Origin of the sequence: Paenibacillus sp. FSL R10-2771 (genome assembly GCF_038000205.1) — a bacterium.
GTDB lineage: Bacteria > Bacillota > Bacilli > Paenibacillales > Paenibacillaceae > Paenibacillus_AQ > Paenibacillus_AQ phytohabitans.
Window position 1 is genome coordinate 7,319,451 of the sequence record NZ_JBBOBM010000001.1, and the last position, 115,343, is coordinate 7,434,793.

The window sequence follows — 115,343 nt, forward strand, 5'->3', positions numbered from 1 at the left end:
TTCCGCCGAGACGGGTGTACATTCATGATTAATGTAGGTCAAGTCACCTGTGCGTTCCCTTAAAACAAAAGCCATATTAGCACCCACATCACCGGAGCCCATCAATACGGTCTGCCTGTTCTGAATTTCAAAGCCATCACAGTCCGGGCAAACATAGATCGTCATGCCAAGAGCAGGCCGTAAGCCCGGCAGCTCAGGAAACCGGTCCATTACTCCTGTAGCAAGCAGCAGAGTCCGGCCTGCATATTGCCGCCCCCCGGTTCCGTGAAGTATGAATAATTCGTCCGGCTTCTCAGCCTTAACTATTCTATCCTTCTGAAACGCTACACCTGCCCTTTCGGCCTGAAGTCTCCCCCTCGCCCGCAGTTCCTCACCCGGCACACCGTCAGGCCAGCCCAATATATTATGATAATTCCGGCATATGCTTGATCTTCCGCCTCCTGCATCAATTACAAGCACCTGATGGACCGAGTAACGTCCCAATTGAATAGCCGCCTGAAGCCCCGCAAAACCGCCGCCCACTATAATCGCATCATAGATCAATTGTCATTCCCTCATTTCTACAGCATTATAGACTTATAATTAAACGAGGGGAGCTATTTTAAACGAAATCCGGGTAATTTATATACTTTTTAATATTCAGACCTCCAGAAAACATAAAAAAAGCCATCACATGAACGTGATGACTTGATTGGGATGAGCCATGAAGGACTCGAACCTTCGACACCCTGATTAAAAGTCAGGTGCTCTACCAACTGAGCTAATGGCTCATAAAAAGGGATGGAGGCTGATGGATTCGAACCACCGAACACGTACGTGAGCAGATTTACAGTCTGATGCGTTTGGCCACTTCGCTAAGCCTCCATAATGGTGGCGCGGGAGGGAATCGAACCCCCGACACAAGGATTTTCAGTCCTTTGCTCTACCGACTGAGCTACCGAGCCATAAAAACAAGCCTTAAAACAAAAAAAATGGCGGAACCGACGGGATTCGAACCCGCGATCTCCTGCGTGACAGGCAGGCATGTTAGGCCAACTACACCACGGTTCCACAATTTAATGTAAAAAATGGTGCCGGCGAGAGGACTTGAACCCCCAACCTACTGATTACAAGTCAGTTGCTCTACCAGTTGAGCTACACCGGCACGGTGTAAGGTGAATCTAAGATTTAAAAATGGTGGAGGCTGAGGGGTTCGAACCCCCGACCCTCTGCTTGTAAGGCAGATGCTCTCCCAGCTGAGCTAAGCCTCCGGGTATGTATGGTAGCGGCAGAGGGGATCGAACCCCCGACCTCACGGGTATGAACCGTACGCTCTAGCCAGCTGAGCTACGCCGCCACACTACAAGTATTGGATTTATAATGGCGGAGAGAGAGGGATTCGAACCCTCGCACCGCTTACGCAGTCTAACCCCTTAGCAGAGGGTCCCCTTATAGCCACTTGGGTATCTCTCCAAATAAATGGTAGCCATGTAAATCCGCACAGGAAATTAATTCCTGAAAACTGAATCCGAAACGAATCTGCGTATTAAAAATTTGGATAAGCCCTCGACCGATTAGTATTGGTCAGCTCCATGCATTGCTGCACTTCCACCTCCAACCTATCTACCTCGTCGTCTTCAAGGGGTCTTACTAATTGGGAAATCTCATCTTGAGGGGGGCTTCACGCTTAGATGCTTTCAGCGCTTATCCCGTCCGTACGTAGCTACTCAGCCATGCTCCTGGCGGAACAACTGATGCACCAGCGGTACGTCCATCCCGGTCCTCTCGTACTAAGGACAGCTCCTCTCAAATTTCCTGCGCCCACGACAGATAGGGACCGAACTGTCTCACGACGTTCTGAACCCAGCTCGCGTACCGCTTTAATGGGCGAACAGCCCAACCCTTGGGACCTACTTCAGCCCCAGGATGCGATGAGCCGACATCGAGGTGCCAAACCTCCCCGTCGATGTGGACTCTTGGGGGAGATAAGCCTGTTATCCCCAGGGTAGCTTTTATCCGTTGAGCGATGGCCCTTCCATGCGGTACCACCGGATCACTAAGTCCGACTTTCGTCCCTGCTCGACTTGTAGGTCTCGCAGTCAAGCTCCCTTATGCCTTTGCACTCTGCGAATGATTTCCAACCATTCTGAGGGAACCTTTGAACGCCTCCGTTACTCTTTAGGAGGCGACCGCCCCAGTCAAACTGCCCGCCTGACACGGTCCCCGTACCCGGTAAGGGCACTAGGTTAGAACCTAGATACGATCAGGGTGGTATCCCAACGGCGCCTCCGCAGAAGCTTGCGCTCCTGCCTCAACGGCTCCCACCTATCCTGTACAGATCGTACCCAAATTCAATATCAAGCTGCAGTAAAGCTCCATGGGGTCTTTCCGTCTTGTCGCGGGTAACCTGCATCTTCACAGGTATTAAAATTTCACCGGATCTCTCGTTGAGACAGCGCCCAAGTCGTTACGCCATTCGTGCGGGTCAGAATTTACCTGACAAGGAATTTCGCTACCTTAGGACCGTTATAGTTACGGCCGCCGTTTACTGGGGCTTCGGTTCACAGCTTCGGGTTTAACCCCTAACCACTCCCCTTAACCTTCCAGCACCGGGCAGGCGTCAGCCCGTATACTTCGCCTTGCGGCTTCGCACAGACCTGTGTTTTTGCTAAACAGTCGCTTGGGCCTTTTCACTGCGGCCCCCTCGGGCTATTCACCCTACCGAGGCACCTCTTCTCCCGAAGTTACGAGGTCATTTTGCCGAGTTCCTTAACGAGAGTTCTTCCGCGCGCCTTAGAATTCTCTTCTCGCCTACCTGTGTCGGTTTGCGGTACGGGCACCTTCTCCTGGCTAGAGGCTTTTCTTGGCAGTGTGAGATCATGACCTTCGCTACTACAATTTTCGCTCCCCATCACAGCCCAGCCTTATCGATGTGCGGATTTGCCTACACATCAGCCTCACTGCTTAGACGGACATATCCATCAGTCCGCGTCACTACCCTCCTGCGTCACCCCATCGCTCATAGCGGATTACGGTGGTACAGTAATTTCAAACTGTTGTCCTTCGACTACGCCTTTCGGCCTCGCCTTAGGTCCCGACTTACCCTGAGCGGACGAGCCTTCCTCAGGAAACCTTGGGCTTTCGGCGGATCAGATTCTCACTGATCTTTTCGTTACTCATACCGGCATTCTCACTTGTATGCTGTCCAGCGCTCCTTACGGTACACCTTCAACCTGCATACAACGCTCCCCTACCCCAGATGCAAAGCATCTAGCCATAGCTTCGGTGGTGTGTTTAGCCCCGTTACATTTTCGGCGCAGAGTCACTCGACCAGTGAGCTATTACGCACTCTTTCAATGGTGGCTGCTTCTAAGCCAACATCCTGGTTGTCTGTGCAACTCCACATCCTTTCCCACTTAACACACACTTGGGGACCTTAGCTGATGGTCTGGGCTGTTTCCCTTTTGACAATGGATCTTAGCACTCACTGTCTGACTCCCGGCAAGAAGTTAATGGCATTCGGAGTTTGACTGAGCTTGGTAACCCTTGCGGGCCCCGCACCCAATCAGTGCTCTACCTCCACCACTCCATTCACCGAGGCTAGCCCTAAAGCTATTTCGGGGAGAACCAGCTATCTCCGAGTTCGATTGGAATTTCTCCGCTACCCCCACCTCATCCCCGCATTTTTCAACATGCGTGGGTTCGGGCCTCCAGTGCGTGTTACCGCACCTTCACCCTGGACAGGGGTAGATCACACGGTTTCGGGTCTACGTCCACATACTCAATCGCCCTATTCAGACTCGCTTTCGCTGCGGCTCCGGCTTCTCACCTTAACCTTGCATGTTAAACGTAACTCGCCGGTTCATTCTACAAAAGGCACGCCATCACCCATAGATCGGGCTCTGACTTTTTGTAAGCACACGGTTTCAGGTTCTATTTCACTCCCCTTCCGGGGTGCTTTTCACCTTTCCCTCACGGTACTGTTTCACTATCGGTCGCCAGGTAGTATTTAGCCTTAGCAGATGGTCCTGCTGGATTCATACGGGGTTTCACGTGCCCCGCACTACTCGGGATCCGTCTCGGAGAGAACACAGTTTAGGCTACAGGGCTTTTACCTCTATCGCGGGCCTTTCCAGACCTCTTCGCCTACCATATTCCTTTGTAACTCCATGTGAGACGTCCCACAACCCCAAGGGGCAAGCCCCTTGGTTTAGGCTGTTCCGCGTTCGCTCGCCGCTACTGACGGAATCACTATTGTTTTCTCTTCCTCAGGGTACTTAGATGTTTCAGTTCCCCTGGTCTGCCTCTGCGTATCCTATGTATTCAGATACGAGTAACTGCGAATTACCACAGCTGGGTTTCCCCATTCGGACACCCCCGGATCAAAGCTTGCTTACAGCTCCCCGAGGCAGTTTCGTTGTTCGCCACGTCCTTCGTCGGCTCCTGGCGCCTAGGCATCCTCCGTGTGCTCTTATTAGCTTAACCAATGCGTTTTCCGTTAGGAAAATCGCTGTAGCAACTAATAACTATTTCAACTTGCTTACACAAGTTTCAGCTAAAAGATGTTCTAAAACGCAAATTCGTTTCGGTATCCAGTTTTCAAGGATCAAGTTCTTGCATATAATCTTGTAAAGAAGTATTGGTGGAGCCAAGCGGGATCGAACCGCTGACCTCCTGCTTGCAAGGCAGGCGCTCTCCCAGCTGAGCTATGGCCCCATAGAGGTATTCAATTCTAAAATGTTATATGGTGGGCCTTGGTGGACTCGAACCACCGACCTCACCCTTATCAGAGGTGCGCTCTAACCAACTGAGCTAAAAGCCCATATAACAGATAACATTGTGAATCAACCAATAAATTGATTGTTCGCTTGGCGGCGTCCTACTCTCCCAGGACCCTTCGGTCCAAGTACCATCGGCGCTGGAGGGCTTAACGGTCGTGTTCGGGATGGGTACGTGTGGAACCCCTCCGCTATCGCCACCAAACGCATACGAAAGAGACTTGCTCTTTCAAAACTGAACACGAGTGAGTGTCCGAACCCGGAGGTTCTATTGCGGAAGCTTACGCTTCCGATTTGAATGTCACCGTTGCAGGTGACGATTCTCCATAGAAAGGAGGTGATCCAGCCGCACCTTCCGATACGGCTACCTTGTTACGACTTCACCCCAATCATCTACCCCACCTTCGGCGGCTGGCTCCCTTGCGGGTTACCCCACCGACTTCGGGTGTTGTAAACTCTCGTGGTGTGACGGGCGGTGTGTACAAGACCCGGGAACGTATTCACCGCGGCATGCTGATCCGCGATTACTAGCAATTCCGACTTCATGCAGGCGAGTTGCAGCCTGCAATCCGAACTGAGACCGGCTTTGCTGGGATTGGCTCCACCTCGCGGTTTCGCTTCCCGTTGTACCGGCCATTGTAGTACGTGTGTAGCCCAGGTCATAAGGGGCATGATGATTTGACGTCATCCCCACCTTCCTCCGGTTTGTCACCGGCAGTCACTCTAGAGTGCCCAGCTTCACCTGCTGGCAACTAAAGTCAAGGGTTGCGCTCGTTGCGGGACTTAACCCAACATCTCACGACACGAGCTGACGACAACCATGCACCACCTGTCTCCGATGCTCCGAAGAGGGGCACTATCTCTAATGCTTTCATCGGGATGTCAAGACCTGGTAAGGTTCTTCGCGTTGCTTCGAATTAAACCACATACTCCACTGCTTGTGCGGGTCCCCGTCAATTCCTTTGAGTTTCAGTCTTGCGACCGTACTCCCCAGGCGGAGTGCTTACTGTGTTAACTTCGGCACCAAGGGTATCGAAACCCCTAACACCTAGCACTCATCGTTTACGGCGTGGACTACCAGGGTATCTAATCCTGTTTGCTCCCCACGCTTTCGCGCCTCAGCGTCAGTTACAGCCCAGAAAGTCGCCTTCGCCACTGGTGTTCCTCCACATATCTACGCATTTCACCGCTACACGTGGAATTCCACTTTCCTCTTCTGTACTCAAGTCACCCAGTTTCCAGTGCGACCCCAGGTTGAGCCCAAGGTTTAAACACCAGACTTAAATGACCGCCTGCGCGCGCTTTACGCCCAATAATTCCGGACAACGCTTGCCCCCTACGTATTACCGCGGCTGCTGGCACGTAGTTAGCCGGGGCTTTCTTCTCAGGTACCGTCACTCCGGTAGCAGTTACTCTACCGGACGTTCTTCCCTGGCAACAGAGCTTTACGATCCGAAAACCTTCATCACTCACGCGGCATTGCTCCGTCAGGCTTTCGCCCATTGCGGAAGATTCCCTACTGCTGCCTCCCGTAGGAGTCTGGGCCGTGTCTCAGTCCCAGTGTGGCCGTTCACCCTCTCAGGTCGGCTACGCATCGTCGCCTTGGTGAGCCGTTACCCCACCAACTAGCTAATGCGCCGCAGGCCCATCCCCAAGTGGCAGATTGCTCCGCCTTTCATTCTCTCTTCAGGAGAGGAAAGAAATTATCCGGTATTAGCTACCGTTTCCGGTAGTTATCCCAGTCTTGAGGGCAGGTTGCCTACGTGTTACTCACCCGTCCGCCGCTAAGTAAGAATGGAAGCAAGCTTCCATTCAAACTCCGCTCGACTTGCATGTATTAGGCATGCCGCCAGCGTTCGTCCTGAGCCAGGATCAAACTCTCCAAATTGTATTTAGAAAGAGCGATTGCTCATTTTGAAACATCTGACGAGAATTTTCATTCTCTTTTTTGGAAGTCACTTTCGTGATTTCCCACTCACTCGTTGTTCAGTTTTCAAAGATCAATGTCTCATCTTTTGTCACCGTCATTTGTTTCAGCAGCGACCTTTATAATATATCACAGCACCTTTGTTTCAGTCAAGCTTTTTTTTAATTTCTTTTTTCGCTTTAGCTTTCAGCAAGTTATCCGAGAACATCTTGCTCAAAGGGCCGAGACTTAATGTATCATAAATCTACAACCCTCGTCAACCATTAAAACAAAGTTAATTTTAAACCCAGCAGCATTAGTACCCCGGGCAGCCCAAGAATCGTTACCGCGCCTATGGTTGTGGGATTCAGCGGGATGTGTACATCCGTTAGAATACCGGAGAAGTTAACGATATAAATTCCGATTGCAGCCAGAATAAGATGAGTTCCAAATACACTTATCCATGCCCACCCCAGTTTTTTTCTGAATACAATTAGAATTAACAGGAGCCCCGACAGAATCAGTACACCCATTGCAACAGTTCTTAGCATTGCGATCCCCCCTTCAATAATTATTCCGGTTACATCGGCAGCCGGCTCCGGTTCAGCCCCAGTCTCTTGGCATGCTTAAGATGGATCTGGTATTTACGCTCGGCCGCCTCGAGTATATAGATGGCATAATCAATCTGGTCCTGCCCCATCGCCTCATCAAACATCAGATATGCCCGTTCCCACTCCGACTGCGCTTTGCGGACCTCATGGTACACTGTACCCCACTCTTCTTCCGTATGGGCATTATTCGCTCCTTCTGCATCTCTGCCCAGCCATTTCGTGTTCCACCATCCCATTGCAATCCCCTCCTATGATTGACTACTGGCGCAGCCGGTGCCGCACACCCGTTAATCTCATACATATCGGAATAGGGACAAACTTAGAACCATGAGTCAGTGCTCGTCTGCTCTTTTGTTGAATGCTGGCTGCCCTGGAGTCTATACCTAATAAAAAAAGAGGCCCCAAGGGCCTCTTCAAGTACAATTCATTGTCAGAACACTCAGAACAGCTCACGACGGCCTTCCAGCGCCTTCGACAGGGTTACCTCATCCGCATACTCAAGATCGCCGCCTACAGGCAAGCCATGGGCGATTCTCGTGATCTTGATCTCGAACGGACGGACTAGACGGGAGATATACATGGCCGTGGCCTCGCCCTCAATGTTGGGATTGGTCGCCATAATCAGCTCCTTGACCCGCTCATCACTGAGTCTGGTCAGCAGCTCCTTCAGCCGTATATCATCAGGTCCGATGCCCTCCATCGGGGAGATGGCCCCCTGCAGCACATGATAGTAGCCGTCAAACTCTTTGGTTCTCTCTATGGCTACCAGATCCTTGGAGTCCTGAACCACACAGATTATCGAAGCATCGCGGGTTTTGTCCTGACAGATCCGGCACGGGTCAGTATCGGTAATATTACAGCAGACCGAGCAATAATGAAGATTCCGTTTGACACTGACCAGGGCTTTGGCGAAATCAATCACCTCATCCTCCTTCATGTTAAGCACATGAAAGGCCAGCCGGGCTGCTGTCTTCGGGCCAATCCCTGGTAAACGTGTAAAAGCTTCTATCAGCTTGGCTAGCGGTTCTGGATAATACAAAGTAATGGTTCTCCTTTGGTCGGGAGTGGAGTAAGCCTAGAATAAGCCAGGGATCTTCATTCCGCCGGTGAATTTACCCATATCGTTGTTAGCCAACTCTTCAGCCTGGGTAAGAGCATCATTAACAGCAGTGATCACCAGATCCTGCAGCATTTCGATATCTTCCGGATCAACAACCTCCGGTTTAATCTGAATGGAGAGCAATTTTTTGTGGCCGTTCACCTGAACGGTAACCACGCCGCCGCCGGATGAGCCTTCAATGGTCTTACCGCCTAGTTCTTCCTGGGCTTTGAGCATCTGCTCCTGCATTTTTTTAACCTGCTTCATCATTTGGTTCATATTATTCATACATCGTCTCTCCTTTGGGATGCGCGTTATCTGCGCTAGTATGCTTGAGGCTCTATTCCTTTATGACAACAAGGTCTTCTCCAAAGAGCTGGATCGCCTCGTCAATCCATGGTTCGGGTTTAGCTTCTATAGTCTCGTGCTCATGCTCCAGATGCAGTTCTTCTGTGCTGGCCTTGGAAGCTGACTTGGTCGCAGCCTCATTCCAGTCACGCAGCATCATCGTCACCAGCCGGTATGGCTTACCCAGCTTAGCAGACATCACATTCTCGATGACCTGCCGGTTGGCCGGCTTCTCAGTCGTATCCCGGTGAATTGTATTCTTGAAGGCGACCAGCACTGCATCTTCCATGACTGCAACCGGTTCTCCATCTACAAACCACGCATGCACAGTTACTTTCTCTTCCTTCACGCCCTGCAGAACCTGGCTCCACTGCTTATACACATTGCCAAAGTCAGCGCTGTCTTTACCCGCAATGAACTTATCGAGCTGCGGCGGAAGCTTGCCTGCAGATGATACTCTTGGAGCGCTTGACGGGGCGGCCGCTCTCTGCGGCGCAGCCTGCTCTCGCCCGCCGGCCACACCTCCGGATTGGATTGCCTGCTCAAGCTTCTTCTCCAGCGCGGCAATCTGCCGTTTGAGTGCATCCAGTTCCCCCGAATCCGCCGGGGAAGAACTTCTTCCCGCTTCCGGTGCTACAGCACTCAAAGACGGAGCGCCCGCTGAAGGAGCCGCATCCTGCTGGGTACTGCACAGCTTCATCAGCGCTACTTCAAATAAAGTCTGCGGGTGAGTGGCATATTTCATCTCACCCAGATAGCGGCTCAGCGTCTCCACAATCAGGAACAGCCGGTCACGGGTAAAGGCTGCTGCCATATCACGGAATTCCGCCGGATTCAGTACACGGTCGGTTAACTGGTCTGCCCCCGGTACCATCTTGATCATAAGTAAATCACGGAAATAATACAAAAGATTCTCCAGACATTTGTCGGCACTCTTGCCCTCGTGCATCAACTGCTCGACAAGCTCCAGCAGCAGCCCCATATCACTCTCCAAAATGGCTGTAGCCAGACGGGCGAACTGTTCGGATGGAATTCCTCCAGTCATGCCCAGCACCTGCTGATACGTCACATTCCCGTCTGTGAAAGACGAGATCTGATCAAGTATGCTCAGCGCATCCCGCATCCCTCCGTCGGACAGACGGGCGATGTACTGCAGTGCGTCCGCATCTGCCGTAATGCCTTCCTTCTGGCATATCTCTCTCAGCCGTCCGGTCTGCTCCTCCAGGGAAACCCGGCGGAAGTCAAACCGCTGGCAGCGTGAGATGATCGTAGCCGGCAGTTTATGCGGCTCTGTCGTAGCCAGAATAAACATGACATGCGGCGGCGGTTCTTCCAGCGTCTTAAGCAGGGCATTGAATGCTTCTGTTGTCAGCATATGCACTTCATCAATAATATACACTTTACGGCGCACTTCGGTAGGTGCATATTTCACCTTATCCCGCAGATCGCGAATCTCTTCAACACCCCGGTTGGAGGCCGCGTCAATCTCCTGGACATCCATTACGTTGCCCGCTGTGATCCGCAGACAAGACGGACATTCATTGCACGGCTCCGGACCCGGACCCCGCTCGCAATTGACCGCTTTGGCCAGTACCTTGGCCGCACTCGTCTTACCGGTCCCCCGCGGGCCGCTGAACAGATACGCATGCGAAACCCGCTGTTCACGGATCGCATTCTGCAGCGTCTGGATAATATGCTGCTGCCCTACCATATCCTGAAACGACTGCGGCCGCCAAGCACGGTACAGCGCGATATGTTCCACTATGCATTACCCTCTCTCAGGCTGCCGCTTTCCGGCATTTGTCGCTAATTTATTATACTATATTCCCCAGTCTTTGACCAAGCAGAAGCGCTTTCGCCGTCCTCTAACGAGGCCTATGCTTCCGATGCAGCGATACCTCATATCACTTTCAGGCATCCGTATCAGCGGGAGTATTAGGATAAAGTAGGATGAAGCATATACTTTCTTATCTTTCAAAAACAAAAAGCATCTTCGCTTGTGGCAAAGACGCTATCATAATAGTATTTAAACCGTGCACCCGTTATTGATGACTGCGATCCAAGCGGCAACCCTACAAAACTGCTCGGGCTAGGCCACCCTCCGGCACAAGAGTAAACTCACTTATGGCTGCTTCCTTCCGGACCTGACCAGGTTCACAAGCACTCATTGCGGAGGACCCAACCGTCAACACAGCCCATAGGAACCAAGGCCTCACATCGACAGCACCTCTAACAGGAATTCAACCTCGCTACAGCGGATTGCGAGTTACAGGGCACCGCTACCTCCCCGTCTAGCACGGCGAAGATAAGTATAGCCTACGGCCGGACAAAAATCAACTAACAATAAAATGGAAGAACAATTAAATGCCGTATTTCTTCTTGAACTTATCAACTCGGCCGCCGGCATCCAGGAACTTCTGCTTGCCGGTGAAGAACGGATGGCAGCTGGAGCAAATTTCGACGCGCAGCTCTTCCTTGGCAGAGCCAGCTTCAAAGGAGTTGCCGCAGGCGCAGGTCACCTTAGTTACATTGTACTTGGGTTGAATTGCTGTTTGCATTTGAATATTCACCTCTCACGCCCTAAGCCTCATGCGGGCTTAGAGTTATATGATTACGCAAGCTACATTTTAGCATGGAAGCTGAGGGGGCTGCAATAGGTTTGGCAAGACTCAACTCAGCGGTTACTGGTGCACTCTGCGCTGCTTGGCACGGGCTAGTTCTGCAGGCGGAACATGAGTGAAGGAACCGATCACAACATCCGGAAGCTCCTCGCGGAAGATCTCCAGCATCGTCTTCATTCCGAGAATCTCACCTTGAGCGGGAGGAATCAGCTCCAGATAGCTCTCCGGGTCAATATTAAGATTCCGCATCTGAATCAGCTTGATATCTGTACGTCTGACGAACTCAACCATCGCCTCAATCTCTTCCTCGCGGTCCGTGACACCCGGGAAGATCAAATAGTTAATGGAAGTATATACACCCTGTGAAGCTGCATATTTCAGGGACTTCTCTACATTAGCCAAAGTATAGCCGCGCGGCTTGTAGTATGCATTATAGTGATCATCCAGCGCACTGATTGTACTGACCCGCATAAGGTCAAGACCAGCATCCACAATGCCGCGGATATGATCGCTTAATCCTGCGTTCGTATTGATATTGATATAACCCATATCTGTAATAGAGCGTACTTCACGGATGGACTCAATGATTATCTTCGCCTGGGTAGAAGGTTCGCCTTCACAGCCCTGTCCAAAGCTTACAATCGACTCCGGCGTCTTCAGGTGCTCCAGCATGACTTGTGAAACTTCGCTCACTGTAGGACGGAAGTTCATCCGCGTCTGCGGCGACACAAACCCGCTGTCATCGGGCTGTTCCGAGATACAGCCGAAGCAGCCGGCATTGCACGAGTAGGAGACCGGAACAGCACCTTCCCAGCGGCCCAAGAAGGTATTGGACGAGGTCAGGCATTCGTATTCCAGTGCGCAGTTGGACAGATGATTATAGAGACGGTTCTCCGGGTACTTGGCGGTCAAATCACTGACGCCAATCTCTACATCCCCGCGGTCACAATTCAAAGGATTCCACTGCTCCGTATCATCTGTAGGATCCGCCGCTACGTAGAATCCGCCATCCTTCCATACTACAGCGGAATAACCGAAGAGCGGAAGCTTATACGTCTTGTCTGTCTTGACATAGCCGGGAAGGCACAGACGGGTAAAGCCCTGCGGCAACAGCGCTCCAACAGCCTGTGAGCCTAAAGGCAACGGCAGCATTTCACCTGTCCCGGGATCCATCCCGATTGCCCGCGTATTAGGCAGCCCCACCAGAGTAGCGCCTTCAGGCAGCGGGATCAATTCTTCCTCCAGTATCTCAACAATCATATCCCCGCTGCGGGCCAGCCCGTACAGCTCGGGATGATCATATACGTTTCCTTGCCCGTCGGCATATACCAAATACATGTTAGTCTCCTCTTGTTATCAATTCTCAGGTTGTAGGTACAGAAGGTGTCTTGGGCCGCGTGGTACGGCGGGCCGATGAGCCGCTGTTCGATGTCCCGCCTTTGCTGGCGGTACTGTTTGCTGACGAAGAATCCTTGTTGCCCGCCACATCAAAAGAGGCCAGGAACTCAGCATTCGTCTTGGTGTCACGCAGTTTCTTCAGGAATCCTTCTACAAAGTCGTAGGATTCATTCATATTTTTACGGATTGACCAGATGGTATCCAGTTCTTCCTTGCTAAGCAATACTTCCTCGCGGCGTGTACCCGAACGGCGGATATCGATGGCCGGGAAGATACGGCGTTCTGCCAGCTTGCGGTCCAGGTGAAGCTCCATGTTCCCTGTGCCTTTGAATTCTTCGTAAATAATATCGTCCATGCGTGATCCGGTATCAATCAGCGCTGTTGCAAGTATGGTCAGGCTTCCGCCTTCTTCTACGTTCCGCGCGGAACCGAAGAAACGCTTAGGACGATGGAAGGCCGCAGGATCAATCCCTCCGCTCAGTGTCCGGCCGGATGGCGGAACTACGAGATTGTAAGCACGGGCCAGCCGGGTAATACTGTCCAGCAGAATAACGACATCTTTCTTGTGCTCGACCAGACGCAGTGCCCGTTGAAGCACAAGCTCAGCCACTTTGATATGGTTCTCCGGAAGCTCGTCGAACGTTGAAGCTACTACCTCGCCCTTAACAGAACGCTGCATATCCGTTACTTCCTCGGGACGTTCATCAATCAGCAGTACAAACAATGCGATCTCAGGATTGTTAGTGGAGATACTGTTGGCAATTTCTTTTAGGAGGAGCGTCTTTCCTGCTTTGGGAGGTGCTACAATCAAACCGCGCTGTCCTAAACCTACAGGAGCAAGCAAATCCATTATACGGGTAGATAAATGGGCAGAGGAAGTTTCAAGCGGCAGCTTGTCTTGCGGATAAAGAGGTGTAAGAGCCGGGAAATGTAATCGTTCAGCTGCACTGGCCGGATTCTCACCATTGACGGCATTAACTTGAAGCAATCCGAAATAACGTTCATTCTCTTTGGGTGTACGGCATTTCCCGGATACAAGGTCGCCGCTTCTAAGATCAAACTTGCGGATCTGCGAAGCCGAGATATAAATATCCTCCGCACTCGGCAAGTAGTTAATCGGTCTAAGGAAACCGTAGCCTTCCGGCAGGATCTCAAGCACGCCTTCCATAAACATAAGACCGCTCTGCTCAGCCTGCGCCCGGAGAATCGCGAAGATCAGCTCCCGCTTCTTGAGCGTTCCGTAATAAGGGATCTGGTATTTCTTAGCCAGCTTATACAGATCGGTCAGCTTCATTTCTTCCAGATCGGAAATTTGAAGATCCATGTGTGATAACCACCTATTCAATTTTTATAATGAGTTCTTCCGGCGTTCTCTGCCGGGCAAAATATGAGTCTATGAAAATGCTTTTTAGGATAGGATTACCCGAATTGGAAGGAGATATGCAGTTTAAAGGCAAATTATGCTCCTTCCAATCGTTCCGGGTACATACTTATTCGTTCTCGCGCCAGACTTCGGCACCTAAATTGCGCAGGTTGCTTACGAGGTTATCATAACCGCGGTCTATATACTCCACGCCTGTCACTTCGGTAATCCCTTCCTCAACGGTGAGTCCGGCAATGACCAGAGCCGCACCTGCCCGTAAATCGGCAGCCTTCACCTTCGCGGCATTGAGCTTGCCGCCCTCAATAATTGCAGAACGCCCTTCGACGCGAATCTTGGCGCCCATACGGACTAATTCAGGGACATGCTTGAACCGGTTGCTGTATACGAAATCGCTCAAGACGCTAACGCCTTCCGCTTGAGTTAGCATACTTGTCATCGGAGATTGCAAATCGGTGGCGAAGCCGGGGTATATCAATGCTTTGACATCAGCATGCTGGTACTTGGCTCTGCCGATGACCCGGATACTCTCATCCAGCTCTTCTATATCTACTCCCATTTCCAGCAGCTTGGCAGTCAGCGCCTCCAGATGCTTGGGAATCACGTTATCTATCAGCACATTGCCACGCGTTGCCGCAGCGGCAATCATATATGTTCCCGCTTGAATTCGGTCAGGAATGATGGAATGGCGGCAACCATGCATTTCAGTTACGCCTTCAATCCGGATCGTTTCTGTACCGGCGCCTTTAATAACAGCGCCCATAGAGTTTAATAGGGTAGCTACATCTATAATCTCAGGCTCTTTAGCCGCATTTTCAATAATTGTAGAGCCTTTGGCACGTGAGGCCGCCAGCATAATATTTATTGTGGCTCCAACGCTGGATACATCCAGATAAATCTTGGCACCACGCAGTTCTTTGGCATACAAGTGAATAGAGCCATGATCGTTGGTTACAGTCGCACCAAGCGCTTCAAAGCCTTTGATATGCTGGTCAATCGGACGCGGCTCAAAATTACAGCCGCCGGGAAGACCAATCGTCGCCTCTTTGAATCTGCCGAGAAGCGCACCCATCATATAATAAGAAGCCCGGAGTTTCTTGACCGGTCCGTTAGGCATGGGAATGGATACGATACGGGAGGGATTAATTCTCATCTGGCTGCCGGTCCACGATACACTCGCGCCAAGCTCCTCCAGAATTTCGGAGTAAACGGCCACATCACTAAGAGCAGGCAGGTTATCCAGCACAACTTCAGATTCCGCCAAAATCGCCGCTGGAATAAGCGCAATTGCGCTATTCTTTGCTCCGCTGATGGTTACAACGCCCTCTAGCGGACGTCCGCCGCCAATCATTAATTTTTCCATAAATTTATCTGGTTCCCCCTACGTGTATTGCGGCTTGTTCTGGCAATACCAGCTGTGGCTTGTGGTGACATGGTGATTAGAAGAAGAAACGGCTGCGCCGCCCTAACTTAAGGACGGCACCCGTTTCTGAGGAAATCTGAAATGACTTTACCGGAAGGACACCGGCTATGCGGTGCACTCTTCTGATAAAGATATGCAGGCGGGACAGCAGGAAATAACCTGTCCCGTTACGCGGCAGAGTTAAAATTACGCTTTGTTGCTGGATCCGAATTCACGGATTTTGCCAATAACGGTTTGTTTGATGGCTTCGCGGCCTGGTGCGATGAATGTACGCGGATCGTAAGCATCCGGTTTAGCAGCCAGAACTTCGCGGACTACTTTGGCAAACGCGATTTGGTTCTCTGTGTTTACGTTGATCTTGGAAGTACCCAGGGAGATGGACTTCTGAATGTCATGTACAGGAATACCAGTACCGCCGTGAAGTACGAGCGGAAGGTTAACTGCATCACGAATTTCTTCCATTTCTTTGAATCCAAGGTTCGGTTCGCCCAGGTAAGGACCATGTACGGAACCCAGTGCCGGAGCCAATGTGTCGATGCCGGTTTCTTTAACGATGCGTACGCATTCGTTAAGGTCAGCGTATTGGATGCCGCCGATAACGTCATCTTCCTGTCCGCCTACAGTACCAACTTCAGCTTCTACAGAAACACCTTTAGCATGAGCATATTCAACGACCTTCTTGGTCATTTCAATGTTCTCGTCGATTGGGTGGTGGGAGCCGTCGATCATTACGGAAGTAAATCCGGCATCGATTGCATCCTTACATTTGTCAAAGCTTGAACCGTGGTCCAAGTGGATTGCTACAGGAACGGTAATTTTCATGTCATGAATAAGACCTTCAACCATCTTAACTACAGTGTAGAAGCCGCCCATGTGACGAGCTGCACCTTCGGATACGCCAAGGATTACTGGTGATTTCTCTTCTTCTGCTGCACCAAGAATCGCTTGAGTCCACTCCAGGTTATTGATGTTGAACTGGCCAACTGCATATTTTCCTTCAAGTGCTTTGGTTAACATGTCTGTCATAGATACTAATGGCATGGTTTCAATCCTCCTAAAATGTTTGAGTTGCTTATATAAGCCGACATCACATACAGGCCTATTATAGCACATCCTGTGTCAAATACTAAATAGGATACACAAAAAAATGTCCCGGTGGGACGATATTCAGCCAGCCCATATTCCTGCGGGACTTTCCCTCTTTAGCGTATCCATAACAGGACTTACCCAAACTGTTCATTTCTAAGCTAGCTGCATTGATCAACCGACTTATTGTGCAGATGCATATTAACGGCAACCCGCATCTCATCGATATCAAACGGCTTGGTGAAATGCATCAGGGCTCCCAGCTTGGTCGCTTCTTTGATCATGTCCAGTTCTCCGTAAGCCGTCATCATAATCACTTTGATCGCCGGGTTCAGCTCCTTCAAATGCTTGAGGATCTCCAGTCCGTCCATCCCCGGGATTTTCATATCGAGCAGAACCATATCCGGCGATTCGTTCTTGACGATCTCGAGTGCCAATTTTCCGTTAGCTGCCTGAAAGGTGGCATAACCTTCACTATTAAACACTTCCATGAGGAGAATCCGGATTCCATTCTGATCATCGACAATTAATACTTTCTTTTTTTCCATACGATACCCTCCCAGAATTTAAGGCAGATTGTCTATACCGCGCCCTCTCACAGCTAACGGCCCCGCTTCAACTTAGTCTATACGAAACCTATTATTCGTGCTTTGTAGCCAAAATCCTGCTAATTGGTTAAAATGCGTAAATCTATGCCATATAAAGGTGTATTTCCAGTTAAAAAGCGGTAGTACAGTCCCCCTTGTAATTCGGGAGATATCATAAATGAGATCTATAACAAGAGAAAATAGAAGAATAAAGTTTTGTAAAATGTATATTTCCTTCATCTCCAAAAAAGAAAGCCCCCGTAAGGAGGCTCCCGCAGGACCGGAAGGCCCTGAAGATAATTATTACAGCTGTTCGGAATGGGTAAGCGATGCTTTGACAAATTCACGGAACAGCGGCTGCGGACGGTTCGGACGTGAAGTGAATTCCGGATGGAATTGCACGGACAGGAACCAAGGGTGACCCGGCAGCTCAACAATCTCAACCAGACGGCCGTCAGGGGAGGTTCCGGAGAAGACCAGACCTGCCTTCTCCATCTCATCGCGGTAAGCGTTATTGAACTCATACCGGTGACGGTGGCGTTCATAGACCAGTTCATCATCATAGCAGGACATCGCCAATGAACCAGGGGAAAGCTTGCAAGGATACAGTCCGAGGCGCATGGTGCCGCCCATATCCTCAATATCCTTCTGTTCAGGCAAGAGGTCAATCAGCGGATACGCGGTAGCCGGATCGATCTCGGAGCTGTTCGCACCGGTCATTCCGAGCACGGAACGGCCGTACTCAATCACAGACACCTGCATACCCAGGCAAATCCCGAAGAACGGAATGGACTGCTCACGCGCATAGCGGATAGCCGAAATTTTGCCTTCGATCCCGCGGTCGCCGAAGCCGCCCGGAACCAGAATGCCGCCGATGCCGCCCAGCAGCTCGTCCACATTCTCATCCGTAACCAGCTCTGCATCCACCCACCGGAGTTTCACTTCGGCATTGGAGGCAAACCCGGCATGCGACAGTGACTCTACAACGCTTAAATAAGCATCATGAAGCGCTACATATTTACCGACAATAGCGATCTCAACGGTACGTTCCAGCTTCTGAATCCGTTCCAGCATGCTCTCCCATTCACGCATATCCGGCGCAGGAGTAGTCAGCTTCAGGTGGTTGACTACAATCTCGTCCAAGCCTTCGTCGCGCAGGTTAAGCGGAACTTCATACAGTGTTGAAGCGTCGCGGCATTCCACAACGGCATTCTTATCAATATCGCAGAACAAAGCAAGCTTGGCCTTCATATCATCGGTCAAAGGATACTCCGTACGGCACACGATCACATTCGGCTGAATTCCGATGCTGCGCAGCTCTTTTACACTGTGCTGTGTCGGCTTCGTCTTCACTTCGCCTGCAGCCTTAATGTAAGGAATCAGCGTAACATGAATGTACATGACATTCTCACGGCCGATGTCACTCTTGATCTGACGGATCGCTTCCATGAACGGCAAGCTCTCGATGTCCCCTACAGTACCGCCAATCTCCGTAATGACCACATCCGAACCGGTCTCACGGCCAGCGCGGAATACCCGTTCCTTGATTTCATTCGTAATATGCGGGATAACCTGAACGGTGCCGCCCAAATATTCCCCGCGGCGCTCTTTGCTGATAACGGAGGAATAAATTTTACCTGTGGTTACGTTGCTGTTCTTCGACAAATTGATATCAATAAACCGTTCATAATGCCCAAGGTCCAGGTCAGTCTCCGCACCATCATCGGTTACAAACACTTCCCCGTGCTGATAAGGACTCATAGTTCCAGGGTCTACGTTGATGTAAGGATCGAATTTCTGGATCGTTACTTTCAGACCTCTGTTCTTGAGCAGCCTGCCCAGCGAAGCGGCGGTGATGCCTTTGCCAAGGGACGACACAACGCCACCCGTTACAAAAATATACTTTGTCACTGTAAAACCCTCCTAAATAAAGTCCAGAAATTCAGGGGACGCTTGTTGTTTATCGTAACCCTTTTTTCCATCATCAAACCGGGGAACCCAAAAGTTGCTTCAGAACCGCCAAAACTTAAGACCAGAGTCCCCAGAATTACGGAAAACCGCAGTTTTTTGGCATTCAAGTAGAAACGGCTTTGCCGTCCTTTAAAGGACGGCACCGTTTCAGCGAGAAAGATAAGGAACATTGATTGCGCGAAGCATATTAATTCTTATCTTTTAAAAAAACAAAAAAGTGACACCCGTAGACCCGGGGCACTTTTTATTTTAGAAAACATATTAACTTTCATTATAAGCCCATGCAATAGTTTACTCTGACGGTCCTGCCCCTGTCAAGGGACGAATTACACCGCCGGAAAGACTATTCTAAAATTTCTCGTCCTCTTCCTCATCATCGGCTTCGTCTTCTTCGCCGTCTTCGGAATCTTCCTCATCCGCTTCGTCTTCGTCAATGTCATCTTCATCAATGACAACATCTTCGTCAACTTCCTCTTCGCTGTCGTCGTCAGAATAGAGGTCGTCGCGATCTTCATCAATCGCATCGAAATCCTCTTCCTCCGCAGCGTAATTCTCTTCTTCTTCGGCAAAGTCGTCATCTTCCAAATCGTCGTCCTCATCGTTGATGATACGTACGCGTTTGGTGTTGCCGACAGGATCATCGGAGCGTTCCAGCGGGTACCAGCGTTTCAGGCCCCAAAGGTTGGTTCCGACACAGGCAAAACGCCCGTCAATGTTAATCTCGGTATATAACTGTGCAATAGTATCTTGGCTCTCTTGATCGGTCATCCCGCGCAGCTTGGCTACCTCGACCATCAGATCACGGTAGTAGTAAGGCGTATTGGCTGCCTTAAGCACCAGGAAAGCCAGGTCGACCATCGGTATTTCTTTAACTTTCTCAGGGTCCAGCTTTAAATTGAGTGGCGTACTCACTAAAGGACACTTCCTCTCACGCATTGTTCACATTACAAATCATGCTTAATTCATGATATCCATTAACAAACCTAAGTAAAACCTATTTGCGTGCAAATTGCAAGTCTAATACACCCGCTTCTGCGGGAAAACGCAGGAGGGCTGATTATCCGTAACCTCTATATAACCCAAATGATTCCCCTAAATTCAAAAAGGCGGAGGGAAACCCTCCGCACATGACTGTATCCACGCCAAGGATCGGCTCCTTACGGGATGTTGCAAAGGGGCCTTGCGGTTCCCTTCTGTTCATTTTATGTAATCCTCCGCCTTTTGACACGATGGGCAGCCCATTTCGCTAAAAAAGGGCAAGTTCCCATTCGGACGTCTGCCTCTTTTCATACTATATGGCAGCACGGCACCGAGGAGGGGACGGCGTAACTTATGGATTATTACGGATTTTGGCAGATGCTGCTTGAAGAGATTAAGGCTGCCCCCACAAATGCCCAGCGGCGTATTGTGACCTTCAACGATCCCCGCATGTATGCCGGAGCGCTATCCCAGTGGAAATCACTTAAGACCAAAACGCCGGGGCTGCGGCAGGTTCAGGTATCTACGCTGATCCGGGCCTTCTTCGTGCCCGCCGCCGGAGCAGGAAAGCTGATGGACCGTTATGCTGATTCCCTATGTATAGAAGAAGATCACCGGATTCAGGTTCACTCCGTGGCACCGGATAAAAGCGGTTCTGCCATGATGCCCTGGGGGGTCAAGTCGATTCACGCCCCGCAGGCCTGGTCCAAATCTACGGGAGTTCATGTGAAGATCGGCGTCATCGATACGGGCGTGGACTTCCGCCATCCCGATCTGAAGCATTCCCTCGCTTCCGGGGTCAATCTGCTGAACCGCGGTATGATGCCGCTCGATGACAATGGCCACGGCACACATATTGCCGGCACCCTGGCTGCAGCCGGAGGGACGCGCGGCATGATGGGCGTAGCCCCCAGGGCGCTGATCTATCCGGTCAAGGCTTTTGACCACAGCGGCTCTGCCTATGTTTCTGATATTGTCCTGGGCATCGATTGGTGCGTGCAGAACAAGATCGATATCATTAACATGAGCTTCGGGATGAAAAACAGAAGCAAAGCCCTGCATGATGTGGTGATCAAGGCCTACCGGGCCGGGATTGCCATCATCGCCTCCAGCGGCAACGACGGCAAGCGCGGCGGGGATTACCCCGCGCGCTATCCGGAGACTATTGCCGTAGGCGCCCTGGACAGAAGGCAGCGCGTCGCCGCCTTCAGCAACCGCGGACCGTATATCGACGTATACGGTCCGGGCGAGGGCATCCCCTCCTGCTGGCTGCGGGAGGGGTATAAAGAAATGAGCGGCACCTCTATGGCGACATCGCATGTCACCGGTGCCGCGGCCCTTCTGCTCGCGCTGCGGCCGGGGCTGTCGCCCCGCGAGCTGAAGCTGCTCCTGCGCCGCACAGCCTCGCCGGTGCGGCTGCGCAAGGGCCAGCGCCGCGCCTCCCTGGGCGGCGGCGCGGCCGATGCGCTGCGCCTGCTGCGCGCAGGCGCCCGGGCGCGGCGCAGCAGCGGCAGCAGCAGCACCGCCAAAGCCGCAGCAGCGGCGAAGGCTTAGCATGCGGCGGTGCTGCCGCCTCAGCCAGCAAGCCCATGATGCAAAGCGCCGCCCCTGTTACCGGGGGCGGCGCTTTGCATCATGCTATGGTTACATCCGGTCCGGTGCGGTAACGCCAACCAGACGCAGGACGTTGGCAATCGTCGTCCGCGCCGCGCCCAGCAGGGCAAGACGGGCTACAGTCTGAGCGGCGTCCTCGGTGATTACGCGCTCTGCCTTGTAGTAGCTGTGGAACAGCGAAGCCAGATCATACACGTAACGGACCAGGCGGTGCGGTGCATAACCTTCGGCAGCAATCGTAATTTCCGCCGGCAGCTCACCGATTTTGCGGAGCAGGTCGTATTCATGAACAGCGGTCAGCTTGCTGTAGTCAATGTCGCCAGTATCCGGCAGCACAATGCCCTGCTCTTCCGCCTGGCGGAAAATGCTGCAAATGCGCGCATGTGCATACTGGACATAAAATACGGGGTTCTCATTAGATGTCGAAATCGCCAGATCCATGTCAAAGTCCAGATGAGAATCCATACTGCGCATCGTGAAGAAGTAACGGATGGCGTCAAGGCCAACTTCTTCCATCAGGTCTTCCATCGTAACGGCCTTGCCGGTACGCTTGGACATTTTGACCTTCTCGCCATTCTGGAACAGGCTGACCATTTGGGCAATCAGCACGACCAGCTTCTCGGGATCATTGCCCAGCGCCGACATGGCGGCCTTCATCCGCGGAATGTAGCCGTGGTGGTCAGCTCCCCAGATGTTAATCATTTTGTCGTAGCCGCGGCCGTATTTGTCGCTATGGTAGGCAATATCCGGTGTGAGGTACGTGTATGTACCGTCATTCTTGATCAGCACGCGGTCTTTGTCGTCGCCGTATTTGGTGGTCTGCAGCCAGGTGGCGCCTTCTTCTTCATATACTTCACCGCGTTCCCGGAGCTCGTCAAGCGAACGCAGCACTTCACCGTTCTCGTACAGGGAGGTTTCGCTGAACCAAATATCGAAGTTGACCCGGAAACGGCTGAGGTCGCGTTTGATTTTGTCCAGTTCCTTGGCAAGACCATAGGTGCGGAAGAACGCAGCGCGGTCGCCCGGGGTCATTGCAAGCAGGGAGTCACCCTTCTCAGCGACAAGCTCTTTGGCGAAGCCTTTGATATCTTCCCCGTGATAGCCGTCCTCCGGCATCTCAGCCGGCTGGCCCAGCTCCTGCAGGTAACGGGTCTCGATCGATTTGCACAGATTGGCGACCTGGTTACCGGCGTCGTTAATATAGTACTCGCGCGTTACCTTGTAACCGGCGTAATCCAGCACGTTGCAGAGCGCATCCCCGACAGCTGCTCCGCGGGCATGGCCCAAGTGCAGGCTGCCTGTAGGATTCGCGCTGACGAATTCCACTTCCACCTTCTGCCCTTTACCGATCTCTACGCGGCCATAATCGTCACCCTGCTCGGCAACGAGGGCAATAACAGGATACAGATAGCTTTTGGATAACGTGAAGTTGATAAACCCCGGACCGGCAATTTCCGCCTTCTCAATAGAAGCGCTGCCGGTATCCAGGTGCTCGATAATGGCCTCAGCGATTTGCCGCGGATTGCGTTTGGCAATTTTGGTAAGCTGCATAGCGGCATTCGTAGCCATATCTCCATGCGCCTTGTCTTTGGGTACTTCCAGCACGATAGCCGGAAGCTCTTCCCGGGACACCAGGCCGGCAGCTACGATAGCCTCGGCAATAGCCTCTTTCACCCGTTCATTGGCTAGCTGAAGCGGATTTAAACTTTGTGTCATGATTGTGGTTCCTCCTGTATATTCAAACTTATAGCGAACTGTCCTGATAACTCATCATAAACGTACAAGTCGTACTCCCATGTAACCGCAAGCTTCCTTCCGGCGCGTATGATGTTGAGCTTCCGGGTATCAGTGATGAGATTAAACTGTGTATAAGGCGAGCGGTAGAACCCCGGCAGACGCTGGCCCGGCTCAAAGGATTGCTCCGACTGGACACCGCCATGGCGGATTAGCTTGATTCCACTGTCCGAAATCTTCAGGGTGTTGCGCACAGAAACTTCACCGCCCTGAGGTCCTGGCTGCGTTTCTTCATAGCGGATATACAGGAATTGCCCTTTCATAATGGCTTCCCCTGCGCTTTGCACCACACTCCGCTCACCGCCCTGCACGCTTTCCAGCGTTACGCTAACGGCATATTTGCCTTGCTGTCCTTCAGTCATTGCACGTTCCTCACTTATTCATACTAATATTCATTAAGGTCATATTCGCTTTCCCATTGTACACTATATCCTGATCCGGAAGAGTAGTTCAATGGCTATTTCTCCGGCAAAAATAATTACAGCGGCAGCAGCGCCAAGTGCTCTCTGCTTCTAAGCTGCTCCACCATGGAGGTCCACGACTCCGGCTTATCTTCCAGCACTGCGTAATAACGGGTCAGAAAATCAGCAACGAGCGGCGCCCCGATCTCCTCCAGCTCTTCATTTCCGGGCATAAAGCATAGATCCAGACCGGATACCGCCTCCCCGTCACCCTGCCAGGAAGGATGGACATACGGAAAATCGATCCGCTTATACCCCAGATGCGACAGCACTTCGCGGCGCACAAACGGGTCCATCGGCTTAATCCCCCCGAAGTCATGCTCTACCCTGTAAGGATCATAAATCTCGGCGAACATTCCGAACAGCTCCCTGCCATTGTCAGCCGCCAGCTTCTGCAGATCCTTCAGCCGGTGCTGTGCCAGAAAGCGGCCTACGCCCAGCCCCTCCCGGCCAATTATAGTGAAATCGGTCATCGCCACATTCCAGTCCGCATAGTAACGGTATTCCGTGGTGCCGGCAACTGTACCTTCATGCACTGCGGTGAACACACGAATGCCGGGATCCTCCAAGGGTTCCTTCCATAAGCTGTATTCCAGCACTTCCTCGGGTGGAAATACTTCGGACAGCAGCGGATGTACTTGTCTGAACAAAGGATCGGCTACATTTGTAATCCTTCTATATTCCATAGTAAGGGCTCTCCTCCAATACCGATTGTAGTTACTATTATAGAAACTTTTAGAGAAACTTATAGAAAAGGATTCCGCCATTCCATAAGCGCTGCGTAATTTCCCGATTCCTCATCTTCCAGATAATCCGCTACAACGCCGACCGGTACACGCCCGCAGCGCAGCAGAAAAGTAATGACCGGATCAGACCAGCTACCGGCCACTACTCCGGCCAGATACGCTTCCGCCGGCATCCGGGCGGCCATTAGATGATAGCCCGGCATCCGCCCGGCTCCCAGCAACCGTTCCAGCTTCTGCTCCACTACAGCATGATACAACGCCTGTACCAGCTCCTTGCCCAGTCCAAGCTTGCGGTATTTGGGGCGGACACACAGATCGGCAATATACAGCGTATTCCCATTTTGCTGATGTGTAGTGAGATACCCGTCATCCGTAACTTCCGACCAGGTATGATGAAGGGCCGGTGTCTCCGGATCATAATGGATTTTGAGTCCCGTTACCGAGCCGGCCAGTTCTCCGTCCACCTCTGCACACAGTGCCCCTTCCGGGAAAAGCGTTACATGATTCAGCAGCTGTTCCCGGTTCCACCACAGCTCTGCAGGATAGGGCGGCGGAAAGGCTTCAGACTGAATCGTGACCAGTTCCGCGAAATCGGCCTCCGTATAGCTGCGGATTACCGCAGGCACCGGGGTTTTACCTTCAAAAGCGTAGAAGCTCTTGTAATACATTCCCTTTCTTCCCCCTTAGGTCCAGTCCGTGTACAGATCTGTCCGGCGGTCGCGCCACGTAGTTACAGATCCGTGCTCACGGACGCGGTACAGCAGCTCCAGATCCAGATCGGCAGTGATGATCATATCCCCGCCTATTTCCCCCTCGGCCAGCAGGCCCTGCGGAGGGAAGGGAATATCATTAGGCGTAATGACTGCCGCTTGCCCAAAATTGGCGCGCATCAGATCCACGGTAGGCAGCGAGCCCACAGTGCCTGTCAGTACAACGTATACCTGATTCTCAATGGCACGGGCATGGCTCGTATACCTCACCCGGTGGAAGCCATGGCGGTCATCTGTACAGGAAGGGCAGAAGATCACATCCGCACCCTTGGCCCTGGCCATGCGTACAATCTCCGGAAATTCGATATCATAGCAGGTTAGCATGGCAATGGTCCCTTTGTCTGTCTGGAATACCTCCAGTCCTTCACCCGCGCCCATATTCCAGCCCTCAACTTCAGCCGGTGTGATATGAAGCTTGGCCTGCTCGGCAATTCTTCCGTCCGGGTAAAACAGGTGAGCTACATTATAGAGCTTATCGTTCCGGCGCAGTACATGGGTGCCCCCGATAATATGTACAGCATATTTCCTGGCATAGCCGGAGAACATCTCCCGGTAACGTTCTGTGAACTGCGGCAGATCCTCTATACCGAGCGCTTCTCCCTGTTCATTGCCTATGGACATCAGCTGTGTCGTCAGAAATTCGGGAAACAGGATGAATTCAGCTCCGTACTCCCCGGCAGTCCTTATATAGTGCTCGCACCGGGCGGCAAACTCCGCGAAGGAGGAAATGGTATGCAGATGATATTGTACAGCGGATACGCGAATAGCCATGGCGGCAATCCTCCTATACGTGATATGGCGTGCATTCATAAAGTAACTAAAATTTTACCATAACAGATCACAAAATCACACAGGATGGAGATGCTGCGTGCCGCCGCATGAATATCTCCTCTATTCCTTCCCCATAATGGAGAATACCAGCAGAGACGCCTCCGCCCACTTATTAAGTGGTAACCCGGCCGTTTCTGCATGAAATAGAAGGAGCCTGATGTTATGCCGCGCGATTCTACTGCACCCAAAGTCCCGAAACGCCGCCTCCGCCGGCTCTTCCGGCTGATGCTCTTCTCTGTCCTGCTGTTCCTGGTGGGCGCCGGAGTCCTGCTTGGGTTCCTATATCAGAAACCGCTACCTCCTCTAGGAGATGATATCCGCTCCAGACTGCTTGACTCCAGGGGCAATGTACTGACTACCTTCACTACTGACGGACGCAGCCGTGATCCTGTGGAACTTAAACAAATCTCTCCGCTGCTCATCAAGGCCACTCTGGCTGTAGAGGACCGTAAGTTCTATAGTCATGCCGGCTTTGACCTCAAAGGAATGGGCAGAGCGGTGCTCGCCAACCTGCAGGCAGGAGGGCGTACGCAAGGGGCCAGTACACTAACCCAGCAGCTTGCGCGTAATTTGTACCTGACCCATGAGAAAACTTGGACCCGCAAGAGCAAGGAGGCTCTCTACACCCTCCAGCTGGAGATGAAATACAGTAAAGACGAGATTCTGAACATGTATCTAAATGAAATCTATTATGGTCACGGCGCCTATGGTATTGAAGCCGCTGCCCAAATGTACTTCGGCAAACCAGCCGCTGACCTGGATCTGGCGGAGAGCGCACTGCTGGCCGGAGTTCCCAAAGGCCCCACCTATTACTCGCCCTACACGCACCTGGATAGTGCTGTTAAGCGGCAGGGTATCATTCTGGCAGCCATGGTCGATGTAGGGGATATCACGGAATCGCAGGCGGAGGCCGCCGCCAGGGAGAAGCTGACCTTCAAGCCGCAGGGGCAGAAGGATACCACTGTAGCCGCTCCTTATTTCCGCGATTACGTGCGCAGCCTCGTTATAGACAGTCTTCATATCAGCAGTGACGAACTGGATCAGGGCGGGCTGAATGTCTACACGACACTTGATCCGGATATGCAGCGGGCTGCGGAAGAGGCCGTGGATCAGGGAATGGACCATAGTAGCGAGCTGGAAACTGCCCTGGTGTCCATTGACCCCCGTACCGGCTATGTGAAGGCCATGGTTGGAGGGACCAATTACCGTTCGAGCGCGTATAATCATGCCCTGGCTACCACACGCCAGCCCGGTTCTTCTTTTAAACCGATTATGTATTTATCCGCGCTGTCTTCCAAGGAGATGACAGGGTTGTCTGTCTTCAACAGCCAGCCGACACTGTTCCACTATGACAACAACCGCAAAACCTATCAGCCCCGCAACTTCGGCGATAAGTATCTCGGTGAGATCAACATGAAGCAGGCGATTGCCGCTTCCGACAATATTTATGCCGTAAATACAATTATGAAGATTGGCGCGGACAAGGTGGCCGCTATGGCTGCTGCTATGGGAATCAACAGTCCGCTGCAAAGTGTCCCGTCTCTGGCGCTCGGCACTTCCCCTGTCAGTCCGCTGGAGATGGCTTCCGCCTTCGCAGTTATCGGCAATGGCGGAGTTAAGCAGCCTGTTACCGCAATTCTGAAAATTACAGATGCGGGCGGACACCTTCTATATGAAGCTCCGCAGCCTCAAGGGCAGTCTGTGGTAGAACCGGCCGCCGCTTATGTGCTGACCCGGCTGATGGAAGGCGTATTTGAGAGCGGAGGAACGGGTAACCGCGTAGCCTCGATGATCAAACGCCCGGTCGCCGGCAAAACAGGCACTACCGACACAGACGGCTGGATGGTGGGCTTCACTCCTGAGCTCTCTACTGCGGTCTGGGTAGGTTACGACAAGGGCCGGGATATTGCCACCGCTGATGGAAGACGTGCAGCGCCTATCTTTGCGCAGTTTACGGAAAAAGCGCTGGAGAATGTACCGCCGAAGATTTTCCCGATTCCCGATGGCGTGGTCAGCGTATATATCAATCCACAGTCCGGCAAGCTGGCTACAGCAGCCTGTCCGGAGAAGGAGCTTACGACCTTCATCAGCGGCACTGAGCCTACTGAGTACTGCGACCAGCATGCCGCCTCCGGCACCGATGCTCCCCCGGATGGGAGCAACCCTGAGATTGCCGAGCCTGTCAAGGAGGACCATTCGCTATGGAATGACATCAAACGCTGGTGGATGAACTGATCCGGCATTGCTGCCGCCGGAGACTTGCGTTACGATGGGATGAGCCCGGCAAGGCGCTCTCTTAAGCGTTAGTCCGCCGCAGGAAGGTGTCAACCATTCATGAAGCTGAATTCTTCAGGCGAACCGGACCATTGCGCCCCGCAGCGGCTGCTTCCGCCTGAACTCTATGCGCTTGCGGCAGTAGAGGCAGCTCCGCGCCTCCTGGGCCAGCATCTCGTCCGGCGCACCGAAGACGGTGATATCCGCTGCCGTATTGTTGAGACTGAAGGCTACGGCGGCGCTGAAGACAAAGGGAGTCATGCCTACGGAGGGCGGCGGACAACCCGTACAGAAGTAATGTTCAGTGCCGGAGGCGCTACGTATGTATACCTGATCTACGGGATGCACTATTGCTTCAATGTGGTTACCGCTACTGAAGACGAACCGCATGCGGTCCTGATCCGTGCAGTGGAGCCGCTTACCGCCAGGGACGCGGAGCTTATGGCTGCATACCGGGGAATTGCTGTCCGGAAGCCTTCGGATCTGTCCGGCGGCCCGGGCAAGCTGTGCCGGGCACTGAGGATAGACAAAAGCCTCAACATGGCCAGGCTTGATCTCCGCGGGGGGCCAATATGGCTGGAGCAAGGTGAAGCCCCGGAATCTCTGGATATTGTCCAGGCTCCGCGCATCAATATTCCCTATGCAGAAGAATACGCGCTGAAGCCTTGGCGTTTCTATCTCCGGGGCAATCCCTATGTCTCGGTCAGCAGCACGGATGCGCAGCCGGTTATCCTCACCTGAAGATAGTTTCATTCCGCTGTTTCGGCTGTGCTAATTTGGGTAAAAAATAGAGAACCCTAATAAACCTCTCCCTTGGGATTACCCGAAGGGAGAGGTTTTATATTTTTTCGGCCCCGTAACCTCTCCTGCGCCGAAAAACGGGCTATTTCCCGTATAAGCGACAAGAAACAACATAATTTGTATGCGCTTTCCCAGTTCTCTAAACTTACAATTACTGCTATAATCAGAGATATCCACAAAAAATATAAAGATGTAAATGAGGGACATGGGATGAAAGATACAGGCATGATCCGGAGTTTAGACAGTCTTGGTAGAATTGTGGTTCCCGTAGAAATCCGCATGACACGAAATATTGACATTGGGGATCCCATCGAGTTTTTTATTCTGAATGAGGAAATTATCGTCCTCAGAAAGTACACCTCCACAGAATGCACATTTTGCAGAAGCCTTGATCATGTAACCTACTATAAAGATCAATTCATTTGCAATACCTGCCTCAAAGAGCTGAGCGACCCCAGGCGCGGATCTGAAGAGATCACAATCTCTCCAGGCCCTGCAGAGGAGAACGCCGAACCTGTCCGCAGTGGACGGAGAACGAAGACGGAGGAAATGAGCCAGCGTCTGGAGAAAGCGATGGAGGACCACCCCTATGCCAACCAGAAGGAGCTTGCCGAGGTGCTCGGAATCAGCCAGGCCAGAGTAAGCCAGTTGAAGCGCAAGCTAAATACTGCCGGCAGAGTGACTCCGTAGTAGCGCATATCCCATCATCTTATACATAAGGCTTGGCCCTCTGCTAACAGAGAGCCAAGCCTTGTTTTTTGATATGCATGTTCGTTCAGCTTACTACTCCGACAATGCCGCTTTCAGCTCGTCAGGCGAAGCGGCCCACCACTCTTCATTATGGGCGATCAGCAATGATTTCAGCGCATTCCGCTCCGTAGACCCAAGTCCCTCCACAATAATCTTCCGTTTCAGGGCTGCATCCAGCTTATTGACATGATCGGCAAGAATCTTCCAGCCCCGGCGGGCTTCGGAATCAATCCACATCTCACAGGCGGTAATTCCGCCGTAGAACTGGCCCTCCGGTGTACGGTCCACAGCAACCCAGACCACCCAGACCTGTCTTCCTTCCGGTACATCCTCACGGTTCACGGAGAACTTAATCCCCTTCTCCACTTTGCTCTTGGCATGCATGGCACCGATATCGATAACGGCGATACCTTGATCAATAATAACAGGCGATACATTACCCAGATCAATGGAGCCTGCCCCGAAGCCTTTATGCTTACTCTTGGCATTCACAATATTCAAGGCAATCTGCTTTTTGCCCTCTGGTTGTACGTTATCCACAAGTGCACATCCTTTCCATTCACTAATTATTTAATTTTAGCTAATAATGCGCCGATTGCAAACATATACATCCCGTAGATGCTTGTCACGGGAGGAATCACAGTATGAAGCCACATTCATTAAGGTATACCCTCATCTTCGCAGCTCTGGCTGTTCTCACCTTGCTTGGAGGCGGAATATGGTTTCTTTCAGGGCACAGCCCTGCCGTATGGACTGCCTCTGCCCCAAAAGAGGCCAAGTCCCCCGCCGTCCTGCCGCAGCAGCAAATTGTGCAGTCCACTCTTCCGGAGATTACTCCGCCTCCGGTGTCGGAGGTTTTAAGCCAGCGTGTGGTGGAATACCACATGGATGTTCAGCTGCTGGCCGATACGGGAACCTTAGCAGCTTCCGAAACGGTGACCTGGATCCATCCGGGCAAAAAACCGGTCCAAGAGCTCTATTTTCACCTTTACCCCAATGCATTCGCTTCCGGCAATACAACCTTTATGAAGGAATCCGGAGGAACGCTCCGGGGCGACTCCATGCCTGCGGGCGGATACGGCAGCCTGACGCTGACGGATCTGCGGACCTCCGAGGGGATTTCGCTAATGCAGCGCACCCAGTATGTGCAGCCTGACGACGGCAATGTGAATGACAAGACCCTGCTTAAGGTCCACCTGCCCCAGCCGGTAAACGGTGGTGAGAGCGTAACACTCAAACTCCAGTTTGAGGTCAAGCTTCCGAAAATATTTGCCCGTATGGGAACCGCCGGCAACTTCGTCATGGCCGGCCAGTGGTTTCCCAAGCTCAGCGTCTACGAGCCCGCTGGCACAAGGGGAGTACAGGAGGAAGGCTGGAATCTGCATCAGTACCATGGCACATCTGAGTTCTACAGTGACTTCGGTATTTACAATGTAACCATCTCCGTCCCGTCCGATTACAAGGTTGCCGCCACCGGATTTCCGGTGAAGAACGCGCGGCTGGTACAGGACCGCAAAATCTATCAGTTCTACGCAGATGATGTTCATGACTTCGCCTGGGCGGCATCGCCGGATTTTGTGGTTGCCGAGAAGGCCTTCTCCGCGCCGCAGGTGCCCGGAGTAAAGATCAAGCTCTATCTGGACCCGCTGCATAAGGATCTTCAGGAGCGCTACTTCCAGGCCGCAGAGGCTGCCCTGACCGCCTTCAGCAAATGGTATGGCCCGTATCCTTACTCCACCTTATCCATTGTAGTCCCGCCTGAATCTGGCAATGGGGCCGGGGGGATGGAATATCCGACGCTGATCACTGCCTTCGGTGCTGCCGAGGCATCGCCCGGCACTTCGCTTGAACGGACCGTGATCCATGAGATCGGTCACCAGTATTTCTATGGCATGGTCGCCAGCAATGAATTCGAGGAGGCGTGGCTGGACGAGAGCTTCACCTCATATGCCGAAGACCGGCTGATGGAGCAGGAATATGGCGTTGCCTCAAGCCTCCCGCTGCAGTCCAGTCTGGTCTCCTCCTCGCAGCCGCTCAATCTGGAGACGTGGAAATACACCGGAGATGATGCCTACACACGCAATGTCTATATCCGGGGCAAGCTGGTGCTCCGTGACATCGAACGGTTAGCAGGAGCCAAGAACATGGATGCCATTCTCGCTGCTTATGCCCGTAAATACCGCTTCAAGCATCCCTCAACCGCTGACTTCCAGAAGATTGTGGAGAAAGTGACCAAGCAATCCTGGCAGACTTATTTTGACCAGTATGTCTACAGCGGCGGAGCCCCTGATTTTGCAGTAGACGACATCAGGCTCACGGCTAAACGGGACGGCGGCAACGGAGCGGGGATTCAATATGATGCTGTAGTTGAGGTAAGTAACAAGGGCAGCCATTATGGGGATGTCCCTGTAAAATTCATTTTCTCGGACGGGTACTCGGTTCAGCAATACTGGAACGGCGAAGGGAAGACAACATCGTTTGAATTATCGTATAAAGCACCTCTGGTCTCCGCCGAGATTGATCCGGGACATTCCATACTGCTGGAGAGCAAGCATCTCAATAATTTCAGAATGGCGGAGCTTGAGCACAATACTCTTTCCCGCTGGACGCTCAGTGCGACGACACTGCTTGAAACCCTGCTCGGAACTCTTGTCTGGTGAGGTGAAGGATTGTGAAAATTTCGATAACCCGCGGTTGGCACAGCATGAAAGAGCAATTTTATATCCTGATTCTGCTATTTATCTACCGGCTGTTCTGGGGCTACTTCATGTACAAATTCATTAAAAGCGCCGTCGTTCCGGTACTGCTGCGCTATCCAGATGCGAATGCCGGCGGCAGTAGCATAGGCAGGCTGCTGTATTATATTGAGGGGCAGGCTGCGTTGCACACGGACCCGGACGTCCGGCAATGGCTATGGCTGCTCTTGGCACTGACTGTGTTGCGGCTGCTGCTCTCCCCCTTTATCCGGGCGGGTCTGCTGCACGAGCTTCACCAGGAACGTGCCGGGGAGCGCGGACTGTTCTTTTTTCCCGGGATGAAGCGTTATGGTCTGCCTGTACTGCTGTTCAGTCTCGTTGAATGGGCGCTGGCCCTTCTGCCGCTCTATTGGCTGTTGCCGAAGATGTACCGTCTGCTTCTGAACGGCATTCTCGATTATCCGCTGCTGCTGACGCTCGTGCCTTATGTGCTGGGCTGGCTCGTCTACCTCTTCCTTATCCGCAAGCTGCTGCTGTATATGCAGTTCGGTTATACCGCCGGCACGGGCATGTTCACTTCGCTGCTGATCTGTCTGAAGGTGCTTCTTCACTCCATCGGGATATCCGTCATTATAGGCGCAGGAAGTCTGCTGACGCTGATCCTCTGCAGCGCTGCAGCGCTCTTCTGCCCCGGCCTCCCGGCCCTGCTCCTGCGCCAGGCAGCTCCACTGCCGTCCACCCTATTCAAAATGTGGGGCATAGCCGCGCAGTATCATCTCTGGTCCAGTAAATCATTCCCACAATAATCGGCCGCCAAAACGGCATACTAAAAGAGTCATCGCCCCTCTGGTGAGGTGCATGACTCTTTTTTGTTTACAGCTGCGACAAGTTGATTTGCAAAACTGTAAATCCTCTGGTACAATGATGCCTGTACTACTAGTAACAAATTTGTAATCTTTCAAATGGAATTAAGCAGCTATGTAACCGAAGCCTTTAACCTTATGTCGATATGTCACTATTCTGGTGCACAAAACGCCGAATTCCCTGCACCGGGGAGTGGGGGAACCATATTTTGGGTGAATTGATCTCGCTTTAGAGGGGTCATAGGGGAACCTTCTACCGAATCCTTAAGCTAACCTCGCAGGCCTTGGAAGGAGTACATCTTTTGAGAAGTCAGAACTTTAAGAAGAAATGCACCGCAGCAGCGCTGGGTCTTGTGATGGTATTCACACTTGGGGCAGGCAGCGCTTTCGCAGATTCCAAAATGGATACTGTGATCTCAAAAACCATTGGAACGTCATATAAAACCGGGGGCACCAGCACCAGCGGCTTTGATTGTTCTGGATTCACCAAATACGTATTCAAGAGTATCGGCCTTACCCTGCCGCGCACCTCTAAGGCACAGTACAGCGTTGGAACAGCCGTATCCAAGAGTAATTTGCGTTCCGGTGATTTGGTATTCTTCAATACCCTGGGCAACGGAGTTTCCCATGTCGGTATTTATGTCGGCAATGGCAAATTCGCACAATCCTCCACTTCGCGTGGTGTAACCATCAGTTCGCTGAGTCAGGCATACTGGGCCAACCGCTACGTTGGCGCTAAAAGAGTGATGAGCACAACAGCCTACCAAGCTGTCGCTTACGATTGAACCCTTGAACATTTCCTCGAATATTCGTACCTCTAACAACTAAATGTAACTTATACGAGCCCGGTTTTGATTATTGCCGTAATCATTTCCGGGTTTTTCCTTTTCCTTATTCTACCTTTTACACTCATCTGCAGGCCCTGAAACACCTTTTTATCCCAAATCCAAAGAAAAATTCATCAATAGCTCACCTGCTGCGTAAATATGAGTCTTTCTATGCAGCTATAACTCTAAAAAACGCAAAAAAAATGCATTAATATGTTATAAGTGATTGCCAAGCGCCCTAGTCTTTGCTACAATTATCGCAGTGAGCTTTTAGTAACATTTTTGTAATTATTGAATCGCTTTTAACAAAGGTTTTGTCATGTATTGAATAACAGCTAATCCTAATCAACAGTCGTGCCGAGTTCCCTAAAGATTTAGGGAAACGGGGGAACCAACTTTGGGTGAATTGACCTCCTATTCTAAGAGGGGTCATAGGGGACCTTCAACCGAACCCTTAAGCTAACCTCGTAGGCATTTGGAAGGGGTATTTACTTTTGAAGAAGAAGCTAGCAGCCGCAGTACTAAGCTTTTCCATCATCTTCACCATTGGAGCAGGAAGCGCTTTCGCGGATTCCAAAATGGATAAAGTTATCGACAAAGCCATCGGGACCAAATACGTATCCGGCGGTGTATCCACGAACGGTTTTGATTGCTCCGGATTTACAATGTATGTTTTTGATAAGATCGGAATTAACCTGCCCCACCAATCCGGCTCCCAATATGAGATGGGCACTGCTGTATCCCGCGATGAAATGAGACCGGGCGATCTTGTATTCTTCAATACAAGCGGCAAAGGCATTTCTCATGTCGGTATTTATGTTGGTGACGGTGAGTTCGCACATGCTTCTTCCTCGCGTGGTGTAACCATCAGTTCGCTGAGTGACAGCTACTACGTCAACCGCTACGTTGGCGCCAAACGGATTATGAGTACAGATGCTTACAAGACTGTGGCTGCGGATTCCGAAGAGAATGACGATGTGCAATAATTTGTCCTAAATATAAGCGCTTTTCCAGGATTTTTGCCGAAATCTTGGAGGAGGGCTTATTTTTTTGTCTATAAAATTACTTACCCCGCTCTATATTTGTAAAACACCAATTTCGCTCTTTCATAAAATATTTATTGGCGTTTGTCAAGTTCCGGTCTTTCTGCAAGGTTTTTGCGTCGAATCCGGCTCGTTTTGTATATAATATTTATAGAATGAAGTAATGTTCCATTGAAAGGAGGCCTCCGCTTATGATAAGTTCCCCGGTAACTTTTTATGTTGTTCCTATGGAGTCGCGGCATGCTGCTGAGATCTGTGAGTGGAACTACAGGCCCCCGTATAATATTTACGGCTGGATGCCCTGGGAGCAGATGCAGGCGCTCGGTGTTGAATTCGGTGATCCGCAGCTGCGCAGCGAGCAATACGTTTCCGTTGTGAATGGACAGGGAATCCTGTGCGGCTTCGCCCAGCTGTTCCCTATGGAGGGTGTAGTCCGGCTTGGAATCGGCATGCGGCCCGATCTGTGCGGTCATGGCATGGGACATCTGTTCATGAAGGCCATCGTTCAGGCGGCTTTGCAGCGTTATCCGGAACGGGAGATCGATTTGGAGGTACTGACCTGGAATCAGCGGGCCATCCGTGCTTACCAGAAATGCGGATTTACCATAACGGATACTTATGAACGCAGAACCCCAACTGGCGATAAGCCATTTTATTGTATGGTCTATGAGAAATAGCATTCCACTTCTGTATGTTTGCAATTTTCCCAGGAGTTTCGTTCATTTTTTTGACACAAATACTATGATAACGCTTCACCATCCGGTATAATGAAGGAAGCAGCTTACATGGAGGGACGGATGCAGATGCAGAAATGGATCATGAGCGGTTTGTTTTTTGCCGCCTGTGCCTTTGCCGTGGTCTTAATGTTTACCCTGCCCGGCAAAGCCGAGGTGGCTGAAGAGAACAAACCTACAATGCCTGAGGTTGTGCTGGACGCAACCAGCGCGGAGGCCCTGGTGAAAGCCAACTGCATCACCTGCCACGGGGATCAGCTTCAGGGCGGTGTAGGACCGAACCTGCAGCAGGAGGGCGCACAGCATGACGCGGCGCAGATTTACAGCATTGTGACCAAAGGCCGCGGGCAGATGCCTTCCTTCAAAGACAAACTAGCCCCTGAGGAAATTGCGAATGTCGCGTTATGGCTGGCCGAGAAGAAATAATAACATGCCCAAAGCAAAATGCCCGCTGCAAAGGATACCCTGGTATCCCTGCACGGGCATTTTTATGGATCAGGCGGTACTGTCATTTCCATAAGGATCCTGTCCTCTAACGGTTTTTCTCAAAAGCCTCGTTAATTTCATTAGCCTGGCGTATATCCAGCTTCTCCACATCTGCAGGCAGACGCAGGATAACGGTCTTGTAGTCAATGGTGATATGCGGGTGATGGTCGAACGCTTCCGAAATCGCAGCAACCTCATCCACAAAAGCAATTCCCTTCATATATTCATTGAACATATATTTGCGCACCATAATATCCTCTTCCAGTTTCCAGCCTTCCAGCTTGCCGATCTGCTCCCGCAGTTCTTCCTCTGTAAATGGCAATTTGTTTCCTCCCTTGCTTAATTAGCTATATCACAGCAGTCCTGTCTTTCAAATAAAACATCCCTCAGCTTCTTAAAGTCCAAGGGATGTGCCGGGCCAAAGATTTTTTTCGATTTAATGTATTCTTAAATCCCGGCGAATAGTACTTCTCATCCCAATTTTAACATGGGCTGATGCCTGGGACAAATTCCGGCTCCGCAGCTGCTTCCGGTCTACACCAGAACGACCGATGCCAAATCCTCGTCGCCGAGCAGAATATTGATGCGGTGCGTTTCTTTATCGTACATTACAACCCCGCTTCCGACCTGAATCACCGGCTCATTGCCCAGTGCGTAGAACAGATCCTCCGCAAGCGCCTCCCAGACCTCCAGCTTCGACTCCTCCGGCAGGTTCTCCCACTCCTCAGGCTCCATTTCGAAAAAAATATACCCGTCGGAAATCCGTCCGACTGCGCCTGTCAGTTCAACCAGAATTTCACTGTAATCTCTGCCATGCTTAACTCCCACGTCAATCACTCCGTTTTCTTCGCTGATGAATAATAACTTACCTTATCCATTATAGCCGAAAAAATCACTTCACAAAAAAGGGAATGCTGTCGATAAATAAGAATATACGTGATTTGGTTACGTGCAGAGTGTCCTCCCGCGGTTCAAGGATGATAAACGCGGTATAGTCGGATCACTTCTTAATTCTCATGGACGAGGTGCATAAATGGAAATTTCAACAATACTAGGACTGGTTTTTGGTCTGATCGCAGTAGTCTGGGGGATGGTACTCAAGCATGCTCCGCTTGAAAGCTTAAACAATCCCGCCGCCTATGTAATTATCTTTCTTGGTACGGCCGCCTCAATCTTCATGGCCTTTCCCATGTCGGAAGTCAAGAATTTCCCTAAGCTGCTGAAGATCCTATTTGTGAAGAAAAAGATGGTCGGCAAGCCCGAACTGATTACAATGTTCATGGAATGGGCATCCATCACCCGCCGTGAAGGACTGCTTGCATTGGAATCCAATGTCGATGAAATCGAAGATAATTTCCTTAGAAACGGTATGCGGATGATTATCGACGGCAATGACCAGGAATTTGTCCGCGATGTATTAATGGAAGATATTCACGCTACAGAAGATAGACATAAAGCCGGCGCCTTAATCTTCTCCCAGGCCGGGATGTACGCACCTACACTGGGGGTACTCGGGGCTGTTATCGGGCTGATTGCCGCCTTGGGGGATATGAGCAATATGGATGTCCTGGCCCACGCGATTGCCGGAGCCTTCATCGCTACTCTGCTGGGGATATTCACCGGTTATGTAATGTGGCACCCTATGGCCAACAAGTTAAAACGAATTTCCAAACGCGAGATTGAAGTCCGCCTGATGATGGTAGAAGGTCTGTTGTCTATCCAGTCGGGGGTCTCCACCATTGCTATCAATCAGAAGCTTTCCGTCTTCCTTACTCCGTCCGAACGGGCCAAGCTGAGTGAGAAGGAGGGCGCCTCGAATGAGCAAAAAGACTAGGCATGAGGAGCACGAAGAGCATGCCGATGAATCCTGGCTGCTGCCCTATTCCGATCTGATGACCCTGCTGGTTGCTCTATTCCTGGTTATGTATGCCATGAGTGCTACGGACGCCCAGAAGTTTGAGCAAATGGCCCAGGCGTTCAATTCAGCGCTCAGCGGCGGTGGCGGCGTACTGGAATTCCGCTCGGATTCACCTACGAGTACTCAACTTGACCAAGGCAATAAGGATAAAATGAATAGTGTTATAGATAAAAATACAGGAACCGCCGAGATCTCCAAACTTCGTGCCAAAGAACAGGAGGATCTGGAGAAGCTTAAGGAGCAATTCGATCAGTACATCAAGAATAACGGAATGACTGATCTGCTCAGTACGAAGCTGAATCAGTCCCAGTTAATGATTACGATCAGCGACAACGCCTTATTTGCTTCGGGACAGGCTATGGTCAAGGATGACTCCCGCCAGCTGGCCAAGTCAATCTCGACGATGCTGCAGCAGTTTCCCGATTATGATATATTAGTGCAGGGACATACGGATAATATTCCTATCTCCAATAGCAGCTACTCCTCCAACTGGGATCTTAGTGTGGCCCGTGCCCTTCAATTCATGAAAATCCTGCTGCTTAACCCCAATCTGGACCCGGTCAAGTTCAGTCCGATCGGATACGGGGAATATCATCCCATCGCTGAGAATACGACTGCCGCCGGACGCGCCAAGAACCGTCGTGTAGAAGTCTCCGTTCTCCGCAAATACAAAGATGCAACAACAGAAACTACTGATGTTGCCGCTCCCGGTAAATAATGCGAATATATTATAGCTTATTAAGTAATAAGAGCTGTTCCCGGGCCATTATTCGGCCTTCAGGAACAGCTCTTTGTTTGATTGCTTATTATTTAAAGCTTATTGCAGCTCATAGTTCAGCATAGCTCCAAGCTCCTGCTTCTCCTGCGGTGACAGATCACGCCATTCCCCGGTCTGCAGGGCGCCCAGCCGGATATTCATTACCCGGATGCGCTGCAGACGCCGCACTTCATAGCCAAACGCGCTGCACATGCGGCGGATCTGCCGGTTCTTGCCCTCGGTAAGAATAATCCGGAATACCCGCTCGCTGATCCGTGTTACCTCACAAGGGAGCGTTCTGCTGCCCAGAATCTTCACCCCGGTGGCCATGCCCGTAAGGAAAGATTGCGTGACTGGCCTGTCCACGGTAACTACATACTCCTTCTCATGTCTGCCTTCAGCACGCAATATTTTGTTCACAATGTCCCCGTCATTCGTCAGCAGAATTAATCCCTCAGAATCCTTGTCGAGCCGTCCGATAGGGAAAATACGTTCTTCATGTCCGATGAAATCAACTATATTCCCCTGAATATGGCCTTCTGTAGTAGATGTGATGCCTACCGGCTTATTAAGTGCGATGTAAACGATCCTGCTGCCTGTTTCCAGGCGTTTGCCGTCGATCAGCACCGTATCTCCAGCTTCTGCCTGACTGCCCAGCAGAGCGGTCTCACCGTTGATGGTGACTCTTCCCCCTTCCACCAGCTTGTCTGCTTCACGGCGCGAACAGTACCCTGTCTCACTGATGAACTTATTAATTCTCATGTCTGTCATTCACTCCGTTCTATATACATGCCTGACGGAAGGTTATTCTCCCCGGCTTCAGGCAGCTTAATGGTCACCTGCGCACCCCGTCCGTACTCACTGCGGATCTCGAGACTGCCCTTATGGGCTTGTATAATACGCTGGCTGACCATGAGTCCAAGCCCGGTCCCTGACTCTTTATTCGTGAAGAACGGCTCGCCCAGCTTAGGAAGCATATCCTCCGGAACCCCTCCGCCCTCATCAGAAACAACAATAACCACAGAATTATTCTGCTGCTGCTCCTCCAGGGTAATCGTCCCTCCGTCAGGCATAGCCTCAATCGCATTTTTGATTACATTAATGAATACCTGCTTCAGCTGGTTCTCCTCACAGTGCACCATAGCCGGCATATCCGAGAAATACGTTACAAACTCTATGCCAAAAAGATGGGCTTGGCTATCCAGCAGAGAGATCACGTCGCCGACAATATGCCGCAGATCCCTCAACTGAAAATGAACGGCCTGCGGCTTGGCCAGGATCAGAAACTCACTTACAATCAGATTGATCCGGTCCAGCTCCGAGAGCATAAGATCAATATGCAGCGGGACCAGAACCTTCTTCTCCTGCTGCAGCTGCAGGAACCCTCTCAAGGTGGTCAGGGGATTGCGTATCTCATGGGCAACTCCGGCTGCCAGCTGGCCGACCGTAGTCAGCTTCTCAGAGCGTCTGAGCAGCTCTTCAATCCGGTTGCGCTCAGTCATATCACGGGATACATGTACAAAAGACTGCGGCTGCCCTTCCTCATCCCGGATCACCGAGGTGCTCACACTGACTTCTACGATAGAGCCGTCACGTTTCAGTCGTACGGTCTCTACGGGCGGCAGAGACATTCCGTTCTTGAGCTGCCGCAAACGAACATCTTCCTGCTCCTGTACTGTAGCCGGCACCAGATAAGGCGTCTTGACCAGCGCTTCCGCTGCACTCCATCCATAGAGCTCTTCAAAGGCCCTGTTCGTACTTATAATCCTGCCATCCATATCCACAGTGTGGATCGCATCCGAGGTGCCGTTAATTACCGACTCCAGATGCTCTTTAACCGCCCGGTTCTCTTCCAGCGTCTGACCCAGCCGGTTCGTGTGCTGCAGCAGGTGGGAGGTCATCGCGTTGATCCGGTGAGCCAGCTGTCCTAGCTCATCCCGGCTCTCAACATTTAATGGAGGCTCGAATTTGCCCTTGGCCACATCATTCACCTTAGCCAGTATATCCTGAATCGGCCGTGTGACGAAGCCGGCCATAATATAGCTGGCCAGGAAAAAGATAATAAGCAGCAGCACGGACGTGGTGATATTATTGAACAGCTGCTCTTTAATTACGGATGAGATCAGCGAGTAATCCATAACCACAGTAATTACATAATCGTCGGCTCCCGGCTGTTTGATTGGAATAAAGCTTTTGAGCACTCTTTTGCCCAGAACCTCTGTATCCAGCGTTACCGGCTCACCCCCGTTGATCGCTTCCCGTATTGCAGCCTTATCCTGTGCAACGTTGCCGTACGTATACGTACCGTAATGAATAGGACGGTTGCGCAGCTTCACATTAATCGGGTCGCTGCCATCGGGCAGCATGCTGGGCGATCCGAACGTTTTGGGATTAAAGCCTGTGATCTCCAGGATGCCGGGGTTCACGGCTTTGGAGTCCTGAATAATTTCGTCAGGTCCCATAATCTTGACGTAATCGCTTACGGCAGTACTGCGGATATAAGGATCTATGATATAGTTGCTGGTACCATCATAATAGTAACCCCATTTATCAATGTACTCCGGATTTGAGGTTGAATATTCGAAAGGGCCGGACCAGAAATTATCCATTGTCTGCCCCTGGTCAACGGATACCCGCTGGCCTGCAAACAACTCCAAAAAAGCCACATACCAGTACCCCATGCCTTTGGTCGAGAGTCCGATCTCTGTGGGATCTGATGACTTGGCTACAACAATATCATTATCAGTCTTGACCAGAAGCGAGATATTAGACACGCCCAGCTTGATGGCCAAGGCCTGCAGCTCCCTATTGTCCACATTCTTGATATCCGGGTCAAGCTCAAGCGAAGCCAGAATAGAGGTCATCCTCAGGTTCTGGGCAATTTTATGCTGCACATAGTTGGAACTATAACTGCTCTGCTCAACCGAAACAGCGATCTGCATGGCAGTTATCTTCATATTACTCAGACTTTCATTACGCAGATTATTCCGGACGGCATATAGATTAAGTGTAAGATTCAGCGTCAGGATTAAGAGTACCGAGCCGAAAATAATAGCCGATAATTTCGTTTTTATAGACAAGCGTATTGTTCACCTCTTACCGCTGGTAAATCCTAGCGGAGCATTCATAATTATCATACCTTTTGCCTCTCCATTTGAAAAGACATTTCAAACAGGGATAACCTGGGGAACATATTGAATTCTTCAGACACATTCTCTACAATAAGTAGGAAACCATCCACAGGTTATGCACATATAAACATTTTGCTAAATCGCGATGTGTACAATTTTGTGCATAAGTCGGGCTTTATCCACAGAGTTGTCCACAATTTGTTAAGAACGAATATTTGTTCGTTGTACAAGGAGCTATTTTAGAAGGGAAGATGAACTTGAATACACAACTTGAAGAGTTGCCGCCAGACGAGCGGGCAATTCATGAATATTGGATGAACGAGGCAATAGGCGAAGCCCGCAAAGCAGAAGCACTGGGTGAAGTGCCGATCGGGGCAGTGGTTGTCCGTGAAGGTACAATTATCGGGCGCGGCTACAATCTGCGTGAGACCACGCTCGATTCCACTGCCCATGCGGAGATGGTTGCCATCCGTGAAGCGAGTACGGCCCTTAATTCCTGGCGTCTGCTCGACTGCCAGCTCTACGTGACCCTGGAGCCCTGTCCCATGTGTGCAGGAGCCATGGTGCAGGCCAGAGTCCCGCTTACTGTTTATGGTACTCCTGATCCCAAAGCCGGCTGTGCAGGGACTCTGATGAACCTGCTGGAGGAATCGCGTTTTAACCACCGTACAGAGGTCATCCAGGGTGTGCTGCAGGAAGAATGCGCAGAGCTGCTGACTTCGTTCTTCCGCCGGCTGCGGCAAAGACCCGCCAAGCTCTAATGAAACGGATCAGATATATCATTCTATTGTGACCAGGAGGACGATCCATGTCTTTTAAGCTGTACAATACCCCGAAGGGAATCTATATCTCTTTATTGAAGCTCACGGATGCCGAAGCGCTGCTTAACCTCCGTCACCGTAACCGCAAGGAGCATCAGCAGTTCGAACCCCTCCGTGACAATGACTACTTCACTCTGGAGAGCCAGCGGCAGCTGATTAACCAGCGCATCCTGGACGCCCGGCAGGATAGTGCTTATATGTTCGGCATCTATCTGCTCAGCGGCGAGCTGATTGGCCAGATTACCATTTCTAACGTGGTACGGGGTGTCGGACAATTTGCCGATATCGGATATTTTATTGATTATGAAATGCAGGGTAGAGGGTATACCAGCGCAGCGGTGCATCTGATCCTGGGCTATGCCTTCCGTTCCCTCGGCCTTCACAGGCTGCAGGCGGCCATCCTGCCTCATAATGACGGCTCCCGCAGAGTACTGGAGAAGAACGGCTTTCAGGCTGAAGGACTTGCCCGCCGCTTCATCAAAATCAACGGAGAATGGCAGGACCACCGCACTTACGCCATTCTGGCTGAAGATTTTCTTCCACAGGAGCAATAGCCTGATCTGCCGGAGCCGCCGGCAAGCAGCACAAAAATCCCGTATGAGCGGAGGTTCGCTTATACGGGATTTCTGTGTTACTGCAGTATTTATTAATAAGTACCTGTGGCTCCGAACTGCTGCTGCAGCTCTTCCAGGGTAATCACATCTTCGCCTTGCGGAATTCCGATCTGGAAGGTTTGTTTCTCATTGATTTTGCTGTATTGATTGCTAGCGGTCATAGACAGAGCAACATTCTCACCTTGTTCAGGATCATTCACTTTGATATCCATAAGCATATCCTGATACACCGGGAAGTTATCGTCATTGATCGCCGTGTTAAGATGGAACTGGTTAATCGTCAGATGCGTGTTCAGCTCAGCCAGATCCTTATCGAATTCAGCGCGTGCTTCACTGGACTGCAGCTCTTCCTTCGCTTTAGCCAAGTCGGCAGCATCGATCTTCAGCAATTCCTTGTATTCATCCTTGCCGAGAATATCGATGATCTTAGGCAGCGCATTGTTCACCAGGATGGTGAGCGCCTCTTTGACATTATCATTCGTTACCTGGAACTGGACAACCTGTTTGGCTTCAACCCCTTCAGGCAGGCCGGCTTCCTTAGGTTTGATTTCGTTAAAATACTTCTCTTCGTCGTACTCACCCAGTAATGTGTTCATCACTTCATTAGACAGCTTCTGCACTTTCTGCGTGTCCATAGCCGAAGGGTTGAATTCAGCCCCCTCCTGCTCGGCCAGTTCCTTCAGATCCACTTCAACAAATTTACCTACGATTGTCTCGGGAAGCGGCAGGAACGGAATGGACGGCACTTTGACATACAGCTTCTCTGCTGTCATTACCATCGGCACCGTGAAGGACATCGCCATATCCCCCTTCAGATTCAGAACCATTGTAAGCTCTGTCTGCATCGGCTCTGCCTGGTAGACTCCATCAACTGTAAGCTCAGCATTCTTGAGCATGCTGAGAATTTGACCCGTTGTAGCATCAGCTTCGCTTGTACCTGTGTCGATCGTCAGGTCATTAACGGTAAGCTTCGTCTTCATTTCATACGATGTCATCGCCGCAACTTTATTTGCAGCAGCGGACAGTGCCTCTTTCGGTGCCTCTTTTTTTGCACACCCCGGCAGAATTACTGCGGCGGTGAGCAGCAATGCAGCAGCGGATAACCCCCATTTTTTATTCATTATTGTTCTCCTCTCCCATGTGAAAAATTCTTTCCCCTCCCTAATGATAAACCATTTGGCAAATATGAGAAACATTTCTCTCCATTTTCATCTCCGGCTAGGGTCAGCCCTGAGGATTATTATGGTCAACGTGGTTAGCCTGTTTTACCTTTTTTGAACCGGATAACGGCTCAGGACCTGATGAATGATGTTCCTTGCGCGGCCCCTGATTATCCTGCTGTACACCGGGTACCGGCATGCTTTTTGGTTTGCTCATCTTGTTCGCCTCCTATGGATTGGTTAAGCCCTGAAGCGCCTGCGCGCATTCATGAATCTGCCTTGTATACTGCTGCGCCAAAAGCTGTACGGCATCCCTACGCTCATCCGCAACGCGCCCGTCCTGCTCCGCGTCGAGCAGGTTCACAGCAACCTCACGGCTATCCACATAAGTGCAGCGGAAGTCGAGGGAATACCCTTGGCGCCCGGCTGCATTGAAATGAATGAGCAGACTGTTCTGGTCCGCCGCATCCCCCTGCACGCTGAAGCTGTCCCCATCCTCCATCAGTGCAGGCAGGCGTTCCTGCCAGGCAGACACCAGACTCTGCTGATCTACTTGTAATTGTCGGTCCATCTTTATGATCATCCTCCTTCTCTAATACATTGCCGAGAAAGAGAGCTTTTTATTCTCTTTGGAACATGTTCCATCCAAAAGAATCCTCCGAGTACAACAAAAAAACCGTCCCCCATAAGGAGAACGGCTTCTATCTGCAAATCTTTGAGTGTAAAGGAATGGCGGAGAGGATGGGATTCGAACCCATGTGGGCTTGCACCCTAACGGTTTTCAAGACCGCCCCTCGCTGTAAAACGCCGCAATCCCTTATGCTGATTGACTTCATGGCACTTTATTGTTGAACCGCTACAGCGGTCTGAGTTACAACGTTGATTTCGGTACGTGACCGTTGGATACGTTGATTTTATTATCTTATACAGCGCAAGTCAACGTAACATAAAAAATTCACATTGCAATTATCCAAACCACCAAATTCTTTTAAAGACCGTAATTAAGCATTATCAATGAAGCCAATACTAGCACCATCTGTACCGCCTGAGTTAAAATGTCTAACAACGTATTGACGAATCATAAGCTCTCCCGTTGCATCTGCTGGTAAATCATTATCTACAATAATAATTTGGTGATTTTTTTGCTTCTTAAGCATACTTTCAGATATTTTCGCTATATGCTTATACAAGTTAATATATTTTGTTGGGTCATCCAAACCTTCTAATGCATCCTCAGCATTATTAGCTTCTAAATCGCTATCTCGTTTAGTTTTCCCTAAATATTTACCAATTGTATCTATCATCATAAATGATGGATAATTAGTAGGATTGCTTAGACTATATTGTAGAAGGCTAAAGTAATGACCTACAGAAACAAGCGTCCTTAAGCCACCCGATGTTAAATCACCGTAGTTTCGTTCTCTAACTACTGGCAAAAATGATTTACTGTTTATAGATATACTATGTGGATTTTTTATAGGTATATTTATTAAAAAATCATTTAAGTACTCTGCTAGGTCTGTTAGAACCGTGTCAATAGAAGGTGCTGAAGCTTTTAGTAACTCCAGTTTCTCTAACAATATAGATATTTGATTCTGTAATATTTCAGATTTCGATATTATTTCATTTAACTGATTTCTCAGTTTTATTAATTGCTCAGTTTTATTAATCCGTTCCAAAACCCTTGCTTTTTGAGCTACAAATTCATCCCTTTGAGTAATAAATGGAGCAACAAAATTTTCTGTATTGATATCCAGCATTTCTCTCGCTTTTTCAAGATTTTCTACAACCCGTTGTTCTTCATTTTCAAGTTGAATAATGTTGTTTCTTTCTTCCTCAATTAGTGTATCAATTTCTTTCAACCTGTTTTTTAAGCTGTTAACTTCTGCTTTAACAGTTTCGGCCGGATTAGATTCAAAATTTAAAGCTAAATTAGCGTATCCAATTTTACTATTACAAACTGGGCAATCAACCTCTTCATGCTTAGCAGGTAATTTTTTTATGACTGCTAGTGATGAATTTAACTTCTCTATATCTTGCTTATAATCCTTTTTCAAGCGAATGTGTTGTTCCATCTGCCCTAGCTTAAGTGACTTATTTGTTTTATAATTTGTATTTTCATTTTCTAAATGAATAATGAGTTTTCTTAAATCTTCAAAATAAGAACTATCAGAGCGCATACGTTGAGTAATTGTACTAAGCTCTTTCTCGATTAATTCTAATTCCTCTCTAACTATAGTTAGTTCTTCATTTAGTGAATCAAGTGTATCAATATGAGTATCTCTAAAAAAAGTTGCTATAACATTATATCTTTCTACTAATTTATTCTTTTCCGATGTTTTTTCACTTATTTGTCCTTGTAAATCAGTAATTTGACTATCTAATAGATTATAAATAAATTTGAACACTTCTTTATTTTTAGTAAAGACTACTGGCTGATTACTGTCGAGTATATTTCTGCTACCGACATCATCTTGGTCAAGATAACAGTATTTAAAAATATCTCTGAAACTTAAGCGAGTTAAATCTGAATCTGCTTTTGTAGGTGATTGCTTAATCTTTACCAAAGGAATATTTAAGGCGCTAAGAAGAAAGTCCGAGAAGTATCCTGCTGGCCCCTCTTTCTGATAATTGGGACCATAGAGAGCTGGGAATAAATCATCAATGTTTTCAATCCCTGTTGAAAACACCTCAATAAAATCTTCCGGTTTAAATATGTCTCTTTTTACAGTGTAAGTCTTATCGTTTAGTTCTACTTCAAGCAACGCATATTTTCCATGTTTTTCGATTTCCTCATACATATAAATCTTTTTTGCTCCAAGCAAGTAATCTATTAAATTCAAAATACTAGATTTTCCTGAATCAGAATCACCATAGATAATATTTATACCTAACGAAAAAGAAACCACGTAGTCTTTTTCATGGCCTTTCAATATTAATTTATTTATAACAAGCTTAGGAGAATCAGCGTATGTATTCATATATCTACACTCCTAGAATAGGATTAATCAATCTTTTTAAATTAGAAGATGAAATGGATGTGAATTTGCTTATCACATCGCATAATTCTCGCACCCTGTATAAGTAATCTGATTCAATTGCATCGATAAACTCTGCACCTTGTTCTGTAATTACATAAAAAAATTCATTTTTGTCTCTTTCAATCTTTACAAATTGATAAATTAATAATATTTGAAGTAACTCTTTAATAGACGAATAATCTATTAAACTCTTTTTGTTAATATATTTGGTTCTGACAGACCCTTTTTCATTCTCTTGTAGCGAAAAATACGGTAGACTTGAATCATTCTTAACTAACTCATGAAGGACAAACGGCTGTGTGACTAAAAATTCGTAGATAGCTAATTTATCCAAATTAAGAATATGCTTTCTTCTCTTTGTATAGGATAAACGGTCAAGAATCATTACAACAACTGAAATACGTAAGTTTAAGTCTCTCTCAGGTATAATAAATGGGAGTTTATTCATCTGCCTTTGCCTCCCTGAAAGCTGTAATATCTTTAATGGAATTGTTTTGCGCCCACCATAAATCTTTGTCAAGGTCATTTGTCAACTGGTGTAGCATTCCAGTTTTATGATAAGCGTTAATTAACGGTATTGTAGTTTTCAGGAACTCCCTGTCTTTCTCAAGGATACTTTGATGAATATTAGTAACAAGCTCATTACTATTCTTTAAAGCCCCGCTAAGCAATTTTCCAAACTCAAGCGAATATAAATATTCAATTTGCGAGTACAATGCACTAAGTTCCTCTAAGCCAATGGATTGATGTACTAACAATTTCCGCATATATTCAGCGTTAAAAAATGTAGACTTAGCATTATACACCAGTGTTTTATGTACATCGGCTACCATTAATTTTAAAACAAATAATTCATTATCAAGTTGTCCCTCGTCCTTAAAAGGCTTAACTAACATATTTGATTCTTTCTCCGCGTTCGAAATAAAATCCAACAATTGTCTTTTTACTGCAACAAAAATCAGACTGTCTGGCGATTCTGGTTTCGAAATTGAAAAATGGTCATCGTTACAGGCAACTTTGTTAGATTCGGTAACTTCATATGCAATTGCACTCTCTTGCTTCACAACTTCATCAAACTGTCCGTAGAAATAAATGGTCTTAGGTAGCTCAACCTTACTTCTAATCCATTGTTGATTAATACTATTTAGCGTACTACTTAAGGGTTGCAGGTCAATAAGCTGTTTATGCCCCTTAAACAATAATTGACTGAAAGTGGCCCAATCTACTCCATTATGAGGAACTGCTAATGAAAGAAACATTTTTACTTTACGTGATTCATGTGTATTACTAAGCAAAAATGATTTTGATACAAGCCCTCCCATACTATGGGCAACAATAATAATATTCTGATAAGGGGAGCAATAAAACTCTACTACAGATTTCAGATGGTCTCCCAATTGGGTTATGCTAATATTTTTAGCAGTAGCACTCTTACCCGCGCCTATAAATCTAAAAATTGATTTTGTAGAACTTCTTGCGGCATAAAAGTCTACCAACTCTGAATGATAATTAAAATACATGACATCAAAATTTTCTTTTATAGCCTTGTCGACCAACAACATCTCTGGAAAAGATGAAGAATTAGTTTTCCAGGTGTCACTATCTCCAGTAAAACCATGTACAAACACAACCACGTTCTTATTATTATTTTGGTGTACGTATTTAATCGGTAACATAGACCCCTCCGAAGGTAACTGTTGTTAGCTTATATGTAATCAAGCAATCATCAATACAATTTATACCATATTATAACACATATATCCGGTTCTAATATTTACAATCTTCAGAAAGAACATTACGAAACTACTACTGATAATATACCTTATCTGAATTGGAGTAGGGGGATATTCGCCGGAACGGAATCTGAACGAGGAAGTTAGGACTACGCAGGGTCACACACAAAAACTCCGTTTTACCAAGCGCACTTTAGTTGGATAAAGTATATCTTGTAATTATGTATCCATCGGTTCCAGCGGCAACATTCTGCTAAGCAACATTCTGGTTGGCAATATTTTGGTAGGCAATATTTTGACAAGCACATAACATCAATTCACCTGAATCTTAGCGCCGCCACCAATCAATAGGAGTGATTACGTGAGCGCTTAGATTTAGACGACCACTTGCATAAGATATATCTTATCCATTGGCAAGTAGAGTATAGTTTTGATATTAATACGTTATATTGTCTATTCCTCTGCCAATGTAAATTTGATTTTACACATGCGGCATATAATTCATTCCAGTTCAGAGCGGCAAGTACCCTAACCATTTAACTAAGATGGCTGGGTACTTCAATCATATATATGTTATATCATTATCTCAGCTATATATTCTTTGCTAATGCCTATAATTTGAATCGTCAACAGGGACATGTTGAATAAGATTGACGATTGCTTGCTTCGCTTCGCGGTAAAAGGATTGTTTTGGGTAACAAACAACCTAACACCTTTGCCTAAGGTTATAACTTTAATAATTATATATATCTTCTAAGATAAGAGAGATACTCCTTTTGGGAAATCACTGAAACCCTTATGGCTCTAGGCCTAAGACCACTTTATAGTTTGCAAAAATACCCCTCGATTGTTCAATATTCCTGCAAAAATACCCCTCGATTGAGATTGCATTTACCTTCTATAAAATTTGTGTATATCACTTTCCGCTACATGGTACAGGAACAGCGCATTAATTTCGGCTCTGTTCCGTCAAAGTAAAGTCTGATTTCACTAGTTCTGGTGCAACACCTCTATAGAATAATGATGGATTGACTTTGTAAACACTGTTCTTGCCAGCCCTAAACGAACCGAACACATGCACGCCAGATAGTTTAATTCTAAGATGTTCCTTGACATTTTTTTCGTCCATACCAGTGATTTCAACTACATCCCTTAGAGATAGTGCTTCTGCACTGTAAAAATCCTTTTCGTAAGGATGCCTTACAAGGTGATTACTATCAAAGTGCATATATGGGAGTATGCGATATAAGAAACCAATATCAGCGGGCTTTATATCCTGCTGACTGTACAGTTCATGCATAGCTTCGATGAAAACCTTGACTAGCTTGTTCTCTTTGCTTGTTCCCCTTAGGCAATAGGCTTTACTGATGTAAAGCGCTTGATATTCTTTCTTAAATAAAGAAACCCTTTGGCTTTGTATTAAGCCTAGTTCCATGAACTTTCTAAGCAAGTTGGAATATGTTCTTTTATCTCTTATCCTTAGTACTTCCGCTAGTCCCTTCTCAGTCATAGGTACTCTCGCATCTAAAGACATTTTAAGCATGTTACCATAACCTATATATGATTGAAGCACCAAGAAATACCCCAACTCCTTTGTACTCAACCTCTCCATTGTCGCTAATTGTTTTGCTCCTTCCATATTCACCATTGTAAATGGATTTTCCGTCCTGTTCCTGTAAGTCTCCAGCTTCCCCCTCCTTCTAGCCGCTTCCCGCATTTCAGGGGTTATTACTATGCAATCGTTTCGTTCTTCCCCATTACCATCTATTACTCTATTAACTCTACTTCTCTTTAATCTTTTGTCTGCTTCTTCGAATAGCTCACGCGCTATGCTCATTCTTTTCCTGCTCCTGCCGCCATAACTTTGTTAGATACAATCCATTTAGCCACTTCAGCAAGCTGATACCTGACTATGTTGTATGATAATTTGACTGAAGGTAATCCCTCAAGTTTCCATCTGCATAGCGTACGCTTAGAAATGTCGTACCTGTCACAAACTACATTTGAACTCACTAAACTTTCCATTAACAATTCTCCTTTGATTAATCTTCTATAATAGGGCCTTGATTCAGTCCTAATATGCCTTATTCGGACACATCTATATATTTAAGTGGACCGCTTTAAAAATCCCCATACAGTCAAATGAAGTTTAAACTCATAATGGTTATTGGAGAGGGAAGCTGGAACCAAACATGTAGGTAGAGTGCTGATACTGCCAAAATCGCGAAAACAAAAAAAGACGACCTCTGTTTAGAAAGTCGCCTATACAATCAAATATTAGATTTTAAGGAGAAGTACAGTCTTCTCTTTCCTACTGAAATCCGAGGAATTTGCGGCGGCGGGAAAGATAAATATTAGTCCTGCTTGTCCTGACAATTTTTAATAAACTCAATGAGCTCTTCCGTTGTCTCCCATCCTTGAATGACCCTATCTAATCTACGAACTAACTCGTAGTTAGCGTCTCCCCCAAATCTATATTGCCCAAAAACCATTTGCATTAAATGATTTAATTTTGTGCGAGTATTTTCAGTATATTGATTAAACTCACCAGCCACCTCCAAGAACATCAAAGCTGTTTCATTTTCGATAATTTGCTCTAACGGCTTTCTTGAACTCATAAATATCACTCCTAATTATTCTTATATTCGTTGTTCCACCAACTTTTCAATCTTCTCGTCGTTTCTTCTCATTTGAGGACTTCATTTGTTCTTTCGTAAGTTTTTTAATAGGTTTTGGTTTAGGATTATTTCTTAAAGATTTCATCCTTCTGTATTCCTCAATTCCAATGATTTTGCTCCCTTGCTTCAATCGTGCCCCTCCTTAAAGTTACTTCTTAAACTTTTGCTCAATCAGATACAGGATGGCACCAAATAGCATTCCAATTACAAACCAATAAGTTTTTAGAAATTCTTTAATTCCATTCCCTAGATTAGTATCAAAATGGTTAATAATACTGGTTGAAAACATAGCAAAACACCCCCTTATTTTTTAGTAAGGGGGTAGTGAAGTTATATTATAAGTAGTATATAAGTGGTATTTCCTCCCATACTATATCATAAAAAATAACGCAAATGTTAGCTTATATAGTGCTCATCATCTTATCTACAGCAACGCTTACATGCTTTCTGCAATGCCCAGAAGTTCAAGTGGCAGTTACACCATATTCCCAGACATACCTTAGTCCGTAAGCACCGCTCAGTCTCCTCTGTTCATAAACTTCTCATATTGCTCACGAACATCAGCAACATCCTGATTAACATAACGGTTGACCATTTCCATTGATGAATGTCCGAGCAATCGTCGTAATGAAAATGGGTCACCTATTGCCTTTATATAACGAGTAGCAAAAGTATGGCGGAATGTGTGAGGGCTTATACGAACCCCCGTAATCTTTGCCTTCTTCCCGATGTAGCTAATACATCTTGTTGCCCAATTCTTATCTAATGCCTGACCATATTCGTTTAGAAATAAATTTGGAGCTTGTCCGTTCATCTCATGCCAAGCGAGGTAGATAACCAATAGCTCTTGGGTTCTTATTCCAAAGTAAACTGTTCGTGCTTTTCTGGTTTTAGCTGATTCTGCACGTACGGAAGCAGAGCGATTCTGCAAATCAACTTCCTCTACAAGTATTCTCATACACTCGCCAATACGTACACCTGTATCAAGCAGAAACGACATCAATAATGCATCACGCAGTCCCAAGAAGGTAGTCAATTCACAACAATTGAAAAGCTTCCGCTCTTGTGCTTTTGAAATCACTTGAAAGTCTTCCTCAGGCACTTTCAATAATTCTACATTCTCAAAAGGGGATTCTCTAATAATCCCTTCACTTATAGCCCAATTGAACATTGCCTTAACTGTACGTAATCTGATATTTATTGTTGAGGGCTTCAACTTTTGTACCGTTAACATAGAGGAAATCCATACACGAATGACATCACGGTTAGGTAAAAAGTTATCAAGACCGTTGTACTCCGTTGCTAAGAAACGCCGAAACCAGTTCATATGCTTTCTATAGTCTTCTAAGGTGCGTTCTGCCGCCCCTGCCGCTTGTCGTGCGGCGTAGTAGCGGTTAAATAACTTGTCCAGTGTCAACGTCTCAGGGCGGGGTTTCTCGGCTTTCTGAAGCGTGGAGCGGGGCGTTTCTAAGACCGATGGAGTAAGGCGGTCTAATAACCGCTGAGGAATGTCTAAATTATTCTTTCTTTGCCCCCGTTTATGGGCTGTTTTTCCTGTGTTCACATTCATATTGAGTACCTCCCGTTAGATTCTCCTCTAACGGTCACGAACACAAAAAAACGCACCAGACCGTTGTTCAACAGTCTAGTGCGTTTCAATCATAATCACCGCAAAGCCTTGTGCGGCGTGCATTTGTAAAGGAATGGCGGAGAGGATGGGATTCGAACCCATGTGGGCTTGCACCCTAACGGTTTTCAAGACCGCCCCGTTATGACCGCTTCGGTACCTCTCCAATGCATCTAAATTTCACATGCATTAGGAATTATATCACACCCACCAAATAATATGCAACTATAATTATTGAGCAGTTTGTGCGCTTATGGATTTCACATTACGCATATACGGCTGCAGGCATTCCGGAATCAGAACACTGCCGTCTTCCTGCTGGTAATTCTCCAGAATAGCCGCTACTGTACGGCCTACGGCCAGCGCAGAACCATTCAGCGTATGCACGAATTCCGGCTTGGACTTGGGCTCTTTGCGGAAGCGGATATTGGCCCGGCGGGCCTGGAAATCCTCGGTGTTGGAGCAGGAGGAAATTTCGCGGTACATTCCGCTCTCCGGCAGCCACACCTCCAGGTCATACGTCTTCGCCGATGTGAAGCCCATATCTGCCGTACACAGCAGCAGGACGCGGTAAGGCAGTCCAAGGAGCTGTAGGACGCGTTCAGCATCGGCTGTCATCTTCTCCAGCTCCTCATAGGAGGTCTCCGGACTGGCAAGCTTCACAAGCTCCACCTTATTGAACTGATGCTGGCGGATCAGACCGCGGGTATCACGCCCCGCAGATCCGGCCTCCGAACGGAAGCAAGAGCTGTAGGCTACATGGTACTTCGGCAGATCACCAGCTGTCAGAATCTCTTCACGGTAGTAGTTCGTTACAGGCACTTCTGCTGTAGGGATCAGATAATATTCTGTATCACGCAGCTTGAACAGATCCTCTTCGAACTTCGGCAGCTGTCCTGTTCCATACAGGCTATCCTTGTTGACAATGTACGGCGGCAGCATCTCTTCATAGTTATGCTCTCCGCTGTGCAGATCCATCATGAAGTTGATTAGAGCGCGCTCCAGTCTTGCTCCCAGCCCTTTGTAGAAGGCGAACCGGGAACCCGTAACCTTGGCTGCCGCTTCAAAATCAATGATATCCAGCTGCTGCGCCAGCTCCCAGTGTGATTTCGGAGTGAATCCGAACTCTCTGGGCTCCGACCAGCGGCGTACTTCAACATTGTCCTCCTCGGACTTGCCAACCGGCACCGATTCATGCGGAATGTTCGGAATGCTCATGGTCAATTCATCAATCTTAACTTCGAGCTCGCGTACTTCATCGTCCAGCTCTTTGATCCGGTCGGAAACCGTACGCATTTCTGCGATCAAATCATCGGCCGGTTCTCCATTTTTCTTCTTCTTCGCTACATCTCCGGATACGGTGTTCCGGCGGTTCTTAAGTCCCTCTGTTTCCTGAAGCAGCTCACGGCGGCGCAGATCAAGCTGCGGGAAGCCGGCAATCAAATCGAGCGACTTTCCTCTTTTGGTAAGGGCCTCTTCTACTCTTGCATAATCACTACGCAACACTTTAACATCTAACACAAAGTTTCCCTCCTGAAAACAGCCCAAACTCTTTCAAAATGCTGATTTGTTTACAGCTTTGAAAGAGTCAGGATGTTTTATATGCAGTTCTATTGATTGGCTGCGCTACTGTCCTCTACCATGTCGGCAAAATATTGATGCAGCCTGTAATCATCAGTCAGTTCCGGGTGAAAAGAGGATACCAGCAGGTTGCCCTGACGTGCAGTTACAATCTCATCCTTATAGATGGTAAGCACATCGACATCCGGACCCACCTCGTTAATGAGCGGAGCACGGATAAACACCGCACGTACCGGCTCAGCAATCCCTTTAACCTCCAGATCACATTCAAAGCTTTCCCGCTGGCGGCCAAAGGCATTCCGGGCAACGGTAATATCCATCAGCTCCAGATGACCGGGTTCGCCTCCGGCAATGTGCTTGGCCAGGACAATCATGCCGGCGCAGGTACCAAAAATCGGCTTGCCTTGACCCGCAAACTCACGTATAGCTTCTATAAAGCCATATTTGCGCATCAGTTTGCCGATGGTCGTGCTCTCGCCGCCGGGAATAATCAGTCCCTCTACCTCTTCCAGCTGCTCTACACGCTTGATAGGCAGACCCTGCGCACCTGTCTTCTCAATACTGACAATATGCTCTGTTACAGCGCCCTGCAGCGCCAACACTCCTATTCTCATCCGGAAGCCTTCTCTCTATTAACGGCCGCGTTCCGACATACGTTCAGCCGGAGTCAAAGTGGCAATATCAATCCCCTTCATCGGGGCGCCAAGGTTCTTCGACACTTCCGCAATCAGCTTGTAGTCTGTAAAGTGGGTGGTCGCTTCTACAATGGCACGGGCGAATTTCTCAGGGTTGTCGGACTTGAAGATCCCCGAGCCAACGAACACGCCGTCAGCACCAAGATGCATCATGAGTGCGGCATCCGCAGGCGTAGCTACACCGCCGGCAGCGAAGTTAACGACAGGTAATTTGCCAAGCTGATGAACTTCCAGCAGCAGCTCATAAGAAACGCCAAGTATCTTAGCTTCATTATAGAGCTCATCAAGCGAGAGGTTAGTCACTTTGCGAATTTGACTGTTTATGTAGCGCATGTGGCGGACGGCTTCAACGATGTTGCCGGTTCCCGGCTCACCCTTGGTACGGATCATCGAAGCTCCTTCGTTAATCCGGCGCAGGGCTTCCCCAAGGTCCTTGGCTCCGCATACAAAAGGAACGGTGAATTCACGTTTATTGATATGGAACACTTCATCTGCCGGCGTGAGCACTTCGCTCTCATCCAGATAGTCAACACCGAGGGATTCAAGAACCTTGGCTTCTACATAATGGCCAATACGGGCTTTAGCCATAACAGGAATGCTCACTACCTTGATAACCTCTTCTACAATAGTAGGATCGGCCATACGTGCTACACCACCCGCTGCGCGGATATCGGAAGGTACACGTTCCAGAGCCATAACGGCTACTGCGCCCGCTGCCTCGGCAATTTTTGCCTGCTCTGCATTCATGACGTCCATAATGACGCCACCCTTTTGCATTTCTGCCATGCCTCTTTTAACTCGCGATGTTCCTGTTTCCATGTCTAAGCCTCCCGAATGATCTAACCTAATCTAACTTGTAATTCTACCGCAAGGTGGTGATATATACAACCTATTTACTGGGATTTTGTCGTAATGCTGGCATTAGACTGCCGTGCGGTTAGAACAAGTTCTTAATTCCTGTAAACAGGTCGCCAAAAAATTCTCCGATTGCTCTCATTAGCAGTTTGAACCAGCCAGCCTTCTCTGCTTCCTCGGCAGTAATCAGGTTAACCGTCTTCTCCTGAACCTGAGACATTCCTTCGATCTGGTAGGTATATGTGACCTTACCTACTTTGCTGGCTCCGGCAATCGGCGCGATCAAGGTTGCCGGGTCGTTCGTCACCACTGTAGTTTTGATCTGTGGAGAAACCGTACCCTTTGGTACCATGAACGTAACTCCCGCATCCGTCACAACAGGTACATCCTTATTCTTGCCTTTAAGTACAGGCACCGTTTCAGTACCGGCGATGACAGCCTTAGGCGCTACCACCTGCTTAATCTCGAAATTGTTGAAGCCGAAATCAAGCACCTTCTTCGTTTCCGTGAAACGGTGTGCTTCAGAGTCCGCTCCCATAACTACGCTGATTAGACGCATGCCGTCACGCACAGCAGTACCTGTGAAGCAGTTGCCGGCTTTGGAGGTGTGTCCAGTCTTCAATCCGTCGAGACCCGGATAAGCATAGGCTTTGAAGTTAGCAATATCCTTGTTGGCTTCCAGCATCCAGTTATAGTTAATCATCGGTTTGGTGTCACGCTCACGGAATTTATAGGATTGGATCGTTGTAAATTCAGTGAAGTCCGGATGATCCGTTACAATATTTTTGGCAAGAATGGCTGCATCCATTGCAGACATGACCGTTTCGCCTTCTGCCTGCGGACGGAATTTCTCCGGCATGTCCGCTCGGTCAAGTCCGGTGGAGTTAATGAAGAAAGCGGTCTTCATGCCCATCTTCTGGGCAGTCTCGTTCATAAGTGTTACGAATTGCTGCTCCGAACCCGAGACCAGCTCCGCCAAAGCTACTGTGGCATCATTAGCAGAACCTACCGCCATCGCTATGTACAGTTCTTTAACCGTATGTTCATCACCTGCAGCCAGATAAATCCGCGATCCGGTCTGCTTAGATGCATTCTCCTGTACAATAACCTTCTCGTCCCAGGATAGCTGGCCGCTATTTACGGCTTCGGTAACCAGATATTCTGTCATCATCTTGGTCATACTCGCTGGAGGCATAGGCTGATCGGCATTGAGCGACATCAGGACCTCACCTGTAGTAGGCTCAATCAATACTGCAGATTTTACATTCAGTCCCAGTGACTCCACGCTTGGAATCTTGGTTACTGCCGTTTTGGCAGGTGTTGCCGCTGTCGATGGAGCCGCAGCCTCTGTTGCAGCCGGTGTGCCTACCGCCTCTGCCATCGCAGACGCTGCCGGGAATGCTAGCATATTTAAAAGCAGACCTACTGTCGCTGTCTTCATCACAAGTTGCTTACTACTTAGTTTCCGCTTGTACTTCAATGATTAACTCTCCTTTAATCCTCAGATCAGTGCTTGTTCTATTCTAACACAGGGGTATCTGCAAAAAAAGACAGGCAGGACGAATTTAGTCCTGCCTGTCCGCAAAAATATGCGATTCTTCCCGGTTTACAGGGAATAGTTCGGCGCTTCTTTGGTAATCTGCACATCATGCGGGTGACTTTCACGAAGTCCCGCACCTGTGATCCGGATAAATGAGGTGTCGTTGCGCAGTTCCTCTAATGTCTTCGTACCGCAGTAACCCATACCTGAGCGCAATCCGCCGATCAGTTGATGAACGGTATCGGACAACGGCCCTTTAAATGCAACCCGGCCCTCAATCCCTTCAGGAACGAGCTTCTTATCATCATCCTGGAAGTAACGGTCTTTACTGCCCTGCTTCATGGCGCTCATGCTGCCCATTCCGCGGTATACCTTGTATTTACGTCCCTGATAAATTTCCGACTCCCCAGGACTCTCTTCCGTACCGGCGAACAAGCTGCCCATCATCACTGCAGCGGCTCCGGCAGCAATTGCCTTGGTGATCTCTCCGGAGTACTTAATTCCCCCGTCAGCAATAACTGGAATTCCGTATTCGCGGGCAACCGTTGCACAATCATAGATTGCTGTAACCTGCGGAACGCCGATACCTGCAATTACGCGGGTTGTACAAATCGATCCGGGTCCAATACCGACCTTGACCACGGATGCTCCGGCTTCAATCAATTCACGGGTAGCTTCACCTGTAGCTACATTACCGGCCACAATAGTAAGATCAGGATACAATTCGCGCAGCTGGCGGACCGCGTCGATAATATTAATATGGTGTCCGTGTGCCGAATCCACTGTGATAAGGTCAACACCGGCTTTTACCAATGCCTCTGTACGTTCAAATGTATCCTTAGAAATACCGATTGCAGCTCCAACAAGCAGACGGCCTTGAGCATCCTTGGCCCCGTTAGGGAACTGGATAGCTTTCTCTATATCTTTAATAGTAATGAGACCTTTAAGAATATTGTGCTCATCCACCAGCGGCAGCTTCTCGATCTTGTGACGTTGAAGGATGCCTTTCGCTTCCTGAAGGGTTGTACCTACAGCAGCGGTAACCAGATTCTCATGAGTCATAACTTCTTTGATCTGAATATTGAAATCGTGGATAAAACGCAAATCACGGTTAGTCAGAATACCAACAAGCTTACCGCCTTCATCTACGATAGGTACACCTGAAATGCGGTATTTACCCATCAGAACTTCAGCATCGGATACCCAGTGGTCTGGCGTAAGTGAGAATGGATTGGTAATAACGCCGCTCTCGGAGCGCTTCACACGGTCCACCTCTTCCGCCTGCTGCTCCACGGACATATTCTTATGAATGATGCCGATCCCGCCCTCGCGGGCAATAGCAATCGCCATAGCTGCTTCCGTGACTGTATCCATACCTGCACTCATCAAAGGGATGTTCAGCTTCACATTCTTGCTAAGTACAGTGGTTAAATCCACTTCCTTAGGCAGTACCTCGGATTTACGCGGAACCAGCAGCACATCATCAAAAGTGAATCCTTCTTTACCAAACTTATCTTCCCACACCTGGGTCATTCCTCCTCGAAATATTCTTTTCTCCACCTGCCTGCCAACTTATGAATAAAAAAACTCCTGCTTCAAGTCCATACCTGATAGACAGCGGTAAAGGCTTGGGAGTTATACATAATAGTGTCTTCAGTTAAGGTTTGAGATGCTTGTCCAAAAATATATTAGAGCTATCTTAGCAAAGGGCTTTTGGCCTGTCAAGAATATTACATCTTCTGATAAGGTATTAAGAAATCTTGCTCCGGGTAAGCGAATTCTTGGACTAAAGTCCGTGTGCAGTGGACAGATTATATAATAATCCATAATTTAACACTTTAACGTCTATGCATTGTCCATGTATAAAAGTATACAAAAAAGCCATTGTCGATTGCTCAACAATGGCTTCATGTGCTTGGCGGCGTCCTACTCTCCCAGGACCCTTCGGTCCAAGTACCATCGGCGCTGGAGGGCTTAACGGTCGTGTTCGGGATGGGTACGCGTGGAACCCCTCCGCTATCGCCACCAAACATGCGTCTGTGAAACAGACGCTGCCGCTTGAAATTCGGTTCATCACGGACGTGTGAATGAATTTCATGGCGTTCAGGCTTGATCACCTGAAAACTGAATCCGAAACGAATCTGCGTTCTTCGAAATTTGGATAAGCCCTCGACCGATTAGTATTGGTCAGCTCCATGCATTGCTGCACTTCCACCTCCAACCTATCTACCTCGTCGTCTTCAAGGGGTCTTACTAATTGGGAAATCTCATCTTGAGGGGGGCTTCACGCTTAGATGCTTTCAGCGCTTATCCCGTCCGTACGTAGCTACTCAGCCATGCTCCTGGCGGAACAACTGATGCACCAGCGGTACGTCCATCCCGGTCCTCTCGTACTAAGGACAGCTCCTCTCAAATTTCCTGCGCCCACGACAGATAGGGACCGAACTGTCTCACGACGTTCTGAACCCAGCTCGCGTACCGCTTTAATGGGCGAACAGCCCAACCCTTGGGACCTACTTCAGCCCCAGGATGCGATGAGCCGACATCGAGGTGCCAAACCTCCCCGTCGATGTGGACTCTTGGGGGAGATAAGCCTGTTATCCCCAGGGTAGCTTTTATCCGTTGAGCGATGGCCCTTCCATGCGGTACCACCGGATCACTAAGTCCGACTTTCGTCCCTGCTCGACTTGTAGGTCTCGCAGTCAAGCTCCCTTATGCCTTTGCACTCTGCGAATGATTTCCAACCATTCTGAGGGAACCTTTGAACGCCTCCGTTACTCTTTAGGAGGCGACCGCCCCAGTCAAACTGCCCGCCTGACACGGTCCCCGTACCCGGTAAGGGTACTAGGTTAGAACCTAGATACGATCAGGGTGGTATCCCAACGGCGCCTCCGCAGAAGCTTGCGCTCCTGCCTCAACGGCTCCCACCTATCCTGTACAGATCGTACCCAAATTCAATATCAAGCTGCAGTAAAGCTCCATGGGGTCTTTCCGTCTTGTCGCGGGTAACCTGCATCTTCACAGGTATTAAAATTTCACCGGATCTCTCGTTGAGACAGCGCCCAAGTCGTTACGCCATTCGTGCGGGTCAGAATTTACCTGACAAGGAATTTCGCTACCTTAGGACCGTTATAGTTACGGCCGCCGTTTACTGGGGCTTCGGGTTCACAGCTTCGGGTTTAACCCCTAACCACTCCCCTTAACCTTCCAGCACCGGGCAGGCGTCAGCCCGTATACTTCGCCTTGCGGCTTCGCACAGACCTGTGTTTTTGCTAAACAGTCGCTTGGGCCTTTTCACTGCGGCCCCCTCGGGCTATTCACCCTACCGAGGCACCTCTTCTCCCGAAGTTACGAGGTCATTTTGCCGAGTTCCTTAACGAGAGTTCTTCCGCGCGCCTTAGAATTCTCTTCTCGCCTACCTGTGTCGGTTTGCGGTACGGGCACCTTCTCCTGGCTAGAGGCTTTTCTTGGCAGTGTGAGATCATGACCTTCGCTACTACAATTTTCGCTCCCCATCACAGCCCAGCCTTAGTGATGTGCGGATTTGCCTACACATCAGCCTCACTGCTTAGACGGACATATCCATCAGTCCGCGTCACTACCCTCCTGCGTCACCCCATCGCTCATAGCGGATTACGGTGGTACAGTAATTTCAAACTGTTGTCCTTCGACTACGCCTTTCGGCCTCGCCTTAGGTCCCGACTTACCCTGAGCGGACGAGCCTTCCTCAGGAAACCTTGGGCTTTCGGCGGATCAGATTCTCACTGATCTTTTCGTTACTCATACCGGCATTCTCACTTGTATGCTGTCCAGCGCTCCTTACGGTACACCTTCAACCTGCATACAACGCTCCCCTACCCCAGATACAAAGTATCTAGCCATAGCTTCGGTGGTGTGTTTAGCCCCGTTACATTTTCGGCGCAGAGTCACTCGACCAGTGAGCTATTACGCACTCTTTCAATGGTGGCTGCTTCTAAGCCAACATCCTGGTTGTCTGTGCAACTCCACATCCTTTCCCACTTAACACACACTTGGGGACCTTAGCTGATGGTCTGGGCTGTTTCCCTTTTGACAATGGATCTTAGCACTCACTGTCTGACTCCCGGCAAGAAGTTAATGGCATTCGGAGTTTGACTGAGCTTGGTAACCCTTGCGGGCCCCGCACCCAATCAGTGCTCTACCTCCACCACTCCATTCACCGAGGCTAGCCCTAAAGCTATTTCGGGGAGAACCAGCTATCTCCGAGTTCGATTGGAATTTCTCCGCTACCCCCACCTCATCCCCGCATTTTTCAACATGCGTGGGTTCGGGCCTCCAGTGCGTGTTACCGCACCTTCACCCTGGACAGGGGTAGATCACACGGTTTCGGGTCTACGTCCACATACTAAATCGCCCTATTCAGACTCGCTTTCGCTGCGGCTCCGGCTTCTCACCTTAACCTTGCATGTTAAACGTAACTCGCCGGTTCATTCTACAAAAGGCACGCCATCACCCATAGATCGGGCTCTGACTTTTTGTAAGCACACGGTTTCAGGTTCTATTTCACTCCCCTTCCGGGGTGCTTTTCACCTTTCCCTCACGGTACTGTTTCACTATCGGTCGCCAGGTAGTATTTAGCCTTAGCAGATGGTCCTGCTGGATTCATACGGGGTTTCACGTGCCCCGCACTACTCGGGATCCGTCTCGGAGAGAACACAGTTTAGGCTACAGGGCTTTTACCTCTATCGCGGGCCTTTCCAGACCTCTTCGCCTACCATATTCCTTTGTAACTCCATGTGAGACGTCCCACAACCCCAAGAGGCAAGCCCCTTGGTTTAGGCTGTTCCGCGTTCGCTCGCCGCTACTGACGGAATCACTATTGTTTTCTCTTCCTCAGGGTACTTAGATGTTTCAGTTCCCCTGGTCTGCCTCTGCGTATCCTATGTATTCAGATACGAGTAACTGCGAATTACCACAGCTGGGTTTCCCCATTCGGACACCCCCGGATCAAAGCTTGCTTACAGCTCCCCGAGGCAGTTTCGTTGTTCGCCACGTCCTTCGTCGGCTCCTGGCGCCTAGGCATCCTCCGTGTGCTCTTATTAGCTTAACCAATGCGTTTTCCGTTAGGAAAATCGCTGTAGCAACTAATAACTATTTCAACTTGCTTACACAAGTTTCAGCTAAAAGATGTTCTAAAACGCAAATTCGTTTCGGTATCCAGTTTTCAAGGATCAAGGTGCTGAAATTTCGGGACAATCACGACTGTGATGTTCGAAAATTCAGACAGTTTAAAGATGAGAGCTTAAACTCTCAAAACTGACCAACGAGTGAGTGTTTGAACCCTAAGGTTCGTTTTGGAAGTAATACTTCCGATTTGAATGTCACCGTTGCAGGTGACGATTCTCCATAGAAAGGAGGTGATCCAGCCGCACCTTCCGATACGGCTACCTTGTTACGACTTCACCCCAATCATCTACCCCACCTTCGGCGGCTGGCTCCCTTGCGGGTTACCCCACCGACTTCGGGTGTTGTAAACTCTCGTGGTGTGACGGGCGGTGTGTACAAGACCCGGGAACGTATTCACCGCGGCATGCTGATCCGCGATTACTAGCAATTCCGACTTCATGCAGGCGAGTTGCAGCCTGCAATCCGAACTGAGACCGGCTTTGCTGGGATTGGCTCCACCTCGCGGTTTCGCTTCCCGTTGTACCGGCCATTGTAGTACGTGTGTAGCCCAGGTCATAAGGGGCATGATGATTTGACGTCATCCCCACCTTCCTCCGGTTTGTCACCGGCAGTCACTCTAGAGTGCCCAGCTCGACCTGCTGGCAACTAAAGTCAAGGGTTGCGCTCGTTGCGGGACTTAACCCAACATCTCACGACACGAGCTGACGACAACCATGCACCACCTGTCTCCGATGCTCCGAAGAGGGGCACTATCTCTAATGCTTTCATCGGGATGTCAAGACCTGGTAAGGTTCTTCGCGTTGCTTCGAATTAAACCACATACTCCACTGCTTGTGCGGGTCCCCGTCAATTCCTTTGAGTTTCAGTCTTGCGACCGTACTCCCCAGGCGGAGTGCTTACTGTGTTAACTTCGGCACCAAGGGTATCGAAACCCCTAACACCTAGCACTCATCGTTTACGGCGTGGACTACCAGGGTATCTAATCCTGTTTGCTCCCCACGCTTTCGCGCCTCAGCGTCAGTTACAGCCCAGAAAGTCGCCTTCGCCACTGGTGTTCCTCCACATATCTACGCATTTCACCGCTACACGTGGAATTCCACTTTCCTCTTCTGTACTCAAGTCACCCAGTTTCCAGTGCGACCCCAGGTTGAGCCCAAGGTTTAAACACCAGACTTAAATGACCGCCTGCGCGCGCTTTACGCCCAATAATTCCGGACAACGCTTGCCCCCTACGTATTACCGCGGCTGCTGGCACGTAGTTAGCCGGGGCTTTCTTCTCAGGTACCGTCACTCCGGTAGCAGTTACTCTACCGGACGTTCTTCCCTGGCAACAGAGCTTTACGATCCGAAAACCTTCATCACTCACGCGGCATTGCTCCGTCAGGCTGTCGCCCATTGCGGAAGATTCCCTACTGCTGCCTCCCGTAGGAGTCTGGGCCGTGTCTCAGTCCCAGTGTGGCCGTTCACCCTCTCAGGTCGGCTACGCATCGTCGCCTTGGTGAGCCGTTACCCCACCAACTAGCTAATGCGCCGCAGGCCCATCCCCAAGTGGCAGATTACTCCGCCTTTCATTCTCTCTTCAGGAGAGGAAAGAAATTATCCGGTATTAGCTACCGTTTCCGGTAGTTATCCCAGTCTTGAGGGCAGGTTGCCTACGTGTTACTCACCCGTCCGCCGCTAAGCATGAATGGAAGCAAGCTTCCATTCAAACTCCGCTCGACTTGCATGTATTAGGCATGCCGCCAGCGTTCGTCCTGAGCCAGGATCAAACTCTCCAAATTGTATTTAGAAAGAGCGATTGCTCATTTTGAAACATCTGACGAGAATTTTCATTCTCTATTTTGGAAGTCACTTTCGTGATTTCCCACTCACTCGTTGTTCAGTTTTCAAAGATCAAGCTCGTTGTCAGCGCCGCTTACCGCGTCACCAGCAACTCTTATAATATATCACATCCAACCGTTCAATGCAAGCTCTTTTTTTAACTTCTTTTCGAGCTCGGCGTTGATGTTTCGCGGCCAGAAATAGAATATATCATGTATAAAGTCTTATTGCAAGCATTATTTTCAACTAACCGCTAACCATTGTTCCAAGGAAACCGCTTTTGCAGCTCCCTTGGATATTATGGTTACAGATCAGATAATTATTCAGTCTTTGTTGCGCATATGAGGGAACAGCAGTACATCGCGGATAGACGCGGCATTCGTAAGCAGCATGATAAGACGGTCTACGCCGATTCCCAGTCCGCCTGTAGGCGGCATTCCGTATTCCAGTGCACGGATGAAATCATCATCCATCTCATGCGCTTCGTCATTCCCCTGCTCTTTCTCGTGAATCTGCGCCTCGAAGCGCTGACGCTGGTCAATCGGGTCGTTCAGCTCACTGAACGCATTCGCATGCTCACGGGCTACAATAAACAGCTCGAAGCGGTCGGTAAAGCGCGGATCCTGATCATTCTTTTTGGCCAGTGGTGATATTTCTACTGGATGTCCCATTACGAAAGTCGGCTGAATCAGCGTTTCCTCTACAAACTGCTCAAAGAATGCGTTAAGAATATGTCCGAAGGTCATATGCTTCTCAACCGGCACACGATGCTCCTTAGCCAGAGCCTGTGCTTCTTCATTCGTCATATGGACCCCGAAGTCTACGCCGGTTACTTCTTTGACAGCGTCCACCATGGTCACACGGCGCCAGCCTGGAGACAGGTCAACTTCTTGCCCCTGGTAGTTAATCACCTGGTTGCCAAGAACCTCCTGGGCGATATGAGCAATCATATTCTCTGTAAGCTGCATGATATCCTTGTAGTCCGCATATGCTTCGTACAGCTCAATCATCGTGAATTCCGGATTATGGCGTGTGGAGATCCCTTCGTTACGGTATACACGGCCGATTTCATATACTTTTTCCAAACCGCCTACGATCAGACGTTTCAGGTGAAGCTCGATTGCGATACGCATATACAGCTGCATGTCCAGCGTGTTGTGGTGTGTAATAAACGGACGGGCGGCGGCTCCACCGGCAATGGTATGCAGTGTTGGAGTCTCTACTTCCAGATAGCCCAGCGAGTCCAGATAACGGCGCATCGATTGGATAATCCGTGAACGCGCAATAAATGTCTGCTGTACTTCCGGATTAATAATCAGGTCAACATAACGCTGGCGGTAACGGAGCTCTACATCCTTCAGTCCGTGATATTTCTCTGGAAGCGGAAGCAGGGATTTGGACAGCACCTCAAGGTTATGCACTTTAATAGAGGTTTCGCCGGTCTTGGTCTTGAACAGGGTACCGCGGATTCCGATAATATCGCCCAGGTCCAGAATGGTGAAAGCTGCGTACTGGGATTCAGAAATGCTGTCCTGGCGGACATAAATCTGAATTTTGCCGCTGAGATCCTGGATGTGCGAGAAGCTCGCTTTACCCATTACCCGCTTAGCCATAATACGTCCTGCCACACTAACCTCAAGCGCCAGCTCGTCCAGTTCCTCATGGGTTAGTCCGTCATACTTGGCCAGAAGATCGCCAGCTGCTGCGGTACGCTCATATTTCTTGCCGAACGGGTCGATTCCCAGCGCGCGGAGCTCGTCCAGCTTACCCCGGCGGATCTGCAGCAGCTCACTTAGTTCACTCTCTGTAGTTTCCACGTTGTTGATTTCTTCCGACATGTTCTTCATCCTCTCTTACTCACGGTATACAAAAGAAGAAACGGCTCCGCCCTCATACCAAGGGGACAGTCCGTTCCAGTACAAAATATAAGCTGTATGTGTTCACCCATATTTTTCGGTTGTTATACGTTGCGCGAAGCCTATAAATTCTTTTCTTTTGAAAAAAGCTCCCCTAAGGAAGCTTTCGGATCCATCTTACTTCATTTTGATATCAAGAATTTTATATTGAATGACGCCTGCAGGGACACTTACATCCACAATGGTACCAATCTTCTTACCGATGATGGCTCTGCCTACCGGGCTCTCATTGGAGATTTTATTATTCAGCGGATCGGATTCGGCGGTTCCGACGATTGTATACTCCATAACGTCTCCGTACTCCATATCCTCAACGTTCACTGTTACTCCGATGCTTACCACATCTGTCACGATCTCATCACTATTAATGATACGCGCGTTGCGCAGCATCTTCTCCAAAGTCAGAACACGTCCTTCGATAAAGGCCTGCTCATTCTTTGCGTCTTCATATTCCGAGTTTTCACTGATATCTCCGTAGCCGATGGCCACTTTAATACGTTCCGCTACCTCGCGGCGTTTTACGGATTTGAGGGTCTCCAGTTCTTCTTCCAGACGCTTAAGTCCGTCCGGTGTAAGGATGACTTCTTTATCGCTCATCTCAACCGATTCTCCTGTCGTATACATTTATTGAAAACACCATACTATATGCGAATCCGGAGGGAACAGAACCCTCCTTCTCCATTGCTCCTGCTGTAACGGCGATTTTATACTGTGAAATTATATTGGAACCGCTACAAAATGTCAATGACGCCCCATATAATGTTTAGCGATATTCAATGATGCAGGCAGGGACGGGTCTGACAATGCGGCAAATCAGGGAATTAAACGGCCGAAAGAGCGCTATCCGCGCCTTCCTGCGCTTCTTCATCCTTAAGCTGAACGACAAAATCACTCAAAATCCGCACCATCTCGTCACGTTTCGTTTCTTCCATAATAACGTCCTTCACCCGGGCGGCTGACTTAAGCCCCTTCAAATACCAGGCCAGATGCTTGCGCATTTCGCGGACCGCCACCGCTTCACCCTTAAGGGCGATCAGACGGTCCATGTGAAGAATGGCCACCTTGATCTTCTCTTCAGCGTCCGGTTCAGGCATCAGCTCTCCAGTACTCAGATACTGAATGGTCCGGTACAGCATCCAAGGGTTGCCCAGCGCCCCCCGCCCGATCATTACGCCGTCACAGCCGGTCTGATCCAGCATCGCCCGCGCATCTTCAGGTGTATTCACATCACCATTGCCGATGACCGGAATGGATACAGCTTCTTTGGCCATCCGGATATACTTCCAGTCGGCATGCCCTGTATAGAGCTGCTCGCGGGTACGGCCATGAACACTGACTGCCTTGCCTCCGGCACGCTCAACTGCACGCGCATTCTCTTCGATAAAGATATGCTCGCTGTCCCAGCCGATCCGCATCTTCACCGTCACAGGTTTATCCACGGCATCCACAACGGCAGATACCATCTCATAAATCTTGTCCGGATTCAGCAGCCAGCGCGCTCCGGCATCACATTTCGTCACCTTCGGCACCGGACAGCCCATATTAATGTCAATGATATCGGCGTTCGTTTCTTTATCCACTATTTTGGCTGCATCAACCAGCGACTCGCGGTCTCCGCCAAAAATCTGCAGACTCAGCGGTTTCTCACGCTCATCCACAAACAGCATCTCGCGGGTACGCGCATTGCCATGCACAATAGCTTTGCCGCTCACCATTTCGGCACAGACTAGACCCGTCCCGAATTCCTTGGCAATCAGACGAAATGCAGGATTACACACGCCGGCCATAGGGGCCAACACCACCTGGTTCTTCATCTCAATATCGCCAATCTTCAACATTCGAATCACTTCCTTATATTGCGGATCAGCTTGAGGAGCTTACGTAGCCGGGTTGGCTAATTCATCGACCGTAACTCCCAGGACATCCGCAATTTTATTTAAAATTTGATCTTCTAAACGTCTATTACCCCGCTCGACCGCACCAAGCACGGCCAAGGATATTCCGACAGAATCCGCCAACTCCTGCTGAGTGTAACCCTTCAGCTTTCGGAACGCTCTAACCCGCCGTCCCATACGTTTGTTGTCCACAAGCGAATTCCTTCCTTTCCGTCTATGTCTTGAAGCGCTGTTGTAATTAAGCCGCGGAATCCGGAAGACTCTTCATTCTGCGAAACGATATCACTAAGCGGTAAGAGCACAAACGCACGCTCCAGCATCCGGGGATGCGGCAGCGTTAAGTCTGGTGTATCCAGGCTCAACCCCTCTACCCAAAGCAAATCCAAATCCACCGTTCTCGGCCCATAGCGGATATCACGTACACGGCCTAACCGGGTTTCTGTCTCCAGCATGACATGAAGCAGAGCCTCCGGAGCAAGCGTAGTACGCAGAGCCGCAGCCATATTAAGAAACTGGGGCTGATCCAGATAACCCACCGGCTCGGTCTCGTATACCGATGAGGTGCGTAGAACTTCAATCTCTTCATGCCGGTCCAGCTGGTTCAAAGCTTCTCTCAGCGTTCCTTCACGGTCGCCCAAATTAGCCCCTAAAGCAATATAAGCCTCTGATGCCTCAGAGGTAGAATGTATATTCATGACTCTGTCTCACTTTCTCGTCCGGCGCAGTTCTACGGTTACTCCCTGAAAATGAATATCGAATGGCGGATGCGGTTTCGTCACCTTGACGGTTACTGCATTGATAACAGTATAAGTGTCCAGTACTGCGGATGCAATATATTCTGCCAAAGCCTCGATCAGCTTGAAGGACTTTGTTTCGACAATTTTTTTGACCAGGAAATGTACTTCGGCATAGTTCACGGTTTGCTCCAGATCATCAGAGAGACCCGCTCCCTGCAAATCAAGCTCCAGCTCCAAATCCACATAATAGCGCTGGCCCAGCTTGCGCTCCTCTTCAAACACACCGTGATATCCGTAGTATTCCATGCGGTGCAGCTTCATTTTATCCATTAAGGGTACCTGCCTTCTCTTGAAAATAGTCTATTCACGCACCACAGGTGCTGCAGCATATAACATGGCATCGCACATATCTACTGTACGTTTGATTAAAGAGACATCATGCACCCGCACGATCTGGCAGCCCTGGGCAATTCCGAAAGCGACTGTAGCAGCGGTCCCTTCCACAACATCATCCGCCGGCAGATCGAGTGCGGTACGGATGAATTTTTTGCGCGAAGTGGCCAGCAGCAGCGGATACCCAAGCTCCCCCAGTACATCCAAGCCCATCATCGCCTGAAGATTCTCCGTATAATCCTTGGCAAAACCGATCCCGGGATCGAGAATGATATTCTGCGGCTCTACTCCGGCTGTCAGGGCAAGGTTAATGCTCGCGGTTAAATCCTCTGTCATATCGCTGATCAAATCCTGATAATTGCGGTTATGGCGGTTATGCATCAGGATAATCGGACAACCCGCCTGCGCGGCAACTGCCGCCATCTGCGGATCTGCTTTGGCCCCCCAGACATCGTTGATAATATGGGCACCGGCCTGAACCGCACGGCGCGCTACTTCCGCTTTGTAGGTGTCTATAGATAGCGGCAGATGAGGCGCAGCACGGTGGATACTCTCGATAACGGGCAGTACGCGTTCCAACTCATCCTCTATTCCTACCGGCTGATGACCCGGACGCGTTGACTCTCCGCCTATATCAATAATATCGGCACCATCGGCTGCCATTCGCAGTGCATGCTCTACCGCTCTATCCGGATCTGTCCATAATCCCCCATCGGAAAAAGAGTCCGGCGTCACATTGAGGATACCCATGATCAGGGTCCGTTCGCCTAGAATCAGCTCGCCGCTTCCGCAGCGGTAGCTCCGCTTATATATTACCGGCTTCATTCCAGCCTCCCCGCCCTTTCTCTGTAAAGCTTCAGGATTGCATCTGTCCGTTCTCCGCAGCGCCCGCTGCCTATCGTTATCCGCCGGTCCCCGTTCCAGAGCGCCGTTACCGGCACAATCTCCTGCACCGAATTCGTGAGGAAAATTTCGTCAGCCGCCTCAAGCTGCTCCCAGCGGTAAAAGCCTTGTTCTGGATAGAGGCCTGCGGATGCTGCCAGCTCCAGCACCATTTCCCGGGTAATTCCCGGGAGAATGCCTGTGGCTATATCGGGGGTATAGAGCCGGTTATCTGCGACGAAAAAGATGTTGCTCACAATTCCCTCGGATATGTCACCCGCTGCCGTCAGCATCAACCCCTCTGCTCCTCTAGACGCAGACGGGTGTCCGGCCAGCTCACGCTTAGCCAGAATGTTGTTCATATAATGCAGCGACTTCAGTCGCACAGGCCCTTCCGGGGTATTCCGCCGGTGATACAGCAGCTGCAGTTCTTTGCCTTCGCTATACAGGCTGTCCGGCAGTGCCGGCAGCGCTTTGATATACAGCAGCTGATTAGGCTGCTTGTAATCTCCTGCCGGCAGCCCAAGGATATCCTCACCGGCTGTGACTGTATAGCGGACATAAGCCTCGTTAAGCTCATTCTTGTCCATTACAAGCTGAATCCATTCCCGAAGCTGCTGCACATCCGGCGCAAAGGGAATACCCAGCTGCCTGCAGCCCTCTGCCATCCGGTCAAGATGCCTCTGCAGCAGAAAGGGCTCACCCCCGTAGGTGCGGAAGGTCTCAAACAGACCCATTCCGTACAAAAAGCCGTGATCCAGGGCGGAGACCACGGCGTCTTTGGCGTCGACTGCTTTGTTGTTAAGTCCTATATATTTCATGCCGGTTCTCCGGCTCTCCGTTTCAGGAAGTTGCGCAGCATCGTATGTCCATGATCGGTAATGATCGACTCGGGATGGAACTGCACGCCTTCGATCGGGTATTCCTTATGGCGCAAGGCCATAATCTCGCCTTCGGCCGTTTCTGCTGTAATCTCCAGGCAATCCGGCAGACTCTCACGTTCTACAATCAAGGAATGATACCGTGTTGCCGTAAACGGGGACTCCAGTCCTTCGAAGACAGAGGTGCCATTATGGTGAATCGGCGAGGTTTTGCCGTGCATCAGGCGTTCTGCCCGGATCACATTACCGCCGAAGGCTTGTCCGATGGCCTGATGACCGAGGCATACGCCAAAGATCGGGATGACTCCTTTGAAATGCTGCAGCAGCTCAAGGCTGATGCCTGCCTCATTCGGTGTACATGGTCCCGGAGAGATCAAAATATGATCCGGTGCCAGGGCCTCAATCTCCTGAATACTGATCTCATCGTTACGGGATACCTTAACGTCCTCCCCCAGCTCACCCAGATATTGCACCAGGTTATACGTAAAGGAATCATAATTATCGATGACCAAGATCATACTGCGCTTCCTCCTTCGGTGCCGGAGGTAGTCCGCAATTCCTGCCCGCGTTCACTGCAGAGAATCGCCTTCACTACCGCTTTGGCTTTGTTGTGGCATTCCCGGTACTCCCGGTACGGATCCGAATCGATCACAATACCCGCTCCTGTCTGAATGTAGCCGATTCCGTCCTTCACGGCCAGTGTACGTATAATTATATTTAATTCCATATTGCCATTATAGTCAATCCAGCCCATGGATCCAGTATATGGACCCCGGCGGACCGGCTCCAGCTCTTCAATAATTTCCATGGTGCGCACCTTGGGCGCGCCGGTGATTGTGCCGCCGGGGAATAAGGCGGCAATGACATCGTAAGCATCCTTGCCGGGTGCGGCGATGCCCTCCACCTGCGAGACGAGATGCATCACATGCGAGTATCGCTCCACGGTCAGCAGCTCCGGCACGCTGACCGTCCCGTACGCAGCGACACGGCCGATGTCGTTGCGCTCGAGATCGACAAGCATAATATGCTCGGCGATCTCCTTCTCGCTCCCGCGCAGCTCCGCCTCCATGGCGGCGTCCTCCGCGGGAGTGTGGCCCCGGCGCCGGGTACCGGCTATGGGGCGGGCGCTGACCTTGTCCCCGTGCAGCTTCACGAGCAGCTCCGGCGAAGCGCTGGAGAGGGCGAAGCCGGGCGTGCGGAGCAGCCCCATGTACGGGGACGGGTTGAGTCTGCGCAGCCACTCGTAGACATCCTCCGGCGAGGACTGCAGCTGCGCCTGCTTGCGCAGCGACAGGTTCACCTGGAAGACATCACCGGCACGGATGTATTCCTGAACATCCAGCACGGCCTGCTGGAATTGCTCCGGCGAGAAATCCGAGCTCATGCCTGGCCATTCTCCGGTGACACTAGCTTCAGTATCAATCAGGCAGGCAATGTCAGCATACTGGGCGGCAGCAGCTGCTTCAGAAGAAGCAGGTACCATGATACGCTGCCACTCCTCCAGCATTCGCTCCGCACGGCTCACAGCATCAAGATACATGGCATGCAGCTCAGCCCTGTTAGCGGATATCACAGCCGGAACAGGTACATGTACTGCACAATACACAATATCCTCGTGATGGTCATAGATCCACAGCTCTTCCAGCCTCATGAACAGATAATCCGGGAAATCGGGATCCCTCTTGGCACAGGACGGCAGCTTCTCCAGAGAGCGGACTACATCATAGCCGAGAAATCCGATACAACCTCCGGTGAAGGGCGGCTGCCCGTCGAACGGTACGCGGGGTGAGACATAATCCTTCATCCACTCCTGCAGCACTTTCAGCGGTTGCCCTTGAAGCAGCTCCGTAGCTTCAGGTTCAGCTTGTGCCTGTCCCACAGCCGCATCAGACAGACTGTAGAGCTCTGCGGTATCTCCAATACCCTTTATGACTGAAACCGGACGCAAGCCCAGATATGTATAACGTCCGCCCTTACCGCTCTCCAGGACCACGGAATATGGTGAAGCCATCTCCCAGGCTCTCTGCCAGCTGTCCGGCAATCCCCCTTTCTCCTGCCGTGAATGAAGGACCAGCGGAAGAACGCTCCAGGCTTCGTCCGCCCATTGTTCCCACTCCTGCCAAGCCGTTAAGATCTCCACATTTATCCCCCTAAAGTTTTGTGAAGCATAGCCTCGAAAGCATACGCTGGCTTCTACGATAGTTTATTGCCTGTCAGTATACTGTACATCCGGTTACTTTGAAAAGCCCGTAAACCTGATAAATGCTTATTATTCAGAAAAAGAGCCTGCGATATCCCTATGGAAGCGGATCGCAGGCTCTTCTGAATTGCTGGTTCTCAGCAATTATACTTCAAAGTTATACAGCGGTGTGCTCAGATAACGTTCGCCGTTACTTGGGATAATAACAACGATCTTTTTGCCTGCGCCCAGTTCCTTAGCTACTTTGAGGGCAGCGAATACAGCAGCGCCGGAAGAAATACCGGACAGAACACCTTCCTCTTTGGCTACACGGCGTGCCGTTTCGAAAGCTTCGTCATTCTCTACATGAATGATTTCATCATAGATATCCTGGTTCAGGATTTCAGGAACAAAGTTGGCACCGATCCCCTGGATTTTGTGGGGACCCGGTTTGCCTCCGGCCAGAATTGGAGAAGCTGCAGGTTCTACAGCATAGATCTTCACATCAGGATACTGGCTCTTCAACACTTCACCCGCACCACTAATCGTTCCGCCTGTACCGACACCTGCGATGAACGCATCCAGGGGTCCGCCAATGGATTCGATTGCTTCCACGATCTCCGGTCCAGTGGTCTCGCGGTGAATCTTCACGTTGGCTTTGTTCTTAAACTGCTCTGCAAGGAAGTAATCCGGATTCTCACTGAGGATTTGCTCAGCTTTCTTAACTGCCCCGTTCATCCCTTCAGATCCTGGAGTCAATACCAGCTCAGCACCATAAGCACGCAGCAGGTTGCGGCGCTCAAGGCTCATCGTTTCAGGCATAACAATAATCGCCTTGTAGCCTTTGGCAGCAGCAACAAGCGCCAGGCCAATCCCTGTATTACCGCTGGTCGCTTCTACAATGGTGCCTCCAGGTTTCAGGGAACCGTCTTTCTCAGCTTCTTCCACAATGCTGATAGCGATGCGGTCTTTCACACTCGAACCCGGATTTTGATATTCCAGCTTCAAGTAAATTTCTGCGGAACCCTCCGGAACAATCCGACCCAGACGAACGAGCGGTGTACCACCGATCAAATCTGTTACACTGTTGACGACTTTAGCCATGAGCAAAAACCTCCTTGGGATGATAGATGAATTGGGTGCGGAACCTGTGACAGTTATGATCAACATATGTTGTGCCGCTTATTATTTCCGACTAAATCAGTAGGTTTTACATTTAATCTCATATTATCAATCTTGCAGGCTGTTGTCAATATATATTGCTGTAGCGTATTTGGCACGCAAATCGCTTTCCACCTGCTGCAGGGGCGCCGCCTGTTCCAGCGCCAGCTCCTGGCGGATCAGCCCTCGGAGCTCATCCTGATCCGGCTTCCCGGGATCAATAAGCTTCTCCAGCCGGATCACGGCATAACCGCCTTCGACCTGAAGCGGCCCTGCGATGTCTCCAGCCTCAAGGCCCGCTGCTGTCTTCAGCAGCTCCTCCGGCCAGAACGGATCATTCTCCTCCACTGTTCCGATATTACCGCCATGCTGGCGGCTCTCCTCATCTGTGGATACCTCTCTGGCCAGGCCGGCGAAATCCTCTCCCTGCTCCAGGCGGTCCATAACCTGATTAGCCCCGTTATAGGTTGCCTGCTTAATCATAGAGAGCTGCATTTGCTTCCTGGGAGTGAATCTCTCGGCGTTTTGGGCCAAATAATCATCAATTTCAGTTTCACTGACCGTAATACCGGTGGTGGCTACCGCCTGAAGCGTCAACCGGTACGCGGTTTCCTCGTGCAGCTCCTGGCGGGAAAGACCAAGCTCAGACTGCATCTGGTCATAATACTGCTCCTCCGAACCGTAGCCGGACATGCCGCGCTTCAATTCCTGCTCAATCTCCTCATCGGTCACCGTAATACCGAGAGCTTTGGCTTCCTTGCCAACAACGATATGATTAAGCATGCCCAGCAGCACTTCATCTCCATGCTTTTTTTTGAGTTCATCTATCCATTCCCGGTCCGTGACCGGCTGGCCTCCGGCGGCAGCAATATCCGAAGCCTCCCCGTCTGCAGCCTCTCCCTTAAGCAGGGCCATTGCACGCAGGCTCCAGAATAAAAGACCTCCAAGCATTAAGGTCGCGACGGCGAGTAATATAACGGTATTGCGCAGCGCGCGCTCCTGTCTTGTCATCATCTCATAGCCCTACGATTTCGCTTGATCGAGGATTACCTGCAGTTCATCCTTGTTAAACACATAAGCTTCATTACAGTAATGACATATAACTTCAACCTGATCATCTTCTTCGATCAGCTGCTCCAGTTCGTGCTGGCCCAGACTGACCAGTGTCTCTTCTATCCGCTCACGCGAGCATTGACAGACAAAAGAGATCTCGAGTTCATCAAGGACTACAGCATCCGGCAGCAGCAGGCGAAGCATCTCTTCAGGCTCAAGGCCCTGGTCCAGGATCGCCGTCACTGAAGGCATCGCTCCGACGGCATGCTCAATCTCGGTGATCTCTTCATCTGTCAGGCCGGGCAGCAGTTGAATGATGAATCCTCCGGCAACTCTTACCGAATTATCTGTCTCCACCAATACACCCAGCCCTACAGCAGCAGGCGTTTGTTCCGAAATGGCAAAATAATAAGTGAAATCCTCGCCCAGTTCTCCTGAGACAATAGGCACACTGCCGCGATACGGCTCTTTCATCCCCAGATCCTTGCTGATATCAATGAACCCTTCCGTACCCACAGCACCTGCGACATCCAGCTTGCCAAGGCTATTGCTCGGCAGATGAACATGCGGATTACTCACATAACCGCGAACCTCACCCAGGGCATTGGATTCGGCCGTAATCTGTCCGAGCGGTCCATTCCCTTTGACCATAATCGCCAGCTTCTCCTGACCCTTGAGCATAGCGCCCATGATGGCTGCGGCGGTTACAGTACGGCCAAGCGCAGCTGTAGCTGTCGGATAGGTATCATGTCTGCGCCGCAATTCGTCGACAAGTTCTGTTGTCCGGACTGCGAACGCTCTGACCTTCCCGTTCATGGCAGTTCCCCGGATAAGCCGATCCTTCTTTTTTTCCATTGGGTGCTTACTCCTCCTATCTGTCTGTATAAGGTTTCATTTCATGATTATTTGTTACGGTTGTAAATAATACGTAATCCTTCCAGCGTCAGCATCGGGTTAACCTCATCAATGCAATCTGTCTCGCCGGCAATCAGCGGAGCAAGCCCCCCTGTAGCAATAACCTTGAGAACGGGCGCATTCATCTCCAGCTTAATGCGTCTTACAATTCCCTCTACCTGGCCAGCATAGCCAAAAATAATTCCTGCCTGCATCGCGTGGACAGTATTGCGCCCGATAACCTTCTTGGGCTTCTCCAGCTCAATCCGCGGCAGCTTGGATGCCCGCTGATATAAGGCCTCTGTAGAGATCCCCAGACCCGGCACGATTGCCCCGCCAAGATAGTTCGCTCCGGCATCAATACAGTCAAACGTAGTTGCCGTACCAAAGTCAACGACCACGAGCGGGCATTTATACTGCTCAATCGCCGCAACGGCATTTACAATCCGGTCTGCGCCCACTTCGCGCGGATTCTCATAACGCAGATTAAGCCCGGTTTTGATTCCGGGGCCTACGAGCAGCGGGTCTTTGCCGATATATTTTACGCACATTTCCACGATAACCTGAACCAGCGGCGGAACAACCGAGGAGATGATGACACCCTCTACATCTTTAAACGATATATTCGACATGTGGAACAGATTATGAATCAGGACACCATATTCATCCACAGTCGATTGACGCGCTGTGCTAAGCCGGAAATGATGAAGCAGCTCAGGCCCCCGGTAGACTCCAAGCACGATGTTCGTATTCCCGATATCAACGACAAGTATCATTAGAGATTTCCGCCTTTCTTGCCATTCAGATCCAGACTGATATCAAGACTGGCGAAGGAATAGGTAAGCCGGCCTACAGAAATAACATCTACACCCGATTCTGCAATCCCGCGTACCGTTTCCAGAGATACATTGCCTGAAGCCTCGATTTTGACATGCCGCGCTTTGGTTCTAATTCTTCTTACTGCTTCCGCCATCAGCTCAGGTGACATATTATCAAGCATGATAATGTCCGCCCCCGCAGCGAGTGCTTCCTCTACCTGCTCCAGGCTTTCCGTTTCCACTTCGATCGTCATGGTGTGGGGGATATTGGCCCGGGCGCGCCCTACCGCCTGACGAATGCCTCCGGCGCCCTTGATATGATTATCCTTAATCATTACCGCGTCATACAAGCCGAAGCGGTGATTGGCTCCTCCGCCTATGCGGACAGCATACTTCTCCAGCATCCGGTGACCTGGTGTTGTCTTGCGGGTATCCACCAGCCGGGTTGGCAGACCTTGAAGCTCTTGCACGAATGACGCCGTCCGCGAGGCCACACCGGACAGCCGTTGCATCAGATTAAGGGCGAGCCGTTCGCCTGTAAGAATGGCATGCGTGCTGCCCTCGACTTCAGCGATGACCGTGCCCTTGGACACCGGCTGGCCTTCTTGTACCAATGCCGTAAATACGAGTGTCGGGTCTACTACCTCAAAAACCAGTTCAGCCACGGGAATTCCGCAGATTACTCCGTCCTCTTTGGCATGGATAATCCCCTTGGATTCATGTCCCTGGGGTATAGTGGTACGTGTTGTGATATCCCCTGATCCGACATCCTCCTGCAGCCACCCCTTAATAGACTGGAGCAGTTCTTCATTATAGCCATTAAACATCATCACTTAATTCCTCCACTATTCCCAGTTCGCGAATCTGGAGCAGATGCTTCTGCCACTCTGCATCATTCCGCAGCGGATAATCCTCGCGATAATGAGCGCCGCGGCTCTCCTCCCGTGCCAGCGCTGATTCGGTAATCAGCAGGCAGCACGTAAGCATATTAGCGAATTCGTATTCTTCCCGTTTGGTAAGTGCCGCATTAAAAATCGGCAGCTGACGCTTTAATTCATCCAGTCCTTTAATCAGCATTTCCTGGTTCCGCCGCAGTCCGGCGTAGCGTACCATAACCTTTTGCAGCTTCAGACGCCGCTCCACAATAGCCTGGGTAGGCGACTCCACCCGGCCTTGGTCACAGCCTGCCGATACTGTATCCCGCCCAAGCGGCGGGAGCTGACGGATGCGCTCTACGATCCGGCGGCCAAAGACAATCGCTTCCGACAGAGAATTACTGGCCAGCCGGTTGGCTCCCTGTACCCCTGTAGACGAAACCTCGCCACAGGCAAACAGGCGGGAAACGGTGCTCTCCCCGTTCAGATCGGTCTTGACGCCCCCCATCATATAATGCGCAGCAGGAGCCACTGGAATCCAGTCACTTGTAATATCCAGTCCATAACTCATACAGGTCTCATAGATCGTCGGGAAGCGGTGTTTGACCATATCCGCTGATTCATGTGTAATATCAAGGTAGACAAAGGTGGATTTGGTCAGCTCCATCTCGCTCACAATCGCCCGGGCCACAATATCGCGCGGGGCCAGTTCCAGCAGCTCATGGTACCTTTCCATAAACCGGTCTCCGTTGATATTGCGCAGCACAGCGCCTTCACCGCGCACTGCTTCCGAGATCAGGAAGCGCGGGGCTCCCGGATAACTGAGCGCTGTCGGGTGGAACTGGATGAATTCCATATCCCGTACATGGGCTCCAGCCCGGTAAGCAATGGCTACACCGTCACCGGTTGCCACTTCGGGATTGGTCGTATACCGGTATAATTGCCCTGCTCCGCCTGAGCATAGAATGGTTGCATCGGCCTGCAGGAACAAACGTCCGCCTCCCGGACGCTGTACCAATGCCCCCACGCATTCCCCGTCTACGGTAATCAGATCAATGACATAATGGTCATCCCATACCTCGATATTCTTATGCTGCTCTGCCTGCTCAGCCAAGGCGCGGACAATTTCATAGCCTGTAGCATCCCCATTCGCATGCAGAATACGGCGGTGGCTATGTGCCGCCTCTTGCGTTAACGCAAGCTCGCCATTCTCCTTGTCGAACTTCGTCCCGAGCCGGATGAGTTCGCGGACGCCTTCCGGACCTTCATTCACCAGTACATCAACAGCCGCAGAGGAGTTTAGCCCTGCACCGGCCATCAGGGTATCCTGACGATGATATACCGGAGAATCGTCGTCTGAGAACACAGCGGCAATCCCCCCTTGGGCATACCGTGTATTGCTCTCCATGACTGTCTTCTTCGTAATCATAATGACCTTCCGGTCTTCACTGGCTTTGATCGCTGTGAACAAACCGGCAATGCCTGAACCAATCACAATACAATCTGTCTTAATTACAGGAAGCCCCTGAAGATCGAAATCAACCAAATATTGTGGAATCATGACCGCTTTTCACCTGTTTCAACGAAAGAGTAGCGCATGCTACCGGACTTGTAGCATGCGCTCTAGGGAAGTTCTGGCTTTGTCGGCGACAGCGGGCGGTACATAAATCTGCGGCTTCATCGTCTCCAGGCATTTTACCAGTTTCTTTAAATTGTTAACCTTCATATTGGGACAAACCAGGAATTTGGTGGCAAAATGGAATTCTTTATCCGGACTGTCCAACCGCAGCTGATATCCGGTTCCATCCTCAGTTCCCACGATAAACTGCCGGCGGTCCGATTTCCGGCAATACTCTATAATCGAGGTTGTGCTGCCCACATAATCACCCATGGCCACCACTTCAGGACGGCATTCCGGATGTACCACAAATTCCGCTTCAGGATATTTGGCTCTCATCTCCACTACATCCTTGACGGTAAGCATATCATGAGTATTACAGTAGCCTTCCCATATAATCAGCTTCTTGCCGGTCTTATCCTGAACATATTGGCCCAGGTTCTTATCGGGTACCCAGATAATTTCTTCCGCATCAAGCGATTCAATCACCTTCACCGCATTGGCAGAGGTACAGCAAATATCAGTTTCCGCTTTGATCTCAGCGGAGGAGTTGATATAGGTTACTACTTTGGCATTAGGATGCTGCGCCTTCAGCTTCCGGAGTCCGTCCACGTTGACCATATCCGCCATAGGACAGCCGGCGCGTTCGTCAGGAATTATAACAGTTTTGTTCGGCGCAAGAATCTTGGCGCTTTCCCCCATAAAGTGAACCCCGCAGAATACAATCACATCTGCCTCTGTCTCCGCAGCCTTCTGAGCCAGTAAAAAAGAGTCTCCACGGAAATCCGCTACTTCCTGAATTTCATCACGCTGATAATAATGAGCCAGAATTATTGCATTCCGTTCTTTCTTAAGCTGTTCGAGGCGCACACGAAGTTCACGATTCTGTTCCTGCTTGCGCTCAAGCGCCAGAGCTTCCACGGTCATTCTCCCCCTTATGTCTTCATGGCATATAGCCAGTGCATTCTATTAAGTTAATTTATTTAATATTTAATCACTAATGTACACAACGTTCCACCCCCTGTCAATGCGGGCAAGCCGGGTGTAGCTCTATGTCCTGATGTACCTATAGACAGAAAAATCCGGAGAACCTCAGGTTCTCCGGATAAAATTACGATGTTTTATTCAGCGATTAAACCAGACTTCCGCCGCCTTTGTTGCCATCATCCGAACCGTTTCCTTCTTCAGGATCCGGTTTATTCGGAATATCCTTAGACAGATCGCCAAGGAATGGCGGTTCTTCGTCGGATTTGCCTTGAATGCGTACACGTACGTCACCGATAGAATCAATTACTGGCTCGCCCGCTTCATGCGTTACTGCCTCTGTTTCTTCCGGTTTGCCATCCTCCGTCAGGTAGCCTTGCTCAATCAATTCTGTGATCTGATCAAGTTCCAGCGTTTCCTTCTCCAGAAGGGTGTTCGCAATCAGGTGCATTTCTTTGGAATGCTTGGTCAGCAGCTCTCTGCAGCGCTCATAGCTGCTGCGGATAAGGTTCTGCATTTCCTGGTCAATCTCGTAAGCAATGGAGTCACTGTAGTTCTGCTCATGTCCGATATCACGGCCAAGGAAGACTTGGCCTTGGGATGTGCCGAACTGCAATGGCCCAAGCTTATCGCTCATTCCATATTCCATAATCATCGCACGCACAATGCGCGTAGCCTGCTGGAAGTCACTATAAGCGCCTGTGCCAATTTCGCCAATGAATAATTCTTCAGCAACACGTCCGCCAAGCAATCCGGTAACCTTATCCAAGAGTTCCTGCTTGGTAACGATCATCCGGTCTTCCTTAGGAAGCATAATGACATATCCGCCTGCGCGGCCGCGCGGGATAATGGTAACCTTATGCACCACATCGGCATGCTCGAGGAAGTAGCCGGCAATGGTATGGCCTGCTTCGTGGTAAGCTACAATCCGTTTCTCGCGGTCACTGATTACGCGGCTGCGTTTCTCTGTGCCGACAATTACACGGTCAATCGCTTCATCCACTTCACGCATGGTAATGTCCTTACGGTTGCGGCGTGCAGCAAGCAGTGCCGCTTCGTTAAGCAGGTTCTCCAGATCCGCACCGGTAAATCCGGTTGTACGCTTGGCAATTACGTCAAGCCGAACATCCTTGGTAAGCGGTTTGTTGCGGGAGTGAACCTTCAGTACAGCTTCACGGCCCTTCACGTCTGGACGGTCAACCGTAATCTGACGGTCAAACCGGCCTGGACGGAGCAATGCCGGATCCAGTATGTCGGCGCGGTTGGTAGCCGCGACAATGATAATGCCTTCGTTGCCGCCAAAGCCGTCCATTTCAACGAGCAATTGGTTAAGGGTCTGTTCGCGTTCGTCATGTCCGCCGCCAAGTCCTGCGCCGCGCTGACGTCCCACAGCATCGATTTCGTCGATAAAGATGATACAAGGAGCATTCTTCTTCGCATTCTCGAACAAATCACGTACCCGGGATGCGCCGACACCGACGAACATTTCCACAAAGTCGGAACCGGAGATGCTGAAGAATGGAACACCGGCTTCACCTGCTACCGCACGGGCCAGCAAGGTTTTACCTGTTCCCGGAGGTCCCACAAGGAGTACCCCTTTAGGAATACGTGCACCTACAGCTGCGAATTTACGCGGATCCTTGAGGAATTCCACGACCTCCACAAGCTCTTGCTTCTCTTCATCAGCTCCTGCAACATCCTCGAAGCTGATTTTCTTCTTCTCTTCATTATATAACCGGGCTTTGCTCTTGCCGAAATTCATGACCTTGCCGCCGCCGCCCTGTGCATTGTTAAACAGGAAGAAGAACAGGATGAACATGATAACTAATGGAATGATGGAAGAAAGGAATGTCAGCCAGATGCTGTCGCCTTCCATTTTCTTCTGAGTCAGCTCCACGCCATTAACTTCGCTGGCAGCTATAAGTTCATCAAGGGCCCGATCTGTAGGAGGAACATAAGTGGAGAAATTCTTCGATTTAGTCTCAGGTGGCAATTCTTTGTATTCGCCTGTAACCAGAAATGCGTTACCCTCAAACTGAACCGTCAGGCTCTTCACATTGTTGTCCTTGATCTCCTGTCTTAACTCATCATATCTAGGGAAATCGGCGGATTCATTTCCATTGCTTACAAACTGGACAATGCCCACCACGACTAAAAATAAAATCAAATAAAAACCAGAATTCCGGATGAACCGATTCATCCCCTACCTCCTCTCACAACGCTCAAGTTATTGTACCATAGCCTGACCAGACTCCTCAAATTGTCAGGAAATCCAGAAAAGTGATCCTTGAATCTAAGGCTGTCGATTGGTTCATTTGGAATAAATTTCAGGCTTCAGTACACCTACGTATGGGAGGTTCCGATACAGTTCGGCATAGTCGAGTCCATAGCCTACCAGGAAAGCATCAGGAATCACAAAGCCGGTATATTCGGCTTCAAGATTAACTGCACGGCCTGAAGGTTTATCGAACAGGGTGACTACGTTGACGGAAGCAGCATTCCGGCCCTGCAGCATCTCAATCAGATAGCTGAGGGTAAGACCACTGTCGATAATGTCCTCGACAATCAGAACATCGCGGCCTTCAACCGATGTGTCCAGATCCTTGATGATTTTGACTACACCGGATGATTTGGTCGTACCGCCGTAGCTGGATACTGCCATGAAGTCCATCTCAACGGGTACTGTAATCACTTTAACCAGATCCGCCATAAAGATAAACGCACCTTTGAGTACACAGATGACTAAAGGTGTGCGGCCTGCATATTCCTTGCTCAGCTGGGCGCCAAGCTCCCTGATTCTTTGTTGGATTTCTTCTTCGCTGATCAAGATTTCTTGAATATCATTCTGCAACTTGCGAACCTCCTAAGTTATACTATGAAAGACTTACTTCGACCATTACGTTTCTTCGCCCTGTTCCATGTCTTCCATGGACAGGAGAAGCACCGAGGCCGTGTGCCGCCCTACTGCGGCATGCATCGAGCGCCTTACGCCCGGAATCCAGACGATATTGCCCAAACCATCACAAACGAGGGGAATCGCAGAGCGTTCGGAAGAAGGTATTTTATCATCAATGTAAATATCTTTTACCTTTTTGCTTCCGTTTAATCCCATAACCCTTATGGTATCTCCAGGCAATCGGGAACGGATGGTGAGTGGTAAGACGAGCTCATCGCCGTCAAACCAAGCCGACATCTTCCCAGAGTCCTCCTCCTGTGCAAAAAAATCTTCTCTCTCCAGCACCTTCATCGTCATAACTTTTCCTATCTCCTTCAGGTTGATCCGGGGATGAGGCAAAGACAGAGGGTATGTATAGCTCACCTGCCGAAGCAAGGGCTTGGACGAGAACAAAAGGGTGTCATATTGCCGCATACAGACGAAACCCCCGCCCAAATCCAAAGTCCATACGGTGGGGTACTCCTGCAGCGTTCCCCGGCGCACAGCTTCAATCTTGGGGAAATCCATCGCAGATGAATCCGCTGACAGATAATTTAATATTAGTTTAATCAAACGCCGTTGTAAAGCGGAGGGTAGGGCCGCAAATGAAGCTCTCTTCAAGGTGTATTTTCCATGCTCGATAAAAACAAGCTCTTCGAAGCATTTTGCCGCATTCGCCTCCATATATTCATCTTCCGCACCGGCAATTTCAGACAGCTGCAGCAGTGATTGTCTCACTCTCGGATTATGCTGTTCGAGCAGGGGCAATACTTCCAGCCTTACCGCGTTCCGCTTATACTTCATAAGCAGATTGCTGGCATCCTCCGCGTAAGCAAACCCCTCTTCCCGGCATAAGCCGACAAGAGCTGTTTTGTTAATACGCAGGAAGGGGCGGATGAGTTCCACCTTTTTTTCAGTCCGTTTCCAGCGCATGCCTGCAAGCCCCGAAGGACCACTCCCCCGCAGCAGCCGCATCAGCACGGTCTCGGCCTGATCATCGGCATGATGGGCCAGTGCGACAGAACGTGCATGGTAACGGTGCGCGGTTTCAATCAGAAATTGATAGCGTTTCTCCCTTGCCGCTCCTTCGGGACCCAGTCCTATTTCCTTGACCATGGATGGAATATCAAACTCCGCGAGCTCAAAGGGGATTCCCAGCTCAGCAGCCAACTTCCTGACAAACTCCGCCTCTTCCGCTGATTCGGCTCTGAAGCCATGATTCACATGGGCACAGACCAGAGTTAATGGCATCCGGTTTACGGCTATCTCGTGCAAAATACGCAAAAGAGCCACAGAGTCCGGCCCTCCGGAAACTGCGACTACAATGGTGTCATGGGGCTGCCACAGTTCATGCTCAGCCGCAGCTTCCAGTACGGATTCCACCAGTTCTTTCATTTGTTCCATATGCGGCATCCTTTCTTGCAGATCACTTGCCTGTCTTGCTCCGGAATTCCAGTACCCTGGTATTATGTATAATTTCAAAAACGGAATACCCAGTAGATCGTAAAGGCCAGCAGAAATAAAGACAGCGCAAACGCATTTTTGAGCCAGCGGGGAGTTGCCATCGTATCCTTTCCCGTCTTCCGTGCTCTGTATATCTGACTTCTCCAAATCTCCGCAGCTTGTGCGGATCCGGGAAAACCGCCTTTGAGCGCCAGACACAGCCATGAGGCCAGCTTCTTGTCAGGCAGATTTCTGGCCAGCTTCAGCAGTTCATCCACACTCCGGGTCTGCGGCAGCTGCTGGGCTGCCGACTTCAGACCTTCTTCATTAAGCAGGCGCAGGCACAGTACGGCAAAAGCAAACAGATCATAGTTCTCGTCTCCCGTCCGGCTGCCGGCGTTCCAGAATCCGCGGTCATGCCATTCGGTAAACTGCTTCACGCTGCGTCCCAGGGGACTCGCGCCACCGTAGTCAATCAGCTCGGCTTCCCCGTAACTGGATACCATGACATTCTCCGGCTTAAGGTCTCCGAACACAAAGCCGCACTCATGCAGGGTCTGCAGCTTCTCCAGAAGCTTCATGCCGACAAGCCCCAGCCAGGACGCCCCGTTCCTGGACAAAAAATGATGCAGCGGTCTGCCCTCCACATAACGCATCACGTAGAAAGGAGTATGGTCCCTATCCTTGAAATCATCCGATTCCAGCAGGTAAGAGGACAACGGTGACTCCTTGCGCGCCCGGTGCTCACTGCGTTTACGGCAGGATTGCAGAGAGGTCAGTACATTGATCTCTGACTGCAGCTCCAGCGTATCGTATCCGATTTTGAGCGCATACCGCTCCCGCCGGCCTTCCCGCTGCACAAGATATACGGTTCCGTTTGCCCCTTTCCCCAGCATCCGCTCCACAACATAACGGTTCCCCCGCCATTTGCCGGTAATTACAGTGCCTGCCGGAAAGGGTGGATTAGACGACATACCCACCAATCATCCCTTCTCTTGCCTCGTCATCCCCATTCACAAGATAGTCACGAGGTTCATCCAGTTTATCATAACGGTAATGTTCGAGCACCTTGAAAATAGCCGGTCCTGTCGGAGTAGCCCCCCGCATCTTCAGCCTGGAGAACAGTGAGCGGACTTCCGATACATTCCGCGTCCAGTCCATATCCAGCACGGCATCTTCACTGCTGGAGTGTCCGGGGAAATGGAACACGGCAAGCTCGCTCCGCCCTTCCCGTGCCTCCAGACTGAGAGCCAAATCACGGATGGCATCCTCCACGGCACCCAGCTTGGGCTTCATGCTCGCACTTGCATCAATTAATAGGGCAATACGCAGCGGAGAAGTCTCAGTCAGCTCATCGACAACCGTAACCACCTGCGACCGCTGCTGCGGAGGCAGTTCTTCAAGGGAACCCTCGCCGAGAATTTTTTTTACCTCTTTATTAACCGCCTGCTGGATCGTCTGAACCACGGTCTTGCGGGTCATCATCTGAATGGTCTGCGCCAGCTGCGACGTTGAGGCGATCCGGCTGAGTCCGCCTCCCGCTTTGGCAATATCAGCGATCTCCCGGCTTCCGAGTTCACCGATCGTTCCATAGTCCACGACACCTACGACATTGACCGTAATGCCTTCCTGCCGGGCATGCGCTGCCGCAAGTACCGGACTTTCCCCCACATTCGAACAACCGTCAGTAATGAGCAGAATCTGCTTCATGACCGTTCACTCCCCTTTGCCTTGTATCTAGTTCTAGCATATCCAAGGTAGAGAGATTTCAAACGCCGCTTAGCGGGAAAAACTTGAATCGAATAGCTTCATGAAATAAGGGTCACTGCGAGAAAGTTTTGGGCCTCCGATCGCTGTTGTCCTCTGATTTCCTGATTTGAGTACCGCAGTTTGCGGTTGAAATCAGAGGACTGCATATGCTTCCGAAGCGATCTTTCCTGCGGAAAGCTTTCAGGCGAATGCTGCCGCTTCTGCGGCTCCAAAATTCCTCTCCGTTCCTTAACCTCACGATAAGACCAACAATCTGAAGCTATCGCCGCTGAGTCAGCGGCGGTTGAAACGGGGCGGGGCAGAAACGGGCGAGTGGATGGAATGCACCCGCCCGTTAACACAAGATTGAGACCACAGGCCTCGGCCAGCGGAATATATGGAAGCTCCGGTGGTGCTTAACTTGGCTAACCACTTAACTGGTGGTGAAATATGGTGATTGCTGCAGCTGAATTGATAAGTTTCCTGCAGATAACTATTAAGCGCCCCACTATCGCTCCTCCAGTCTGTGTCTTAAAATCCTGCACCAAATACAACATTTCCCTCACAAAATCATCCCTAAGCGGATATTGTTGTACGAAATGCAGGATTTCTCAGCTTCCAAGCCATTTAGCGGAGCAATTGTTGTAATTCATACAACAATCCTCCCAAACAACCGGGTAACGCCGAATCAAAGCTGTACTACGTACAACAATTTCATGCCTGAACCGAGACGGACCAGGACTGCCAGTGGTTCTTGAATCCCATGGCAGCGTGACGGACAGAAAATAGAGGGAACTTAAGAATCCCACTTACTGCATGAACGAAACCCTTACTCTGCAGGGGGGCGTTTTATCGGCTGGCCACAATTTTAAGTTCTGCCTCTATAGATAATAATGAAAGAACAATGTCAGCTGAATGATAGGTTACCTAACTAACTGTACGCGGTCTCTCCATCCGGCCCACGCCCGGCATATGCAGGCTGGACCACTCCGGATGGAAATGATCGACACGGCTGACGACAATCGTCATATCATCATGGATTTCATTGCCCTGGTAACGGATTACCTTATCCAGCAGGCTGTCGGCCATATCCTGAGGATCATCGCCTTCCAGCTCCTGGATCAGGCGTTTCATCCATATCTCTTTATTAACGGCATATCCGGGCGCATCATAAATACCATCGGTCATCATAATGAGAATATCCCCGGGACGCAGCTGCATGGTGACCAGGTCCACTTCGATATCTTTAATAATTCCAATCGGCAGATTGCTGGCTGTCACCGGAATAACCTCGCTGCCCCGCCGGATAAAGCTTGGTGCTGACGCTATCTTCATGAAGATGGTCTGCGCCGAATATTGATCGATCAGCGCCATATCCACGGTCGCATAGAATTCATCCGGGGAACGCAGCAGCAGAATCGAATTGACGGACTTGACCGCCAGCTTCTCATCCATCCCGGATTGCAGCAGCTTCTCCAGCATGGATAGCGCAGCGCTGCTCTCCATCCGGGCCCGCTCGCCGTTGCCCATTCCATCGCTGATCGACACAGCAAAGGTGCCATTTCCGAGCTCCACCGTACTGAAGCTGTCGCCGGACATTATGTCGCCTCCTTTGGCAGCCCCGGCTACGCCGGTATTGATTTCATAAGCTTTGGCCGAACCAAAAGTCACCATGGATAAGCCTTCGCGCGGGTGCACAGCTGTTTCACTTACCACCGCAATATTCTCCTCCAGGATATCGGAGAGCAGCGGGGCAATCATTTTGCGGCATTCGTCAAAGCCCCGGGTATAAGCATGCACTACTTCAATCTCTACCCGGCCGGGATCAAGGCTTAGAATTTCTATAGTGTGAATTGACAGGCCCAGCTTCTCCAGTGCCTCACGAATCTGTCCCTCCTGGCGGTACATCGCCTGGCCCTCCCGCTTGATCTCCTTCGCCAGATCCTCCATAACCTGAGAGACCCCTGATAATTGCTCGGCAACAAATTGGCGGCTGTCGTATATTTGCCGCTTCCAGCGCATATCATGCTGATAGAGTTCATATTGGCCCTTCATTACTTCCAGTACTTCGCCCGTCTTGCCGCAGATCCGGTTCCATTCCGGAGGCAGCTGGGCCGCTGTAATGTCGGGGCATTCCTCCACAGTAGTCATCATATCGGTCATATATCTGTATGTCTGATAGAACTTGGCATCCCAGCAGTGGGTACGCCGGATGCAGCCGGCGCAGGCCCCTTCCGTTACCGTTTTCATAAAATCCTCCATTTCACGGTCGCTTTTACCTGCTTCCGTGGCCCGGGGAATTTGACCAAAGCTGCTGGAGAGCTGACGGAATACCTGAGAGAACTGGGTAACCCGGTCTGCTGTAATATCCCGCACTCTGCGGGCATATTCATGTTGAGAGCGGCTATGATCAGCAGTCCCCGGTACATATTTGGCAATGGCAGAAATAATGCCTTTAGGTGTCAGAAGAAACAACACTACGGCCGCGCAGGTCTCCCAGGTGGAATTCATCACATCGCCCGGTCCCATGAAATATACCGACAATATGGTTGAACCCAGCAGCATCCCGATTGAGACGGCCCCTTTGCGTCCGGATTGCATCATTCCCGCCAACATGCCGGAGAAGGCCAGCAGACTCATCTGATAAATGGCACTTACATCAGCCAGACTGAGAATCAGTCCGGTTACGACACCGACGGCTGCCCCGAGCGGGGCTCCACCGGCAAGGGCAAAGAGCAGAATGAGGAAGCGCGATAAAATATGCTCCAGAGAAAGGCCGTTTACCGTCCACCCGACCAGGCCTGTCATCACGGAGGCCAGCAGAATAATCAGGCAGAGGACCTCTTCATTGCGAAGCGCCCTGCTTTTTTGCTTATAAGTGAACACCGGAAGCGCCTGCAGGAATACGAGCGTCAGCACAAACCCAAGCAAGGCATCAATCGTTGCCATCATCAGCGGATACCAGGCCAGCGTCGGCCCGATCACCACCCGGAACAGTCCCACCATAAAAGAAGCCACGAATACCATCAGCGGCGCATAGGACAGATCCACCCGCTGGAAGTTCTCCATTCCTTTATAAATTAGATAAAAGATAATCAGCTCTGCGGCAACCACTATAGCACCGGGAAACGGGGTAAAGAGACTTCCGAGCAGAATAGCCGCAGCCACAGGCAGCGTAGAGTCCCTGCGCATAAATACAATGACGGCGAAATAAGCGGCAGCAAAGGGAGTCAGCTCGTCCAAAATCATGGCACGGCCCAGTAAAAAGCCCATCAGACTCAGCAGCATTGCCCACTTCTTGACCGCGATGAACTGGAGGACCGGCTGTTTCATACTCCACGCCTTCAGACGTGTACTCCAAGCTTCCTTCTGAATCTTGTCTTTGCTTCCTGCTCTTGTCCACTCCGGCAAATTCACCACATTGCTTTTACTCATTCCCCTGCACCACCCGTATAAGAATTTATGGTTCTCATTATATAGCGGGGGTCTTATGAAAGTTTGTCAGAAACAGAGAGCAGGCTGTAAAAATATTCCGACAAAAAAGCCTCTGCCGACATTTTATGGAAAAACCTTTCTAACCCTTACGGAGCAAAAGGTTAGCCCTTGCCGGGGCTGACCATGACGGCGGACGTTGCCGGTGCCCGCGCATACATTCGTCAGCGATTGCCCTAGAGTTATGTGAGAATGGCTTGGATGCTGTCGGCAATTTGTTTGTGGCCGACAAAAAACAGCCCGGCTGCGAATCCTACACTGAAGTTAATGCAGAGCTTACTGCGACCAGCGGGCAAATGCCAGGAATTGAACAATTACCAGGACAAACAAAAAAACCGCGAAGGGCATGAAGCCCCAGCGGTTATTTATGATGTGCAAGACTCAGATTATACGCGCTTGGCTCCACGGCCGCCGCGCTTTCCTTCTGTGTTCTTCTTGATCGAAGATATCCGTTCTTCGCTGTCTTTCAGGAAGCGTGACATTTTATCCTCGAATGAAGGTTTACCGGCTGCAGGCTTGAATGGACGCCCACCCCGTTCACGATTGAATCCACCACCGCCGCCTCCGCCACTGCCGCCACCACCGCCGAAACGGTCTCCACCGCTTGGACGTTCTGGTCTTGGAGCTCTGGGGGGACGTACTTCTGACGCCGGCTTATCAACGGCCTGCTTAATGGAAAGTCCGATCTTGCCGTCCTTGTCAACATTGATCACCTTGACGGTTACTACATCCGCAATCTTCAAATGATCGTTAACATCCTTGACGTAGTTATCGGCGATCTCCGAGATGTGAACGAGACCTGTGACACCTCCTGACAGATCCACAAATGCTCCGAAATGCGTGATGCCTGTCACCTTGCCCTCTAACTTGGTGCCCACTTCAATTGCCATAGAATAAAATGATCCTCCCTTAAAAATATACAGACGAATATTAAGTTCATCCTGTCTGCGGTGATTTGATTATACAGTAAAGAACAAAGCAAGGCAACAGAGCGAAAGCCCCTTTTAGCCTGCTTTTATTACTCAGATTGCTCTGTGCGGATAGGTGATTCACCTTCTGGATACATATTATACCATTTACGCGCTAATTGTCCGATATACTCATCCTCATTCAGCCGCGAGACTTCATATTTCAGTTGGTTAAGCGAAGCTGTGACACTTTCATTGCTCTGCTGCTTCTTCGCAAGCTGTTCAGTCTTGTCGGCAATAGCTGAACTCTGGGCAAAGAAAGTAAACCCGGCCCAGCCGAAGAATACCGCTACTACAAAAATCCATATAAACTTTCTTCTCTTCGCGCCTGCGGCCGAAGCCTTATTGTTATTATTCTTCTCTTCCGCAGAGAATCTGTTCATACAGCGTACCCCCAGTTCAAGATCAGCGTTTCCGCCATTCCGATATCCATTTAGTGATCCTCGCCATCCTGGCACTGTGATAGAACCGGGAAAGATACGGAGAGCCCCACCTTACAGGAAGTACCCAGATTGGCTTGGTTAGACGCAGCAGCAGCTTCAAAATATAGAGCAGGATCCGGCCGAGCAGCAGCAGCGTTCCCTTCACAAGGCGCCACAGCCAGAGAAGCGGCCATCCGATCACGATCTCAATACATCTCCATAGCATCCTGCACGTATACTGAACCGACTGAATTAACATTAACACAAAACGCCGTACCGTAACACTGAAGATCAAAAAATAGATCCATACACCTAGAAAGAGTCCGAGAAAGACATAAAACCTCAATTGTCCCTGATTTCCGGCATAAAGCATGCGAAAGACGAACAGGGCAGCCGCTATCCAGTACAGCAGATCCAGCAGCGCATTCAGCCATTTGGGAAAGCTCAGCTTCAGCGACAGCACCCGGTAGCTGTCATAGGCCAGTCCCATGGCTGTGCCGGCCAGTACCATGTAGAACAGGGTGATCCATTGGACCGCGGGATTCATTTGAACAGCTTACGGAGAATCCCTTTATTTTTGCCCTGCGTACCGGGATCCAGATAAATCAGGGAATGAACATTGCCTTCAAGTGACAACAATCCATTCTCCAGACTTAAATTTTTGATATGTAAATGACTTCCCCGAATGGTGAGATGGCCGAGTTCCGTACGCAGCAGAAACTCCTCGCTGTCAAAGCTCTCTACATTCTGCACGCCCGTAAGTTCGACCTGTTTACGGCTGTGCATGTGCAGATCATGTTGTTTATTGACTTTGGCTGGCTCGATCATAGCATGTACCCCTCCTTCTTGGTTCTAATTTATGACGGAAGGACAGGGTATAGAACAGGAAGGCGTGCCATGCATCGTAAAAAAGCGCAACTTCACATAGAGTAAAGTTACGCTTTCGATTACTGCCTGAATATATATCTGCCTTACCAGTCGAGTCCGGTGCTTTTGGCCACAGGCTCTTCACGGAGCAGGGTATACATTCCGGCGGCCTCGTCCTTGCGGGTGGTCTCCACCAGCTTTTCGACTTTGACCGTCACAAGCTTTTGGCCGAACTGCACGGTAATCTCGTCACCGATCTTCACAGTGCTGCTCGGTTTGGATTCCCGTCCATTGATCAGTACCCGGCCCTGTTCGGACACATCCTTGGCCACGGTGCGGCGCTTGATCAGACGGGAGACTTTCAGGAACTTGTCCAGACGCATTAATTAACGGCTTCTTTAAGCTTGTTACCTGCCTTGAAGGCCGGTACAGTCGATTCAGGGATTTCAATAGGTGTGCCCGATTGCGGGTTACGGCCCGTACGGCCGGAACGTTTGCGGGTTTCAAAAGTACCGAATCCGATCAGCTGCACTTTATCTCCGCTTGCCAGAGCTTCTGTAATTTCGCCCAGAACCCCGTTGAGTACTGCTTCTACATCTTTTTTGGCCAATCCGCTTTTTTCGGAAATGTTGTTTACCAGATCTGTCTTGTTCATAATTTGAAGTTCCTCCTAGGATACAAAAAATAAATGAAAATCAGTTTGCTGGCAGAAGTTGCCGCAAAACGTCATTTCGTCTTTATGATATTCTTGATTCTACCCTCAATTCCTGCCATGATCCGCCGTTTTTTTTAAAAATGTAACATCTGGCGGGAGAACCGGGGCTTATAGCACTATAACATTATAAACCTCTCTTTGCATTTCAAATCAGAGATTTAAGGTCCTGTTCACAGCATTACCGTTTCTCCGGCACTGTATACCCTACTGGCTCCGCTCTTCCGTCTTGGCTTCCTGCCAGAGGGCTTCCATCTCTTCGAGACTACTGTCTTGAACACTAGTACCTCTATCAAGCAGTCGCTGCTCAATGTACTGGAACCGGGAGATAAACTTGCGGTTTGTGCGGGTCAGCGCTTCTTCCGGATCGGCATCGATGAAGCGGGCTACATTGGTTGCCGCGAACAGCAGATCACCAAGCTCCAGCATTTGCTCCTCGGCAGACAGCCCCGTTTCAATCGCTTCCTGCAGTTCGTCGACCTCTTCACGGATTTTGGCCAGGACATCCCCGGTATTATCCCAATCGAATCCCACCTTGGAGGCCTTCTTCTGCAGCTTGTAAGCCTTCATCAGTGCAGGCAGGTCACGGGGAACCCCGCTGAGCGCGGATAACGCTTCAGGCTTCACGCCTTTGCGCCGCTTCTCTTCGGCCTTCATGCCATCCCAGTTCTGCAGCGCCTCCTCGGCATTGCCGGCAACCTGGTCACCGAATACATGCGGATGGCGGAAGATCAGCTTCTCATTCAGCCCCTCAATCACATCATAGACGCTAAACGTGCCGAGCTCCTCTTCCATCTGGGCATGTAGCATAATCTGGAGCAGCAGGTCGCCCAGCTCTTCCTTCATATGGTCCGGGTCATCCTCGTCAATCGTTTCCAGCACCTCATAAGTCTCTTCAATCAGGTTCTTGCGCAACGATTCATGGGTCTGCTCACGGTCCCAGGGACAGCCCTCCGGGCTCCGCAAAATATCGACAATCTCATGCAGCCGGGCAAACGTACGCTTTCGCGCATCCTCTGCAGGGTTGATTGGAACATACACCAGCGAGAGGTTACCGTATCCGTCCAGCCGGTCCAGCTCATACAGCGGCACACGCAGAATCTGCTCCTCGCCCTCTACACCGAGAGCATGTCCAACAATTACTTCATACTCCGGCGGATACAGTTCCATCAGGCAGAGCTTGGTTTCTGATGCAGTGAAGCTGTCATAGACCTGTCCGATCAGCGTGTGCAGCTCCGGGTGGAGCTGGGAGCTGCGGATGCCGGAAGCATCCAGCAGCTGGAATCCTTCAATCGGATCAAAGCCCAGACGGACGAACGCCTCATCGAGGAAGCTTTCGCCACCGAGGATATTCAGCTCAATCCCGGCCTCCGGGCAGCGCTGGCGCAGCAGGGATACAGCGGATTCAGCAACCATGGGATGTCCCGGCACGGCATAGACGATTTCTGTGCCTTGCGGAGCCGCTGCTGCCTTCTCAATCAGGGTTGCCGCAATGGCTTCATAGACCTCAGGGAAGGAGGATAACGATTCATACAGCCCGTCGAAAGACTCCGAAGTAATCTCCAGCTCAGCCAGTGCAGCCATGGCGGGATGCTCTGCGGTCCGCACGTAAACGGCGGATGCCGCCTTGAGCTTCTTGATAATGCCCAGTGTCAGCCGGTCCGGATTGCCGGAGCCGAGGCCGACTACAGTTAGTATTGCGCTCATGCCTGTCTACTCCTTTCAGGGCATCTGCCTGCTGCTTGTGCAGCCGGAGGCCCTATGTAAATTATTGGTAAGCCTTAAGGGAACAGGCGCAGCTTCTTCAGCTTGTCCGCCAGCCGGGGGCCGAAGCCCGGAAGCTGGCGCAGTTCATTCTCGCTGAGCAGCCGCAGCGCCACTGCGCCGAGTGCGAAGACGGCGCAGCCTGCGAGCACGCCGAGCAGGCTCTGCGCCAGCGCAGCGGTCCGCCCGCCGCCGAAGCCGGCCGCGTCCGCCGCTCTGCCCGCGGCGAGGCTCACGGCCGCGGCAACCAGCCCCAGGCCCGCGAGCAGCGCTGCGGGCTTCAGCAGGGCATCTGCGAAGCGCAGCCGCAGATAGCCCTGGCGGTGCAGCAGCAGCACGTTCAGCGCTGCTGCGAAGAGATGTGCGGCCACGCCGGCGATGGCCGCACCGGTAATGCCCTGCTGCGGGACCAGCAGCAGGTTCAGGGCCGCCTTAAGCGCAGCGGCGGCCAGAAGGTGCAGCGCCGGCGCACGCACGGCGCCAAGGCCCTGCAGCAGCGCGGCGGAGATGATGCTGACCGTGCCGCCGGCGGCGGTGAAGGCCAGCCAGGTCATCGCACTGCTGCCGGCAGCGTCCCCATACAGAGCCGTGTTAACCGGCTCTGCAAGGACGGCCAGGCCTACGGATGCGGCCAGCCCCAGGAGCCAGAACCAGCGCAGCGACAACGTGATGCGCGTGCGGATAAGGTCCTCGTTCCGCTGGAATTTCGCTTCTGCCAGAGCCGGAATGAATACTACCGACAATGAGGTGGCCAGCATGGTTACGATCTGGACGAGCGGCAGTCCGCGGTTATAGATGCCGAACTGGGCCATAGCGGCCGTCTCACTGCTGCCGCTTCCCGTCAGCAGACGGGGAACCGTGAACACATCCACCAGGCCGATCAGCGGCATAGCCAGAGCGCCCAGCATCACCGGCAGTCCGTAAGCCAGCAGCTTACGGGCATTCGCGCCGCGTTCCGGGCGGACTTCAGCTGCGGCTAGCTTCCCTCTGGACGGAACCTGAAGCATAGCGGCCTGCAGCCCGCGGCGGCGGTAAGTGCGCCAATAGAGGAGCATAACGGCCAAACCTGCCAATCCCCCGCCAGCAGGACCGAGCAATGCGCCGGCGGCAATACCCGCCGCATCGGCACCGGCCGCTGTCAGATAGAGCAGCAGTGCGATCATGACTGCCACACGCACCGACTGCTCTACGACCTGTGACACAGCGGTCGGCATCATATTATGCAGCCCCTGGAAGTAACCGCGCAGTGCGGCCATCAGCGGTACTACTGCCAGTCCCCAGGCACTGCTGCGCAGAGCGGAGGTAATATGGGAATTGCCGACCCACACAGCAATAACCGGTGCTCCGGTATAGACCAGAACCCCGAGAATCAGTCCGGAGACTGCTGTAATGCCCGCTGACAGGCGCAGCACCCGCCGTCCTTCCTGGTCATCCTGCGCAGCAGATGCCTCTGCCACGAACCGGGAGATGGCCGCAGGCAACCCCAGCATGGCCACCGTGACCAGGATCGTATACAGCGGATAGACCGTATTGTAGATACCGAATGCTGCGTCACCGCCCAGGTTCTGCAGCGGAATCTTCTGCAGGGTGCCGATCAGTTTCGAGAAAATAGCTGCCGCGCTAAGAATAAATGCACCTTGCAGCAGCTTAGAGCCCTGTGTGTCTGATTTCATGATATACCTGCTTCTACAGCGTGACTGCCATATTATTGAACGTGAACTTAAGCATGTTACAAGAAAGTCCCCATTCTTAAGTTCATCATATTAGAATGAATTTCTATATTATAGCTTAAGTATGCCCGTAAGTGGAAATGGCTTCACTGATACAACAAAACCCCGCCATTTCCTGTGGATTCATACCCAGAGGATAAGCGGGGTTCTATAGGCCAATCTCTTACTGCTCCATTTGCTTGCCCAGGAAGGCTGCGGCTGTTTCAGCCATCTTTACTTCCATCTGCGCCATTTTTACCGTGTCATCCTTATTCAGCAGTACTACACAGCCGATTGGATCTCCGCCGGAGATAATGGGTGCTGCCACATAGCTGGATAGCAACTCCGTGTGGTCTTTGCTGATGTCGTAGCTGCCCCCATTAGTCTCAAGCACCGTTTTACGGCTTTCCATTACCTTCTCCAGCAGCACGCCAACCTGCTTCTCCAAATAATCCTTCTTGGAGCCGCCGGCGAGTGCGATGAAGGTGTCCCGGTCCGTAATCATGGTAATATGCCCTGTTCCCTCAAACAGTGACTCCGCGTATTCTTTAGCGAAATCACCCAGCTCGCCAATCGGAGAATATTTTTTCAATATAACTTCACCATCACGGTCGACGAAGATTTCCAGAGGGTCTCCTTCCCGAATCCGCAAGGTGCGTCTAATCTCTTTAGGGATAACAACTCGTCCGAGGTCATCAATACGGCGTACAATTCCAGTAGCTTTCATTTCACATGTTGCCCCGCTTTCTTAAGAAGTATGGTCCAACTACTGTCCATTATGGGAATGGTTAATCCCAGTGATTTATCGTAATATCTGACCATAGTATTCATCTCTTCCCAGTTCCTTATACATTCAAGCCGCCTGTTTAAAATAGTTCATGCAAAATCACAAACACAACAGGCGCATCATTCCAGTTATGTTCTTAAATTCACCATTCTATACCTGCTCCAGTCTGTTCAAAAAAGCCGCCTGATGCTTGGCGCATCAGACGGCTTGTCCACCTTTAAAATTATTTGGCTGCTTCTGTAGCGGCCGGAGCTGCTGTGGCATCAGCCGGGGCTGGAGTAGCTGCTGTTCCCGGTTCATCGGCTGCGGCGGTGCTTTTCGGCAGGTTGATCTCAATCTTCAGGCTATCCAGATCCTTTTCGAGGAACGACTCCAGGCTGGCGGAAGCTGCTGAGCTCTTAACGGTCTCCAGCTGCTCTGCCGTCAGCTTGTCGAAGGTTGTCTCCTTGCGGGCTTCAACTTTAATGACGTGATATCCGTAGCTGCTCTTCACCGGATCACTAATTGTATTAAGCGGCAGCGTCTGGGCTGCGGCTTTGAACTCTTCTACGTATTTGGACAGAAGCGTATCCTTATATAAGCCCCCGGTATCCTTCGTACTGGTATCGTCCGAATATTCCTTGGCAACGGCCGCAAAGTCTGCACCGCCGTCCAGCTTCGCTTTGGCTTCATTGGCACGCTTCAGCGCATCTGCATCCGTACGCTCCTTGCCGTCACCATCCGTCAAGCCAACCAGCACATGACGCAGTGTAGCTACGGTGAAGTCAGCTTTAATCGCTTCGTACTCTGTCTTCACCTGCTCGTCCGTTACTTTGAGCAGCATGTCCTGATAAACGGTAAGCACCCGCTGCATATAAGAACGCAGGTCCGATTCGCTTAGATCCTGCTCCTTCAGAGAGCTTTTATAAGAGTCGCCCAGACTGCTCTTGATCGTCTCAATCTGTGTGTCGACTTCTTTCTCTGCTGCCTTCTTCGCCTCATCCGTTGCCTGGCCGGCCAGATACTCAAACGCGACCTCCTGCTTCAGGATAGACTCCTTGAACATATCAATCTCCAGATACTGCGCCTGCTGCGGAGACAGGAATTTCATTACGCGGGTATCCAGATCGAATTCCTTCGCAGTAATCGTTCCGCCATTATAAGTTGCCACGGCTGTATCATCGCTGCTGTCGTTGCTGCAGGCAGCAAGCATTGAGAAGGAAACTGCTGCAACCAGTGAGACCAGCAGCACTTTCCATGGTTTTTTATTTAACGACATTGTGTAATTCTCCCTTCGATTTTAAAGACTGTTTGGCTGCCGCGAGGAATTGCTCCAGCAGATCAAGCAGCTCTTTGTCGCCCAAGTCTTTGGACTTGATGCGGATCGTTGCTTTCGCATCCTTATCAAATTGTACACGTCTTTCGAAGCTATTTCCAACTTTGGCGAGCTTCGCCGTATCAAACGCGCCGATACTCCCTTCATGGAAATTGAGTGAGACCTCATCGCCCCGCCGGACCATGGATTCCATACCGTACAGCTTGCCGTATACCTTAAGCCGGGCCACAGAGAGCAGATTGATGACGGCCTCCGGCAATTCGCCGAACCGGTCAAGCAGCTCATCCTCAAGCTCCGAAGCATCCTCAAAAGTAGCCACCGCAGCGACTTTTTTATAGATTTCAATTTTTTGGATACTGTCGTAAATATACTCGGATGGAAGGTACGCGTCAATCGACAAATCAATCACGGTATTGCCCTGTTTCAGCGAAGTATCCTCTTCACCAAGCACGCTGACTTTACGCTTGCGGATTTCCTCCGCCAGCATCTGCGAATACAGATCGAACCCAACAGAAGCGATGAATCCGTGCTGCTCCGCACCGAGCAGATTACCTGCTCCGCGGATGGAGAGATCGCGCATGGCAATTTTGAAGCCTGAACCAAGCTCCGTGAATTCCTTGATCGACTGCAGGCGTTTCTCAGCCACTTCTGTCAGTACTTTATCCCGCTGGTATGTGAAGTACGCATAAGCTATCCGGTTAGAACGGCCCACACGGCCGCGCAGCTGATAGAGCTGGGAAAGTCCCATTTTGTCGGCATCATGCACAATCAGCGTATTGACGTTTGGAATATCCACGCCAGTCTCTATAATACTTGTGCTGACCAGCACATCGTATTCTCCATCGAGGAAGTCGAGAATGGTCTTCTCCAGCTCCGACTCCGACATCTGCCCATGGCCGATGCCTACTCTTGCCTCCGGCACCAGCATGGAGATTTGTGCAGCCATTTCCTGAATCCCCTGGACACGGTTATAGAGGTAATAGACCTGGCCGCCACGGGCAAGCTCCCGCTCTACCGCTTCACGGGTAAGGGTCTGGCTATGCTCAACAACATACGTCTGTACGGGAAAGCGGTTCTCTGGTGGCGTCTCAATAACTGACAAGTCCCGCACACCAAGCATCGACATATGCAGAGTGCGGGGAATCGGCGTTGCCGTCAGGGTCAGCACGTCGACATTGGTCTTCAGCTTCTTCAGCTTCTCTTTGTGGGTCACGCCGAAACGCTGCTCTTCATCGACAATCAGAAGACCCAGATCTTTGAACACCAGATCCTGCGACAGCAGACGGTGTGTGCCTATAACCACATCCACGGTACCCTGTCTTACTCCCTTAATGGTGTCATTCTGCTCCTTGCGGCTGCGGAAACGGCTCAGCACCTGAATGTTCAGCGGATAGTTGGCGAAGCGCTCACGGAAGGTTTCATAGTGCTGCTGCGCCAGAATCGTCGTTGGCACGAGTACTGCCACCTGCTTGCCCTCAATCGCTGATTTAAAAGCAGCCCGGATCGCCACTTCAGTCTTGCCGTAGCCCACATCTCCGCAGAGCAGGCGGTCCATCGGACGGTTCTGCTCCATATCCTTCTTGATCTCTTCGATCGCGCGAAGCTGGTCACGGGTCTCCTCATACGGGAACATCTCTTCGAATTCACGCTGTTCCTGCGTATCCTTCTCGAAGCCATAACCGAGCGCGCTCTGGCGTTCGGCGTAGAGCTTGATCAGATCATCGGCGATATCCTGGACCGAGCTCCGTACTTTGCTGGTAACCCTCGTCCACTCGTTGCCGCCAAGCTTATATACCTTCGGCTCCTTGTCTTCTGAACCGACATACTTCTGAATGAGATCGATCTGTTCAATCGGAACCGAGAGCTTGTCGCCGCCCGCATAGAGAATATGCATATAGTCGCGGTGAATCCCGCTGACCTCGAGCGTGCCGATGCCCATGTACTTGCCGATCCCGTGGTTCTGGTGAACCACATAATCGCCAATCTTCAGCTCCGTATAACTCTTGATCCGTTCGGCATTGTCAATTCCCTTGGAGACCTTCCGCGCCTTGCGCTGCTTCTGCGAGAACATCTCACCTTCAGTGATGACAGCCAAATGAATGGAAGGCAGCTCAAAACCGGAGCCCAGGTTGCCCTGAAGGATGGTCGGCGCTTCAATCCCGTAGTCGTCCAGCACCCGGCGGACACGCTCCATCCGCTCCTCGCCATTGGCCAGCATAATAACCTTCACGCCGGACTTATGCCAGCGTTCCATCTCGGATTTCAGCACATTCATCTGCCCATGGAAATCCTGCATTCCCCGGCTGATGAAGCCGAGGATATTCTGCGGCTGAATATGCGGAACCTGACGCAGGAAAATCGACATGAACAAGCTCTGGAACGGGCGGTGATACATAATCACATCGCTCTCGACAGAAAGATGCAGGTCAGGCAGCGTTTTGCCGTTCTGCAGCAGATGCAGGTTCCATTCTGACTCATCGCGCTCCAGCTGCTTGGCAGTTTCCAGCAATCGGGCCGGTTCATCCAGCACAAGCAACGTATCCTGTGCCATGTAATCATACAGATGAGAGCGTTCAGGATATAAGAGACTGATATATTTATAGATTTCCGGAAAATAAGTGCCTTCGCGCAGCATTTCCAGCTCCCGGCCCATTTCCTCACGCAGACGCAGCTTGGCCTGACGGTCGCTCATTTTCTCGAGCTGCCGCTCCAGCAGCGCTGACGCAGCTGTAGAGGCCGCATCCTGGCGCAGCTGATCGGCGATAATCTCCTTGGCCGGAGTAATCTTCACACTGCGGACCTTATCAATAGACCGCTGGTCTATGGGATCAAAAGTACGAATGGAATCTACTTCATCATCAAACAGCTCCACCCGGTAAGCCAGTGGAGAAGTCATAGGATAGAAATCAATAATACCGCCGCGCACGCTGAGTTCACCGCGGTTCTCCACCCGCTCGACACGCTCATAGCCCATTTCAATCATGGACATGAGGAATTCATCCAGCGAAAGGGTACCGTCCTGCGAAACGGTCAGCTGGGCTCCGGCCATCACATGAGGGGCGGGGAGCAGCCGCCGGACGCCGGAGTACGGAACAACTACAACTCCACGGAAGCCCTTGGCACATTTCGTAAGCACATCAATACGCTGAGCGAGTGTCTCGGGGCTCGAGACTGCAGCTTCAGCAGCTACCAGCTCATTAGCCGGATACAGCAGCACACGGTCCGGAGAAAGCGCTTCCTGCAAATCCTCGGCCATCTTCTGGGCCGAGAACATATTATGAGTGACTACCAGCAGCGGACGCTCCGTCTCTTCATGCAGCGCAGCCAGCATAATTTGTCTGGCCGAGCCGGATAAGCCGGAGATAAGCTGCTCCTTCATACCTGCAGCGATACCGCTGGTGACGGACTGAAAATCGGGATCCTTCGAAAAAGCTTCTATAAGACCTTGTAACAACAGGTGCACCTCTCTTACTAAACAGGCTGACAGCAGCATTGCCGCTGCCACCTATTATAATTAGAATCGAAAACAAGCCTCAGCGGATAAGGCCAAGGCTTGCGGATGACGATAGAGACAGGCGCTTCCACCTACTGAAGCGGACTGGCCAGCAGGCTGAGTTCCGGATTGTTATCCAGGGCCTGCTTGCAGTAACCGCAGGTAACCTTCACCGTAATCTCACCTTCTGAATCATACGCTATTATATCTCTGCGTTCCGCAGGGGTCAAGGAATGTAGGCCCAGCTGCATCTCTGTGATATCACTTCTGCCGATGCTTCCTAAGAATGTCCGGCAGTGCCTGCATACATAGTTTATTGCCATCTATATGCCTCCTGAAGGTAGTATATACCTCCAGTATGCCCCGCCCCGGATAGCTTTAGCCTTAAATTACTGCACCCTATACCTTGTAATCAGCCATTGAACTTGGCCATGGTCTGCTCAAATGTATGCTGCAGGCCAAATTCCACTGCATCACAAGTATCCATAATCATCGTTTCCAGCTTGGGTCCATCTTTCTTGGAGAACGTAGACAGCACATAATCGACAATTGCAAATCCCGGCTCAGGACGTGAGATCCCCATCCGCACCCGGTTGAAGCTCTGGGTGCCTGTGTGCTGGATGATCGACTTGATTCCGTTATGTCCGCCGGCACTGCCTTGATAGCGCAGCCGGATTTTGCCCAGCTCCGTATCCAGATCATCATAGACAACAATCATATCTTCCAGCTGGACCTTGTAATAATCCATATAAGCGCGGACCGCCTCACCGGACAGGTTCATGAAAGTCATCGGTTTAATCAGTACGGTCTTAACTCCGCCAATGACACCTTCGCCGATCACCGCTTTGCATTTATTCTGGTTAAAGGCAATTCCGTGTCTGGACGCAAGCTCATCCAGCGCCATGAAGCCAACATTATGCTTGGTCTTCGCGTATTGCGTTCCGGGATTTCCAAGTCCAACAATCCATTTCATAACTAAGGTCTATCCTTTCCGCCCGGTACTCCCAGCAGAAGAGTTCCGTTTTTGGTACAATAAGTTTATACTCCGAAGACAGGTGATGAACAATGCCACATCAGGGCGATATTTTAACATTACCGCGCCATTTCCAGTACCATATTCAATATGCTGTGCCTGTTGAAGTATTTAGGGGTAGCGCTCATGTAGACATCGGTGTGATTACAGCGGTGGATGAAGGCTTTGTGGAGCTCCAGGGGACGCTATACAACCGCAGCCTGTTCACCTTCATCTCCCGCCCGGGATACTGAAACGTACCAGCCGCTCCGTTTCCCGCATCACGCCGACAAGGGTTACATCTTCCGCTTCACGGAGGTGTAACCCTTTTTCTAATATAAGCAGCTTATTCGATCTCGAACAGTTTACTGATCGACAGCTCTTCATGCACACGAATAATAGCTTCGCCCATAAGCGGAGCTACGGACAGTACTTTGAGCTTGCTTGTCGGATTACTACTGCGAATTGGAATGGTATCCGTCACGATAATTTCTTTGATTGGAGAGTTTTCCAGACGTTCATGCGCAGGCCCGGACAATACAGGATGTGTACAGCAGGCGTAGACTTCCTTCACGCCGCCTTCCATCAGAGCATTGGCCCCCAGCACGATCGTTCCTGCCGTATCGATGATATCATCGATCAGAATCGCTGTTTTACCTTCAATGTTACCGATAATGTTCATAACCTCACTAACATTCGGCTCAGGACGGCGCTTGTCGATGATCGCCAGTGGAGCGTTGAGGAAATCAGCAAGCTTTCTTGCCCGCACAACACCGCCATGGTCCGGAGATACGACAACCGGGTTCTGAATTTGCTTGGAACGGAAGTATTGGGCCAGAATCGGAACACCCAGCAGATGATCCACAGGAATATCGAAGAAGCCTTGAATTTGCATCGCATGAAGGTCCATGGTAATGACGCGATGTGCACCCGCTTTTTCAATCAGGTTCGCTACCAGCTTGGCCGTAATCGGATCGCGTGAACGGGCCTTACGGTCTTGGCGCGCATAACCGTAGTAAGGAATGACGACATTGATGCTCTTCGCAGACGCACGCTTAAGCGCATCTACCATAACCAGAAGCTCCATCAGATTGTCGTTAACCGGTCCACAGGTGGACTGCACAATATATACATGACAGCCCCGGACGCTTTCCGACAGCTTAACCTGAATCTCTCCGTCGCTGAAGCTGGTAGTGTGGGACTCGCCCATCGGAATACCGATATAATCGGCAATCTGACTGGCCAGCTTAGGATTGGAGTTGCAGGTGAAAATCTTTAGTTTGGAATCGCAATAAGTCATAAAATATAAACCCTCCGTGACGGAATTTAACTTCCAAGTAGCACCGGCGCGGATTTGCAGAGTCCGTCCGGCGCTTTGGCCTTGGGCGCTTTACGATGGACTCGACTGGTCTTTCTTCGCTTTGGCACGGGAGCGGATCTTATCCGCATAACCCGGCTTATTCTCCTGCCTTACTCTGGCAACAGCCAGATCATTCTCCGGAACAGAACGAGTGATGGTTGACCCCGCTACAACGAATGCGCCTTTGCCCACAGTTACCGGAGCTACAAGGTTCACATTGCTGCCGATAAAGGCATCATCCCCGATTTCTGTTCTCGACTTATTGTAGCCATCATAGTTAACAGTGATGGCACCACAGCCGATATTCACATTCTTACCGACCTCGGCATCACCGACATAGCTTAAATGGGACACTTTGGAGCCGTCACCGATTGTAGCATTCTTGATCTCCACGAAATCGCCGATCTTGACCTCTTCGCCAAGCACGGCACCCGGACGCAAATACGCAAAAGGCCCAACGGAAGCCCGTGCGCCGACCTCAGCCTGACTCAGTACGGAGTGCTTCACTACAGCACCGTCCATAATCACGCAGTCTTCAATTTCGCTCGCAGGTCCGATCACACAATCTTCGCCGATTACCGTCTTGCCTTTGAGCACAGTGCCCGGATACAGCACAGTGTCTGCTCCAATGACAACATCCGCTCCAATATAGGTAGAGGCAGGATCGATTAAAGTTACGCCGTTCAGCATATGCCCGCGGTTGATACGCTCACGCATATAGCCTTCCGCTTCGGACAATGCCAGGCGGTCATTCACACCAATAGACTCTGCAGCATCATGGGCCTGATATCCAAGAACGATATCTCCCTGTGCCCGGAGTATACCGATAACATCAGTCAAATAATATTCCTGCTGGTTATTGGTATTGGTTACCTTCTCCAGAGCGGCAAATAGCTTAACGTTATCAAAACAATAAGTTCCTGTATTGATTTCGCTGACAGCGGCTTCGCTCTCTGTGCAGTCCTTCTGTTCTACAATCCTCTGCACTCCGCCGTCTTCGCCACGGATAATCCGTCCATATCCGGCAGGCTGCTCCATAACAGCGGTGAGGACGGTTGCGGCAGCTTTCTGCGCTTCATGCAGCGCCATCAGCCCTTCCAGCGTCTCGGTCATTACCAGCGGAGTATCCCCGCAGATTACGATCGTAGTTCCTTCTTCGCCGCCAAGCAGATCTTTGGCTTGTTTGACGGCATGCCCGGTTCCAAGCTGGATATCCTGCAGCACATATTCGGCACTGTCGCCTACATAAGCTTTAACTTTCTCAGCGCCGTGACCTACGACGACGACTGTACGCTCGCATCCGGTCGCCTTTACTGTATCAAGCACGTGCCCTACCATCGGTTTGCCGCAGACGGGGTGCAGCACTTTGTATAATTTAGATTTCATGCGCTTGCCTTGGCCTGCAGCAAGTACAACAGCCATTCTTTTCAAGAATGCCAACCTCCTACTTCTTGAACTCACTACTGAATATATCTCATTCCGGGCAAAAAGAAAAGAGAACCATGAAGGCATGGTTCCCTTTTCTTCGAACCCCAATAAAATCCCCCCACAAAGTGGGGCTTTGGCTTCGAGGCTGACCCAGGTACTTTGCGGGGGCCCCAAAACATAAAAAGTCTTATCTTAAAAAAACGGCATGGCTTTACGCCGCCCGGGAGGGCAGCAATCCTTGAGAGTCAGCGCTTCACAGCTTAAGCTCCCTCTTCAATGACTTCTTCTTCTTCCGTAGCGGCGCGTTCGTACTCGGCCAGAACCGCAGATTGAATCTTTTCGCGCGTTCCCGAAGAAATCGGGTGAGCGATATCGCGGAATTCACCGTCAGGTGTACGCTTGCTGGGCATTGCAACGAACATCCCGTTATTACCATCGATGACGCGTATGTCATGAACAACAAACTCGTTATCGATTGTAATGGATGCGATTGCTTTCATTCTCCCCTCAGAGTTGACGCGGCGGAGTCTGACATCCGTAATTTGCATGTGTGTGTTCACCACCTTTTTCCATCAGAGACTTGGTGTATAATTCCACACAGCAAAGCGAATTCCTTCTTTTTCATTCCATAAAATACCTGATAAAGAAGATTATTTTTGCAGAACCATTGATTTCGACACATTTCGTGCTGTTATCTTAAGATTCCTCACGGTTTCGACATTATGCACGGGTTTTTAATCTTGGAAATCCAGCTCCCTCAGGAGGGGAAATAGTTGCCGGGATACGCGGAAATGCGCCGCACCTTGGAATCTACCTCAGTAAGCTTTACGAGCGATACGTAATCATGCAGCAGGCGTTCTTCCTTCTCCACCGCTCCAGATTCTACAAGTACGCCTACACCGGCGACCTCAGCATTGAACTCACCCAGCAGATCAACCATCCCGCGTACGGTACCGCCCGCCTTCATGAAGTCATCCACGATCAGCACCCGGGATTTCTCACGCAGTGCCCGTCTGGACAGCGACATCGTATGTATGCTCTTGTGCGAACCCGAGACATAGTTAATGCTTACCGCCGAACCCTCGGTCACCTGATGGTCGCGGCGCACCAGTACTACAGGCAGCCCAAGCTGCGCAGCCGTCGCATAAGCCAGCGGAATCCCCTTGGTCTCCACCGTCATCACAACATCAATCTCTACTCCGTAAAAAGCCGTAGCAATAATCTTACCGGCCTGCTCCATCAGGGACGGCAGTCCCAGCAGATCGGACATGTACAAATACCCGCCGGGCAGAATCCGGTCACTCTGCTCCAGCTGCCCGCACAGACGGTTCACGAAAGCAAGGGCCATGTCCATCGGCATCCGCGGAATATACCTGACTCCGCCTGCAGCACCCGCCAGGGTTTGCAGTTCGCCCATGCCCTCACCTTCAAATACCTCTTTTATAATAGCCAGATCTTCACTGACCGATGACTTCGCTGCACCGTACCGCTCTGCGAAGGTCGAGAGCGGCAGCAGATCATGCGGCTTCTCAAGTAAAAATTGGGTCATATCAACCAATCGCTGGCTTCGTTTAAGTTTCTTCACGGAATGCTCCTCGCCAAAACCGAATATTATTATGAATAATATCATTTTTGTACGGATTTACACAAGCGAAAACGGTTATACCGTCCTTTTGGAGTTGACTTGTGCTTCGCTCAAGAAGAAACGGTTAAGCTGACTGGAGCAGCGCTAACCGTTTCTGTGTGCCTTCCGGCTCAGCTCAGCGAACGCACGGCATAGACTTCCTTGCAGAATCCGCGGAGCCCGTTATAGATTCTTGCTACCTTGGACTGCTTCGATACCAGGCCGAATACTGTCGGTCCGCTGCCGGACATCAGCACCCCGTCTGCCCCCAGCTTCATCATCGCTTCCTTGAGCTGCTGTACCTCCGGGTGCAGCTTCAAGGTCACATCCTCCAGCACATTGCCCAGGCCCGCGCAGACCGCCGAGAAATCGCCGGCTTCAATCGCCTGCTGCATCCGGAGTGCGGACGGATGAACCGCGATGTTATTCGCGCGTACGCGTCCGTACACCTCAGCCGTCGATACATTAATCGGCGGCTTGGCCAGGACGACCCAGCATTGCGGCGGACTCGCTATTTGCGTCAGCCGTTCTCCCCTGCCCGTAGCCAGGGCAGTGCCTCCTGTGACGCAGAACGGGACGTCCGAGCCCAGCTCGGCGCCCAGTTCCTGCAGCTCCTGCGCCGGGATCCCGAGGCGCCAGAGCCGGTTCAGGCCGCGCAGCGTAGCCGCGGCGTCACTGCTGCCGCCGGCAAGGCCGGCAGCGACCGGAATTCTTTTGTCCAAGTGAATATGTACACCGCTTCTCACGTTATAGCGGTCTTTAATCAGTCTTGCGGCCTGGAAGGCCAGATTCTTCTCGTCCAGCGGAATATACCCGGCCTGGCTAGAGATAATAATGGAATCACGCTTCAGCTCGGAGAGCTCCAGACGGTCGGCCAGATCGACCATAGTCATAATCATTTCCACTTCATGAAATCCGTCAGCGCGCTTATGCAGCACATCCAGCATCAAATTAATCTTGGCCGGCGCTTTCTCATACATTTTCAAGGCGTTCACCCACCCTCAGCTTTTCCCGTAAAAACAACTTAACATATTATATGAGAAACTGGCAGTGAAGTCCATTAACAAAAGTTGAGTAAGCTTCTCCGGACCCCCGTATTTGGAAAAAGGTACCGCCAGCAGGCGATACCCAGGTTACAACTGCAGACCCCAGCTTTACGGCGTTACGATTTCCGTGCAGCCTGTTCAGCCAGCTGAATCGCTCTCTTGACCATGTTCCCGGCGTCAACTGCCCGGATTCCGCCCCAGCCTTCCTGCTCTACCGTTTCATAAAATCCAAGCTCCTTGGCCAGCTCTGTCTTCAGTTCCTCCGACATCATGCCCCGTCTTCTGCGGCTCATTACGGATTCCTCCCTGTATGCTATTGGATGATGAGCTACTGCTTATGTAGTATGCGGCCAAGGGGCACAGGTCATGCAGCGGAAAAACAAAAAACAGCCCCCCTGCAGGGAGACTGTCCGTGACGCTAAGCTTTAATATACATAATCCGCATCTGCCCATCGTCTTCGGTAACTGTGATTTCCACAGATTCAGTAAGGATATCGGCATAGCTATAGGAGACTCGCTTGAAGGTTTGCTGCTCCTGATCCAGTTTGACAATAAATACAGAAGGGTACGTTTCTTCCAGGACACCGGTACGTTCAACGGTCTTGCGACGACCACCGTTAGCCCGCAACGTGATCTTATGACCGACGTGAGCTTCGAGACTGCGTTTGATTTCCAACAGCGCGTTATTAGCCATTGCCTGACGACCACCTCTTTCCTTGTCCATTATACAACTTTTCACAATCATTGTCAAAGCAAATAAATAATTATAGATGATGCTAAAATAGTTGTCAACGGAATTTTTTTAGAAGCAAGTAGTCCCGGCTTAAGCGCCTTGTTATCGGTAATGCTGAACGCAAATCTGCCCATGAAAAAAGGAAGGATAAGCCGGATCGCTTATCCTTCCTTCTCTATATCCGCCGCTACAGCACCGAAGGCGCCACCTTCAGGGTAGCAAGATTCTGCAGCCGGGGCATCCCGATACGGAAGCTCCCGCGGGTCTCAATTCCACCCATTCCCTGGTTGCCGCTGATGGTATGGTTCAATACATCGCTCAAATTGACCGTATCGCGGATCGATGTGAATGAAGCCTTGGCCGCAATATAGACGGGGTCCAGGGCATGAATGAGTATTCTTCCCGGTGAGCTGGCGAAATTCGCCCCTGTGCCCAGCAGCGCCTCGAAATGCGACTGGCAGGCCCCTGCAACAATCGTCAGGGCGTCGAAATTCCGCTCATACTCCCGGGCAACCTGGATAGCCGCAACAAAATTCTGTGAATTTTTGTAGCTGCTCAAGCTGTAGAGATCATAACCCTGCTGTTGCTTAAGTACTCCGTCATGACCGGTAATCACCACGATATCCGGACGCACACGGGGCAGCAGCCGGTATAAGGTCTCCGCCATTTTGGACTCATGAATATGATGCCCTTCGGCGGGTATGCGCAACTGCTCATACAGACTCAGGCTTTTCTTCAGGTAAAGCGCATCGCCATCCAAATGCAGCACCTTACCCGGCACTTCAAAGTAAGCAGCTTCCTTGGGAGATTGGGTCCAGGTCCCGGATACACTCTCTCCGCTGCGCTGGCTCTGCTCCTGACGGTCTTTGCGCAGCCAGCTCAGGGATTCTATGGCTTTGATCTGCGCCTGCTGCCCCCGCTCTGTAATCCGGGTAGGAGGCACCTGCACCAGATCATCCAGCGGAGAGTCCGCCAGCAACCGGAATTCCGTCCCCTTGATGACGGCTTTATTCTGCACTATATTCTCTACCCGGAAAGTCACATCGCCGCCATAAGATTTACGTATGACCAAGTCTCCTAAATTCATTACAACACCACCTCTACCCCATGTTATGGGCAAAGGTCCCGGTTGGTTCATCACCCGGAGTGTTTTCTGCTGATTATACGATTCCTGCAGCCAGCAGGACAGCGCTTAGCCGCGCATATTCCTCCAGGCTAAGTGTCTCTCCGCGGCGGGACGGCTCTATCCCTGCTTCAGCCAGCAGGGCCTCCAGACGCTCACGCCCCTCTTCAGCGAAGTAGCGGGCCTTCAGGTTATTGGCGATCGTCTTGCGCCGCTGGGTGAAGGATGCCTGGACAACATCGAAGAAATGCTTCTCGTCGGCAACTTCAACCGGAGGACGCTCTCTGACCTTCAGACGGATGACGGCTGATTCTACATTCGGCTGCGGAATGAACACTGTCCGGGGTACCATGCAGACCAGCTCGGGCTCGCTGTAATACTGGACGGCAATACTAAGACTTCCGTACTCTTTGCCCCCAGGAGAAGCAGCCATACGTTCGGCAACTTCCTTCTGGATCATAACGACTATGTTATCAAGCGGCAGCTTCTCTTCCAGCAGCTTCATGAGAATCGGGGTCGTCACATAATACGGGAGGTTGGCTACTACGCTAACCCGGTCCACACCGGCAAAATCTTCGGCAAACAGCTCCTGCATGTTGACCTTCAGTACATCATCATTGCGGATCTTTACATGGGGATAGGGTGACAGGACATCCCTGAGGATCGGGATCAGTCTGCGGTCAATCTCCACCGCTGTGACCGCTCCTGCTGTCATCGCCAGCCTTTCCGTCAGGGCTCCGATACCCGGGCCAATCTCCAGTGCGCCTGCTGCAGAATCCAGACCTGCGGCATCGACAATTTTGTCCAGAATATTCTGGTCGATCAAAAAGTTCTGGCCCAGGCTTTTTTTGAACGAAAACCCGTACCGCTGTATGATTGCTTTGGTTCTAGTTGGGGATGAGATATTCAGAGTGTCGCTCATGAAGTAATGCCTCCCTGATCAATTTGGGCGAGAGCGCGCGCGAACTCTTCGCGTGTAATACCGAACATCGCCAGACGCTTGTACAGCTGCTTGCCGTTGCAATAACCGATACCCAGCAGATTGCCAAGCTGCATTCTTCTCTCTGCTGCCTGTGCGTGTACCATCATACCTGCGGCCATAAGATCATCCAGCCCGATTACAGCCGGTGCCCCTTCAAAAGAAGTGTGGACATGCTCCAGCGCATGGCGGATGGCCTCAGGCGAGGCATTCTCCACACCTATATCCCCTTTGCGGGTAGCATCCTTCTCCGGAATGAATGCGTGCTTGCATCCGGGTACCTTGGAGGAGACAATTTTGCGAATTCGCTCTCCGGCATGATCGGGATCCGTGAGGATGATAACCCCTCTGCGTTCCATGGCTAATGTAATCTTCGCAATGACCTTGCGGTCCACTGCGGAACCGCCTGTTTCAATCGTATCCGCTTCTACGGCCCGCTTAACGGCCACGGTATCGCTTTTACCTTCGACGACAATTAATTCTTTAATCATAAATAATTTACTCCCTTACTCTAAAACGCAAAAAGAAGAGGATTCGCTCCCCTTCTTTTTGGCTAAAGAATGTATAAGTGATGAGCGGCAGCTCTCTAAATTCCGTAAGTGCTACCCCCACTATATCTTATAAACCGCTAATTTGCAAAAGACTTGCCGCTTAGTTAAGCTCCGGCTTCACAGGTCCAATCACATAGATGGTCCGCGACTTCCGGCCGAAATTACGGGCATGGCTCAGTGAATCGTAGTAAACATCCACCTTGTTGCCTTTAATGGCACCGCCGGTATCCTCTGCTCGGCGAAACCCTAATCCCTCAATGTACACCCACCAGCCAATTGGTATTACATTCGGATCCACTGCAATAGTGCGGCCTTCCGTTACGCGTGTGCCGGAGGCGGTGCGTGTTCCAATTCCCGGTTCTTCCGATGAATAAGCCGTCATGGATACGTTTTTGATCATTTTTTTGTATTCAAAATCTACGCCTGCCTTGCTCGTGACGTTGTTGCTCTTCGCACTGACTTTGGATGATTTGGAGGTTGTTGTTGCTTTGGATGTAGTTGCAGCAGCTACAACAGGCTTCGGAACCGCTTTGGTACCGACAGCAATAACCTTATCTTTGGTTACCGTCTGAACTTCCTTGCCGACCATATTCATGGAGACTAGCTCCCCATCCTGATATATCTTCTCGATATGCTGGATGATCGCGCCCGGCTTGCCTGCCTGTGCAACTCTTACGTCTCCCTTATACAGAGAGGGGTCTGCGGTTTTGATGACCTTAAAAGGCAAGTTTACTGTCCGCTGTACGGTCTGCTTGGTAATACGGACAATCTTGACTTCCATGTCGGGTGTGACTGCGGTATCAAGCGAAGGGAAAATCTTGTCATTGCCCTCCAGGCTGTAACCCAGCTTGGTAATGGCATCTCCGAGCGAATCCTCGGTGGTGTATATGGTCTTGGTTGCACCGTCTGCAGTAAGCACAAGCTTCTGCGCACGGGTGATTACGACACGGTCGCCGTCTTGTATTTCATCACTAAGGCCAATAGATAGCTCATCATACGGCTGCAGCGAAATTTGTTCCTTTGCCAGCACATCACTGAGCAGCGCTTCCCGCGTCTCCAGTGTCTGTACCTGTCCGTCTATAACTAAAATAATTTCTTTATTACTCTGACCGTGTACGTACAGCAGAATTAACAGTGCGATAACAATCGATATCACACCTGCAAGTGAAAGTACGCGAGGATTCACTTGCTTCAACCGTAATGCGAAAGACCTGCTGGATGATTGCGAATCATGGGATACCTCTGGTTGGAATACGCCCACTCTCTCCATCCTCCTTACATAGCCCCGTCGTCCAAGTTATATCAAGGTGACTGCATCATTTCTGACGAAACTAGGTTTGAGATTGCAACAGGATACGCCCGCATTGCTCCAGCGTTTCCTGCTCATGGATCGCCTGCTCGGCATAGCTACTCCGGATATCTGTTATATAACAGTATGCCGGGAACATCCGCATTATTCAAAACAAAAAAAAGCCCAAAAAAGAGTTCACAGAGGACTCTTTCGTGGCTTCTCCGGTGTCGAATACGCGGGAATGTTTATGCACGAGGTTT

Annotated in this window: 102 protein-coding genes, 11 tRNA genes, 6 rRNA genes, 1 other RNA gene and 3 riboswitches (2 of these 123 cut by a window edge); of the genes, 15 read left to right on the forward strand and 105 right to left on the reverse strand. The window is 50.5% G+C overall.

What is annotated here, in order from left to right; genetic code table 11:
• The 28 genes from NSU14_RS31615 to rpoE all read right to left on the reverse strand — a co-directional run.
• A protein-coding gene (locus NSU14_RS31615) for an NAD(P)/FAD-dependent oxidoreductase (protein ID WP_340948453.1) crosses the window boundary here: on the reverse strand, window positions 1-543 show its 5' portion. It extends 402 nt beyond the left edge of the window; the window shows 543 of its 945 coding nt (coding positions 1-543); the start codon lies at window positions 541-543; its stop codon lies off the left edge, out of view.
• A gap of 154 nt (window positions 544-697) precedes the next feature.
• A tRNA-Lys gene (locus NSU14_RS31620) sits at window positions 698-770 on the reverse strand.
• A gap of 11 nt (window positions 771-781) precedes the next feature.
• A tRNA-Tyr gene (locus tag NSU14_RS31625) sits at window positions 782-864 on the reverse strand.
• A gap of 4 nt (window positions 865-868) precedes the next feature.
• Window positions 869-944 (reverse strand) — tRNA-Phe (locus NSU14_RS31630).
• Window positions 945-972: 28 nt separating this feature from the next.
• Window positions 973-1,050, reverse strand: a tRNA-Asp gene (locus NSU14_RS31635).
• Between the two features lie 18 nt (window positions 1,051-1,068).
• Window positions 1,069-1,144: transfer RNA gene (locus NSU14_RS31640), tRNA-Thr, on the reverse strand.
• Between the two features lie 30 nt (window positions 1,145-1,174).
• Window positions 1,175-1,250, reverse strand: a tRNA-Val gene (locus NSU14_RS31645).
• A 9-nt stretch (window positions 1,251-1,259) separates the two neighbouring features.
• Window positions 1,260-1,336, reverse strand: a tRNA-Met gene (locus NSU14_RS31650).
• A 24-nt stretch (window positions 1,337-1,360) separates the two neighbouring features.
• Window positions 1,361-1,452 (reverse strand) — tRNA-Ser (locus NSU14_RS31655).
• An 81-nt stretch (window positions 1,453-1,533) separates the two neighbouring features.
• Window positions 1,534-4,464 (reverse strand): 23S ribosomal RNA (locus NSU14_RS31660).
• A 155-nt stretch (window positions 4,465-4,619) separates the two neighbouring features.
• A tRNA-Ala gene (locus tag NSU14_RS31665) sits at window positions 4,620-4,695 on the reverse strand.
• A gap of 29 nt (window positions 4,696-4,724) precedes the next feature.
• Window positions 4,725-4,801: transfer RNA gene (locus tag NSU14_RS31670), tRNA-Ile, on the reverse strand.
• Window positions 4,802-4,845: 44 nt separating this feature from the next.
• Window positions 4,846-4,962: ribosomal RNA gene (gene rrf / locus NSU14_RS31675) — 5S ribosomal RNA — on the reverse strand.
• A 125-nt stretch (window positions 4,963-5,087) separates the two neighbouring features.
• Window positions 5,088-6,645, reverse strand: a 16S ribosomal RNA gene (locus NSU14_RS31680).
• The 16S, 23S and 5S rRNA genes sit together here with 10 tRNA genes alongside, the layout of an rRNA operon.
• Before the next feature lie 302 nt (window positions 6,646-6,947).
• Complete coding sequence (locus NSU14_RS31685) at window positions 6,948-7,214, reverse strand: pro-sigmaK processing inhibitor BofA family protein (RefSeq protein ID WP_042132733.1); 267 nt, start codon at window positions 7,212-7,214, stop codon at window positions 6,948-6,950.
• Between the two features lie 29 nt (window positions 7,215-7,243).
• Window positions 7,244-7,510: a DUF2508 family protein gene (locus tag NSU14_RS31690; RefSeq protein ID WP_052421604.1), complete on the reverse strand. Its 267-nt coding sequence runs from the start codon at window positions 7,508-7,510 to the stop codon at window positions 7,244-7,246.
• Window positions 7,511-7,713: 203 nt separating this feature from the next.
• On the reverse strand, window positions 7,714-8,313 hold the full coding sequence (gene recR / locus NSU14_RS31695) for a recombination mediator RecR (RefSeq protein ID WP_039309653.1): 600 nt from the start codon (window positions 8,311-8,313) through the stop codon (window positions 7,714-7,716).
• A 36-nt stretch (window positions 8,314-8,349) separates the two neighbouring features.
• Window positions 8,350-8,661: a YbaB/EbfC family nucleoid-associated protein gene (locus NSU14_RS31700; RefSeq protein ID WP_039309650.1), complete on the reverse strand. Its 312-nt coding sequence runs from the start codon at window positions 8,659-8,661 to the stop codon at window positions 8,350-8,352.
• 52 nt (window positions 8,662-8,713) lie between these two features.
• Window positions 8,714-10,483 (reverse strand): DNA polymerase III subunit gamma/tau, encoded by a 1,770-nt coding sequence (gene dnaX / locus NSU14_RS31705; protein ID WP_340948455.1) that lies wholly within the window; start codon window positions 10,481-10,483, stop codon window positions 8,714-8,716.
• Between the two features lie 269 nt (window positions 10,484-10,752).
• Window positions 10,753-11,021: signal recognition particle sRNA large type (ffs, locus tag NSU14_RS31710), an RNA gene on the reverse strand.
• 60 nt (window positions 11,022-11,081) lie between these two features.
• A complete protein-coding gene (rpmE, locus tag NSU14_RS31715; RefSeq protein WP_039309646.1) occupies window positions 11,082-11,279 on the reverse strand; it encodes a 50S ribosomal protein L31 in 198 nt (65 codons plus the stop codon).
• Window positions 11,280-11,402: 123 nt separating this feature from the next.
• Window positions 11,403-12,680 carry a radical SAM protein gene (locus tag NSU14_RS31720; RefSeq protein ID WP_042132731.1) on the reverse strand — a complete coding sequence of 426 codons (1,278 nt, stop codon included), beginning with the start codon at window positions 12,678-12,680 and terminating at the stop codon, window positions 11,403-11,405.
• Window positions 12,681-12,705: 25 nt separating this feature from the next.
• Window positions 12,706-14,064 (reverse strand): transcription termination factor Rho, encoded by a 1,359-nt coding sequence (rho, locus tag NSU14_RS31725; protein ID WP_042132730.1) that lies wholly within the window; start codon window positions 14,062-14,064, stop codon window positions 12,706-12,708.
• Window positions 14,065-14,230: 166 nt separating this feature from the next.
• Entirely contained in the window at window positions 14,231-15,484 is a 1,254-nt protein-coding gene (locus NSU14_RS31730; protein ID WP_039309636.1) for a UDP-N-acetylglucosamine 1-carboxyvinyltransferase, read from the reverse strand.
• Window positions 15,485-15,730: 246 nt separating this feature from the next.
• Window positions 15,731-16,585: a class II fructose-1,6-bisphosphate aldolase gene (fba, locus tag NSU14_RS31735; RefSeq protein WP_039309634.1), complete on the reverse strand. Its 855-nt coding sequence runs from the start codon at window positions 16,583-16,585 to the stop codon at window positions 15,731-15,733.
• A gap of 206 nt (window positions 16,586-16,791) precedes the next feature.
• Window positions 16,792-17,178, reverse strand: coding sequence for a response regulator (locus tag NSU14_RS31740; RefSeq protein ID WP_042132729.1), 387 nt, complete (start codon window positions 17,176-17,178; stop codon window positions 16,792-16,794).
• A 342-nt stretch (window positions 17,179-17,520) separates the two neighbouring features.
• A complete protein-coding gene (locus tag NSU14_RS31745; RefSeq protein WP_039309630.1) occupies window positions 17,521-19,128 on the reverse strand; it encodes a CTP synthase in 1,608 nt (535 codons plus the stop codon).
• A gap of 408 nt (window positions 19,129-19,536) precedes the next feature.
• Window positions 19,537-20,100 (reverse strand): DNA-directed RNA polymerase subunit delta, encoded by a 564-nt coding sequence (gene rpoE, locus NSU14_RS31750; RefSeq protein WP_039309628.1) that lies wholly within the window; start codon window positions 20,098-20,100, stop codon window positions 19,537-19,539.
• Window positions 20,101-20,520: 420 nt separating this feature from the next.
• Between rpoE and NSU14_RS31755 the strand changes: the two genes are divergently transcribed.
• The gene (locus tag NSU14_RS31755) at window positions 20,521-21,720 is read left to right on the forward strand and encodes a S8 family peptidase (RefSeq protein WP_042132728.1); all 1,200 of its coding nucleotides are present in this window, start codon (window positions 20,521-20,523) and stop codon (window positions 21,718-21,720) included.
• A 90-nt stretch (window positions 21,721-21,810) separates the two neighbouring features.
• Here NSU14_RS31755 and argS read toward each other — a convergent pair whose 3' ends face one another.
• The 5 genes from argS to NSU14_RS31780 all read right to left on the reverse strand — a co-directional run bounded on the left by argS (window position 21,811) and on the right by NSU14_RS31780 (window position 26,322).
• The gene (argS, locus tag NSU14_RS31760) at window positions 21,811-23,496 is read right to left on the reverse strand and encodes an arginine--tRNA ligase (protein WP_076248762.1); all 1,686 of its coding nucleotides are present in this window, start codon (window positions 23,494-23,496) and stop codon (window positions 21,811-21,813) included.
• Window positions 23,493-23,936 (reverse strand): DUF1934 domain-containing protein, encoded by a 444-nt coding sequence (locus NSU14_RS31765; protein WP_042132726.1) that lies wholly within the window; start codon window positions 23,934-23,936, stop codon window positions 23,493-23,495. The genes argS and NSU14_RS31765 overlap by 4 nt, the downstream gene beginning before the upstream one ends.
• A gap of 116 nt (window positions 23,937-24,052) precedes the next feature.
• Complete coding sequence (locus NSU14_RS31770) at window positions 24,053-24,721, reverse strand: GNAT family N-acetyltransferase (RefSeq protein WP_340948457.1); 669 nt, start codon at window positions 24,719-24,721, stop codon at window positions 24,053-24,055.
• Window positions 24,722-24,780: 59 nt separating this feature from the next.
• Window positions 24,781-25,449 (reverse strand): GNAT family N-acetyltransferase, encoded by a 669-nt coding sequence (locus NSU14_RS31775; protein WP_340948458.1) that lies wholly within the window; start codon window positions 25,447-25,449, stop codon window positions 24,781-24,783.
• 15 nt (window positions 25,450-25,464) lie between these two features.
• Entirely contained in the window at window positions 25,465-26,322 is an 858-nt protein-coding gene (locus NSU14_RS31780; RefSeq protein ID WP_042132723.1) for a carbon-nitrogen hydrolase family protein, read from the reverse strand.
• A 222-nt stretch (window positions 26,323-26,544) separates the two neighbouring features.
• Here NSU14_RS31780 and NSU14_RS31785 point away from each other — a divergent pair, with 222 nt between their 5' ends.
• From NSU14_RS31785 to NSU14_RS31795, 3 genes are all read left to right on the forward strand, one after another.
• Window positions 26,545-28,617 carry a transglycosylase domain-containing protein gene (locus NSU14_RS31785; protein ID WP_340948459.1) on the forward strand — a complete coding sequence of 691 codons (2,073 nt, stop codon included), beginning with the start codon at window positions 26,545-26,547 and terminating at the stop codon, window positions 28,615-28,617.
• Window positions 28,618-28,716: 99 nt separating this feature from the next.
• A complete protein-coding gene (locus NSU14_RS31790; protein ID WP_340948460.1) occupies window positions 28,717-29,397 on the forward strand; it encodes a DNA-3-methyladenine glycosylase in 681 nt (226 codons plus the stop codon).
• A gap of 270 nt (window positions 29,398-29,667) precedes the next feature.
• On the forward strand, window positions 29,668-30,147 hold the full coding sequence (locus tag NSU14_RS31795; protein ID WP_340948461.1) for an AbrB/MazE/SpoVT family DNA-binding domain-containing protein: 480 nt from the start codon (window positions 29,668-29,670) through the stop codon (window positions 30,145-30,147).
• Window positions 30,148-30,240: 93 nt separating this feature from the next.
• Here the strand turns inward: NSU14_RS31795 and NSU14_RS31800 are convergent, their stop codons facing one another.
• The gene (locus NSU14_RS31800; protein WP_042132720.1) at window positions 30,241-30,747 is read right to left on the reverse strand and encodes a YwhD family protein; all 507 of its coding nucleotides are present in this window, start codon (window positions 30,745-30,747) and stop codon (window positions 30,241-30,243) included.
• Window positions 30,748-30,851: 104 nt separating this feature from the next.
• On the opposite strand from NSU14_RS31800, the gene NSU14_RS31805 reads away from it, so the two are divergent.
• From NSU14_RS31805 to NSU14_RS31830, 6 genes are all read left to right on the forward strand, one after another.
• Window positions 30,852-32,867 carry a M1 family metallopeptidase gene (locus NSU14_RS31805; protein WP_042132719.1) on the forward strand — a complete coding sequence of 672 codons (2,016 nt, stop codon included), beginning with the start codon at window positions 30,852-30,854 and terminating at the stop codon, window positions 32,865-32,867.
• Window positions 32,868-32,911: 44 nt separating this feature from the next.
• Window positions 32,912-33,709 (forward strand): hypothetical protein, encoded by a 798-nt coding sequence (locus tag NSU14_RS31810; protein ID WP_144026229.1) that lies wholly within the window; start codon window positions 32,912-32,914, stop codon window positions 33,707-33,709.
• A gap of 217 nt (window positions 33,710-33,926) precedes the next feature.
• Window positions 33,927-34,065, forward strand: a riboswitch (cyclic di-AMP (ydaO/yuaA leader).
• A 57-nt stretch (window positions 34,066-34,122) separates the two neighbouring features.
• On the forward strand, window positions 34,123-34,551 hold the full coding sequence (locus NSU14_RS31815) for a C40 family peptidase (RefSeq protein ID WP_042140612.1): 429 nt from the start codon (window positions 34,123-34,125) through the stop codon (window positions 34,549-34,551).
• Between the two features lie 387 nt (window positions 34,552-34,938).
• Window positions 34,939-35,082, forward strand: a riboswitch (cyclic di-AMP (ydaO/yuaA leader).
• Between the two features lie 5 nt (window positions 35,083-35,087).
• Window positions 35,088-35,579: a C40 family peptidase gene (locus NSU14_RS31820; RefSeq protein WP_042132718.1), complete on the forward strand. Its 492-nt coding sequence runs from the start codon at window positions 35,088-35,090 to the stop codon at window positions 35,577-35,579.
• 248 nt (window positions 35,580-35,827) lie between these two features.
• The gene (locus tag NSU14_RS31825) at window positions 35,828-36,313 is read left to right on the forward strand and encodes a GNAT family N-acetyltransferase (RefSeq protein ID WP_042132717.1); all 486 of its coding nucleotides are present in this window, start codon (window positions 35,828-35,830) and stop codon (window positions 36,311-36,313) included.
• Window positions 36,314-36,439: 126 nt separating this feature from the next.
• On the forward strand, window positions 36,440-36,796 hold the full coding sequence (locus tag NSU14_RS31830) for a c-type cytochrome (RefSeq protein ID WP_039303895.1): 357 nt from the start codon (window positions 36,440-36,442) through the stop codon (window positions 36,794-36,796).
• Window positions 36,797-36,902: 106 nt separating this feature from the next.
• Here NSU14_RS31830 and NSU14_RS31835 read toward each other — a convergent pair whose 3' ends face one another.
• Entirely contained in the window at window positions 36,903-37,178 is a 276-nt protein-coding gene (locus tag NSU14_RS31835) for a 4a-hydroxytetrahydrobiopterin dehydratase (protein WP_042132716.1), read from the reverse strand.
• 212 nt (window positions 37,179-37,390) lie between these two features.
• Window positions 37,391-37,684, reverse strand: coding sequence for a hypothetical protein (locus NSU14_RS31840; RefSeq protein ID WP_336101544.1), 294 nt, complete (start codon window positions 37,682-37,684; stop codon window positions 37,391-37,393).
• A gap of 205 nt (window positions 37,685-37,889) precedes the next feature.
• Between NSU14_RS31840 and motA the strand changes: the two genes are divergently transcribed.
• Window positions 37,890-38,690, forward strand: coding sequence for a flagellar motor stator protein MotA (motA, locus tag NSU14_RS31845; RefSeq protein ID WP_039303855.1), 801 nt, complete (start codon window positions 37,890-37,892; stop codon window positions 38,688-38,690).
• Window positions 38,674-39,492 carry a flagellar motor protein MotB gene (gene motB / locus NSU14_RS31850; protein ID WP_042132714.1) on the forward strand — a complete coding sequence of 273 codons (819 nt, stop codon included), beginning with the start codon at window positions 38,674-38,676 and terminating at the stop codon, window positions 39,490-39,492. The genes motA and motB overlap by 17 nt, the downstream gene beginning before the upstream one ends.
• A gap of 99 nt (window positions 39,493-39,591) precedes the next feature.
• Here motB and rluF read toward each other — a convergent pair whose 3' ends face one another.
• Window positions 39,592-40,293: a 23S rRNA pseudouridine(2604) synthase RluF gene (rluF, locus tag NSU14_RS31855; RefSeq protein ID WP_042132713.1), complete on the reverse strand. Its 702-nt coding sequence runs from the start codon at window positions 40,291-40,293 to the stop codon at window positions 39,592-39,594.
• 5 nt (window positions 40,294-40,298) lie between these two features.
• Window positions 40,299-42,611 carry an ATP-binding protein gene (locus NSU14_RS31860; RefSeq protein WP_340948463.1) on the reverse strand — a complete coding sequence of 771 codons (2,313 nt, stop codon included), beginning with the start codon at window positions 42,609-42,611 and terminating at the stop codon, window positions 40,299-40,301.
• A 308-nt stretch (window positions 42,612-42,919) separates the two neighbouring features.
• Here NSU14_RS31860 and tadA point away from each other — a divergent pair, with 308 nt between their 5' ends.
• Window positions 42,920-43,423, forward strand: coding sequence for a tRNA adenosine(34) deaminase TadA (tadA, locus tag NSU14_RS31865; RefSeq protein ID WP_256704065.1), 504 nt, complete (start codon window positions 42,920-42,922; stop codon window positions 43,421-43,423).
• A 47-nt stretch (window positions 43,424-43,470) separates the two neighbouring features.
• Window positions 43,471-44,037: a GNAT family N-acetyltransferase gene (locus NSU14_RS31870; protein ID WP_076248772.1), complete on the forward strand. Its 567-nt coding sequence runs from the start codon at window positions 43,471-43,473 to the stop codon at window positions 44,035-44,037.
• A gap of 92 nt (window positions 44,038-44,129) precedes the next feature.
• On the opposite strand, the gene NSU14_RS31875 is transcribed toward NSU14_RS31870, so the two are convergent.
• The 56 genes from NSU14_RS31875 to pth all read right to left on the reverse strand — a co-directional run bounded on the left by NSU14_RS31875 (window position 44,130) and on the right by pth (window position 104,909).
• A complete protein-coding gene (locus tag NSU14_RS31875) occupies window positions 44,130-45,218 on the reverse strand; it encodes a DUF6612 family protein (protein ID WP_042132709.1) in 1,089 nt (362 codons plus the stop codon).
• A gap of 103 nt (window positions 45,219-45,321) precedes the next feature.
• Complete coding sequence (locus NSU14_RS31880) at window positions 45,322-45,474, reverse strand: small acid-soluble spore protein P (protein ID WP_042132708.1); 153 nt, start codon at window positions 45,472-45,474, stop codon at window positions 45,322-45,324.
• Between the two features lie 12 nt (window positions 45,475-45,486).
• Window positions 45,487-45,828, reverse strand: a complete 342-nt coding sequence (locus NSU14_RS31885; protein ID WP_042132707.1) for a hypothetical protein — start codon at window positions 45,826-45,828, stop codon at window positions 45,487-45,489.
• Between the two features lie 430 nt (window positions 45,829-46,258).
• Window positions 46,259-48,238 (reverse strand): AAA family ATPase, encoded by a 1,980-nt coding sequence (locus tag NSU14_RS31890; protein WP_340948464.1) that lies wholly within the window; start codon window positions 48,236-48,238, stop codon window positions 46,259-46,261.
• Window positions 48,239-48,242: 4 nt separating this feature from the next.
• The gene (locus tag NSU14_RS31895) at window positions 48,243-48,746 is read right to left on the reverse strand and encodes an ABC-three component system middle component 4 (RefSeq protein WP_340948466.1); all 504 of its coding nucleotides are present in this window, start codon (window positions 48,744-48,746) and stop codon (window positions 48,243-48,245) included.
• The gene (locus NSU14_RS31900) at window positions 48,739-49,974 is read right to left on the reverse strand and encodes an ABC-three component system protein (protein ID WP_340948467.1); all 1,236 of its coding nucleotides are present in this window, start codon (window positions 49,972-49,974) and stop codon (window positions 48,739-48,741) included. The genes NSU14_RS31895 and NSU14_RS31900 overlap by 8 nt, the downstream gene beginning before the upstream one ends.
• Before the next feature lie 1,006 nt (window positions 49,975-50,980).
• Window positions 50,981-51,868, reverse strand: a complete 888-nt coding sequence (locus NSU14_RS31905) for a hypothetical protein (RefSeq protein ID WP_340948469.1) — start codon at window positions 51,866-51,868, stop codon at window positions 50,981-50,983.
• The gene (locus NSU14_RS31910; protein ID WP_340948471.1) at window positions 51,865-52,056 is read right to left on the reverse strand and encodes a helix-turn-helix transcriptional regulator; all 192 of its coding nucleotides are present in this window, start codon (window positions 52,054-52,056) and stop codon (window positions 51,865-51,867) included. The genes NSU14_RS31905 and NSU14_RS31910 overlap by 4 nt, the downstream gene beginning before the upstream one ends.
• Window positions 52,057-52,385: 329 nt before the next feature.
• Window positions 52,386-52,649 (reverse strand): hypothetical protein, encoded by a 264-nt coding sequence (locus NSU14_RS31915; RefSeq protein WP_340948472.1) that lies wholly within the window; start codon window positions 52,647-52,649, stop codon window positions 52,386-52,388.
• 46 nt (window positions 52,650-52,695) lie between these two features.
• Window positions 52,696-52,839 (reverse strand): hypothetical protein, encoded by a 144-nt coding sequence (locus tag NSU14_RS31920; protein ID WP_340948473.1) that lies wholly within the window; start codon window positions 52,837-52,839, stop codon window positions 52,696-52,698.
• Between the two features lie 387 nt (window positions 52,840-53,226).
• Window positions 53,227-54,279 carry a tyrosine-type recombinase/integrase gene (locus tag NSU14_RS31925; RefSeq protein ID WP_340948474.1) on the reverse strand — a complete coding sequence of 351 codons (1,053 nt, stop codon included), beginning with the start codon at window positions 54,277-54,279 and terminating at the stop codon, window positions 53,227-53,229.
• 134 nt (window positions 54,280-54,413) lie between these two features.
• Window positions 54,414-54,502: transfer RNA gene (locus tag NSU14_RS31930), tRNA-Ser, on the reverse strand.
• A gap of 65 nt (window positions 54,503-54,567) precedes the next feature.
• On the reverse strand, window positions 54,568-55,857 hold the full coding sequence (gene serS, locus NSU14_RS31935) for a serine--tRNA ligase (protein WP_042132706.1): 1,290 nt from the start codon (window positions 55,855-55,857) through the stop codon (window positions 54,568-54,570).
• An 89-nt stretch (window positions 55,858-55,946) separates the two neighbouring features.
• Window positions 55,947-56,531: a pyridoxal 5'-phosphate synthase glutaminase subunit PdxT gene (gene pdxT, locus NSU14_RS31940; protein ID WP_076248773.1), complete on the reverse strand. Its 585-nt coding sequence runs from the start codon at window positions 56,529-56,531 to the stop codon at window positions 55,947-55,949.
• A gap of 18 nt (window positions 56,532-56,549) precedes the next feature.
• Complete coding sequence (gene pdxS / locus NSU14_RS31945; protein WP_042132704.1) at window positions 56,550-57,431, reverse strand: pyridoxal 5'-phosphate synthase lyase subunit PdxS; 882 nt, start codon at window positions 57,429-57,431, stop codon at window positions 56,550-56,552.
• 118 nt (window positions 57,432-57,549) lie between these two features.
• Window positions 57,550-58,908 carry a D-alanyl-D-alanine carboxypeptidase family protein gene (locus NSU14_RS31950; protein ID WP_042140610.1) on the reverse strand — a complete coding sequence of 453 codons (1,359 nt, stop codon included), beginning with the start codon at window positions 58,906-58,908 and terminating at the stop codon, window positions 57,550-57,552.
• Window positions 58,909-59,073: 165 nt separating this feature from the next.
• On the reverse strand, window positions 59,074-60,531 hold the full coding sequence (guaB, locus tag NSU14_RS31955; protein WP_039303893.1) for an IMP dehydrogenase: 1,458 nt from the start codon (window positions 60,529-60,531) through the stop codon (window positions 59,074-59,076).
• 389 nt (window positions 60,532-60,920) lie between these two features.
• Window positions 60,921-61,037: ribosomal RNA gene (rrf, locus tag NSU14_RS31960) — 5S ribosomal RNA — on the reverse strand.
• 127 nt (window positions 61,038-61,164) lie between these two features.
• Window positions 61,165-64,096 (reverse strand): 23S ribosomal RNA (locus NSU14_RS31965).
• Between the two features lie 300 nt (window positions 64,097-64,396).
• Window positions 64,397-65,954, reverse strand: a 16S ribosomal RNA gene (locus tag NSU14_RS31970).
• 363 nt (window positions 65,955-66,317) lie between these two features.
• Window positions 66,318-67,832 (reverse strand): lysine--tRNA ligase, encoded by a 1,515-nt coding sequence (gene lysS / locus NSU14_RS31975; protein ID WP_042132703.1) that lies wholly within the window; start codon window positions 67,830-67,832, stop codon window positions 66,318-66,320.
• Window positions 67,833-68,027: 195 nt separating this feature from the next.
• Window positions 68,028-68,507 carry a transcription elongation factor GreA gene (gene greA, locus NSU14_RS31980; protein ID WP_039309541.1) on the reverse strand — a complete coding sequence of 160 codons (480 nt, stop codon included), beginning with the start codon at window positions 68,505-68,507 and terminating at the stop codon, window positions 68,028-68,030.
• A 224-nt stretch (window positions 68,508-68,731) separates the two neighbouring features.
• Window positions 68,732-69,748, reverse strand: a complete 1,017-nt coding sequence (dusB, locus tag NSU14_RS31985; RefSeq protein ID WP_042132702.1) for a tRNA dihydrouridine synthase DusB — start codon at window positions 69,746-69,748, stop codon at window positions 68,732-68,734.
• Window positions 69,749-69,787: 39 nt separating this feature from the next.
• Window positions 69,788-69,997, reverse strand: coding sequence for a helix-turn-helix domain-containing protein (locus tag NSU14_RS31990; protein ID WP_039309539.1), 210 nt, complete (start codon window positions 69,995-69,997; stop codon window positions 69,788-69,790).
• Entirely contained in the window at window positions 69,949-70,500 is a 552-nt protein-coding gene (folK, locus tag NSU14_RS31995) for a 2-amino-4-hydroxy-6-hydroxymethyldihydropteridine diphosphokinase (protein ID WP_039309538.1), read from the reverse strand. Before folK ends, NSU14_RS31990 begins: the two co-directional genes overlap by 49 nt.
• A gap of 9 nt (window positions 70,501-70,509) precedes the next feature.
• A complete protein-coding gene (gene folB, locus NSU14_RS32000) occupies window positions 70,510-70,872 on the reverse strand; it encodes a dihydroneopterin aldolase (RefSeq protein WP_039309536.1) in 363 nt (120 codons plus the stop codon).
• Between the two features lie 30 nt (window positions 70,873-70,902).
• Complete coding sequence (gene folP / locus NSU14_RS32005) at window positions 70,903-71,760, reverse strand: dihydropteroate synthase (protein WP_340948478.1); 858 nt, start codon at window positions 71,758-71,760, stop codon at window positions 70,903-70,905.
• Window positions 71,757-72,638, reverse strand: a complete 882-nt coding sequence (locus NSU14_RS32010) for an aminotransferase class IV (protein ID WP_336101288.1) — start codon at window positions 72,636-72,638, stop codon at window positions 71,757-71,759. The genes folP and NSU14_RS32010 overlap by 4 nt, the downstream gene beginning before the upstream one ends.
• Window positions 72,635-73,216 (reverse strand): aminodeoxychorismate/anthranilate synthase component II, encoded by a 582-nt coding sequence (gene pabA, locus NSU14_RS32015; RefSeq protein WP_039309532.1) that lies wholly within the window; start codon window positions 73,214-73,216, stop codon window positions 72,635-72,637. Before pabA ends, NSU14_RS32010 begins: the two co-directional genes overlap by 4 nt.
• On the reverse strand, window positions 73,213-74,838 hold the full coding sequence (locus tag NSU14_RS32020) for an anthranilate synthase component I family protein (protein WP_340948479.1): 1,626 nt from the start codon (window positions 74,836-74,838) through the stop codon (window positions 73,213-73,215). The genes pabA and NSU14_RS32020 overlap by 4 nt, the downstream gene beginning before the upstream one ends.
• A gap of 204 nt (window positions 74,839-75,042) precedes the next feature.
• Complete coding sequence (cysK, locus tag NSU14_RS32025; RefSeq protein ID WP_042132698.1) at window positions 75,043-75,981, reverse strand: cysteine synthase A; 939 nt, start codon at window positions 75,979-75,981, stop codon at window positions 75,043-75,045.
• Between the two features lie 126 nt (window positions 75,982-76,107).
• Complete coding sequence (locus NSU14_RS32030) at window positions 76,108-77,052, reverse strand: peptidylprolyl isomerase (RefSeq protein ID WP_340948480.1); 945 nt, start codon at window positions 77,050-77,052, stop codon at window positions 76,108-76,110.
• Between the two features lie 9 nt (window positions 77,053-77,061).
• Window positions 77,062-77,946 carry an Hsp33 family molecular chaperone HslO gene (gene hslO / locus NSU14_RS32035; protein WP_042132697.1) on the reverse strand — a complete coding sequence of 295 codons (885 nt, stop codon included), beginning with the start codon at window positions 77,944-77,946 and terminating at the stop codon, window positions 77,062-77,064.
• A 47-nt stretch (window positions 77,947-77,993) separates the two neighbouring features.
• Window positions 77,994-78,761 carry a type III pantothenate kinase gene (locus NSU14_RS32040; protein WP_039309527.1) on the reverse strand — a complete coding sequence of 256 codons (768 nt, stop codon included), beginning with the start codon at window positions 78,759-78,761 and terminating at the stop codon, window positions 77,994-77,996.
• Window positions 78,761-79,633 (reverse strand): carboxylating nicotinate-nucleotide diphosphorylase, encoded by an 873-nt coding sequence (gene nadC, locus NSU14_RS32045; protein WP_076248557.1) that lies wholly within the window; start codon window positions 79,631-79,633, stop codon window positions 78,761-78,763. The genes NSU14_RS32040 and nadC overlap by 1 nt, the downstream gene beginning before the upstream one ends.
• A complete protein-coding gene (gene nadB, locus NSU14_RS32050; RefSeq protein WP_039309525.1) occupies window positions 79,623-81,239 on the reverse strand; it encodes an L-aspartate oxidase in 1,617 nt (538 codons plus the stop codon). The genes nadC and nadB overlap by 11 nt, the downstream gene beginning before the upstream one ends.
• Window positions 81,240-81,278: 39 nt before the next feature.
• Window positions 81,279-82,217, reverse strand: coding sequence for a quinolinate synthase NadA (gene nadA, locus NSU14_RS32055; protein ID WP_039309543.1), 939 nt, complete (start codon window positions 82,215-82,217; stop codon window positions 81,279-81,281).
• Between the two features lie 211 nt (window positions 82,218-82,428).
• A complete protein-coding gene (gene ftsH, locus NSU14_RS32060) occupies window positions 82,429-84,480 on the reverse strand; it encodes an ATP-dependent zinc metalloprotease FtsH (protein ID WP_076248555.1) in 2,052 nt (683 codons plus the stop codon).
• A 111-nt stretch (window positions 84,481-84,591) separates the two neighbouring features.
• Complete coding sequence (gene hpt / locus NSU14_RS32065; protein ID WP_039309523.1) at window positions 84,592-85,131, reverse strand: hypoxanthine phosphoribosyltransferase; 540 nt, start codon at window positions 85,129-85,131, stop codon at window positions 84,592-84,594.
• A gap of 45 nt (window positions 85,132-85,176) precedes the next feature.
• Entirely contained in the window at window positions 85,177-86,619 is a 1,443-nt protein-coding gene (gene tilS / locus NSU14_RS32070; protein ID WP_076248553.1) for a tRNA lysidine(34) synthetase TilS, read from the reverse strand.
• Window positions 86,620-86,693: 74 nt separating this feature from the next.
• A complete protein-coding gene (locus NSU14_RS32075; protein ID WP_042132693.1) occupies window positions 86,694-87,632 on the reverse strand; it encodes a serine/threonine protein kinase in 939 nt (312 codons plus the stop codon).
• On the reverse strand, window positions 87,622-88,368 hold the full coding sequence (locus NSU14_RS32080) for a hypothetical protein (protein ID WP_042132692.1): 747 nt from the start codon (window positions 88,366-88,368) through the stop codon (window positions 87,622-87,624). Before NSU14_RS32080 ends, NSU14_RS32075 begins: the two co-directional genes overlap by 11 nt.
• A 966-nt stretch (window positions 88,369-89,334) precedes the next feature.
• Window positions 89,335-91,842 (reverse strand): stage II sporulation protein E, encoded by a 2,508-nt coding sequence (gene spoIIE / locus NSU14_RS32085; protein ID WP_042132691.1) that lies wholly within the window; start codon window positions 91,840-91,842, stop codon window positions 89,335-89,337.
• Window positions 91,843-92,285: 443 nt separating this feature from the next.
• Window positions 92,286-92,789, reverse strand: a complete 504-nt coding sequence (locus NSU14_RS32090; protein WP_042132690.1) for a S1 domain-containing RNA-binding protein — start codon at window positions 92,787-92,789, stop codon at window positions 92,286-92,288.
• A gap of 128 nt (window positions 92,790-92,917) precedes the next feature.
• On the reverse strand, window positions 92,918-93,250 hold the full coding sequence (locus tag NSU14_RS32095) for an FtsB family cell division protein (RefSeq protein WP_340948482.1): 333 nt from the start codon (window positions 93,248-93,250) through the stop codon (window positions 92,918-92,920).
• Between the two features lie 22 nt (window positions 93,251-93,272).
• Complete coding sequence (yabQ, locus tag NSU14_RS32100) at window positions 93,273-93,836, reverse strand: spore cortex biosynthesis protein YabQ (RefSeq protein WP_336101286.1); 564 nt, start codon at window positions 93,834-93,836, stop codon at window positions 93,273-93,275.
• Window positions 93,833-94,117: a sporulation protein YabP gene (yabP, locus tag NSU14_RS32105; RefSeq protein ID WP_039309510.1), complete on the reverse strand. Its 285-nt coding sequence runs from the start codon at window positions 94,115-94,117 to the stop codon at window positions 93,833-93,835. Before yabP ends, yabQ begins: the two co-directional genes overlap by 4 nt.
• A 143-nt stretch (window positions 94,118-94,260) precedes the next feature.
• The gene (locus tag NSU14_RS32110) at window positions 94,261-94,539 is read right to left on the reverse strand and encodes an RNA-binding S4 domain-containing protein (protein ID WP_036723951.1); all 279 of its coding nucleotides are present in this window, start codon (window positions 94,537-94,539) and stop codon (window positions 94,261-94,263) included.
• A complete protein-coding gene (locus tag NSU14_RS32115; protein WP_039309509.1) occupies window positions 94,539-94,811 on the reverse strand; it encodes an HU family DNA-binding protein in 273 nt (90 codons plus the stop codon). Before NSU14_RS32115 ends, NSU14_RS32110 begins: the two co-directional genes overlap by 1 nt.
• Before the next feature lie 264 nt (window positions 94,812-95,075).
• Window positions 95,076-96,575: a nucleoside triphosphate pyrophosphohydrolase gene (gene mazG / locus NSU14_RS32120; protein WP_340948484.1), complete on the reverse strand. Its 1,500-nt coding sequence runs from the start codon at window positions 96,573-96,575 to the stop codon at window positions 95,076-95,078.
• A gap of 74 nt (window positions 96,576-96,649) precedes the next feature.
• Complete coding sequence (locus tag NSU14_RS32125; RefSeq protein WP_340948485.1) at window positions 96,650-98,305, reverse strand: putative polysaccharide biosynthesis protein; 1,656 nt, start codon at window positions 98,303-98,305, stop codon at window positions 96,650-96,652.
• A 220-nt stretch (window positions 98,306-98,525) separates the two neighbouring features.
• Complete coding sequence (spoVT, locus tag NSU14_RS32130; protein ID WP_039305786.1) at window positions 98,526-99,068, reverse strand: stage V sporulation protein T; 543 nt, start codon at window positions 99,066-99,068, stop codon at window positions 98,526-98,528.
• A 283-nt stretch (window positions 99,069-99,351) separates the two neighbouring features.
• A complete protein-coding gene (locus NSU14_RS32135; protein WP_042132686.1) occupies window positions 99,352-100,386 on the reverse strand; it encodes a peptidylprolyl isomerase in 1,035 nt (344 codons plus the stop codon).
• Window positions 100,373-103,897, reverse strand: a complete 3,525-nt coding sequence (mfd, locus tag NSU14_RS32140; protein ID WP_042140608.1) for a transcription-repair coupling factor — start codon at window positions 103,895-103,897, stop codon at window positions 100,373-100,375. Before mfd ends, NSU14_RS32135 begins: the two co-directional genes overlap by 14 nt.
• 131 nt (window positions 103,898-104,028) lie before the next feature.
• Complete coding sequence (locus tag NSU14_RS32145) at window positions 104,029-104,259, reverse strand: anti-sigma-F factor Fin family protein (protein ID WP_039305780.1); 231 nt, start codon at window positions 104,257-104,259, stop codon at window positions 104,029-104,031.
• An 89-nt stretch (window positions 104,260-104,348) separates the two neighbouring features.
• Entirely contained in the window at window positions 104,349-104,909 is a 561-nt protein-coding gene (pth, locus tag NSU14_RS32150) for an aminoacyl-tRNA hydrolase (RefSeq protein WP_042132685.1), read from the reverse strand.
• Between the two features lie 92 nt (window positions 104,910-105,001).
• Here pth and NSU14_RS32155 point away from each other — a divergent pair, with 92 nt between their 5' ends.
• A complete protein-coding gene (locus tag NSU14_RS32155) occupies window positions 105,002-105,202 on the forward strand; it encodes a hypothetical protein (protein WP_039305774.1) in 201 nt (66 codons plus the stop codon).
• Window positions 105,203-105,294: 92 nt separating this feature from the next.
• Here NSU14_RS32155 and NSU14_RS32160 read toward each other — a convergent pair whose 3' ends face one another.
• The 11 genes from NSU14_RS32160 to NSU14_RS32210 form a co-directional block, all read right to left on the reverse strand.
• Entirely contained in the window at window positions 105,295-106,248 is a 954-nt protein-coding gene (locus NSU14_RS32160; protein WP_019914487.1) for a ribose-phosphate diphosphokinase, read from the reverse strand.
• A gap of 90 nt (window positions 106,249-106,338) precedes the next feature.
• Window positions 106,339-107,739: a bifunctional UDP-N-acetylglucosamine diphosphorylase/glucosamine-1-phosphate N-acetyltransferase GlmU gene (glmU, locus tag NSU14_RS32165; protein ID WP_042132684.1), complete on the reverse strand. Its 1,401-nt coding sequence runs from the start codon at window positions 107,737-107,739 to the stop codon at window positions 106,339-106,341.
• Window positions 107,740-107,996: 257 nt separating this feature from the next.
• The gene (gene spoVG, locus NSU14_RS32170) at window positions 107,997-108,284 is read right to left on the reverse strand and encodes a septation regulator SpoVG (protein ID WP_036696395.1); all 288 of its coding nucleotides are present in this window, start codon (window positions 108,282-108,284) and stop codon (window positions 107,997-107,999) included.
• Between the two features lie 209 nt (window positions 108,285-108,493).
• The gene (gene purR, locus NSU14_RS32175; protein ID WP_042132683.1) at window positions 108,494-109,321 is read right to left on the reverse strand and encodes a pur operon repressor; all 828 of its coding nucleotides are present in this window, start codon (window positions 109,319-109,321) and stop codon (window positions 108,494-108,496) included.
• Between the two features lie 170 nt (window positions 109,322-109,491).
• Window positions 109,492-110,346 (reverse strand): 4-(cytidine 5'-diphospho)-2-C-methyl-D-erythritol kinase, encoded by an 855-nt coding sequence (gene ispE, locus NSU14_RS32180; RefSeq protein ID WP_042132682.1) that lies wholly within the window; start codon window positions 110,344-110,346, stop codon window positions 109,492-109,494.
• 176 nt (window positions 110,347-110,522) lie between these two features.
• Window positions 110,523-110,699, reverse strand: a complete 177-nt coding sequence (locus NSU14_RS32185) for a small, acid-soluble spore protein, alpha/beta type (RefSeq protein ID WP_039305760.1) — start codon at window positions 110,697-110,699, stop codon at window positions 110,523-110,525.
• Between the two features lie 125 nt (window positions 110,700-110,824).
• Window positions 110,825-111,100 (reverse strand): biofilm formation stimulator Veg, encoded by a 276-nt coding sequence (gene veg / locus NSU14_RS32190; protein WP_036696386.1) that lies wholly within the window; start codon window positions 111,098-111,100, stop codon window positions 110,825-110,827.
• Window positions 111,101-111,326: 226 nt separating this feature from the next.
• Window positions 111,327-112,226, reverse strand: a complete 900-nt coding sequence (gene yabG / locus NSU14_RS32195; protein ID WP_042132681.1) for a sporulation peptidase YabG — start codon at window positions 112,224-112,226, stop codon at window positions 111,327-111,329.
• A 73-nt stretch (window positions 112,227-112,299) separates the two neighbouring features.
• Window positions 112,300-113,184 carry a 16S rRNA (adenine(1518)-N(6)/adenine(1519)-N(6))-dimethyltransferase RsmA gene (gene rsmA / locus NSU14_RS32200; RefSeq protein WP_042132680.1) on the reverse strand — a complete coding sequence of 295 codons (885 nt, stop codon included), beginning with the start codon at window positions 113,182-113,184 and terminating at the stop codon, window positions 112,300-112,302.
• Window positions 113,181-113,732, reverse strand: coding sequence for a ribonuclease M5 (rnmV, locus tag NSU14_RS32205; protein WP_039305750.1), 552 nt, complete (start codon window positions 113,730-113,732; stop codon window positions 113,181-113,183). The genes rsmA and rnmV overlap by 4 nt, the downstream gene beginning before the upstream one ends.
• Window positions 113,733-113,892: 160 nt before the next feature.
• A complete protein-coding gene (locus NSU14_RS32210) occupies window positions 113,893-115,053 on the reverse strand; it encodes a 3D domain-containing protein (protein WP_042132679.1) in 1,161 nt (386 codons plus the stop codon).
• 288 nt (window positions 115,054-115,341) lie between these two features.
• Window positions 115,342-115,343, reverse strand: a riboswitch (cyclic di-AMP (ydaO/yuaA leader) (it continues 228 nt past the right edge of the window).

Excerpts from the sequence above, each read along its gene's own strand:
- NSU14_RS31685 (WP_042132733.1), bottom strand. The coding sequence starts at position 7,214 with ATGCTAAGAACTGTTGCAATGGGTGTACTGATTCTGTCGGGGCTCCTG.
- NSU14_RS31690 (WP_052421604.1), bottom strand. The coding sequence starts at position 7,510 with ATGGGATGGTGGAACACGAAATGGCTGGGCAGAGATGCAGAAGGAGCG.
- NSU14_RS31700 (WP_039309650.1), bottom strand. The coding sequence starts at position 8,661 with ATGAATAATATGAACCAAATGATGAAGCAGGTTAAAAAAATGCAGGAG.
- rpmE (WP_039309646.1), bottom strand. The coding sequence starts at position 11,279 with ATGCAAACAGCAATTCAACCCAAGTACAATGTAACTAAGGTGACCTGC.
- NSU14_RS31720 (WP_042132731.1), bottom strand. The coding sequence starts at position 12,680 with ATGTATTTGGTATATGCCGACGGGCAAGGAAACGTATATGATCATCCC.
- rho (WP_042132730.1), bottom strand. The coding sequence starts at position 14,064 with ATGGATCTTCAAATTTCCGATCTGGAAGAAATGAAGCTGACCGATCTG.
- NSU14_RS31730 (WP_039309636.1), bottom strand. The coding sequence starts at position 15,484 with ATGGAAAAATTAATGATTGGCGGCGGACGTCCGCTAGAGGGCGTTGTA.
- fba (WP_039309634.1), bottom strand. The coding sequence starts at position 16,585 with ATGCCATTAGTATCTATGACAGACATGTTAACCAAAGCACTTGAAGGA.
- NSU14_RS31740 (WP_042132729.1), bottom strand. The coding sequence starts at position 17,178 with ATGGAAAAAAAGAAAGTATTAATTGTCGATGATCAGAATGGAATCCGG.
- NSU14_RS31755 (WP_042132728.1), top strand. The coding sequence starts at position 20,521 with ATGGATTATTACGGATTTTGGCAGATGCTGCTTGAAGAGATTAAGGCT.
- argS (WP_076248762.1), bottom strand. The coding sequence starts at position 23,496 with ATGACACAAAGTTTAAATCCGCTTCAGCTAGCCAATGAACGGGTGAAA.
- NSU14_RS31765 (WP_042132726.1), bottom strand. The coding sequence starts at position 23,936 with ATGACTGAAGGACAGCAAGGCAAATATGCCGTTAGCGTAACGCTGGAA.
- NSU14_RS31770 (WP_340948457.1), bottom strand. The coding sequence starts at position 24,721 with ATGGAATATAGAAGGATTACAAATGTAGCCGATCCTTTGTTCAGACAA.
- NSU14_RS31775 (WP_340948458.1), bottom strand. The coding sequence starts at position 25,449 with ATGTATTACAAGAGCTTCTACGCTTTTGAAGGTAAAACCCCGGTGCCT.
- NSU14_RS31780 (WP_042132723.1), bottom strand. The coding sequence starts at position 26,322 with ATGGCTATTCGCGTATCCGCTGTACAATATCATCTGCATACCATTTCC.
- NSU14_RS31785 (WP_340948459.1), top strand. The coding sequence starts at position 26,545 with ATGCCGCGCGATTCTACTGCACCCAAAGTCCCGAAACGCCGCCTCCGC.
- NSU14_RS31790 (WP_340948460.1), top strand. The coding sequence starts at position 28,717 with ATGAAGCTGAATTCTTCAGGCGAACCGGACCATTGCGCCCCGCAGCGG.
- NSU14_RS31795 (WP_340948461.1), top strand. The coding sequence starts at position 29,668 with ATGAAAGATACAGGCATGATCCGGAGTTTAGACAGTCTTGGTAGAATT.
- NSU14_RS31805 (WP_042132719.1), top strand. The coding sequence starts at position 30,852 with ATGAAGCCACATTCATTAAGGTATACCCTCATCTTCGCAGCTCTGGCT.
- NSU14_RS31810 (WP_144026229.1), top strand. The coding sequence starts at position 32,912 with ATGAAAGAGCAATTTTATATCCTGATTCTGCTATTTATCTACCGGCTG.
- NSU14_RS31815 (WP_042140612.1), top strand. The coding sequence starts at position 34,123 with ATGGTATTCACACTTGGGGCAGGCAGCGCTTTCGCAGATTCCAAAATG.
- NSU14_RS31825 (WP_042132717.1), top strand. The coding sequence starts at position 35,828 with ATGATAAGTTCCCCGGTAACTTTTTATGTTGTTCCTATGGAGTCGCGG.
- NSU14_RS31830 (WP_039303895.1), top strand. The coding sequence starts at position 36,440 with ATGCAGAAATGGATCATGAGCGGTTTGTTTTTTGCCGCCTGTGCCTTT.
- motA (WP_039303855.1), top strand. The coding sequence starts at position 37,890 with ATGGAAATTTCAACAATACTAGGACTGGTTTTTGGTCTGATCGCAGTA.
- motB (WP_042132714.1), top strand. The coding sequence starts at position 38,674 with ATGAGCAAAAAGACTAGGCATGAGGAGCACGAAGAGCATGCCGATGAA.
- rluF (WP_042132713.1), bottom strand. The coding sequence starts at position 40,293 with ATGAGAATTAATAAGTTCATCAGTGAGACAGGGTACTGTTCGCGCCGT.
- NSU14_RS31870 (WP_076248772.1), top strand. The coding sequence starts at position 43,471 with ATGTCTTTTAAGCTGTACAATACCCCGAAGGGAATCTATATCTCTTTA.
- NSU14_RS31875 (WP_042132709.1), bottom strand. The coding sequence starts at position 45,218 with ATGAATAAAAAATGGGGGTTATCCGCTGCTGCATTGCTGCTCACCGCC.
- NSU14_RS31880 (WP_042132708.1), bottom strand. The coding sequence starts at position 45,474 with ATGAGCAAACCAAAAAGCATGCCGGTACCCGGTGTACAGCAGGATAAT.
- NSU14_RS31885 (WP_042132707.1), bottom strand. The coding sequence starts at position 45,828 with ATGGACCGACAATTACAAGTAGATCAGCAGAGTCTGGTGTCTGCCTGG.
- NSU14_RS31890 (WP_340948464.1), bottom strand. The coding sequence starts at position 48,238 with ATGAATACATACGCTGATTCTCCTAAGCTTGTTATAAATAAATTAATA.
- NSU14_RS31895 (WP_340948466.1), bottom strand. The coding sequence starts at position 48,746 with ATGAATAAACTCCCATTTATTATACCTGAGAGAGACTTAAACTTACGT.
- NSU14_RS31900 (WP_340948467.1), bottom strand. The coding sequence starts at position 49,974 with ATGTTACCGATTAAATACGTACACCAAAATAATAATAAGAACGTGGTT.
- NSU14_RS31905 (WP_340948469.1), bottom strand. The coding sequence starts at position 51,868 with ATGAGCATAGCGCGTGAGCTATTCGAAGAAGCAGACAAAAGATTAAAG.
- NSU14_RS31910 (WP_340948471.1), bottom strand. The coding sequence starts at position 52,056 with ATGGAAAGTTTAGTGAGTTCAAATGTAGTTTGTGACAGGTACGACATT.
- NSU14_RS31915 (WP_340948472.1), bottom strand. The coding sequence starts at position 52,649 with ATGAGTTCAAGAAAGCCGTTAGAGCAAATTATCGAAAATGAAACAGCT.
- NSU14_RS31925 (WP_340948474.1), bottom strand. The coding sequence starts at position 54,279 with ATGAATGTGAACACAGGAAAAACAGCCCATAAACGGGGGCAAAGAAAG.
- pdxT (WP_076248773.1), bottom strand. The coding sequence starts at position 56,531 with ATGAGAATAGGAGTGTTGGCGCTGCAGGGCGCTGTAACAGAGCATATT.
- pdxS (WP_042132704.1), bottom strand. The coding sequence starts at position 57,431 with ATGGAAACAGGAACATCGCGAGTTAAAAGAGGCATGGCAGAAATGCAA.
- NSU14_RS31950 (WP_042140610.1), bottom strand. The coding sequence starts at position 58,908 with ATGAAGACAGCGACAGTAGGTCTGCTTTTAAATATGCTAGCATTCCCG.
- lysS (WP_042132703.1), bottom strand. The coding sequence starts at position 67,832 with ATGTCGGAAGAAATCAACAACGTGGAAACTACAGAGAGTGAACTAAGT.
- greA (WP_039309541.1), bottom strand. The coding sequence starts at position 68,507 with ATGAGCGATAAAGAAGTCATCCTTACACCGGACGGACTTAAGCGTCTG.
- dusB (WP_042132702.1), bottom strand. The coding sequence starts at position 69,748 with ATGTTGAAGATTGGCGATATTGAGATGAAGAACCAGGTGGTGTTGGCC.
- folK (WP_039309538.1), bottom strand. The coding sequence starts at position 70,500 with ATGAATATACATTCTACCTCTGAGGCATCAGAGGCTTATATTGCTTTA.
- folB (WP_039309536.1), bottom strand. The coding sequence starts at position 70,872 with ATGGATAAAATGAAGCTGCACCGCATGGAATACTACGGATATCACGGT.
- folP (WP_340948478.1), bottom strand. The coding sequence starts at position 71,760 with ATGAAGCCGGTAATATATAAGCGGAGCTACCGCTGCGGAAGCGGCGAG.
- NSU14_RS32010 (WP_336101288.1), bottom strand. The coding sequence starts at position 72,638 with ATGAAATATATAGGACTTAACAACAAAGCAGTCGACGCCAAAGACGCC.
- pabA (WP_039309532.1), bottom strand. The coding sequence starts at position 73,216 with ATGATCTTGGTCATCGATAATTATGATTCCTTTACGTATAACCTGGTG.
- cysK (WP_042132698.1), bottom strand. The coding sequence starts at position 75,981 with ATGGCTAAAGTCGTCAACAGTGTAACAGATTTGATCGGTGGTACACCG.
- NSU14_RS32030 (WP_340948480.1), bottom strand. The coding sequence starts at position 77,052 with ATGATGACAAGACAGGAGCGCGCGCTGCGCAATACCGTTATATTACTC.
- hslO (WP_042132697.1), bottom strand. The coding sequence starts at position 77,946 with ATGGAAAAAAAGAAGGATCGGCTTATCCGGGGAACTGCCATGAACGGG.
- NSU14_RS32040 (WP_039309527.1), bottom strand. The coding sequence starts at position 78,761 with ATGATACTTGTCGTTGATATCGGGAATACGAACATCGTGCTTGGAGTC.
- nadC (WP_076248557.1), bottom strand. The coding sequence starts at position 79,633 with ATGATGTTTAATGGCTATAATGAAGAACTGCTCCAGTCTATTAAGGGG.
- nadB (WP_039309525.1), bottom strand. The coding sequence starts at position 81,239 with ATGATTCCACAATATTTGGTTGATTTCGATCTTCAGGGGCTTCCTGTA.
- ftsH (WP_076248555.1), bottom strand. The coding sequence starts at position 84,480 with ATGAATCGGTTCATCCGGAATTCTGGTTTTTATTTGATTTTATTTTTA.
- tilS (WP_076248553.1), bottom strand. The coding sequence starts at position 86,619 with ATGGAACAAATGAAAGAACTGGTGGAATCCGTACTGGAAGCTGCGGCT.
- NSU14_RS32075 (WP_042132693.1), bottom strand. The coding sequence starts at position 87,632 with ATGTCGTCTAATCCACCCTTTCCGGCAGGCACTGTAATTACCGGCAAA.
- NSU14_RS32080 (WP_042132692.1), bottom strand. The coding sequence starts at position 88,368 with ATGAAGCAGATTCTGCTCATTACTGACGGTTGTTCGAATGTGGGGGAA.
- spoIIE (WP_042132691.1), bottom strand. The coding sequence starts at position 91,842 with ATGAGTAAAAGCAATGTGGTGAATTTGCCGGAGTGGACAAGAGCAGGA.
- NSU14_RS32090 (WP_042132690.1), bottom strand. The coding sequence starts at position 92,789 with ATGGCAATTGAAGTGGGCACCAAGTTAGAGGGCAAGGTGACAGGCATC.
- NSU14_RS32095 (WP_340948482.1), bottom strand. The coding sequence starts at position 93,250 with ATGAACAGATTCTCTGCGGAAGAGAAGAATAATAACAATAAGGCTTCG.
- yabQ (WP_336101286.1), bottom strand. The coding sequence starts at position 93,836 with ATGAATCCCGCGGTCCAATGGATCACCCTGTTCTACATGGTACTGGCC.
- yabP (WP_039309510.1), bottom strand. The coding sequence starts at position 94,117 with ATGATCGAGCCAGCCAAAGTCAATAAACAACATGATCTGCACATGCAC.
- NSU14_RS32110 (WP_036723951.1), bottom strand. The coding sequence starts at position 94,539 with ATGCGTCTGGACAAGTTCCTGAAAGTCTCCCGTCTGATCAAGCGCCGC.
- NSU14_RS32115 (WP_039309509.1), bottom strand. The coding sequence starts at position 94,811 with ATGAACAAGACAGATCTGGTAAACAACATTTCCGAAAAAAGCGGATTG.
- mazG (WP_340948484.1), bottom strand. The coding sequence starts at position 96,575 with ATGAGCGCAATACTAACTGTAGTCGGCCTCGGCTCCGGCAATCCGGAC.
- NSU14_RS32125 (WP_340948485.1), bottom strand. The coding sequence starts at position 98,305 with ATGAAATCAGACACACAGGGCTCTAAGCTGCTGCAAGGTGCATTTATT.
- spoVT (WP_039305786.1), bottom strand. The coding sequence starts at position 99,068 with ATGAAAGCTACTGGAATTGTACGCCGTATTGATGACCTCGGACGAGTT.
- NSU14_RS32135 (WP_042132686.1), bottom strand. The coding sequence starts at position 100,386 with ATGTCGTTAAATAAAAAACCATGGAAAGTGCTGCTGGTCTCACTGGTT.
- NSU14_RS32145 (WP_039305780.1), bottom strand. The coding sequence starts at position 104,259 with ATGGCAATAAACTATGTATGCAGGCACTGCCGGACATTCTTAGGAAGC.
- pth (WP_042132685.1), bottom strand. The coding sequence starts at position 104,909 with ATGAAATGGATTGTTGGACTTGGAAATCCCGGAACGCAATACGCGAAG.
- NSU14_RS32155 (WP_039305774.1), top strand. The coding sequence starts at position 105,002 with ATGCCACATCAGGGCGATATTTTAACATTACCGCGCCATTTCCAGTAC.
- NSU14_RS32160 (WP_019914487.1), bottom strand. The coding sequence starts at position 106,248 with ATGACTTATTGCGATTCCAAACTAAAGATTTTCACCTGCAACTCCAAT.
- spoVG (WP_036696395.1), bottom strand. The coding sequence starts at position 108,284 with ATGCAAATTACGGATGTCAGACTCCGCCGCGTCAACTCTGAGGGGAGA.
- NSU14_RS32185 (WP_039305760.1), bottom strand. The coding sequence starts at position 110,699 with ATGAGCCGCAGAAGACGGGGCATGATGTCGGAGGAACTGAAGACAGAG.
- veg (WP_036696386.1), bottom strand. The coding sequence starts at position 111,100 with ATGGCTAATAACGCGCTGTTGGAAATCAAACGCAGTCTCGAAGCTCAC.
- yabG (WP_042132681.1), bottom strand. The coding sequence starts at position 112,226 with ATGAATTTAGGAGACTTGGTCATACGTAAATCTTATGGCGGCGATGTG.
- rsmA (WP_042132680.1), bottom strand. The coding sequence starts at position 113,184 with ATGAGCGACACTCTGAATATCTCATCCCCAACTAGAACCAAAGCAATC.
- rnmV (WP_039305750.1), bottom strand. The coding sequence starts at position 113,732 with ATGATTAAAGAATTAATTGTCGTCGAAGGTAAAAGCGATACCGTGGCC.